This is a genomic window from Nonomuraea sp. NPDC049309 (assembly GCF_043196965.1).
In the GTDB taxonomy this organism is placed as follows: Bacteria; Actinomycetota; Actinomycetes; order Streptosporangiales; family Streptosporangiaceae; genus Nonomuraea; species Nonomuraea fastidiosa.
Genome location: NZ_JBICSH010000001.1, coordinates 2,965,844 through 3,081,186 on the forward strand (window position 1 = coordinate 2,965,844; position 115,343 = coordinate 3,081,186).

General features: G+C 71.8%; 99 protein-coding genes and 1 pseudogene (1 of these 100 cut by a window edge). 48 read left to right on the forward strand and 52 right to left on the reverse strand.

Going from position 1 to position 115,343, the window contains the following annotated elements; translation table 11 throughout:
- Positions 1-1,202 precede the first annotated feature (1,202 nt).
- A complete protein-coding gene (locus ACGFIM_RS13090) occupies positions 1,203-1,937 on the forward strand; it encodes a RadC family protein (protein WP_393199244.1) in 735 nt (244 codons plus the stop codon).
- 1,317 nt (positions 1,938-3,254) lie between these two features.
- On the forward strand, positions 3,255-3,827 hold the full coding sequence (locus ACGFIM_RS13095; RefSeq protein ID WP_393199247.1) for a GntR family transcriptional regulator: 573 nt from the start codon (positions 3,255-3,257) through the stop codon (positions 3,825-3,827).
- An 836-nt stretch (positions 3,828-4,663) separates the two neighbouring features.
- On the opposite strand, the gene ACGFIM_RS13100 is transcribed toward ACGFIM_RS13095, so the two are convergent.
- Complete coding sequence (locus ACGFIM_RS13100) at positions 4,664-5,686, reverse strand: hypothetical protein (protein ID WP_393199249.1); 1,023 nt, start codon at positions 5,684-5,686, stop codon at positions 4,664-4,666.
- 495 nt (positions 5,687-6,181) lie between these two features.
- Between ACGFIM_RS13100 and ACGFIM_RS13105 the strand changes: the two genes are divergently transcribed.
- From ACGFIM_RS13105 to ACGFIM_RS13120, 4 genes are all read left to right on the forward strand, one after another.
- Positions 6,182-6,793 (forward strand): CGNR zinc finger domain-containing protein, encoded by a 612-nt coding sequence (locus ACGFIM_RS13105; RefSeq protein WP_393199252.1) that lies wholly within the window; start codon positions 6,182-6,184, stop codon positions 6,791-6,793.
- Between the two features lie 44 nt (positions 6,794-6,837).
- Positions 6,838-7,446 carry a GNAT family N-acetyltransferase gene (locus tag ACGFIM_RS13110; protein ID WP_393199255.1) on the forward strand — a complete coding sequence of 203 codons (609 nt, stop codon included), beginning with the start codon at positions 6,838-6,840 and terminating at the stop codon, positions 7,444-7,446.
- 16 nt (positions 7,447-7,462) lie between these two features.
- Positions 7,463-8,338, forward strand: coding sequence for a 1,4-dihydroxy-2-naphthoate polyprenyltransferase (locus ACGFIM_RS13115; RefSeq protein WP_393199258.1), 876 nt, complete (start codon positions 7,463-7,465; stop codon positions 8,336-8,338).
- A gap of 167 nt (positions 8,339-8,505) precedes the next feature.
- On the forward strand, positions 8,506-9,201 hold the full coding sequence (locus ACGFIM_RS13120) for a GAF and ANTAR domain-containing protein (protein WP_393199261.1): 696 nt from the start codon (positions 8,506-8,508) through the stop codon (positions 9,199-9,201).
- A gap of 15 nt (positions 9,202-9,216) precedes the next feature.
- Here the strand turns inward: ACGFIM_RS13120 and ACGFIM_RS13125 are convergent, their stop codons facing one another.
- The 6 genes from ACGFIM_RS13125 to ACGFIM_RS13150 form a co-directional block, all read right to left on the reverse strand.
- Positions 9,217-9,696, reverse strand: a complete 480-nt coding sequence (locus ACGFIM_RS13125) for a GNAT family N-acetyltransferase (RefSeq protein ID WP_393199264.1) — start codon at positions 9,694-9,696, stop codon at positions 9,217-9,219.
- A gap of 164 nt (positions 9,697-9,860) precedes the next feature.
- Positions 9,861-10,598: a 4-hydroxy-tetrahydrodipicolinate reductase gene (gene dapB, locus ACGFIM_RS13130; protein WP_393199267.1), complete on the reverse strand. Its 738-nt coding sequence runs from the start codon at positions 10,596-10,598 to the stop codon at positions 9,861-9,863.
- Positions 10,599-10,738: 140 nt separating this feature from the next.
- Positions 10,739-12,049 (reverse strand): M16 family metallopeptidase, encoded by a 1,311-nt coding sequence (locus ACGFIM_RS13135; protein WP_393199270.1) that lies wholly within the window; start codon positions 12,047-12,049, stop codon positions 10,739-10,741.
- Entirely contained in the window at positions 12,046-14,370 is a 2,325-nt protein-coding gene (locus tag ACGFIM_RS13140) for a polyribonucleotide nucleotidyltransferase (protein ID WP_393199273.1), read from the reverse strand. The genes ACGFIM_RS13135 and ACGFIM_RS13140 overlap by 4 nt, the downstream gene beginning before the upstream one ends.
- A gap of 293 nt (positions 14,371-14,663) precedes the next feature.
- A complete protein-coding gene (rpsO, locus tag ACGFIM_RS13145) occupies positions 14,664-14,933 on the reverse strand; it encodes a 30S ribosomal protein S15 (RefSeq protein ID WP_393199276.1) in 270 nt (89 codons plus the stop codon).
- Between the two features lie 200 nt (positions 14,934-15,133).
- Entirely contained in the window at positions 15,134-16,060 is a 927-nt protein-coding gene (locus tag ACGFIM_RS13150) for a bifunctional riboflavin kinase/FAD synthetase (RefSeq protein ID WP_393199279.1), read from the reverse strand.
- Positions 16,061-16,139: 79 nt separating this feature from the next.
- Here ACGFIM_RS13150 and ACGFIM_RS13155 point away from each other — a divergent pair, with 79 nt between their 5' ends.
- Positions 16,140-17,159: a TRM11 family SAM-dependent methyltransferase gene (locus tag ACGFIM_RS13155; RefSeq protein WP_393199282.1), complete on the forward strand. Its 1,020-nt coding sequence runs from the start codon at positions 16,140-16,142 to the stop codon at positions 17,157-17,159.
- 170 nt (positions 17,160-17,329) lie between these two features.
- Here ACGFIM_RS13155 and truB read toward each other — a convergent pair whose 3' ends face one another.
- The 8 genes from truB to rimP all read right to left on the reverse strand — a co-directional run bounded on the left by truB (position 17,330) and on the right by rimP (position 25,130).
- Entirely contained in the window at positions 17,330-18,202 is an 873-nt protein-coding gene (truB, locus tag ACGFIM_RS13160) for a tRNA pseudouridine(55) synthase TruB (protein WP_393199285.1), read from the reverse strand.
- Positions 18,203-19,246, reverse strand: coding sequence for a bifunctional oligoribonuclease/PAP phosphatase NrnA (locus ACGFIM_RS13165; protein WP_393199288.1), 1,044 nt, complete (start codon positions 19,244-19,246; stop codon positions 18,203-18,205).
- Positions 19,243-19,719 (reverse strand): 30S ribosome-binding factor RbfA, encoded by a 477-nt coding sequence (rbfA, locus tag ACGFIM_RS13170; RefSeq protein ID WP_393199291.1) that lies wholly within the window; start codon positions 19,717-19,719, stop codon positions 19,243-19,245. Before rbfA ends, ACGFIM_RS13165 begins: the two co-directional genes overlap by 4 nt.
- 38 nt (positions 19,720-19,757) lie before the next feature.
- Positions 19,758-20,054 carry a DUF503 domain-containing protein gene (locus ACGFIM_RS13175; protein ID WP_393199294.1) on the reverse strand — a complete coding sequence of 99 codons (297 nt, stop codon included), beginning with the start codon at positions 20,052-20,054 and terminating at the stop codon, positions 19,758-19,760.
- Between the two features lie 117 nt (positions 20,055-20,171).
- Positions 20,172-23,219, reverse strand: coding sequence for a translation initiation factor IF-2 (gene infB, locus ACGFIM_RS13180; protein ID WP_393199297.1), 3,048 nt, complete (start codon positions 23,217-23,219; stop codon positions 20,172-20,174).
- Positions 23,220-23,344: 125 nt separating this feature from the next.
- Positions 23,345-23,644, reverse strand: a complete 300-nt coding sequence (locus tag ACGFIM_RS13185; RefSeq protein ID WP_393199300.1) for a YlxR family protein — start codon at positions 23,642-23,644, stop codon at positions 23,345-23,347.
- The gene (gene nusA, locus ACGFIM_RS13190; protein WP_393199745.1) at positions 23,628-24,620 is read right to left on the reverse strand and encodes a transcription termination factor NusA; all 993 of its coding nucleotides are present in this window, start codon (positions 24,618-24,620) and stop codon (positions 23,628-23,630) included. The genes ACGFIM_RS13185 and nusA overlap by 17 nt, the downstream gene beginning before the upstream one ends.
- Positions 24,621-24,644: 24 nt before the next feature.
- Positions 24,645-25,130 carry a ribosome maturation factor RimP gene (rimP, locus tag ACGFIM_RS13195; RefSeq protein WP_393199302.1) on the reverse strand — a complete coding sequence of 162 codons (486 nt, stop codon included), beginning with the start codon at positions 25,128-25,130 and terminating at the stop codon, positions 24,645-24,647.
- Positions 25,131-25,374: 244 nt separating this feature from the next.
- Between rimP and ACGFIM_RS13200 the strand changes: the two genes are divergently transcribed.
- Positions 25,375-25,890 carry a hypothetical protein gene (locus ACGFIM_RS13200; RefSeq protein ID WP_393199305.1) on the forward strand — a complete coding sequence of 172 codons (516 nt, stop codon included), beginning with the start codon at positions 25,375-25,377 and terminating at the stop codon, positions 25,888-25,890.
- Positions 25,887-26,423 carry a ferritin-like domain-containing protein gene (locus ACGFIM_RS13205; RefSeq protein ID WP_393199308.1) on the forward strand — a complete coding sequence of 179 codons (537 nt, stop codon included), beginning with the start codon at positions 25,887-25,889 and terminating at the stop codon, positions 26,421-26,423. The genes ACGFIM_RS13200 and ACGFIM_RS13205 overlap by 4 nt, the downstream gene beginning before the upstream one ends.
- A 676-nt stretch (positions 26,424-27,099) precedes the next feature.
- Here ACGFIM_RS13205 and ACGFIM_RS13210 read toward each other — a convergent pair.
- From ACGFIM_RS13210 to ACGFIM_RS13220, 3 genes are all read right to left on the reverse strand, one after another.
- Positions 27,100-28,845, reverse strand: a complete 1,746-nt coding sequence (locus tag ACGFIM_RS13210; protein ID WP_393199311.1) for a proline--tRNA ligase — start codon at positions 28,843-28,845, stop codon at positions 27,100-27,102.
- A gap of 138 nt (positions 28,846-28,983) precedes the next feature.
- Positions 28,984-29,649 (reverse strand): hypothetical protein, encoded by a 666-nt coding sequence (locus ACGFIM_RS13215; RefSeq protein WP_393199314.1) that lies wholly within the window; start codon positions 29,647-29,649, stop codon positions 28,984-28,986.
- A gap of 265 nt (positions 29,650-29,914) precedes the next feature.
- A complete protein-coding gene (locus ACGFIM_RS13220; protein WP_393199317.1) occupies positions 29,915-30,397 on the reverse strand; it encodes a hypothetical protein in 483 nt (160 codons plus the stop codon).
- A gap of 285 nt (positions 30,398-30,682) precedes the next feature.
- Here ACGFIM_RS13220 and ACGFIM_RS13225 point away from each other — a divergent pair, with 285 nt between their 5' ends.
- Positions 30,683-31,984 (forward strand): FAD-dependent oxidoreductase, encoded by a 1,302-nt coding sequence (locus ACGFIM_RS13225; protein WP_393199320.1) that lies wholly within the window; start codon positions 30,683-30,685, stop codon positions 31,982-31,984.
- Positions 31,968-33,110, forward strand: a complete 1,143-nt coding sequence (locus ACGFIM_RS13230; protein ID WP_393199323.1) for a DUF6986 family protein — start codon at positions 31,968-31,970, stop codon at positions 33,108-33,110. The genes ACGFIM_RS13225 and ACGFIM_RS13230 overlap by 17 nt, the downstream gene beginning before the upstream one ends.
- A 56-nt stretch (positions 33,111-33,166) precedes the next feature.
- Here the strand turns inward: ACGFIM_RS13230 and ACGFIM_RS13235 are convergent, their stop codons facing one another.
- From ACGFIM_RS13235 to ACGFIM_RS13245, 3 genes are all read right to left on the reverse strand, one after another.
- A complete protein-coding gene (locus ACGFIM_RS13235) occupies positions 33,167-33,847 on the reverse strand; it encodes a copper homeostasis protein CutC (RefSeq protein WP_393199325.1) in 681 nt (226 codons plus the stop codon).
- A gap of 258 nt (positions 33,848-34,105) precedes the next feature.
- Positions 34,106-34,708 (reverse strand): GNAT family N-acetyltransferase, encoded by a 603-nt coding sequence (locus tag ACGFIM_RS13240; protein WP_393199328.1) that lies wholly within the window; start codon positions 34,706-34,708, stop codon positions 34,106-34,108.
- Between the two features lie 203 nt (positions 34,709-34,911).
- Entirely contained in the window at positions 34,912-35,649 is a 738-nt protein-coding gene (locus ACGFIM_RS13245) for a GntR family transcriptional regulator (protein ID WP_364069783.1), read from the reverse strand.
- Between the two features lie 1,566 nt (positions 35,650-37,215).
- Here ACGFIM_RS13245 and ACGFIM_RS13250 point away from each other — a divergent pair.
- Complete coding sequence (locus tag ACGFIM_RS13250) at positions 37,216-37,962, forward strand: SDR family oxidoreductase (RefSeq protein ID WP_393199332.1); 747 nt, start codon at positions 37,216-37,218, stop codon at positions 37,960-37,962.
- Positions 37,963-37,965: 3 nt separating this feature from the next.
- Here ACGFIM_RS13250 and ACGFIM_RS13255 read toward each other — a convergent pair whose 3' ends face one another.
- The 3 genes from ACGFIM_RS13255 to ACGFIM_RS13265 form a co-directional block, all read right to left on the reverse strand.
- Positions 37,966-38,775 (reverse strand): RimK family alpha-L-glutamate ligase, encoded by an 810-nt coding sequence (locus tag ACGFIM_RS13255; RefSeq protein ID WP_393199335.1) that lies wholly within the window; start codon positions 38,773-38,775, stop codon positions 37,966-37,968.
- Between the two features lie 102 nt (positions 38,776-38,877).
- The gene (locus ACGFIM_RS13260) at positions 38,878-39,141 is read right to left on the reverse strand and encodes a hypothetical protein (protein ID WP_393199338.1); all 264 of its coding nucleotides are present in this window, start codon (positions 39,139-39,141) and stop codon (positions 38,878-38,880) included.
- A gap of 45 nt (positions 39,142-39,186) precedes the next feature.
- Entirely contained in the window at positions 39,187-39,486 is a 300-nt protein-coding gene (locus tag ACGFIM_RS13265; RefSeq protein WP_393199341.1) for a hypothetical protein, read from the reverse strand.
- A gap of 219 nt (positions 39,487-39,705) precedes the next feature.
- Here ACGFIM_RS13265 and ACGFIM_RS13270 point away from each other — a divergent pair, with 219 nt between their 5' ends.
- Positions 39,706-40,359 carry an NIPSNAP family protein gene (locus ACGFIM_RS13270; protein WP_393199344.1) on the forward strand — a complete coding sequence of 218 codons (654 nt, stop codon included), beginning with the start codon at positions 39,706-39,708 and terminating at the stop codon, positions 40,357-40,359.
- Positions 40,360-40,714: 355 nt separating this feature from the next.
- On the opposite strand, the gene ACGFIM_RS13275 is transcribed toward ACGFIM_RS13270, so the two are convergent.
- The 3 genes from ACGFIM_RS13275 to ACGFIM_RS13285 all read right to left on the reverse strand — a co-directional run bounded on the left by ACGFIM_RS13275 (position 40,715) and on the right by ACGFIM_RS13285 (position 44,653).
- Positions 40,715-41,623: an SDR family oxidoreductase gene (locus ACGFIM_RS13275; RefSeq protein ID WP_393199347.1), complete on the reverse strand. Its 909-nt coding sequence runs from the start codon at positions 41,621-41,623 to the stop codon at positions 40,715-40,717.
- Between the two features lie 874 nt (positions 41,624-42,497).
- Positions 42,498-43,169 carry a pentapeptide repeat-containing protein gene (locus ACGFIM_RS13280; protein ID WP_393199350.1) on the reverse strand — a complete coding sequence of 224 codons (672 nt, stop codon included), beginning with the start codon at positions 43,167-43,169 and terminating at the stop codon, positions 42,498-42,500.
- Positions 43,170-43,171: 2 nt separating this feature from the next.
- Positions 43,172-44,653: a glycoside hydrolase family 3 protein gene (locus tag ACGFIM_RS13285; protein ID WP_393199353.1), complete on the reverse strand. Its 1,482-nt coding sequence runs from the start codon at positions 44,651-44,653 to the stop codon at positions 43,172-43,174.
- Between the two features lie 493 nt (positions 44,654-45,146).
- Between ACGFIM_RS13285 and ACGFIM_RS13290 the strand changes: the two genes are divergently transcribed.
- Positions 45,147-45,815 (forward strand): TetR/AcrR family transcriptional regulator, encoded by a 669-nt coding sequence (locus tag ACGFIM_RS13290; RefSeq protein ID WP_393199356.1) that lies wholly within the window; start codon positions 45,147-45,149, stop codon positions 45,813-45,815.
- On the forward strand, positions 45,812-46,492 hold the full coding sequence (locus tag ACGFIM_RS13295; protein WP_393199359.1) for a DNA alkylation repair protein: 681 nt from the start codon (positions 45,812-45,814) through the stop codon (positions 46,490-46,492). Before ACGFIM_RS13290 ends, ACGFIM_RS13295 begins: the two co-directional genes overlap by 4 nt.
- Positions 46,493-46,543: 51 nt before the next feature.
- Here ACGFIM_RS13295 and ACGFIM_RS13300 read toward each other — a convergent pair whose 3' ends face one another.
- The gene (locus ACGFIM_RS13300; RefSeq protein WP_393199748.1) at positions 46,544-47,383 is read right to left on the reverse strand and encodes a LysR family transcriptional regulator; all 840 of its coding nucleotides are present in this window, start codon (positions 47,381-47,383) and stop codon (positions 46,544-46,546) included.
- Between the two features lie 88 nt (positions 47,384-47,471).
- On the opposite strand from ACGFIM_RS13300, the gene metE reads away from it, so the two are divergent.
- On the forward strand, positions 47,472-49,682 hold the full coding sequence (gene metE / locus ACGFIM_RS13305) for a 5-methyltetrahydropteroyltriglutamate--homocysteine S-methyltransferase (RefSeq protein ID WP_393199362.1): 2,211 nt from the start codon (positions 47,472-47,474) through the stop codon (positions 49,680-49,682).
- A 145-nt stretch (positions 49,683-49,827) separates the two neighbouring features.
- Here metE and ACGFIM_RS13310 read toward each other — a convergent pair whose 3' ends face one another.
- Positions 49,828-50,784: an N-acetylglucosamine kinase gene (locus ACGFIM_RS13310; protein ID WP_393199365.1), complete on the reverse strand. Its 957-nt coding sequence runs from the start codon at positions 50,782-50,784 to the stop codon at positions 49,828-49,830.
- Positions 50,785-50,863: 79 nt separating this feature from the next.
- Here ACGFIM_RS13310 and ACGFIM_RS13315 point away from each other — a divergent pair, with 79 nt between their 5' ends.
- The 4 genes from ACGFIM_RS13315 (at position 50,864) to ACGFIM_RS13330 (ending at position 55,122) form a co-directional block, all read left to right on the forward strand.
- A complete protein-coding gene (locus ACGFIM_RS13315) occupies positions 50,864-51,733 on the forward strand; it encodes a MurR/RpiR family transcriptional regulator (RefSeq protein WP_393199368.1) in 870 nt (289 codons plus the stop codon).
- 126 nt (positions 51,734-51,859) lie between these two features.
- Entirely contained in the window at positions 51,860-53,293 is a 1,434-nt protein-coding gene (gene ngcE / locus ACGFIM_RS13320) for an N-acetylglucosamine/diacetylchitobiose ABC transporter substrate-binding protein (RefSeq protein WP_393199371.1), read from the forward strand.
- On the forward strand, positions 53,293-54,204 hold the full coding sequence (locus ACGFIM_RS13325; protein WP_393199374.1) for a carbohydrate ABC transporter permease: 912 nt from the start codon (positions 53,293-53,295) through the stop codon (positions 54,202-54,204). The genes ngcE and ACGFIM_RS13325 overlap by 1 nt, the downstream gene beginning before the upstream one ends.
- On the forward strand, positions 54,205-55,122 hold the full coding sequence (locus tag ACGFIM_RS13330) for a carbohydrate ABC transporter permease (RefSeq protein ID WP_393199377.1): 918 nt from the start codon (positions 54,205-54,207) through the stop codon (positions 55,120-55,122). It begins immediately after the preceding gene.
- 220 nt (positions 55,123-55,342) lie between these two features.
- Here the strand turns inward: ACGFIM_RS13330 and ACGFIM_RS13335 are convergent, their stop codons facing one another.
- Positions 55,343-55,645, reverse strand: a complete 303-nt coding sequence (locus ACGFIM_RS13335; RefSeq protein WP_393199380.1) for a hypothetical protein — start codon at positions 55,643-55,645, stop codon at positions 55,343-55,345.
- 110 nt (positions 55,646-55,755) lie between these two features.
- Between ACGFIM_RS13335 and ACGFIM_RS13340 the strand changes: the two genes are divergently transcribed.
- Together ACGFIM_RS13340 and ACGFIM_RS13345 are read left to right on the forward strand one after the other, a co-directional pair.
- Entirely contained in the window at positions 55,756-56,232 is a 477-nt protein-coding gene (locus ACGFIM_RS13340) for a GntR family transcriptional regulator (RefSeq protein ID WP_393199383.1), read from the forward strand.
- Positions 56,233-56,273: 41 nt separating this feature from the next.
- Complete coding sequence (locus ACGFIM_RS13345) at positions 56,274-56,762, forward strand: GntR family transcriptional regulator (protein ID WP_393199386.1); 489 nt, start codon at positions 56,274-56,276, stop codon at positions 56,760-56,762.
- On the opposite strand, the gene ACGFIM_RS13350 is transcribed toward ACGFIM_RS13345, so the two are convergent.
- The 6 genes from ACGFIM_RS13350 to ACGFIM_RS13375 all read right to left on the reverse strand — a co-directional run bounded on the left by ACGFIM_RS13350 (position 56,752) and on the right by ACGFIM_RS13375 (position 63,151).
- Entirely contained in the window at positions 56,752-57,579 is an 828-nt protein-coding gene (locus ACGFIM_RS13350) for a carbohydrate ABC transporter permease (RefSeq protein ID WP_393199389.1), read from the reverse strand. The two genes, ACGFIM_RS13345 and ACGFIM_RS13350, sit on opposite strands and share 11 nt — an antisense overlap.
- Positions 57,576-58,460, reverse strand: coding sequence for a carbohydrate ABC transporter permease (locus ACGFIM_RS13355; protein WP_393199392.1), 885 nt, complete (start codon positions 58,458-58,460; stop codon positions 57,576-57,578). Before ACGFIM_RS13355 ends, ACGFIM_RS13350 begins: the two co-directional genes overlap by 4 nt.
- Positions 58,461-59,714 (reverse strand): extracellular solute-binding protein, encoded by a 1,254-nt coding sequence (locus tag ACGFIM_RS13360; protein ID WP_393199395.1) that lies wholly within the window; start codon positions 59,712-59,714, stop codon positions 58,461-58,463.
- Positions 59,715-59,798: 84 nt separating this feature from the next.
- Positions 59,799-61,151, reverse strand: a complete 1,353-nt coding sequence (locus tag ACGFIM_RS13365; protein ID WP_393199398.1) for a cellulose binding domain-containing protein — start codon at positions 61,149-61,151, stop codon at positions 59,799-59,801.
- Between the two features lie 387 nt (positions 61,152-61,538).
- Entirely contained in the window at positions 61,539-62,285 is a 747-nt protein-coding gene (locus tag ACGFIM_RS13370; RefSeq protein ID WP_393199400.1) for a sugar isomerase domain-containing protein, read from the reverse strand.
- The gene (locus ACGFIM_RS13375; protein WP_393199403.1) at positions 62,282-63,151 is read right to left on the reverse strand and encodes a MurR/RpiR family transcriptional regulator; all 870 of its coding nucleotides are present in this window, start codon (positions 63,149-63,151) and stop codon (positions 62,282-62,284) included. The genes ACGFIM_RS13370 and ACGFIM_RS13375 overlap by 4 nt, the downstream gene beginning before the upstream one ends.
- Positions 63,152-63,449: 298 nt before the next feature.
- Here ACGFIM_RS13375 and ACGFIM_RS13380 point away from each other — a divergent pair, with 298 nt between their 5' ends.
- Together ACGFIM_RS13380 and ACGFIM_RS13385 are read left to right on the forward strand one after the other, a co-directional pair.
- Entirely contained in the window at positions 63,450-64,298 is an 849-nt protein-coding gene (locus ACGFIM_RS13380; protein WP_393199405.1) for a LysR family transcriptional regulator, read from the forward strand.
- A 15-nt stretch (positions 64,299-64,313) separates the two neighbouring features.
- On the forward strand, positions 64,314-64,934 hold the full coding sequence (locus ACGFIM_RS13385; RefSeq protein WP_393199408.1) for a MerR family transcriptional regulator: 621 nt from the start codon (positions 64,314-64,316) through the stop codon (positions 64,932-64,934).
- Here the strand turns inward: ACGFIM_RS13385 and ACGFIM_RS13390 are convergent.
- Complete coding sequence (locus tag ACGFIM_RS13390; RefSeq protein WP_393199411.1) at positions 64,931-65,818, reverse strand: hypothetical protein; 888 nt, start codon at positions 65,816-65,818, stop codon at positions 64,931-64,933. The genes ACGFIM_RS13385 and ACGFIM_RS13390 overlap by 4 nt on opposite strands.
- Positions 65,819-65,893: 75 nt before the next feature.
- Here ACGFIM_RS13390 and ACGFIM_RS13395 point away from each other — a divergent pair, with 75 nt between their 5' ends.
- Positions 65,894-66,319: a TIGR03668 family PPOX class F420-dependent oxidoreductase gene (locus tag ACGFIM_RS13395; RefSeq protein ID WP_393199414.1), complete on the forward strand. Its 426-nt coding sequence runs from the start codon at positions 65,894-65,896 to the stop codon at positions 66,317-66,319.
- Here the strand turns inward: ACGFIM_RS13395 and ACGFIM_RS13400 are convergent.
- Positions 66,309-66,845 carry a ThuA domain-containing protein gene (locus tag ACGFIM_RS13400; RefSeq protein WP_393199417.1) on the reverse strand — a complete coding sequence of 179 codons (537 nt, stop codon included), beginning with the start codon at positions 66,843-66,845 and terminating at the stop codon, positions 66,309-66,311. The two genes, ACGFIM_RS13395 and ACGFIM_RS13400, sit on opposite strands and share 11 nt — an antisense overlap.
- Positions 66,846-66,915: 70 nt before the next feature.
- On the opposite strand from ACGFIM_RS13400, the gene ACGFIM_RS13405 reads away from it, so the two are divergent.
- The gene (locus ACGFIM_RS13405) at positions 66,916-67,677 is read left to right on the forward strand and encodes an SDR family oxidoreductase (protein WP_393199420.1); all 762 of its coding nucleotides are present in this window, start codon (positions 66,916-66,918) and stop codon (positions 67,675-67,677) included.
- Positions 67,678-67,750: 73 nt separating this feature from the next.
- Here the strand turns inward: ACGFIM_RS13405 and ACGFIM_RS13410 are convergent, their stop codons facing one another.
- Positions 67,751-68,323 carry a TetR/AcrR family transcriptional regulator gene (locus tag ACGFIM_RS13410; RefSeq protein WP_393199423.1) on the reverse strand — a complete coding sequence of 191 codons (573 nt, stop codon included), beginning with the start codon at positions 68,321-68,323 and terminating at the stop codon, positions 67,751-67,753.
- A gap of 70 nt (positions 68,324-68,393) precedes the next feature.
- Between ACGFIM_RS13410 and ACGFIM_RS13415 the strand changes: the two genes are divergently transcribed.
- The 8 genes from ACGFIM_RS13415 (at position 68,394) to ACGFIM_RS13450 (ending at position 82,946) form a co-directional block, all read left to right on the forward strand.
- Positions 68,394-70,061: an FAD-dependent oxidoreductase gene (locus tag ACGFIM_RS13415; protein WP_393199426.1), complete on the forward strand. Its 1,668-nt coding sequence runs from the start codon at positions 68,394-68,396 to the stop codon at positions 70,059-70,061.
- Positions 70,058-71,479, forward strand: a complete 1,422-nt coding sequence (locus ACGFIM_RS13420; protein WP_393199429.1) for an ATP-binding protein — start codon at positions 70,058-70,060, stop codon at positions 71,477-71,479. Before ACGFIM_RS13415 ends, ACGFIM_RS13420 begins: the two co-directional genes overlap by 4 nt.
- A gap of 55 nt (positions 71,480-71,534) precedes the next feature.
- Positions 71,535-73,100, forward strand: coding sequence for an AbgT family transporter (locus ACGFIM_RS13425; protein ID WP_393199432.1), 1,566 nt, complete (start codon positions 71,535-71,537; stop codon positions 73,098-73,100).
- Between the two features lie 22 nt (positions 73,101-73,122).
- The gene (locus tag ACGFIM_RS13430; protein WP_393199435.1) at positions 73,123-74,256 is read left to right on the forward strand and encodes a M20 family metallopeptidase; all 1,134 of its coding nucleotides are present in this window, start codon (positions 73,123-73,125) and stop codon (positions 74,254-74,256) included.
- A 150-nt stretch (positions 74,257-74,406) separates the two neighbouring features.
- Positions 74,407-75,660, forward strand: a complete 1,254-nt coding sequence (locus ACGFIM_RS13435) for a serine hydrolase domain-containing protein (RefSeq protein WP_393199438.1) — start codon at positions 74,407-74,409, stop codon at positions 75,658-75,660.
- A gap of 243 nt (positions 75,661-75,903) precedes the next feature.
- Positions 75,904-77,880: a protein kinase gene (locus tag ACGFIM_RS13440; protein ID WP_393199441.1), complete on the forward strand. Its 1,977-nt coding sequence runs from the start codon at positions 75,904-75,906 to the stop codon at positions 77,878-77,880.
- A 772-nt stretch (positions 77,881-78,652) separates the two neighbouring features.
- Positions 78,653-81,496: a CHAP domain-containing protein gene (locus ACGFIM_RS13445; RefSeq protein ID WP_393199444.1), complete on the forward strand. Its 2,844-nt coding sequence runs from the start codon at positions 78,653-78,655 to the stop codon at positions 81,494-81,496.
- Positions 81,497-81,746: 250 nt separating this feature from the next.
- On the forward strand, positions 81,747-82,946 hold the full coding sequence (locus ACGFIM_RS13450; protein ID WP_393199447.1) for a PucR family transcriptional regulator: 1,200 nt from the start codon (positions 81,747-81,749) through the stop codon (positions 82,944-82,946).
- 52 nt (positions 82,947-82,998) lie between these two features.
- Here the strand turns inward: ACGFIM_RS13450 and ACGFIM_RS13455 are convergent, their stop codons facing one another.
- From ACGFIM_RS13455 to ACGFIM_RS13465, 3 genes are all read right to left on the reverse strand, one after another.
- Complete coding sequence (locus ACGFIM_RS13455) at positions 82,999-83,943, reverse strand: hypothetical protein (protein ID WP_393199450.1); 945 nt, start codon at positions 83,941-83,943, stop codon at positions 82,999-83,001.
- On the reverse strand, positions 83,940-84,530 hold the full coding sequence (locus ACGFIM_RS13460; protein ID WP_364069876.1) for an RNA polymerase sigma factor: 591 nt from the start codon (positions 84,528-84,530) through the stop codon (positions 83,940-83,942). Before ACGFIM_RS13460 ends, ACGFIM_RS13455 begins: the two co-directional genes overlap by 4 nt.
- A 150-nt stretch (positions 84,531-84,680) precedes the next feature.
- Positions 84,681-85,649 carry an alpha/beta hydrolase gene (locus ACGFIM_RS13465; protein ID WP_393199453.1) on the reverse strand — a complete coding sequence of 323 codons (969 nt, stop codon included), beginning with the start codon at positions 85,647-85,649 and terminating at the stop codon, positions 84,681-84,683.
- A gap of 180 nt (positions 85,650-85,829) precedes the next feature.
- Here ACGFIM_RS13465 and ACGFIM_RS13470 point away from each other — a divergent pair, with 180 nt between their 5' ends.
- The 5 genes and pseudogenes from ACGFIM_RS13470 (at position 85,830) to ACGFIM_RS13490 (ending at position 89,133) form a co-directional block, all read left to right on the forward strand.
- Positions 85,830-86,549, forward strand: coding sequence for a dienelactone hydrolase family protein (locus tag ACGFIM_RS13470; RefSeq protein ID WP_393199456.1), 720 nt, complete (start codon positions 85,830-85,832; stop codon positions 86,547-86,549).
- A gap of 405 nt (positions 86,550-86,954) precedes the next feature.
- Positions 86,955-87,650: pseudogene (locus ACGFIM_RS13475) on the forward strand (LLM class flavin-dependent oxidoreductase); the annotation flags it as partial.
- Between the two features lie 29 nt (positions 87,651-87,679).
- On the forward strand, positions 87,680-88,177 hold the full coding sequence (locus ACGFIM_RS13480; protein WP_393199458.1) for a cupin domain-containing protein: 498 nt from the start codon (positions 87,680-87,682) through the stop codon (positions 88,175-88,177).
- The gene (locus ACGFIM_RS13485; RefSeq protein ID WP_393199461.1) at positions 88,177-88,818 is read left to right on the forward strand and encodes an ArsR/SmtB family transcription factor; all 642 of its coding nucleotides are present in this window, start codon (positions 88,177-88,179) and stop codon (positions 88,816-88,818) included. Before ACGFIM_RS13480 ends, ACGFIM_RS13485 begins: the two co-directional genes overlap by 1 nt.
- Positions 88,819-88,845: 27 nt before the next feature.
- Positions 88,846-89,133 (forward strand): hypothetical protein, encoded by a 288-nt coding sequence (locus ACGFIM_RS13490; protein WP_393199464.1) that lies wholly within the window; start codon positions 88,846-88,848, stop codon positions 89,131-89,133.
- Positions 89,134-89,136: 3 nt separating this feature from the next.
- Here ACGFIM_RS13490 and ACGFIM_RS13495 read toward each other — a convergent pair whose 3' ends face one another.
- Positions 89,137-91,356, reverse strand: a complete 2,220-nt coding sequence (locus ACGFIM_RS13495; protein WP_393199467.1) for an MMPL family transporter — start codon at positions 91,354-91,356, stop codon at positions 89,137-89,139.
- A gap of 99 nt (positions 91,357-91,455) precedes the next feature.
- Between ACGFIM_RS13495 and ACGFIM_RS13500 the strand changes: the two genes are divergently transcribed.
- Positions 91,456-91,980, forward strand: a complete 525-nt coding sequence (locus ACGFIM_RS13500; protein ID WP_393199470.1) for a TetR/AcrR family transcriptional regulator — start codon at positions 91,456-91,458, stop codon at positions 91,978-91,980.
- A 145-nt stretch (positions 91,981-92,125) separates the two neighbouring features.
- A complete protein-coding gene (locus tag ACGFIM_RS13505; RefSeq protein ID WP_393199473.1) occupies positions 92,126-94,087 on the forward strand; it encodes a hypothetical protein in 1,962 nt (653 codons plus the stop codon).
- Between the two features lie 425 nt (positions 94,088-94,512).
- Here the strand turns inward: ACGFIM_RS13505 and ACGFIM_RS13510 are convergent, their stop codons facing one another.
- From ACGFIM_RS13510 to ACGFIM_RS13520, 3 genes are all read right to left on the reverse strand, one after another.
- Positions 94,513-94,701 carry a DUF6203 family protein gene (locus tag ACGFIM_RS13510; RefSeq protein ID WP_393199476.1) on the reverse strand — a complete coding sequence of 63 codons (189 nt, stop codon included), beginning with the start codon at positions 94,699-94,701 and terminating at the stop codon, positions 94,513-94,515.
- Between the two features lie 399 nt (positions 94,702-95,100).
- Positions 95,101-97,569: a PASTA domain-containing protein gene (locus ACGFIM_RS13515; RefSeq protein WP_393199479.1), complete on the reverse strand. Its 2,469-nt coding sequence runs from the start codon at positions 97,567-97,569 to the stop codon at positions 95,101-95,103.
- Positions 97,570-97,675: 106 nt separating this feature from the next.
- A complete protein-coding gene (locus tag ACGFIM_RS13520) occupies positions 97,676-99,109 on the reverse strand; it encodes a serine/threonine-protein kinase (RefSeq protein WP_393199482.1) in 1,434 nt (477 codons plus the stop codon).
- Between the two features lie 260 nt (positions 99,110-99,369).
- On the opposite strand from ACGFIM_RS13520, the gene ACGFIM_RS13525 reads away from it, so the two are divergent.
- The 3 genes from ACGFIM_RS13525 to ACGFIM_RS13535 all read left to right on the forward strand — a co-directional run bounded on the left by ACGFIM_RS13525 (position 99,370) and on the right by ACGFIM_RS13535 (position 102,325).
- Positions 99,370-100,185, forward strand: coding sequence for a HipA family kinase (locus tag ACGFIM_RS13525; protein ID WP_393199485.1), 816 nt, complete (start codon positions 99,370-99,372; stop codon positions 100,183-100,185).
- Entirely contained in the window at positions 100,182-100,559 is a 378-nt protein-coding gene (locus ACGFIM_RS13530) for a DUF3037 domain-containing protein (protein WP_393199488.1), read from the forward strand. Before ACGFIM_RS13525 ends, ACGFIM_RS13530 begins: the two co-directional genes overlap by 4 nt.
- Before the next feature lie 62 nt (positions 100,560-100,621).
- Entirely contained in the window at positions 100,622-102,325 is a 1,704-nt protein-coding gene (locus ACGFIM_RS13535) for a SpoIIE family protein phosphatase (protein WP_393199491.1), read from the forward strand.
- Between the two features lie 38 nt (positions 102,326-102,363).
- On the opposite strand, the gene ACGFIM_RS13540 is transcribed toward ACGFIM_RS13535, so the two are convergent.
- The 4 genes from ACGFIM_RS13540 to dxr all read right to left on the reverse strand — a co-directional run bounded on the left by ACGFIM_RS13540 (position 102,364) and on the right by dxr (position 107,899).
- The gene (locus tag ACGFIM_RS13540; RefSeq protein WP_393199751.1) at positions 102,364-103,206 is read right to left on the reverse strand and encodes a GNAT family N-acetyltransferase; all 843 of its coding nucleotides are present in this window, start codon (positions 103,204-103,206) and stop codon (positions 102,364-102,366) included.
- 149 nt (positions 103,207-103,355) lie between these two features.
- The gene (locus ACGFIM_RS13545; RefSeq protein WP_393199494.1) at positions 103,356-104,978 is read right to left on the reverse strand and encodes an alpha/beta hydrolase; all 1,623 of its coding nucleotides are present in this window, start codon (positions 104,976-104,978) and stop codon (positions 103,356-103,358) included.
- Positions 104,979-105,499: 521 nt separating this feature from the next.
- Entirely contained in the window at positions 105,500-106,669 is a 1,170-nt protein-coding gene (gene ispG / locus ACGFIM_RS13550; protein WP_393199497.1) for a flavodoxin-dependent (E)-4-hydroxy-3-methylbut-2-enyl-diphosphate synthase, read from the reverse strand.
- Positions 106,670-106,708: 39 nt separating this feature from the next.
- On the reverse strand, positions 106,709-107,899 hold the full coding sequence (gene dxr, locus ACGFIM_RS13555; protein WP_393199500.1) for a 1-deoxy-D-xylulose-5-phosphate reductoisomerase: 1,191 nt from the start codon (positions 107,897-107,899) through the stop codon (positions 106,709-106,711).
- A gap of 197 nt (positions 107,900-108,096) precedes the next feature.
- Here dxr and ACGFIM_RS13560 point away from each other — a divergent pair, with 197 nt between their 5' ends.
- Both ACGFIM_RS13560 and ACGFIM_RS13565 read left to right on the forward strand, forming a co-directional pair.
- The gene (locus ACGFIM_RS13560) at positions 108,097-109,212 is read left to right on the forward strand and encodes a peptidase (RefSeq protein ID WP_393199503.1); all 1,116 of its coding nucleotides are present in this window, start codon (positions 108,097-108,099) and stop codon (positions 109,210-109,212) included.
- Between the two features lie 61 nt (positions 109,213-109,273).
- Entirely contained in the window at positions 109,274-110,545 is a 1,272-nt protein-coding gene (locus ACGFIM_RS13565; RefSeq protein WP_393199506.1) for a trypsin-like serine peptidase, read from the forward strand.
- 139 nt (positions 110,546-110,684) lie between these two features.
- On the opposite strand, the gene ACGFIM_RS13570 is transcribed toward ACGFIM_RS13565, so the two are convergent.
- On the reverse strand, positions 110,685-112,112 hold the full coding sequence (locus ACGFIM_RS13570; protein ID WP_393199509.1) for an aldehyde dehydrogenase family protein: 1,428 nt from the start codon (positions 112,110-112,112) through the stop codon (positions 110,685-110,687).
- 289 nt (positions 112,113-112,401) lie between these two features.
- On the opposite strand from ACGFIM_RS13570, the gene ACGFIM_RS13575 reads away from it, so the two are divergent.
- Positions 112,402-113,028 (forward strand): TetR/AcrR family transcriptional regulator, encoded by a 627-nt coding sequence (locus tag ACGFIM_RS13575; RefSeq protein WP_393199512.1) that lies wholly within the window; start codon positions 112,402-112,404, stop codon positions 113,026-113,028.
- On the opposite strand, the gene ACGFIM_RS13580 is transcribed toward ACGFIM_RS13575, so the two are convergent.
- Positions 112,994-114,634 (reverse strand): PucR family transcriptional regulator ligand-binding domain-containing protein, encoded by a 1,641-nt coding sequence (locus ACGFIM_RS13580; RefSeq protein WP_393199515.1) that lies wholly within the window; start codon positions 114,632-114,634, stop codon positions 112,994-112,996. The genes ACGFIM_RS13575 and ACGFIM_RS13580 overlap by 35 nt on opposite strands.
- A gap of 91 nt (positions 114,635-114,725) precedes the next feature.
- Here ACGFIM_RS13580 and gabT point away from each other — a divergent pair, with 91 nt between their 5' ends.
- Positions 114,726-115,343: the 5' end (the start) of a 4-aminobutyrate--2-oxoglutarate transaminase gene (gene gabT / locus ACGFIM_RS13585; RefSeq protein ID WP_393199518.1), read on the forward strand. 711 nt of this gene lie beyond the right edge of the window; 618 of the gene's 1,329 nt are visible here — the first part of the coding sequence; it begins with the start codon at positions 114,726-114,728; its stop codon lies off the right edge, out of view.

Below are 115,343 nucleotides of genomic sequence, written 5' to 3' on the forward strand. Positions count from 1 at the left end.
GCCCATCACGCGCCCGGTACTCAGCACGGTCATCCGCCGGCCGGCACTGTGCCGATGCGCCCCTCCACATCGCCTCCCTGGCGGACACACGCCGCCCCTCTCCCCGGAGCGCCTCAAGCTCTCCCCCGGAGCGACGCGCGCGCTCCAGAACACCACGTCACGTGCTTCTGCACGGCTTCATAGCTGCCGGCTGTGCTCGGGCTTCTCACGAACCTCGCGGGCAGGTGGATTTCGGGTCATCTTGGAGCGCGCTCGCTCGGCGACACTACTGCGGCTCACCGGATGGAACCTCGGGGCAGGCCTACAGCTTGGTGCACGGGGATTTCGCTCACCGGAGTCCTGCGTTCGTCGCGGAACGGGCCAGGCAGGTGGAGCTGGTGCTGCTGCGGCTCGGCTCCCGCCCGGTCTGACGCGGCCGCGACCACTCGGGTAAGTGGGCGGGTGGTCCGGCAAGGGACAGCCGTGTGGCCGGCCGGGCACCCGGTGAAGCAACCGAACACGTGGTCAGACAAACGTCCGGAGAAGCCACCCGGACGCCCGGAGAAGCGATCGACCGGGTGGCAGGGCAGAGGCCCGGAGTGGTGATCATGCAACCGGTCAGCCGCCGCAGAGAGGCGACCGAGCAATCGGCTGGCCAACGCAGAGAGGCGACTGAACAAGTGATCATGCAGACGCAGAGCCTGTGACCGAGCAAGCCGCCAGCCGGGCACCTGGAAAGGCGGCCAAACAAGCAGCCAGCCACGTCCTCGGAGAAGTGTCCGAACAGGGGCCGGGGCGGCGACTGAACAAGCGCCCAGCCAGACACCCGAGCGGATAAGCGACCAGCCAGACACCCGAGCGGATAAGCGACCAGCCAGATACCCGAGCGGGCGGCCAGGTCAGCTGCCGGGCAGGCCACGGGGCGAATCACTGGGCGGGTGAGCAGGCCGGGCTGTCGGATGGGCGGTCAGCCGGGTAACCGCCGGGCGCAACCCAGGGGGCAGGTCGCTCGAGTGCATTCGGTGTCTCTCACCTAGCGGTACGCGCCGTTCTGGGACGCGCAGCCTCTGCGGAAGGGCGGGCGTAGCCGGACTCCTTGCGCTAGGCACAGACTCTTGCGCTGTACGCAGGCTCCTTGCGTTGGACGCTGACAGACGGGCTTCCACGTAGACCCCGTGTGGGGCCACGGGAGACGGGAGATTCGCGGCTTGGGAGCCGATCGCTTGGAGCGAAAGCTGGAGGCGAACGCGCAGGTCAGAGATTGTCGGTGGCCGTTGATACAACGGGGGCGGAGGTTGCCGATGCGAGTCAAAGACCTGTCCAAAGGTGATCGGCCGCGCGAGCGGCTCATGGCCAGCGGTGCCGCCGCGCTGGCCGACCGTGAGCTGCTGGCCGTGCTGCTCGGTTCCGGGTTCCGGGGTGCGAGCGCGCTCGACCTGGCCAGCCAGGTGATCGCACATTGCGGAGATCTCGGTGGCCTCGGCCGTTCGGACCCGCACCGGTTACTCGCGCTGCCCGGGATCGGGCCGGCCAAGGCGGCGCGGGTGACGGCGGCGTTCCATCTCGTTCGCCGAGCGGAGGCCCTGCCTGAGCGCGAACGCATCACGAGCACGTCCGACCTCGCCCACGCCTGTGCCCCGCTGCTCCATGGCCGGGCCCAGGAGCGGCTGGTCATGGTGGCGTGCGACACCGGTGGACGGGTGCTGAAGCGTGCGGTGCTGACCGAGGGCGCAAGCGATCACACGGTGCTGCCCATACGCGAGGTGATCAGGGAGGTGCTGACGGCGGGCGGCGCGGCGTTCGGGCTCGCCCACAACCATCCGGGCGGGTCGCTCGACCCGAGTCCCGAGGATCTGGAGGCCACGGCCCGGTTGCTGGAGGCGGCGGAGACGGTCGGGCTGCGGCTTCTCGATCACGTGATCATCTCGGATGGGGCCTGGAGACGCATTCCGCTATAAAGCCATTTTCCACCGGACGAGGGAGGCGGGATTCCGCAAACGGCATGATCCCGCGTATAGCGTCGAACGCCAGTTTTCCAAGGGATGACCATGAGAACCTAATCCCGCGGGTAGGCCGTTATGGACGTCAGCCGGCCATTACTCGCCTTGGACGTGGCTCCATGCCCCCTTGAAGTCGCATGGGGCCATGTTCATGGTCCTACGCATGATCCCGGGTGAAGCCCGCGCCTCGTCAGTGGGGTTCGGGCAGGCGCGTCGCCCGGGATCATGCGGGGACGACGCAGGGTGCGTGGGCGACGGCTGCCGAGGGCGTGCCATAGTCAGCGGTCTCCGGTGCGCCAAGTACTGGACGATGGCGCGTACCAGGCACCCACTGCTCCCTTGTCACCGGGCGGGTGGCGACCCCGTCCGGTGACACTGCGTTCATCGCCTTCCCTTCACAGAGCCCGCAACAGAAAGTCGGAGTCACTGGTTGGGAAGAGCTTCACCGGAGGCCGTTCACGCGGCAGACTGTTGGTGCGGCCATCGCGCTTGCTGTCCTTCGGAACTGCGTCTTCGAGGGACCGCGGTGGCCGTCACCATTTCTGTCTGCGTTGTTTTCCAAGCGCAGGTTGCGTCCGCGTCGCGTCCGTTCGTGTCGTTTTCGCGCGCATCATCTCCCGTCGAATCGCATCCGGGCACATCTTTTACCTCTGCGCCGCTTCTGCGCGCCCCCTTCCGTCGGATCACATCCGTACGCGCCCCTTCCCTCCGCGCAGCTTCCACGCGCCCCCTTCCGTCAGGTCACATCCGTACGCACCCCTTCCCTCTGCGCCGCTTCTGCGCGTCCCTTCCGTCGGATCGCATTCGGGCGGATTGCCTCCGCCTGTGGTGCCTCCGCGCGTATCACTCTCTTCTCCGTCACCTCTGTGCGCGCCACTTTCTTCTGCGTCGGCTTCTTTTTGCTGGCGTTTCCCCACTTGCGCGTACATGTCCGGCATGGCGATGCGAACCTTCTGCCTCTCGAGCCGACGAACGCGAGGGCCCTCCAGCAGTTGAGCTCGCTGGCCACAATTTGCACATAATTCCCGACGCTTCGCCTTGCTCCGCATCCCCGGCCAGCCGGGCAGGCTAGAAGGCGGCTGGACGACCTGGGGCAGGAACCACGGTGACTGCGCCATCTCGTCCACCAGGCTTTACCTGGAAGCCTTGGCGACCTCGCCTTCGCATCCACCAGGCCTTTCCCGGGAACAAAGGTGACCTCACTTGGGAAATGGATCATAAGCCCTGGTTCTCGATTGGCCTTCCTGTCGCCGTTCCGTTGGATACTCTTGAGGCGTGCTGAATCGCGAGGGCGACAGATATCTCTATCTCCAGATCAGCGAGGTCATCCGATCGCGGATCATCGCCGAACACTCGCCTGGAGATGTGATTATCAGCGAGGCGGGAATCCAGCGGGAATTCAACGTCGCGCGCACGACGGCACGCAGAGCGATTCGCGTGCTGCGCAATCAAGGGCTGGTCCACACCAGGCAGGGGCAGGGAACATTCGTCAGCGCACCAGGTGAAATACGACCGGCGGGCCGGACTATACCGCTTTATCGGCATATCGCTGGAGAAATCCGGGAGCGGATAAAGGGCGGTGAACTGGCCGCAGGGCAACAGATTCCCAGCGAGATCGCGTTGGTGCGGACGTACGGGGCCGCGCGCGAGACCGTACGGCGGGCCATTTCGCTGCTGCGCGAAGAGGGGTGGGTGTACAGCGTTCCGTATCGTGGCAGCTTCGTCTGCCAGGAGGAACGGTGGCCGGCGGCGCCCGACCATCGGGTGCCGGGGAAGGCCGAAAGCACGCCGGCCTCGAAACCGGCCGGCGAACGACGGTTCAGGGCGCGGCGGGGCAAGCCGAGCTGACGCGCGCGGCATAGGGCAAGCCTGAGGCAGTGGTCCGTGGGAGCCGTCGCCGTCCTCAACGGTAAGCGGCGGATACCAGCGCCCTCGGCGGTGGGCGGCAGTCGTCAGCGTCCTCAGAGGTAGATTGCACCGGACACGTCCACAGCGGTGCGTGGCGTTGATGGACGTCCAGCGGTATGTGGCGGCCCTGGCCGTCCTCGCGGCGCGTGGCGACCCTGGCCGTCCTCGGGATGCCTGGCAACCGTGCTCCTCCTCGCGGCGCGTGGCGACCCTGGCCGTCCGCCATCCCGGTCGGTGATGGTCACCCGCCGATTCCGGATGGGCCGGCAACTTGGACTGATGCAAGGCGGGGTGCGGCAAGGAGACTCCGGCTGAAGCCACGTAGGCCCTGCAAGGCACGGCGCTGCGACGTCGGCGTGACCCGCCACCGGTCATATGGCGGGCGGAGCGGGTGTTGCCTACGAAGCGGCAAACGCCGGAGCGATATGCGGGTGGCAGGCCGGTCGGCGCGGCGGCTGGTGTGCGTGGCAGGTGTCAGCGACGGTCCAAGGTGGGAGTGCTAGCGCTTCGCCCGAGAGTGGTGGCCGTTCGAGCATGGCCGTGCCGGCAGGTGCCAGGAGGCAGGGATCCGTGCTGGAGGCGGCGCCTCTCTCAGCGGCGGTCTCAGGCGCGGCACTACTCGCATTCGGCGTTACGGTCTCAGACGCGGCACTCCCCCGCATTCGGCGTTACGGTCTCAGACGCCACACTCCCCACATTCGGCGTTAGGGTCTCAGACGCGACACTCCCAGCATTCGGCATTACGGTCTCAGGCGCGACACTCCCCGCATTCGGCGTTAGAAGACGGGGATGATGTCCTCCGGGTCGACGACGTCCACCTGTACGCCCTCTAGGTCGAGCTCCGGAATGGCGGGGAAGTCGATCCCCCAGCGCTCGACGATGGCGCGTACGTGGGCCATGGCGACCCGCCAGTTCTCGGCCTGTTCCTCGTACGACAGCACGCCGAGCCCGGCCTCCCTGGCGTGGTCCATGAGGACGCGGTGGTTGGGCAGGAAGTACGGCGGGAGCTCCCAGAAGCCTTCAGGCGGCTCCCAGAGGATCATGCTGAGGAAGACGAACCCGGCTCTGAGCTGGCGAGTGATGAGAACGCGGGTGTCGTCGGTGAGGCCGGGCCACTCGTTCTCCAGGATGGTCATGCAGATCTGGAGGTGGCGGGACTCGTCACGGCCGATGCGCTGGAACATCTCGCTGAAGACGGGATGACGGGTGCCCGAGGCCATGCCGCGGAAGAGCGTGGATGCGGCCATCTCGCCCATCATGAAGCTGGTGAACAGGACCGGCAGCGAGTACCGGCCGACGGCGGCGCTGTAGCCGTTCCAGTAGCGGCCACCGTTGTGGTAGAGCCAGCCGATGTTGTTGTGGGCGGCGGCTTCGAGGTCGTCGGACGGGGTCCAGTCGAGGGGGCCGCCGGGCCACAGGCGGGCGATGGTGCGCTGGCAGCACTCCTCGTGGTTCATCTCGTCGCGGGTGATCGAGAAGAAGCACTTCCTGACCGGGTCCTCCTCGTGTCGCTCGAACGCCTGGATGGTGGCGCGGGCGAAGACGGCGGGGCCGGAGGCGTCGAAATTGGCGAGCACCGAGAACCAGTACATGATGCCGAGCCGCTGCTCGCGGGTGAACTCGCCAGGGTCCAGGGCGTCCCAGGGCAGGTCGGCGGGGTTCCAGACGACGCGTTTCGACTTCTCGTAGATGGCGGCGAGCTTCTCGGTCTCGACTCGCCACTCCATCGGGTAGATGTTGGGCTGTGGGATGTCCGGCGCCGGCCAGAAGCCGCCGTCCGGGATCGTGAGGTCCGCCATGTGGCACCTCCTCTCCCCTCCTGCCTTTCCCATCCTGCGCGGCGTTATCGCAGGCAGGCATCGCAGGGGGTGAGGTTGCCCGTTCCGGCGGACATCGTCGGTGTGGCGTTCAGGTGGTGGCGGCGTTTTCGTGGTCGGCGTGGTTTCGGTGGTCCGGGCTGCTGCTGCGTAAGTGGTGGAGGTTCGTGCCGGCCTTCGATGCGCTCCGGCTCGAAAGGGCGCGTTGGGCGTCAGTCCAGGCGGTCTCGCGGAGTGCGTCCCGGCGCCGGGACGGCCTCGGAGCGGTGTCGGGGGCGCGACGCCGGAACGGCGCGGGGAGCACGACGCCCAAGCGGACCGGGAGGCGCGCCGCCGGAACAGCACGAAGAACACAACGCTAAGGCAACGCGAGGAACGCAACGCCCGGGCAGTGCGAGGAATCCAACGCCGGAGCAGCACGGGGGCGGTGGCCTATCGCGTTGCGGCGGGGCGCGGGTTCACGATCACTTGGGGAACGTGTGCGGCACCCACGGTCATCGCAAGGACGAAACGCTCACGACGCGGACCCACCTGCTGATCATGATGCCCGGTACGCGCAGTAGAGTGACTGACATGCCGTTCTCCACGGAGCTCGTGCGCGACTTCGTGAACACCTTCGACGTCGAAACCCAGGCGGACGAGCTGTCCTCCCCTTCGGAGCTGGCCCTGTGGCTGCGCGAGCGCGGCCTGGCCGGCGCCCACGACCACGCCACCGACGACGACCTGCGGATCGCTCACGAGCTGCGTGAGAGCCTGCGGGCGGCGCTCAGGCGCGAGGCGGCCGACCTGCCGCAGCTTCCTCTGCGGGTGCTGGTGACTCCGGAGGAGGGTCCGGGTCTGGTTCCGGTGGCGGACGGCGTACGGGGCGGGCTGGCGCGAATCGCCGCGGCGGTCATGACGGCGTCGTGGGACCGGCTGAAGGTGTGCGCGGAGGGAACGTGCCAGTGGGCGTTCATCGACTCGTCGAAGAACCGTTCCCGCTCGTGGTGTTCCATGAGGGTTTGCGGCAACCGCACTAAGACACGCGCTTACCGGGCGAGGAAGCGGGGTTCGCGTCGTCCTCAAGGGTCAAACACCGATACGGTGTAACTCGTGCCTTGTGGCATGAACGGCAGGCGAAGGAGCGGGCCGAGATGGCAGACGTAGGCGTCCGGGCGGCCCGGCGCGAGGATGTGCTCCAGGTTGCGAACACTCAGATCCGCGCCTGGCGCTACGGCTATCGGGACTTCCTCCCGGAGGGTCCACTTGAGCAGATGACCGGCCCTGCGGCCGAGAAGATGTGGCTGCGCCAGTGGGACGAGGCGATCGTCGCGCCGCCCAGCCCCATGCACCGGGTGCTGGTGGCGGTGGAGACCATCCTCGACACCGAGGGCTTCCCGGCTCTCGGCGCGGGGGGCAGCGCGGCGTTGGTCACTCCTCGTGGTGGTGAGCGTGTGGTGGGGCTGGCCTCTCATGCGCCGGCCGAGGACCCCGACCTCGACCCCAGCGTGACGGCCGAGATGCTGACGCTGCTGGTCGATCCCGACTTCGTACGCCGGGGTCACGGCAGCCGCCTGCTCAACGCCACCGTCGACTACCTCAGGGAGGACGGCTTCCGGCAGATCGTCACATGGGTGTTCGCCGATAACTACCCCCTGCTCGGTTTCCTGGAGTCGGCCGGTTGGGGCGAGGACATGGCCGAGCGCGTGCTCGACATGGGCCGCCCGATCAGGATGATCCGGCTCGCCACCGACATCAGCTAGAGGTTGAGGAAGGAACATGGCAACCCCCGGCCAGTGGATCGCCGGCGCACGCCCGCGTACGCTGCCCAACGCCATCGTGCCCGTCATGGTGGGCACCGGCGTGGCGATCGGCGAGGGCGGCTTCGTGTGGTGGCGGGCGGTCCTGGCGCTGTTCGTGGCGCTGGCGCTGCAGATCGGCGTCAACTACGCCAACGACTACAGCGACGGTATCCGCGGCACCGATGACCAGCGGGTCGGCCCGATGCGGCTGGTCGGCTCGCGGGCGGCGCCGCCGAAGCAGGTGCTGGCGGCGGCGCTGGGCTCGTTCGCGGTCGCGGCGGTGCTGGGGCTCGTGCTGGTGCTGGTCACGCAGGCGTGGTGGGTGCTGCTCGTGGGTGCGGCGGCCATCGCGGCGGCCTGGTTCTACACCGGCGGCAAGCATCCGTACGGCTATCGCGGGCTGGGCGAGCTGGCCGTTTTCGTGTTCTTCGGCATCGTGCCGGTGGTCGGCACCGCGTACGTGCAGACCGAGCAGCTGAGCTGGGCGGCGCTGATCGCCTCGATCCCGGTGGGCCTGCTGTCGTGCTCGATGCTGGTGGTCAACAACCTGCGCGACGTCGTCACCGACGGCGAGTCGGGCAAGCGCACGCTGGCGGTGCGGCTGGGCGCCGAGCGCACCCGTACGCTCTACGTGGCCTGCCAGGTCATCCCGTACGTGGTGGCGCTGGCGATGGTGCCGATCACGCCGTGGGCGGCGCTGGCGCTGCTGGCCGCGCCCCTGGCGGCGGCCCCGATCAAGGCGGTGCTGAGCAAGGCGGTCGGCCCCGCGCTCATCACGGTGCTGCAGCAGACGGGCAAGCTGCAGATGGCGTACGGCGCCCTGTTCGCGGTGGGCCTGGCCCTCGTCTTCTGAGCGGACGAAAGCTCACGGGGCACCGGGCATCACGAGCCGGGTGCCACGGGCAGGAGCGGCCACCGCGGGGGTCAGGGGTTTGCCTCTCGTAGGGGCGTGCGTAAGCCGTTAGCCTTAGGGCACGAGCACGCCGACGAGCGCGAGGGATCATGGCCGGAGGGGCCAGCGTGCCCACTGACATCGAGGAGTTCGAGCGCGCACTCGCCGAGTGCGTCGCCATCGCCAGGCGGGCGATGCCCGACTCCCCCATGCTGAGCATCGTGCTGCGCCGCCCCGGCGAGCTGCCCACGGTGGCCAGCTCCGACGGGCTCGCCGAGCTGCTGGACGGCGTGCAGCGCGCCACAGGACAGGGGCCGCTGCTCGACGTGATCGAGGGCGGCGGGCCGGTGACGTCGCTCGACCTGCGGGCGGAGTCGCGCTGGCCGCGGTTCCTGGCGGCGGCCGAGCAGGTGCGCGGGGTGCACTGCGAGCCGCTGGAGTCGAAGGGGACGCTGCTCGGCGTCCTGACGCTCTACTCGCGCCGCCCCGGCGGGTTCGCCGACGAGACGTGGGTGGCGATGCGGGTGACGGCGGCGCACGTGGGGGTGTTGTTCCGTGCGGCGCTGGACGTGGCCCGCATGCGCGAGGTGGCCGGCCAGCTCAAGGAGGCGCTGACCACCCGGGCGGTGATCGATCAGGCGCTCGGTATCGTCATGGCGCAGCGCCGGTGTACGGCGCGGCAGGCGTTCGAGCTGCTGCGGCAGATCTCGCAGGACCGCAACGTCAAGGTGCACCAGATCGCGGCCTCGATCGTGGAGAAGGTGAGCGGCGAGCCGCCCAGGCGCTCCCGCTTCGAGGAGCCTCCTCAGCGCGCGCCGGGCTGAGCCGCCGCGCCCTCCTCAGAGGGCGTGGTGCATGACGACGCGGGGCGCGATCTCGATCCCGAGCTCCCGCTCATGTGCGACCAGCTCCCGCATCTCGGGCCCCCACGCGCTCTCAGGAAGCACGGAGAAGCCGTGGCGGGCATACCAGGGGGCGTTCCACGGCACGTCCCTGAACGTCGTCAGCGTCACGCCGGGCGCCCCGCAGGCGCGCGCGTGGTCGAGCACGGCCGCCACGAGCCGCCCGCCGATGCCCTGCCGCATGCGCTCGGGACGTACGGCGAGCTGGTCGAGGTGGATGTTGCCGTCGACCTGGCCGATGAGCGCGAACCCGGCGGGCGGGCTGTCCTCGACCAGCACGGCACCGGGATCGGTGACCTCCTCGATCATGGTGGTGCCGGGCGGGAACACGATGCCGGCCTGCTCGAACAACCGGTCGGCGGCCAGCTCGATCGGCACCAGTCCGGCCAGCTCGTCCTGCTCAGCCCATCGCACCATGACGACACGTTCCCATGTTTCGGGCGAACCTCGCCGCGCATATTAGGGTTGAAGATCGTAGGCCCGGCTGTGCGGAGCCGGGACCCTCTCCTCACGACGTGCCCACGTCCGCGCGTGCGAACGTGGGCACGTCGTGTGCAATCACGCGCCAGAAACGCCGCGTGCTAGAGGTCGAGCAGCCGCTCCAGGCCGACGGTGAGGCCGGGCAGCTCGCGTACGCGGCGCACGCCGAGCAGCACGCCGGGCGTGAACGCGGCCCTGCTCATCGTGTCGTGGCGGATCGTCAGGATCTCGCCGTCGCCGCCGAGCAGCACCTCCTGGTGGGCGATCAGCCCTGACAGGCGTACCGCGTGGACGTGGACGCCGCCGACGTCGGCGCCGCGGGAGCCGTCGAGCGCGGTGGTGGTCGCGTCGGGCATCGCCCCCAGCCCGGCCTTGGCGCGGGCCTCGGAGATGAGTTCGGCGGTACGCCGGGCCGTGCCGGACGGCGCGTCGGCCTTGTTGGGGTGGTGCAGCTCGACGATCTCGGCCGACTCGAAGTAGCGGGCGGCCTGCTGCGCGAAGTGCATCATGAGCACGGCGGCGATGCCGAAGTTGGGGGCGATGAGGCAGTTGGTGCCCGGGTTCGCCGCCAGCCACCCGCGTACGGTGTCGAGCCGTTCCTCGGTGAAGCCGGTGGTGCCCACCACCGGGTGGATGCCGTGGCCGATGGCCCATTCGAGGTTGCCCATCACCACGTCGGGATGGGTGAAGTCGACCACCACCTCGGCGCCCGCGAGCTGCTCGATGGAGTCGTCCTTGTCGAGCGCGGCCACCAGCTCCATGTCGCCGGCCGCCTCGACCGCCTTGCACACCTCGACGCCCACACGTCCCCGGGCGCCCAGCACTCCTACCCTGATCACAGGGCGAGCCTATCGTGCCACCGCCCCGGCCTCGCCGCAGGCAGGGCGAGGGCCGGTACGGCGGCACAGGTCTCAACGGGATCCCAGCCGGCCCCGAGCCGGGCCCGGAGCGGAAGCGGCCGGGACCCGGAGCCGGGGCCTCAGCGGATGGCGTAGCTGAAGTCCTTGTCGCCGTACGGCCCGATGACGGCCAGCGTGAGCGGCCGGTTGAGCACGTCGGCGGCGATCTCGGAGATCTCGTCGGGGGTGACGGCGTCGATGCGCGCGAGCACCTCGTCGACCGACATCAGCTCGTCGTAGACCAGCTCGTTCTTGCCGATGCGGGACATGCGCGAGCCGGTGTCCTCGAGGCCGAGCACGAGCCCGCCGCGCATCTGTCCCTTGCCGCGGGCGATCTCGTCGGCGGTGAGCCCTTCGGCGACCACTCTGGCGACCTCGTCGCGGCAGATCTTCAGCACGTCGTCGATCTTGGACGGGAGGCAGCCCACGTAGATGCCGAACTGGCCGGTGTCGGCGTAGGCCGAGGTGTAGCTGTAGGCGGAGTAGGCCAGGCCGCGCTTCTCCCTGATCTCCTGGAAGAGCCGCGACGACATGCCGCCGCCGAGCGCCGCGTTGAGCACGCCGAGCGCGAACCTGCGGTCGTCGGTACGCGACAGGCCGGTGGTGCCGAGCACCAGGTTGGCCTGCTCGGTGGGCCGGTCGAGCACCGCGACGCCGGAGCGGGTCTCGGCCCCGGGCCCGCTGGTGCGCGGCGGCTCGAACTCGGCGGGGCCGGACAGCGCCCCCGCCCGCTCGTACGCCCTGGCGACCAGCTCGACGACCTCTTCGTGCCGGACGTTGCCCGCCACCGACACGACGGTGCGGCGCGGCCGGTAGAAGCGGTGGTAGTACTCGGCGATGCGGTCGCGGCCGAGCGCGTTGATGGACTCGACCGTGCCCAGGATGGGCCGGCCGATCGGCGAGTCGCCGTAGAGGGTGGCGGCGAACTGCTCGTGCACGACGTCGGAGGGGTCGTCGTCGTGCATGGCGATCTCTTCGAGGATCACGCCACGCTCGGATTCGACGTCGTCCTCGGTCACCAGCGAGCTGGTCACCACGTCGGCGAGCACGTCGACCGCGATCGGCAGGTCCTCGTCGAGGACCCGCGCGTAGTAGCAGGTGTACTCCTTGGCGGTGAAGGCGTTGATCTCACCGCCGATCCCCTCGATGGAGGCGGAGATCTCCATGGCGTCGCGCGTGGGGGTGCCCTTGAACAGCAGGTGTTCGAGGAAGTGCGTGGCCCCCATGTGCTCGGGGGCCTCGTCACGCGAGCCGATGCCGACCCACATGCCGACCGCGACGCTCCGCACGGTCGGCATGGTCTCGGTCACCACACGCAGCCCACCCGGGAGGACGGTGCGCCTTACCACCCCGGCTCCGTCCTTGCCGGGGTGCAGCGTGGTCGTGGTCACGAGTTCCGGTCGTCTCCCTCGGAGGAGGAGCTGCTGCGGGTGCGCACGCGGGTGCGGGTGCGGCGCGGCCGCTCCGGCTTGTCCTCGGCGGCCGGCGCCTCGTCCGGCTCGGCGGCGCTCTCGGCGGCCTTGGCCTCCTTCTCCGCGGCCTCCTTCTCGATGACCTCGACCGGCACCAGCGAGAGCTTGCCGCGGCCGTCGATCTCGGCGATCTCGACCTGGATCTTCTCGCCGACGGTCATGACGTCCTCGACGTTCTCGATGCGCTTGCCGCCGTGCAGCTTGCGGATCTGCGAGACGTGGAGCAGGCCGTCCTTGCCCGGCATGAGCGAGATGAACGCGCCGAACGCGGCGATCTTGACGACCGTGCCGAGGTAGCGCTCGCCCACCTCGGGCATGTGCGGGTTGGCGATGGCGTTGATCGCCGCGCGGGCGGCCTCGGCGGACGGGCCGTCGGTGGCGCCGATGTAGATGGTGCCGTCGTCCTCGATGGTGATCTCGGCGCCGGTGTCGTCCTGGATCTGGTTGATCATCTTGCCCTTGGGGCCGATGACCTCGCCGATCTTGTCGACCGGGACCTTGATGGTGATGATGCGCGGCGCGGTCGGGTTCATCTCCGCCGGGGAGTCGATCGCCTCCTGCATCACGTCGAGGATCGCCAGGCGGGCGCCCTTGGCCTGCTTGAGCGCGGCGGCGAGCACGTGGGCCGGGATGCCGTCGAGCTTGGTGTCGAGCTGCAGGGCGGTGATGAGGTCCCTGGTGCCGGCGACCTTGAAGTCCATGTCGCCCATGGCGTCTTCGGCGCCGAGGATGTCGGTCAGGGTGACGTAGGTGTCGCCCTCGCCGATCAGGCCCATCGCGATGCCCGCGACCATCTCCTTGAGCGGCACGCCGGCGTCGAGCAGCGACATCGTCGAGGCGCAGACCGAGCCCATCGAGGTTGAGCCGTTGGAGCCGAGCGCCTCCGACACCTGCCGGATCGCGTACGGGAACTCCTCACGCGACGGCAGCACCGGGATCAGCGCCCGCTCGGCCAGCGCGCCGTGACCGATCTCGCGGCGCTTGGGCGAGCCCACCCGGCCGGTCTCACCGGTGGAGTAGGGCGGGAAGTTGTAGTTGTGCATGTAGCGCTTGGTCCGCTCGGGGTTGAGCGTGTCGATGACCTGCTCCATGCGCAGCATGTTGAGCGTGGTGATGCCGAGGATCTGGGTCTCGCCGCGCTCGAACAGCGCCGAGCCGTGGACCCGGGGCACGACGTGGACCTCGGCGGACAGCGCGCGGATGTCCTTGGTGCCGCGGCCGTCGATGCGCACGCCCTCCTTGATGACGCGCTCGCGCATCAGCTTCTTCATCACCGCGCGGAACGCGGCGGAGATCTCCTTCTCGCGGCCCTCGAACTCGGGCAGGAGCTTCTCGGCGGCGAGCGCCTTGACCCGCTCCAGCTCGTTCTCGCGCTCCTGCTTGGCGGCGATGGTCAGCGCGGCGGCCAGCTCGGTCTTGATCGCGGCCTCGACGGCGGCGTAGACGTCGTCCTGGTAGTCGAGGAAGATCGGGTATTCGGCGGTCTCCTTGCCGGCGACCTGCGCGATGCGGGTCTGCGCCTCGCACAGCACCTTGATGAACGGCTTGGCCGCCTCGAGGCCCTGCGCGACCGTCTCCTCGGTCGGGGCGACGGCGCCCTCGGCGACGAGCTTGAGCGTGTCCTTGGTGGACTCGGCCTCGACCATCATGATGGCCACGTCGCCGTCGTCGAGCACCCGGCCGGCCACGACCATGTCGAACGTGGCGCGCTCCAGCTCGTGGTGGGTCGGGAACGCCACCCACTGGCCGTCGATCAGCGCGACCCGCACGCCGCCGATCGGGCCGGAGAAGGGCAGGCCGGCGAGCTGCGTGGACAGCGACGCGGCGTTGATGGCGACCACGTCGTAGAGGTGGTCGGGGTTGAGCGCCATGACGGTGGCGACGACCTGCACCTCGTTGCGCAGGCCCTTGACGAACGACGGGCGCAGCGGCCGGTCGATCAGCCGGCAGGTGAGGATCGCGTCCTCGGACGGACGGCCCTCGCGGCGGAAGAACGAGCCGGGGATGCGGCCCGCGGCGTACATGCGCTCTTCGACGTCGACCGTCAGCGGGAAGAAGTCGAACTGGTCCTTCGGCGTCTTGGACGCGGTGGTCGCGGACAGGACCATGGTCTCGTTGTCGAGATAGGCGACGGCGGATCCCGCCGCCTGGCGCGCGAGCCGGCCGGTCTCGAACCGGATCGTGCGCGTGCCGAATGAGCCGTTGTCTATGACGGCTTCAGCAGTGTGGACACCCTCCACGGGGGACCTCCTTGTGGGTCGGTCACCCGCGCCCTTCTCACCGGCACCCTCGTTAGGTGCAGCGCCGGTCTTCGATCGAAGCGCCCGGATAAGTGCGTTCTCACCGGAAGCCACTACCGAGGACCGGCCCGCAGGCGTCGCGGGTCGCATGGTGCTGAGCGGACGCGGGGGCTGTGTGTCTCTGATCTTCAGTTGTACGTCAGGCGCGGGGCGGTTTTCACGCCGCCACGCGCCCTCCTTCGGGGTCCTACCCCATATGAGAAGGGAGCGGCACAGGCCGCTCCCTTGTCATGTTATCGGCGCAGACCCAGCCGCTCGATGAGCGAACGGTAGCGCTGGATGTCGACCTTCTGCAGGTACTTCAGCAGGCGACGCCGGCGACCCACCAGGAGCAGCAGACCACGACGGCTGTGGTGGTCGTGCTTGTGCGTCTTGAGGTGCTCGGTGAGCTCGGCGATGCGCTTGCTGAGCAGCGCGATCTGCACCTCGGGCGACCCGGTGTCGCCCTCGCTCGTCGCGTACTCTTCGATGATGCTCTTCTTGGTAGCGGTGTCGAGGGACACGGCTCTCCTTCGGATCTACGGGCACGCGCGAATGAGATGGAAGCGCGAACGACCGTGCGTGCCTACAGCCGCCGCGTGAAGGCCGTCATGGGCAGCGCGCAGCGCCGCCGGTACAGAGCCGACATGCAAGGTTACCACCTTGCGTCGGGTGCACGAGGCGGTCGTGTCCGAGTCGAGATGCGCCCTGGGCGGGCGGCTCGTCAGCTCGTCAGGCGTCGCGTGGCCTCCACATCGGCGTGAATCTGGGCGATGAGCGCGTCGATCGAGTCGAAGCGGGTGTTGCCGCGCAACCGGTCGGCGAACTCGACCGCCACGTGAGCACCGTACAGCTCCAGATCGTCCCGGTCCAAAGCGTACGCCTCGACCGTGCGCGGCACCCCCTCGAACGTCGGATTCGTCCCGATCGAGATGGCGGCGGGCCAGCGCTCGCCGTCGTAGAGCGCGGGCAGGTTGTTCACCGGCACGCACTGGAGCCAGCCGGCGTAGACGCCGTCGGCGGGGATCGCGGTGTGCGGCGGCGTCTCGACGTTGGCCGTCGGGAAGCCGAGCCGGCGGCCGCGCTGGTAGCCGCGTACGACGATGCCCTCCACCCGGTGCGGGCGGCCCAGCTCGGCCGCGGCGCCGGCCACGTCGCCCGCCGTTACCCGCTCGCGGATGGAGGTGGACGAGATGTCGTCGATCCTGGGCACGCTCTCCACCTCGAAGTCGTATTCGCGGCCCAGCGTGCGCAGCGTCTCCACGTCGCCCGCGGCCCTGTGGCCGAAACGGAAGTCGGCGCCCACCACCACGACCGCGGCCCGCAGCCGCTCGGCCAGGATCTTCTGCGCGAACTCGGCCGGAGACCAGCACGACAGGTCGTAGGTGAACTCGACGGTCTCGACCGTGTCGATGCCCAGCCCGGTCAGCAGCTCGGCGCGCCGGCGCGCGCCGGTCAGCCGGTGGGGGTGCGTGCCCGGCCGCACGACCTCGGCGGGATGCGGCTCGAACGTCACCGCCACGCTGCGCAGGCCGCGCTCGCGCGCGATGGCGACGGCCCTCCCGGCCACCTTCTGGTGCCCGAGGTGGACCCCGTCGTACACGCCGACGGTCACCACAGACCTCTCCGAACCCTGCACGCCAGGCCCCATTCGCTCGTCCGGATCAACCGTACAAGCGTGCCACGCGCCCCGGCGTTCCCTCCAATCGAGGGGGCTATCATCGGGCATCATGCCTCGTTACGCGCTCCTGATCCTGCCTGCTTTCAACCGGGTCTACGGAGAGAGCTCCATCCGGCTCACCCGCGGCGAGCTGGCCGTCTTCAGCGCGCGCGCCCTCGGAGGCGAGGTGACGGCGAGCGAGGAGACGCGCATCGGCGGCGTCCCCTACGTCACGTTCGAGACCGCGCGCCCGCTCACCGGCGACGACATCGCCCTGCTGTCCAACCTCTCCTCCGTCTACGCCGTCTTCGGCGTCGAGGACGACCTGCTCAGGCCGCTCACCGTGCGGCCGCGCGACCGGCTCAGCAGCGACCTGCTCACCATCCAGAAGTACGCCGGCAAGACCAACGAGCACTTCACCAAGCTGCTGCTCAACGTCACCGCGCTGGCGGGCGACAAGGGGCTGGGCGACGGGCTCACCGTGTTCGACCCGCTGTGCGGCCGCGGCACCACGCTCAACCAGGCCCTCATGTACGGCTACGACGCGGTCGGCCTCGACGTCGACGGCAAGGACTTCGAGGCCTACACCGGCTTCATCAAGACGTGGCTGCGCAACAAGCGGCTCAAGCACACCGCCGAGGTGGTGCCGGTGCGGCGTGACCGGGCGCTGGTCGGGCGGCGGCTCGACGTCGCGTTCGGGCTGTCGAAGGAGGCGTACAAGCGCGGCGACGTGCAGCGCCTGACCGTGGTGAACGCCGACACGCTCAAAAGCCGCGAGTTCTTCAAGCCGCGCTCGTTCGACGTGATCGCCACTGACGCCCCGTACGGCGTGCAGCACGGCAGCAAGGGCGGCGGCGGGCTGTCGCGCAGCCCGCTCGAGCTGCTCGGGCGGGCGGTGCCGATCTGGGCCGAGCTGCTGCGGCCGGGCGGCGCGATGGGCATCGCCTGGAACACCTACGGTGGCAAGAGCGACGAGCTCGCCGGCATCCTGACCGGCGCGGGGCTCGAGGTGATGGACTACCCCGACTTCGAGCACTGGGTGGACCAGGCGATCGTGCGCGACATCATCGTCGCCCGCAAGCCCCGCTGACCCGCCCGGGAGGAGCTCGCCTTGCGAGCGGCGCGCCGGGGCGTGGCCGGCGTGAAGCGGGCCGGAGCGGGGCGGCTTCGGGCAGGCCGGAGCGGGGCGGCTTCGGGCAGGCCGGAGCGGGGCGGCTTCGGGCAGGCCGGAGTCCGGGGCCGGCTTCGGGCAGGCCGGGGTCAGCCGGCGAAGACGGCGAGCGGCCTGGCCGCGCCGCCCTTCTCCTCCACCAGCGCGAGCAGCTCACCGTCCGGCCCGAACACGCCGATCGGCCCCTCGCCCAGCCCGGCGGCCGGCAGCCGCCCGCCGTGGGCGACCAGGCGCGCCTCCTCGGCCGTGACGTCGCGGCGCGGGAAGGCCGCGGCGACCGCCTCGCCGATGGGCAGGACCTCGCAGTGCTCGGCGAGCTGGTCGATGGTCTTGGCCATCGACAGGTCGTACGGGCCGACGCGGGTGCGCCGCAGCGCGGTCAGGTGACCGCCGACACCGAGCGCGGCGCCGAGGTCGCGGGCCAGCGAGCGGATGTAGGTGCCGCTGGAGCAGACCACGACGGCGTCGACGTCCACGACGTCGCCCTCCTGCCGGATGTCGAGCACGTCGAACGAGCTCACGGTGATGGGCCGGGCCGCGAGCTCGACCTCCTCGCCCGCCCGCGCCTTCTTGTAGGCGCGCTGCCCGTTCACCTTGATGGCGCTGACCTGCGGCGGAACCTGCATGATGGGGCCGGTGAGCGCTTGGACGCCCTTGCCGATCTCGGCCTCGCCGATCCCGGCGGCCGACGTCGTGGCGGTGACCTCGCCCTCGGCGTCGTCGGTGTTGGTGCTCACGCCGAGCCGGATCGTGGCGCGGTACTCCTTCTCGGTCAGCATGAGGTGACCGAGCAGCCTGGTCGCCTTCTCCACACCGAGCACCAGCACGCCCGTCGCCATCGGGTCGAGCGTGCCCGCGTGCCCCACCCTGCGGGTGCCGGCGATGCGCCGCATCTTGGCCACCACGTCATGGGAGGTCCAATCTGCCGGCTTGTCGACGATGATCAGACCGCTCTCGGCCATTCAGGTAACCTTCCGCAGCTCGCGACGGAACTTCGTCATGGTCTCCTCGACGGTGTCATAGGAGGTGAACCCGGCCGCGTTGTGGTGACCGCCGCCGCCGAGCGCCGCGCAGACCGCGGCCACGTCCACGGCTCCCTTCGACCGGGTGGACACCTGCCAGTCGCCGTAGTCGTCCTCCTTCAGCACGACGGCGACCTGTGCCTCGTCGGTACGTCGGACGATGTCGATGATGCCTTCGAGCTCGGAGTACGGCAGCCCGTACGCGGCGCGGTCCACCCGCGTCACGTACGTCCACACCATGTCGCCCTCCAGCTCCACCCGCTCCAGCGCGTTGGCCAGCACCTTGAGGTAGCCGAACGGGGAGCGGTCCCACAGCTCGCGGGCGATCTCGTCGGTGCGCAGCCCGGTCGCCACGAGCCTGGCCGCCATCTGGTGCACCGCCGGCGTGGTCGAGGAGTACCGGAACGATCCGGTGTCGGTGACGAGACCGGCGTACAGGCAGGTGGCGATGTCACGGTCGAGCCGCCCGCCGAGCCGGTAGACGAGCTGCTCGGCGAGCATGGCGGTGGCCGCGGCGCCGGCGTCGATGAGGTCGAGCGAGCCGAACCCCGAGTTGGAGGGGTGGTGATCGACCACGATCACCTCGCGCGCGGATGCCGCGTTGGCGCCGAGCAGCCCGATCCGCTCGAACGTCGAGCAGTCGAAGACGATCATCAGGTCGGGCGCGGCGGGATAGTCGTCCGGCGCGACCAGCATCTCCTGCCCGGGCAGGAAGCGCAGCAGCCGCGGCACCGCGAAATGCCGGTCGCCGAACGAGGCCACCACCCGCTTGCCCATCGAACGCAGCACGAACGCGACCGCCAGCATCGAGCCCAGGGCGTCGCCGTCGGGCGTCACGTGGCAGGCCAGCGCGACCTCGTCGGCCTCCCCGATGAGCCGCAGCGCGCGATCCCACGACTCCTCGGGTATGGCGGGGCCGCCGTCGGACGGACACCGCTCGACGCGGGGCGGCCGCTCCGCCCTGTCGCGAACGTCGGGCGTCACGCCTGGTCGTCCCTGCCGGTCACGCTATGGGAGCCCGCTTCGACATCCTCCTCGTCGTCGGGCCTGCGGTAGGGGTCTGCGTCGCCGGCGTAGGAGGCGTTCTGGGCCTGCCGCGCCACCTCGGCGTCGCGCGCGCGGGCGGCGGTGATGAGGTCGTCGAGGTGGCGGGCGCTGTCGGGCAGCGGGTCGTGCTTGAACGTCAGCGTCGGCGCGAAGCGCACCCCGGTCTGGCGGCCCACCTCCGAGCGGATGATGCCCTTGGCGCTCTCCAGAGCGGCGGCGCTGTCGGCGCGCTCGGCCTCGGAGCCGAACACCGTGTAGAACACCGTCGCGTCGCGCAGGTCGGCGGTGACGCGCGTGTCGGTCACGGTCACGAAGCCCAGACGCGGATCCTTGATCCGACGCTCCAGCATCTCGGCGACGATCTGCTGGATGCGGTCGGCGAGCTTGCGCGCTCGTGCGGCATCCACCATGTTCGCTCCCCCTCACGCACGACCTGGCGTGCAGTCGTTCAATCTTCGTCGTTGTAGAGCCGCTGCCGGGCCGACAGCAGCTCGATCTCGGGGCGGAAGGCCACCATGCGTTCGCAGGCGTCCAGCAGCTCCTTGCAGTTACCCGCGGAGGCGGAAACCACCGCGACGCCGACCTCCGCTCTGCGGTGCAGGTCGAGATGACCGGTCTCAGCGACCGCGATGCTGGGGTAACGGCGCTGCAGCTCGGCTATGAGCGGACGCACGACGGAGCGCTTCTGCTTCAGCGACCTGACGTCGCCGAGCAGGATGTCCAGGGTCAGAGAACCCACATACATTGTCGGCAACCACCGCTTGGCCTGGGCTCAGCGCACGACCGGCCTGCTGCGGTGGGGACCAGGCCAGGGCGTGCGAGAGGCGCCCGGCGGATGTCCCGCCGGGCGCCCGGCCACGCGTCACACGCGCGGCTTCTCCCGCATCTCGTACGTCTCGATCACGTCGTCGACCCTGATGTCGTTGTAGCCGACACCGATACCGCACTCGAAGCCCTCGCGGACCTCGGTCGCGTCATCCTTGAAGCGGCGCAGCGACGAGACCGTCAGGTTGTCCGCCACGACGACGCCGTCGCGGATGACCCTGGCCTTGCTGTTGCGGATGATCGCGCCGGAGCGGACGATCGCACCCGCGACGTTGCCGATCCGCGGCACCTTGAAGATCTCGCGGACCTCCGCGGTGCCGAGCTGGACCTCTTCGTACTCGGGCTTGAGCATGCCCTTGAGGGCCGCCTCGATCTCCTCGATCGCCTGGTAGATGACCGAGTAGTAGCGGATGTCGACGCCCTCGCGCTCGGCCAGGTCGCGCGCCCGGGGCTCGGGACGGACGTTGAAGCCGATGATGACCGCGTTGTCGTCGGCCACCGCCAGGTTGACGTCGTACTCGGTGATGGCGCCGACCGCGCGGTGCAGGACTCGCAGCCTGACCTCGTCTCCGACGTCGATCTTGAGCAGGGCGTCTTCCAGGGCCTCGACCGAACCGGACACGTCACCCTTGATGATGAGCTTGAGCTCGTCGACACGACCCTTCTCGAGGTCGCTGAACAGCTCTTCGAGGGTGCGGCGGCGGCTCGACTTCGCCATGTCGGCGCTGCGCTTGCGCGCCGCGCGCTGCTGGGCGATCTGCCGGGCCATGCGGTCGTCGCCGACCACGATGAAGTTGTCGCCGGCGCTCGGCACCGCCGTCAGACCCATCACCAGGACCGGACGCGACGGCGCGGCCTCCTCGACCGGCTCGCCGTTGTCGTCGAGCATCGCGCGGACGCGGCCGTAGGCCTCACCGCACACGATCGAGTCGCCCACGCGCAGCGTGCCGCGCTGGACCAGGACGGTCGCGACGGGACCGCGGCCCTTGTCGAGGTGGGCCTCGATCGCGATGCCCTGAGCGTCCATCTTCGGGTTGGCGCGCAGGTCGAGCTCGGCGTCGGCGGTCAGCAGGATGGCCTCGAGGAGGTCGTCGATGCCCGTGCCGTTCTTCGCCGAGATGTCGACGAAGAGCGTCGAGCCACCGTATTCCTCGGCCACCAGGCCGTACTCGGTGAGCTGGGCCCTGACCTTGTTGGGGTCGGCGCCCTCCTTGTCGATCTTGTTGACCGCCACCACGACCGGGACCTCGGCGGCCTGGGCGTGGTTGAGCGCCTCGATCGTCTGCGGCTTCACACCGTCGTCGGCCGCGACCACCAGCACCGCGATGTCGGTCGACTTCGCGCCTCGGGCACGCATGGCGGTGAACGCCTCGTGACCCGGGGTGTCGATGAAGGTGATCTTGCGGTCTTCGCCCTCGTGGTGCGTCGACACCTGGTAAGCGCCGATGTGCTGGGTGATGCCACCCGCCTCGCGCGCCACCACGTTGGTCTTGCGGATGGCGTCGAGCAGCTTGGTCTTACCGTGGTCGACGTGACCCATGACGGTCACCACCGGCGGACGCGGAGCCAGGTCGGCCTCGTCGCCCTCGTCCTCACCGAACTCGATGTCGAAGGACTCGAGCAGCTCGCGGTCCTCCTCCTCGGGGCTGACGACCTGGACGTTGTAGTCCAGCTCGGCACCGAGCAGCTGGAGCGTCTCCTCGTTGACCGACTGCGTCGCGGTCACCATCTCGCCGAGGTGCAGCATGATCTGCACGAGCGAGGCCGGGTTGGCCCCGATGCGGTCGGCGAAGTCGGCCAGCGACGCACCGCGCGGCAGGCGGATAGTCGCGCCGTTACCGCGAGCGACCTGCACACCGCCGATCGCCGGCGCCGACATGTTGTCGAACTCCTGGCGCCTCTGACGCTTGGACTTACGGCCACGCGCCGGACGGCCGCCGGGACGCCCGAAGGCTCCCGCGGTGCCGCCACCACGGCCACGACCGCCACCACCGGGACGGCCGCCGAAGCCGCCGGGACCGCCCGCGCCCGTGCGCTGACCGGCGCCACCCGGGCGACCGGCGAAACCGCCACCGCCACCGGGACGACCGCCGCCGCCGCCGGGACGGCCACCGCCGCCACCAGGACGACCGCCGCCGCCACCGGGACGGCCACCGCCGGGAGCGGCGGGCCGGCCCTGCGGCATCATCATCGGGTTGGGACGCGGGCCACCGGGACGGGGACCGCCCGCACCGGCGCCGGGACCCGGACGCGGGCCGCCGGGCGGCGGACCGGGACGCGGACCGGGCGTCGGCCTGGCCTCGCCGCTACGGCTCTGCGGCGGGCGCGGAATCGCACCGCCCTGCGCGGGACCGTCACGACGGTCGCGCTGACCGGCACCGCCCGCGCGGTTGTCACCGGGACGCGGCGGCCGGGGCTGGCCCATGCCGCTCGCGTTGGACGAGAACGGGTTGTTACCGGGACGCGGGCCACGCGGACCCGGCTTCGGCACCGGGCCGGGACGCGGCGCGCCACCGGCGGGCGCGCCAGGACGCGGCGCCTGCGTGGAACCGCTGCCGCCGGCGGGACCCGGACGGGGCCCGGGGCCGGGCTTGGGCCCGGGACGTGCGGCAGGACCGGGCCGCGGGCCCGGCGTCGGACGAGCGGGCGCGCCGCTTTCGAAACGTGCCTGAGGAGCCCCAGAGGTCTCGCCGCGCGCCGCCTCCGGCTGCTGCTGCGGCTGCTGATGGGGCATGGGAACCGGCGGGCGCGGCTGAGCGCCCGCGGGGCCCGGCCGCGGACCGGGCTTGGGCCCAGGACGCGGCGGAGCAGGAACAGGCGCCTGCGTGGCGCCGTTACCGGCCTGGCCTTCCGCCGGCCGGGGCGCAGCCTTCGGCGGCTGCGGCTTGCTGGACGGCTGACCGCCGCCACGAGAGGGGCCACCCTTGGATTGCCCCAGCGCTTCGGTGAGCCTGCGGACCACCGGCGCCTCGATGGTCGAGGACGCCGAACGGACGAACTCTCCCATCTCTTGGAGCTTGGCCATGACGACCTTGCTCTCTACGCCGAACTCCTTAGCGAGCTCGTATACCCGGACCTTCGCCACTGCACTCCCTTACTCGGCCCGGGAGGCTGGCTGTGCCGTCCGGACCGTCGCTACCTTGACGTCTTCATCGCCGCGTGCTCATCAGGCGCTCATAGCAATCTGACTCCGCCCATCAACTCGGCGTCCTACATGACATTTCGTGGTTCTCCTTCCAGGTGCGCCCGCACGGGCGAGACGTCAAGCGGCCCCGGCACGCGAAACGCGCGCGGGAACGCTCGGCGCCGCTCGGCGAGCTCCAGACAACTCAAGGACGGATGCAGCGATGCACCTCGACCAGGGAGCCGTCCTCGCAGGTCAGGGACCACTTGGTCCTCGACCCGCACCAGGCGGAGCAGCTCGGACTTAGCCGCGCGAACCCTGCAGCCCACACAGGTGCGCTGTGGAACCGCTTGGCCACCATATTCCAGCTTACCGTGTTGACGCATCTACGGAACCGGCGGCGTCCTCGGCTTGGGTGTCCGGCCGGATGTCGATTCGCCAGCCCGTGAGACGGGCGGCGAGCCTGGCGTTCTGCCCCTCTTTCCCGATGGCCAGCGACAGCTGGTAGTCGGGCACGGTGACACGCGCCACCCGCCCCTCGAGATCGAGAACCTCAACATGGGAAACACGGGCGGGCGACAGGGCATTCCCGACGAACTCGCCCGGATCCTCCGACCAGTCGATGATGTCGATCTTCTCGCCGTGCAGCTCGTTCATCACGTTGCGGACGCGCGAGCCCATGGGGCCGATGCACGCGCCCTTGGCGTTGACGCCCTGCTTGCGCGACCTGACAGCGATCTTCGTACGGTGGCCCGCCTCGCGCGCCACCGCAGCGATCTCGACGGTGCCGTCGGCGATCTCCGGCACCTCAAGCGCGAACAGTTTCTTGACCAGCCCCGGGTGGGTGCGCGACAGCGTGACCGAAGGGCCCTTGTGCCCCTTCTTCACCTGCACCACGTAGGCGCGGATGCGGTCGCCGTGCCCGTACTCCTCGCCGGGCACCTGCTCGGCGTGCGGCAGCACGGCCTCGATCTTGCCGAGGTCGACCAGCACCACGCGCGGATCCTTGCCCTGCTGGATCACACCGGAGACCAGCTCGCCCTCGCGGCTGGCGAACTCACCGAAGTTGATCTCGTCTTCGGCGTCGCGCAGCTGCTGCAGGATGACCTGCTTGGCGGTGGTGGCGGCGATGCGGCTGAAGTTGCCGGGAGTGTCGTCGTACTCCCTGACGACCTCGCCGTTCTCGTCCAGCTCCGCCGCCCAGATGGTGACGTGGCCGCTGGTCCGATCGAGCTCCGCCCGCGCCTTCTGCGCCGCACCCTCGGTGCGGAAGTACGCGATGAGCAGTGCGTCCTCGATCGCCTTGACGACCAGGTCGAGAGAGATGTCCTTCTCCCGCTCAAGGCTGCGCAGGACGCTCATGTCGATGTCCACGACGGCTCCCCCTTAGCCTTCGTCGCCGTCGACGTCGTCGAAGCGGCGGAACTCCACCTGCACCCGTCCGCGGGCCAGGACCTCGTAACCAAACCTCTGCGGCACGCCCGCGACGTCGATGTCGACGCCGCTGTCGTCGGCGGCCTTGATCCGGCCCTCCACGACGGTGCCGTCCTTCAGCTCCGCCTTCACCAGCCGCTTGGCCGCGCGCCGCCAGTGGCGCGGCTCGGTCAGCGGGCGGTCGACACCAGGCGAGGACACCTCGAGCGTGTAAGCCGCCTCACCCATCACGTCGGTCTCGTCGAGCGCCGTGGACACCGCCTGGCTCACCTCTGCCACGTCGTCGAGGCTCACGCCGCCGTCACGATCGACGATCACGCGCAGCAGGCGCCGCCTGCCCGCCTGGGTGACCGTGATGTCCTCCAGGTCGAGGCCCTCCGCGCTGACCACGGGCTCCAGGAGCTTCATCAGGTGGTCGCGGGGTGATGCGCTGCCCATATCGACCTCCCCTATTGTCAAGTCTCAGCCGGGCGGACCTCGCCACTGGCTCTCCCGCCGTCTGACCGCTCAGCCAGCGACGACAGTTGACACCCTATCCGTATGAGGGCACGGAAAGAGCGCCACTCGTCGCGGTCGAATGGCGGAGCGTCGCCGGACGGCGATCGCGGGCTCTGGCCGTACGATGCTACCGAGGCCGCTAGGCAGGCCCTGCCAGGTAGGTGACAAGTGGAGGTTGGAGTCCGTGCGCCCGCGTCAGCTCTCCCGGCGAACCGTGCTGGCGGGCGGGGCGGCCGCTCTGACCGCCTGCAGCGCGTCGGGCCCGCCGCCGTCCGCCTCGCCCAAGCCCGACTCCCCCGAGACCGTGGTGCTCAAAGCGCTCATCGCGGAGAAGGAACGCACGATCGCGCTGTACTCGGCGCTCATCGCCGACGGGGCGCAGAAGCTCACGCCGTTCCGTGACCGGCACCAGGCGCATCTGAACGAGCTCCGCAAGCACGTACCGGCCGCCGCTCTGGCCTCGCCGCCGTCTTCATCGCCTGCCGCCGCGTCGTCGCCCGCCGATTCGCCGGCGCCCGGTGCGTCGTCATCGCCCGCCGTGCGCAAGCCGTCGCTGTCGCGGCTGCGCTCGCTCGAACGCAAGGCCGCCGCCGCCCGCGCCCGCCAGCTCGACGCCGTCTCGCCCGGCATCGCCCAGCTCATCGCCAGCATCGGTGCCTGCGAGGCCGCCCACGCCCTTGCCCTCCCGAGGTCCCTGTGAACGCCGGCGGCACTGCGCGCACCGGCGGCGCCGGCTTCGGAGCCCTCGCCGGAGCCGCGGCCAGGGACGGCTCCGGCTCCGCGGCGGGGGACGACATCGCGAAGCTGGGCAAGGCGCTGGCGGCCGAGCACGCGGCGCTGTTCGCGTACGGGCTGCTCGGCGCGCGCACCTCGGGGTCGCTGCGGGCCAAGATGAGCGCCGCGTACGACGCCCACCGGGCGCGGCGCGACCAGCTCCGCTCCTACATCACCTCGCGGGGCGGGCGCCCCGTCGAGCCCGAGGCGTCCTACGCGCTGCCGTTCTTCCCCTCGAACGCCACGCTGGCCGCCAAGCTGGCGGTGCAGTTGGAGGCGGGAGTGACGGCCGCGTACCTGGAGCTGGCCGCCGCACAGGACGTCAAGCTGCGCCGCTACGCCGCCCTGGCCATGCAGGAGTCGGTCGCCCGCTCCTACGCCTTCCGCCCTGACCAGCCCGCCGCCTTCCCCGGCATGCCGGCACCCGCCACCCCACCCGCCACCCCCGCCGGCGACTGACCCGCCGCCTACGGCACCGCTTCTCCTCGACGCGACCCGGCCCACGGTGAGCACGCCTGAGCCGAAGAGGAGCTACACGCGGACACGCGGCCCCACACGAGCACACGGCCTCACGCAGGCACACGGCCTCACGCGAGCACACGGCCTCACGCGAGCACACGGCCTCACGCGGGCACGCGTCCTCACGCGGCCTGACGCGGTCCAGGGCTTCACGCGGTCCGGGGCCTCACGCGGGCACGCGCAGAGCGGCCACAGGAGCGCGCACGGGCGAGCAGCGGCAAACGGCCACCGCGCCGGACCACGAGCCCACCGCCCCGGCCGAATGGCGAGACCGCCCATCAGCCGACCGCAGGACCCGTCACCTCGCCCGGCCACCATCACCCGGCCGCAGGGCCAGGCGCCTCACCCGCTTCACCACCCGGCCGCGCGGCCGGTCGCCTCGACCAGCCGTACGGCTCCTCACTTCGCCCGGCCGCACGGCCCCTCGCCGCCACCGGCCGCACGGCTCCTCGCCTCAACGGGTCGGTGGGCCGGTCGCCTCAACCGGCCGCACGGCCTCTCACCTCGACCGGCCGCGCGGCCCCTGGCCGCCACCGGCCGCACGGCTTCTCACCTCAATCGGTCGGTGGGCCGGGCGGTCGGGCGGGCCGGCTCATCCGTGCGGGGGCGGGGCGGGTCAGGCGTTGATGGCGGCGGTGATGCGGTCGGCGGCTTCGGTGAGGGGGATCTCGGACTTCTCGCCGGAGGCGCGGTCGCGGAGCTCGATGACGCCCTGGGAGAGGCCGCGGCCGACGACGACGATGGTCGGGACGCCGATCAGCTCGGCGTCCTTGAACTTGACGCCGGGCGAGACCTGCGGCCGGTCGTCGACGAGCACGCGCACGCCGCGGGACTCCAGCTCGGCGGCCAGTTCCAGCGCGGCCTCCACCTGGTTCTCCTTGCCGGTGCCGACGATGTGGACGTCGGCGGGCGCGACCTCACGCGGCCAGACCAGGCCGAGCTCGTCGTGCTTCTGCTCGGCGATGACGGCGACGGCGCGGGAGATGCCGATGCCGTAGGAGCCCATGGTGATGCGGATGGGCTTGCCGTCGGGGCCGAGCGCATCGAGGCCGGCGGCGTCGGCGTACTTGCGGCCGAGCTGGAAGATGTGGCCGATCTCGATGCCGCGGTCGATGGACAGCTCGGCGCCGCAGCGCGGGCAGGCGTCGCCGGCGCGGACCTCGGCGGCCTCGATGGTGCCGTCGGGCACGAAGTCGCGCCCGGCGACGACGCCCGAGGCGTGCTTGCCGGGCTCGTTGGCGCCGGTGACCCAGGAGGTGCCGGTGACGACGCGGGGGTCGACGAGGTAGCGGATGCCGAGCTCGCGCAGGATCTGCGGGCCGATGTAGCCGCGGACGAGGCCGGGGTGCTTGGCGAAGTCCTCGGCCTCGAAAATGGCGGGCTCGCCGGGCGCGAGCGCGGCCTCGAGGCGCTTGAAGTCGACCTCGCGGTCGCCGGGCACGCCGATGACCAGCGTCTCGACCTTGTCGGAGCCGGGCGTGGTGACCTTGACGACGACGTTCTTGAGCGTGTCGGCGGCGGTGATGCCGAGGCCGTGGTGCTCGTTGACGTGGGACACCAGCGACTCGATGGTCGGCGTGTCAGGGGTGTCCATGACGGTGAGCGGCGGAGCGTCGTCGAGGGGGCGCGCGGGGGGCGCGGGGGTGACGACGGCTTCTGCGTTGGCGGCGTAGCCGCAGGAGCGGCAGGAGACGAACGTGTCCTCGCCGGTGGGCGTGGGCGCGAGGAACTCCTCGGAGGCCGAGCCGCCCATGGCGCCGGACTGCGCGAAGACGATCTTGTAGTCGATGCCGAGGCGGTCGAAGGTCCTGATGTAGGTCTCGCGGTGCTGCTCGTAGGAGCGCTTGAGTCCGTCGTCGTCGAGGTCGAAGGAGTAGGAGTCCTTCATGAGGAACTCGCGGCCGCGCAGGATGCCCGCCCTGGGCCGCGCCTCGTCGCGGTATTTGGTCTGAATTTGGTAAAGCGTGACCGGATAGTCCTTATAAGAGGAGTATTCGCCCTTCACCATGTCGGTGAAGAGCTCCTCGTGCGTGGGGCCGAGGAGATAGTCGGCGCCTTTACGATCTTGCAGGCGGAACAACGTGTCGCCGTATTCGGTCCAGCGACCGGTCGCCTCGTAGTATTCGCGGGGCAGCAGGGCGGGGAAGAGCACTTCCTGGCCGCCCATGCGGTTCATCTCCTCGCGGACGATCCTGGTGACGTTTTCCAGCACCATCTTTCCGAGCGGGAGCCAGGAGTAGATGCCGGGGGCCACGCGGCGGACGTATCCGGCGCGGACCAAGAGCTTGTGGCTCGGCACTTCCGCGTCTGCCGGGTCGTCCCGCAGGGTGCGAAGAAACAACGACGACATGCGCAGCAACACGGCTACTCCTTGTTCGATGCTGGATCCGGAGGAGTACAGGCTATCGAGTCGGAGGAGCGCTGTGCTCGCGCTTGCCGGCGGCGCGGGCCCACGGAGCGGGCGCCGCGGCCCGCTCCGTGTGCCCGCGCCGTCCGGAGGTCAGCCGGCCAGGGGGAACCAGTCGGTCATGGCGGTGGCCATGCCGGCCGTGACCAGGCCGGCGAGGGTGGCCGACAGGGCCAGTGCGCGCACCCGTCCCCGTACGTTCCTGCGCAGTACGAGCACCGCGGCCACGGTGAGCACCCCGATCACCGCGGCGGGGCCCGGCCAGAACGACTGCTCGCCGCCGACGGCCCCGGGGGCGGCCCTGGCCACCACGTCGGCGATCAGCGCGGCGCCGACGGCGCCCGCGGCGACGTCGCCCCAGACGTCCTCCCTGCGGGTGGCGTAGGCGAGCAGGCCGAGGCAGACGAGCAGCGCGAGCTCCCCGTTGAGGCCGGTGGCGGGGATGCCGTCGAGGCTCATGAAGTCGCCGCCGCGCAGCGCGCTCGCGCCGATGGCGGCGACCAGCGTGGACAGCGAGGCGAGGACGGTGGTCAGCAGCGCCCAGCCGAAGCCCGAGGCGGTGGCGCCGACGGCGAGCGACAGGGCGAGATAGGCGTAGGGATCGTAGATCTGGCCGGCCCAGCCGGGGTTGGGAAGGAGCATGCCGATCACGCCGACGGCGAGGCCCGCGAAGAAGGCCGCCAGCAAATGATGTTCGATGGCGCGCTGGCGCCGGTCGTATTCCGCGAAGTCGGCGTACTCGATCGTGCTGGTGTCCATGTCCATTTCCAGGTCAACCCCTCCCCCCGGTGACCGTGGGGATGACCACCTTCAGATTATGCGGACCTCCCAAAAAGGCAAATTTCGGTCATTGGGCTAGCAAACCAGCAAGCGCTTGGTCGTAATGCCCGGGTGGCGATCACCGGCGATCTCCGTGTCGCCGTACGTGATCACTTATCCCGCGGCCCCGGCGCCTCCTGACAATGAATGCGCGCGATCTCGGGCTCGCGGAGCGATGGCCTCCGAGGAGTACGGGCGGCGCCGGCTAACCGCCCAGCAGTTCTTCCCAGGGGTGGCGGGTGTTGGTGCGGCGCGTGGTGTCGAGGGCCTCCGCGAGCCGCCAGAAGTCGGGACGGGCGCGCACCCTGGCGCGGCCCATGGGGTCGATGGCGCGCAGCTCGAACCGCACGCCCATCACGTCGAGCACCGCCGAGCCCGGATGGCCGGGACCCGCCTGGGTGACGAGGGGCCCGTCGTGTCCCGGGTCGCGGACCTGCTCGGCGAGGAGCGCGGCCACCTCGGAGGCGTACGGGCCGTCGCGCCACTCGATGTGCCAGCTGTGGTCGGCTCCGCGCCACCAGGTGAGGTCGCGGCAGGATTCGATGAAGTCGGCCTCGGTCGCGAGCGCGGCCATCACCCGGCCGAACGCTTCGTACCGGCGGGCACTGGTGAGCGAGAGTTCGTCGCCTGGGGTGGGGGTCCTGACCGCCTTGGGCCGCCGTGGCGCGTGCTTTCGCTTCACGAGCATCCACTCTGATCGTCGCCGCGCCCTTCCCGCAAGTCCCTGCCGCCGATACGCGCCGCCAAGCGGGCTCTTGGTTGATGCGACTAGCGGGTGCCAAGCGGGTCGTCGTCGCCCCGCCGGTGAACGTCCACGGCACGGTAGGCAAGCCCGCCTTACGCCGCGATCAGCAGGCCGGGGAGTAGCCTGGGGACGGAGCCCGCCTGGAGACAGGGTTCAGCCGTGCCGGCAAACGGGGATACATCGTCACAAGGTGTCCCGGGCGCACGCACACCGGCATAGGGAGGCAGCGTGACGTTGCACGTGGCGGTCATCGGGTCGGGCCCCGCCGGGATCTACACCGCGGAGGCGCTGGTCAAGCAGTCGGCCGAGCCCGTTCACGTCGACGTGCTGGAGCGGCTGCCCACCCCGTACGGGCTGGTCAGGTACGGCGTCGCCCCCGACCACACCTCGATCAAGTCGATCGCCAACTACCTGCGCAGGGTGCTGGAGCTGCCCCAGGTGCGCTTCTTCGGCGGCGTCACGCTCGGCACGCACGTGTCGGTCGACGACCTGCTCGGCGTCTACGACGCGGTCGTCTACTGCACGGGCGCGATGGTGGACAGGAGGCTCGGCATCCCCGGCGAGCACCTGCCGGGCAGCGTCGCCGCCACCGACTTCGTCAACTGGTACTGCGGCCACCCCGACGTCGATCCCTCCCGCTTCACGCTCGACACCTCCGAGGTGGCGGTCATCGGGGTCGGCAACGTGGCGGTCGACGTCGTACGCGTGCTGGCCAAGACCGCCGAGGAGCTGCGCGCCACCGACGTGCCCCACGAGGTGCTGCAACGGCTCCGCCAGAGCCAGGTCAAAGCCATCCACATGATCGGGCGGCGCGGGCCCGAGCACGCCAAGTTCACGCTGAAGGAGCTGCGAGAGCTGGGCGAGCTGGCCAACGCCGACGTGTGCGTGCGGCCGGAGGAGGCCGCCGTGCTCGGCACCGGCTTCCCGCGCCAGGTGCAGGGCAACATCAGGGTGCTGCAGGAGTGGGCCGCGCGCGAGCCCGTGGGCCGTCCGCGCCGCCTCGACGTGCGGTTCTGGCTGCGTCCCGTCGAGATCCTGGGCTCGTCGCGGGTCGAGGGGCTGCGGCTTGAGCGCACCCGGCTGTCGGACGACGGGCGCGTGACCGGCACCGGCGAGTACGAGACGCTGCCGGTCGGGATGGTGCTGCGCTCGGTCGGCTACCAGAGCGTGCCGCTGCCGGGCGTGCCGTTCGACGAGCAGACCATGACCGTGCCGAACACGGCGGGGCGCGTCCGGGATCGCGAGTACGTGGCCGGGTGGCTCAAACGCGGGCCCACCGGGGTGATCGGCACGAACAAGTCGGACGCCGCCGAGACCGTCCATACCCTCCTCGCCGACCTCGACGGCAGGCGGCGGGTCGGGTCGAGCGGCATCGAGGCGCTGCTGGCGTCTCGGGGCGTCCAGCCGGTCACGTACGAGGAGTGGCTGGCCATCGAGGCGGCCGAGGCGGAGCTGGCGCGCTCGCTCGGCCGGGGAGAGAGAGTGAAGCTCGTGGGCTTGGAGGCCATGCTCCGTGCGTGCCGTCCCTGAGGGGTTCGAGGAGGCGTACCGGGCGCAGCGGGCCCGCTATCCCTCCGCAGAGCCCGGCTGGCAACCCGTGCACACCGTCTACGTGCCCGCCGACCGGTTCTCCGCGGGGACCGTCGCGGCGTGGGGCGACGAGGCGTCGTCCCTGGTCAAGGCGCACCTGTCCGGTCCTCGCGAGGTGGCCGAGGTGTTCGGCCTGCCGGACGCGCAGGCTGCGGCCGTGCACGAGAAGGTGCTGCGCAAGCTCGCCACCGAGCCGATCGAGGACCTGCGGATCGACTTCGAGGACGGTTACGGCGTGCGCGGCGACGCGGCCGAGGACGAGCACGCCGCTCGGGCGGCCGAGTCGGTCGCCGCCATGCACGCCTCGGGGTCGCTGCCGCGCCGGTGGGGGCTGCGGGTGAAGTCGTTCGCCGACGGCGACCCGGCGCGGTCGGTGAGGACGCTGCGGCGGTTCCTGTCGGGGGTGACCGCCGGGGCCGGGGAGCTGCCCGCCGGGTTCGTCGTGACGTTCCCCAAGGTCCTGATGGAGGCCTACCTCGGGCAGTTCGCCGGGGTGCTGGCCGAGCTCGAGGGCGAGTTCGGGGCGCCGCTGGCGTTCGAGATGCAGGTGGAGGCGCCGCAGACGCTGGCGTTCCTGCGCGGCGACCTCAACGAGTCCCTGGGCGGGCGGCTGTCGGCGGCGCACTTCGGGGTCTTCGACTACACCGCCGCGGTCGGGCTGCCGCCGCAGGAGCAGCGGCTCGACCATCCGGCCTGCGATCACGCCCGGCACGTCATGCAGACGGCGTTCGCGGGCACCGGGGTGGAGCTGTCGGACGGGTCGCTGGCCGCCGCGCCGGCCTCGGAGCGGACGCAGGACGTGCACGCGCTGTGGCGGCGGCACGCCGCGCTGGTCCGCCACTCGCTGCGGCACGGCTTCTACCAGGGGTGGGACATGCATCCGTCCCATCTGGTGAGCCGCTTCGCCACCGTCTACGCCTTCCACCTGGAGCACTACGACTCCTACCGGGAGCGGGTGCTGGCCTGGGAGGAGCGGCGAGCCGCGGGTGGCGGGGTGATGGACGAGCCGGCCACCATCCGCACGCTGGCCGCCGCGCTGCGCCGCGCCGACCAGGCGCTCCCCTGACCGCGCGGGCCCGTCACCTCGTCGGCGAAAGAGCGAGCCCTGACCGCGCGGGTCGGTCAGTCGCGCTCGATCAGCGAGCGCCACTGGCGCACCAGGCGCCATTCCACGGGGTCCGACCAGCTCGCCCGTACGGCGGAGCCGACGTGGAAGGCGCGCACGCCGTAGTCGAGCAGCTCCCCCACGTGGGCCGGACGCAGGCCGCCGCCCGCCAGCACGATCGAGGCGTCACCGGCGTCGGCGCGCGCCTTGAGCACGTGCAGCCCGTCGCGCACCCCGGTCGGCGCGCCCGAGGTCAGCACGGTGGCGAGGTTCGGCAGCAGGCGCACCGCCCGCCACGCGGCGTGCACGTCCGCCGCGTGATCGACGGCGCGGTGAAAGGTCCAGGGCAGCGGGGAGACGGCGTGGATGAGGGCCTCCGTCGCCGCCAGGTCGACCGCGCCGGTGCCGTCGAGGAAGCCGAACACGAACCCGGCCGCGCCCGCCTCCGCGAGCGCCTTGGCCTCGCGGGCGAGCCGGTCGAGGGTGTCGGAGCCGGCGGTGAAGTTCGCCTCGGCCCGCAGCATCACCATCTGCGGCAGAGGGCACTCGGCGGCGATCGCGGCGACCGTCTCCGGGGAGGGGGTCAGCCCGTCGGCCGCCATGTCGGCCACGACCTCCAGCCGGTCGGCGCCGCCCTGTTCAGCGGCCACGGCATCGCGCACGTTGAGCGCGATGACCTCGAGCAGGGATCCGGTCATGCAGGAGAGGTTATAGGGCTATCTGTCCTTTTGTGCCGTTTTCTTTGCCCAGGGCCCCAGGTCACGCGTGTGAAGTCGGGCACTGGACGGGGCGCCGAGTTCGGGGCCGCCGGGCTTCAGGCACTGCGTTTCATGGGCCGCGTTTCAGGGGCCGCGTTTCAGGGGCTGTGTTTCAGGCTGTGCTTCAATGCCGGGCCCGGGCCGGCGCGTGGCCCGGGCGCCGACCCCGGCGGGGGCTGACCGGGGTCGGGGGCGGGGTCAGGCGCTGATGAGCTCGGCCATCGTCAGGTCACGGAAGCCCGTGATCGGCAGGTCCTCCGTACGGCGCTGGAAGAGCGCGCCCGACGACCGGTGCGGCAGGTCCACCGTGCGGACGTGGTGGAACCCGCGGCTGCGGTAGTAGTCCTGCAGCCGGACGTTCGTCTTGGCGCAGTCGAGCCGCAGCCAGGGCAGGCCCGAGGCGTACGCCACCGAGGACGCCCAGTCCAGCAGGGCGTCGCCGAGACCCGAGCCGGACCAGGAGCGCGCCACGGCCAGCTTGTGAACGTAGAGCGCGGCACCCGGATCGTCGGCGGATGTCCAGAATTCGGGGTCCGCGTGGTCGTCAAGGGCTATCGTGGCCACCGGAAGGGCCGATTCGTCGGGATCGAGATACCTGAGCTCGTCATCGAGCAGGAAGAGCGTGCGTTCGGCTATGAGCGGCTCGATCCGCTCGGGTCCGAATCCTCCCCGCGGCCACTGCCGCACTCCCCGCATATGAAGCCACTCGGCGGTGTCGGCGAGCAGCGTGAGTACGCCGGGAAGGTCCGCGGGTTCGGCCCTGCGCAGGCAGAGCGGATGCAGGAGGGTGTTGATGTGCATAGTACGAATCCTTCGATGCCGTGGGTGTCCGCAGCGGTACACAGCGTGATGACGCGATGTCGCGCTGGGGCGAAATGTGGCCATGCATCCGATATATATGGATAAATGGCGATTTAGGGGAGTATGCACGACTCCCCATGGCCAGCGAGGCGGCTAATTCTCGCTGCGCCCGGCCGGCGGGATCACCCCTTCACCCACGAGCTCTAGCGGCGATCGAGCTCGTATCTGATCAGATGTTTGTCGGCTGGCAAAACCGACACGGCGACACGCACAGGCGTGTCATCGGCGTCGTACCCCACTCTGACGTACACCATGACTGGTGTACCGAGTTCGAGCTGGAGACGCTCCACCTCATCCTGGTTCGGCATGCGCGCCCAGATGTCATCGACGACGCGCACCTGCGCGTGCCCCAGCTCTTCCAGCACCCGGTTCGCCCCTCTCGCGATGTCACCGGGCCTGGCGATCTCAGAATCCGCTACCAGGTCGCGGGGGAAGTAAGAGTCGTTGGTGTTGTACGGCTGGCCGTCCACGAAACGCAGACGACGTCTCACCACCGCCAGCTCCCCCTCGGCCAGCTCGAGCCTGCTGGCGATCTCCTCGACCGGAGACACCGTCAGGACCTCGATGTACTGGCTGGGCTCGCGACCTTCCTGCGTGACGGCGTAGGCGAAAGCCTCGCGCAACTCTCCGCTGGGCTGTGGCTCCAGCTCCCGCTGCGGATACATCAGCAGCGGACGCCGGTCCCGCACGACCGTCCCGCGCCGCGGCGTGCGCGTGACGAGCCCTTCGTTGACGAGCTCGCCCAGGGCCAGTCTCACGGTGTTCCTGCTCACCCCATGGTCTTCCATGAGCTGCGCCTCGGTCGGCAGCTGCGCCCCGGGGCCGAGGACACCCGAGTAGATGGCACGGCGCAACTCCGACGCCACCTGCTGATACAGCACCGACCTTGCCACTTTCACCCCTTTTGTTCCAACAATTTAGACGATCTGGTTCTAGCAGGCCACAACCCCTTGACCGGACCCCTTCTACCGGCCCATCATCCATTCGTTGGTACAAATCCATCTAAAGGCCGGTGAGGGGGTGAAGGCCAGTGTTGCCGGTCCGCGCGGGTACGTCATTTCTGCCCTGGCAGGACCCTCGCGAAGCAGCGCGTCCACTGCGTTACGCGTCGCTCCGCCTGAGGTCTACCCACACCTACCAGGGCAGGGGCGGCGGCACGCCCGCGCACTCGGCGTCGGCCGAAACGGCTGCGAGATGCGACGACGGTTCCTTTGTCCGCAACGAGGAGGTAGGCGCCCCCGTCACGCATCCCGTCGATGACCCGGCCGGAGCGGCTCGACGCATCGCACGTCGCCGGCAGCAGGAGCCTTCACGCTCCCCATCGACTCCGTGTGTGAACCAACGGCTTAGGACTCCATCCCTCGCCGGAGTCCTCGGTCGTCGCACACGGGGCAGGAAGCGCGTCCTGGCGGGTCCCCCACGCCCGCCAGGGCGCGCTTTCCTCTGAGGAACCGGCCGATCCGACGCCTCCATCCGCCGATGGGGGCTTTTCTCCTGTACGGGGCGGCGGGCCCCGCGAAGGCACGCGCGCGCCGCGCGACCGCCTCGCGGTCACGCGAGCCCTGTCGTACGCAACGCTCACGTCTGCCCCAAGGTCCCGCGCCGCCGGGGGTGACGACGCCTACAGCCACATCATCAACCCTCGGGCACGAACGCGCGGGCACTATTGGGGAGCGTGGGACCGGTGGGGTTTTCTGGTACCAATCCTTTTTGCGATACCAGGCCGGAAACCGGGATCATGACACGCCCGGAATTCCCGCGCCGGAGGCGTTCCCGCCGCCCGCCGGCGCCCGACGAAGCACCGTCACCTCCGGTGCGACCCCGGCGAACACCCCGGCGACCGGCTCCCGAGGCACCGGCTCTCGCTCCGCCCGCCGGGGCCCGCAGATGAGGCCATCGGGCACCGCCGCGAGGTGGGCCATTACCACTAGGTATGGATCGTAGGTATGGATCGCGCCTTCCCGGCACGAAGGGTTGACGGCCGGCGATCCAGCCCTTCCACCGTCCCCTCGGGCTTCTCGCGCCCGTACGCACCTCGGCCCTCTCGGACTTCGCGCACCCGTACACGCCCTCCGCCCCCTCGGGCCTCTCGCGCCCACGCGCGCCCTCCGACCGGCGGGCGGGCTCAGAACGCCCGCGGCGGGAGGCGGAGCGCGCCGCACTCCCGGACCCCGATCCGGCGCCCGGCGGGCAGCCCCCACCACGGCTCCGAGTCCCGGTCCGGCCGGGACAGGCAGGCGGTCAGGACGCTCTGCGGTTCGGGCCGGCGGGCGGCGCAGCGAGCGGGCGCGCCGCGTGGCGGTCATCGTCAACGTGCTGGCCGAGACGCGGCAGGCCGCCTGCCGGGAGTGTGACACCGGACATCGCGCCGGGCGGGGCGCGGCCGCCGGGCCGCGACCGTGTGAGGATCTGGCGACCAACCGGTTGGTATGGCAAGCTCCCAGAACATGACTCTGTTCTCCGTGGAAGGCAAGACCGTCGTCGTCACGGGCGGCTCGCGCGGCATCGGACGCATGATCGCCGCCGGGTTCGTGGCGGCGGGAGCGGACGTGTACATCTCCGCCCGCAAGACCGCCGAGGTCGAGAAGACGGCCGCCGAGCTGGGCTGCCGGGCGGTGCCCGCCGACCTGTCCACACCCGAGGGCGTCGACGCGCTGGTGTCGGCCGTGGACGGGCCGCTGCACGTCCTGGTGAACAACGCCGGCGCCACCTGGGGCGCGCCGCTCGAGGAGTATCCCGAGCACGCCTTCGACAAGCTCTGGAACATCAACGTCAAGGGCGTCTTCTACCTGACGCAGAAGTTCCTGCCGCAGCTCAGGCAGGCGGCGGACGCCGACGACCCGGCCCGGGTGATCAACGTCGGCTCCATCGACGGCATCCGGGTGCCGGCGCTGGAGAGCTATGCCTACTCGGCGACCAAGTCGGCCGTCCACATGCTGACCCGCCACCTCGCCAGACGCCTGGCCAAGGAGCACATCACGGTGAACGCCATCGCCCCCGGGCCGTTCGACTCGAAGATGATGGCGTTCGCGCTCGACGATCCCGACACCCGGCAGGCCATCGCGCAGAGCGTGCCGCTCGGGCGCATCGGCAGGCCCGACGACATGGCGGGCGCGGCCATCTACCTGTCGTCGCGGGCGGGGGCGTACCTGACGGGGGCGGTCATCCCCGTGGACGGCGGCCTGTCCTGCTAGCCGCTAGTCCAGCAGCTCGCGCAGCGCGCCCGCGAAGCGCGCCGCCGCCGCGGGCGCGAGCTTCAGATAGAGGTACGGCTCGGTCAGCTCCAGCTCGATGACCGCCGGCTCGCCGCCGGGCAGCCGGACCAGGTCGACCCTGGCGTAGAGAAGGTCATGGGGTACGGCGGTGAGCACCTTCTCGGCGAGTTCGACCTGGTCCGGGGCTGGTGTGCGCAGCTCGGCCCGCTCGTTGTCCCCGGACGTGGCGCCGGGGGCGAGCATGGGGCTGCGGCGTACGGCGTGGCTGAATCGGCGGTTGAAGTACACCAGCGAGGTCTCGCCCTCCGACTCGACCATGTCGAGGTAGGGCTGCACCATCGGCGTGCGGCCCGCGTCCTCCAGCGCCGCGGCGAACCGGGCGGCCTCGGCGCGGCCGGTGGTCCTTATGGTGTCGCGGGCGCCTGCGGAGACGGCCGGCTTGACGACGTACTCGGGCCAGTCGGGCAGCTCGCGTGACGACCAGTGCGTGGGCACGATCGGCACGCCCAGCTCGCGCAGGTAGGTCTTGTCGGTGTTGGCCTCGAGCACGGGATGGGGGTTGAGCAGCCGGGTGAGCGAGCCCACGCGCCGCGCCCACGCCACGAACTCATCGCGCCTGTCCACGTAGTCCCAGACGCTGCGGACGACCACGGCGTCGTAGGCGCTCCAGTCGGCGTCGGGGTCGTCCCATCGCACGGCGCGCCCCTCGATGCCGGCCTCCCGCCAGGCCGCGAGCACGAGGGCTCGCTCGTCGTCCGATCCGTCAAACGTGGCATAAGCGCAGATAGTCACGCACGGATGCTAATACGCCACAAGCCGGGCCTTTTCCGGCCCGGCTTGCCGCGATCGGGGCCGCGCCGCGGTCCGGCGTCGCGCGGCACGGCCCGGGATCCGCTAGTCGACCACGTCGTCCACGAAGACGCGGCTGCCGTTGGTGCCCGTCACGGCGTTGCTGTTGACGTTGTTGAGGCTGGTGGCGCCCAGGCCCCTGCTGACGTTGGCGCTGTAGACGTTGCCGAAGTTGTTGCCCGACTGCGACGAGCTGACGTTACGGCTGGAGTTGCCCGCGTTGGTGTCGGCGTAGGCGGGAGCCGACAGCAGGGCCACGCCGGCGGCAGAGGCGGCGATGACACCGGTCACGCAGAGCTTCTTGATCATTTTGTGTCCTTTCGAAGGTGCTGTTTTCTCGGACGTCAGCCGGGGTCAGTAGAAGATGTAGGTCACCGTGATCCCGCCGTGGGTCGCGGTCGGGGCGATGCCGTTGACGTTGTTGACATTGGTCGAGAGCCCACGGCCGTTGTTGCCGGCGAGGACGTCTCCGAAGGCGTTACCTGACTGGGCCGAGTCGGTGTTGGTGCTCCGGTTGACGGCCCAGTTGCCACCGGCCCAGGCGTTCGCCCAACGGGCGGCCCAGCCATCGTCAGCGTGAGCGGGGGTTGCGAGTAGTGCTCCGCCGGCGGCTGCGATGACCACGACCGCCGCGGTCCACACCCTTCTGATCACATCTGCTCCTTCGCCATCTGAGGGGAGGCCCCGCCGGGGACGGCGGCCACCGGGCCCGATAGGCGCCGCCGGCCCCTTGAGGCTTCCTTGACCTCAGGGGATCAAGGTCAGTGCGAGCATATAACCGTGCGTGGTCAATTGGTAGCCATGAGTGATCAGAATATTGTTCGGAGCTTACCCTGACAGGAGGTGTCAGTGACCCGGCGCTACCGTCCGCGCATGATCTACGAACTGCGGCGCTACGCCATGCGCCCGGGACGGCGCGACACCCTGATCTCCTTGTTCGAGCGGGAGTTCATCGAGACGCAGGAGGCGACCGGCATGCTCGTGCCCGGCTCCTTCCGCGAGGTCGGCCGGCCCGACAGGTTCACCTGGCTGCGGGCCTTCCCCGACATGGAAAAGCGGCGCGCCTCGCTCGAAGCCTTCTACTCCGGCCCCGTGTGGCAAGCCCATCGGGACGAGGCCAACGCCACCCTGGCCGACTCCGACGACGTGCTGCTGCTCCGCCCTGCGGGGCCCCCGCCGCCCCTGTGGGAGCGCCCGCCCGTCGGCGCCACCGCCCTGCCGCCCGCCCTGTACGTCGCCACCGTCCACCACGTCCGTCCCGGCTTCTCCGCCTTCTTCGCCCGCGAGGCCGCGCCCGTCCTGGCCGATGCCGGGGTGCCGCCCGTCGCGTGCTTCGAGACCGAGCACGCCGAGAACACCTACCCCCGGCTGCCCGTACGGACGGGGGTGAATGTGTTCGTGTGGTTCGCCCGCTTCGACAGCCCTGAGAAGGAGCGGGAGGTGGACCTCCCCATGCTCGCTCCCCACCTCACCGCCCCCTCGCTCCGCCTCCGCCTCCGCCCCACGGCCCGCTCCGCCATGCGCTGACCCGGCCTCCTGCAGCCGAGCTGCCGATCCCGGTGAGCCCCTCCCCGTGACGCGAGGCACTAGACGAGCTAGGCGCTCGGCGCGGGCGAAGGCTCGGGAAGCGGGGCACCAAGCGCGGGAGGCGCCAAGTATGCGGCGAGCGGGCGAGGGTGCGGGCCGGGCGAAGGAACAGGGGGCAGGGCAGGGCAAGCGCGCGGGGCAGGCTGAGCGCACGAGGCGGATCACGTGTGCGGGCCGGGTCAGGCGGGCGGGGCGTGAGGCCCCCGGCGCGCGGACACACCAGACCCGGCAGCGCCGGCAGCCGGGCGGGACGGAACAGGTTCCGCTCAGCGTCAGGCGGGGCGTGGAGGGCGGGTCAGGGGCGCAGGTCGTAGACGGGTTCCGGGGGTGGGGCGGTGGTGAGGAGGTGCGTGACGGCCTGGCCGATCTCGGCCGGATCCCAGCGGGCGCCGCGGTCGGCCTTCGGTCCGTGCCGCCAGCCGGTCGCGACCGAGATCGTCCCGCCCTCGACCTCGAACACCCGCCCCGTCACGTGCGCCGACTCCTCCGAGCCGAGCCAGACGACGAGCGGGGACACGTTCGCGGGGTCCATGGCGTCGAAGCCCGAGGCGGGGCGGGCCATCGTCTCGGCGAGGACGCGCTCGGTCATCCTGGTACGCGCGGCGGGCGCGATCGCGTTGACCGTGACCCCGTACGCGGCGAGTTCGGCGGCGGCCACCAGGGTGAGCGCGGCGATGCCGGCCTTGGCCGCCGAGTAGTTGCCCTGTCCCACGCTGCCGAGCAGGCCCGCGCCCGACGAGGTGTTGATCACCCGGCCGGTGACCCGCTCCCCCGCCTTGGCGCGCTCCCGCCAGTACGCCGCCGCGTGCCGCAGCGGCGCGACGTGCCCCTTGAGGTGGACGCGGACGACGTCGTCCCAGTCCTGTTCGGTCATCGACGCCAGCATCCGGTCGCGCCGGATGCCGGCGTTGTTGACCAGCACGTCGAGCCTGCCGTACGCGCTGACGGCGGTTCTGATCAGCCGTGCCGCGCCGTCCCAGTCGGCGGCGTCCTCGTTGCTCGGCACCGCCTGCCCGCCGAGGTCGCGGATCTCCTCGACGACGGCGAGCGCGGGTCCGGCCGAGCCGCCTTCGCCGTCCGGTCCGGTGCCGAGGTCGTTCACCACGACGCGGGCGCCCTGCCGGGCGAACTCCAGCGCGTGCTCCCGTCCGATGCCGCGACCGGCGCCCGTCACGACCACCACGCGGCCGGCACAGATTCCCACACAGACCTCCCGGAGAGGATCAAGCAGAAATATCAGGAAACGCCCCCGGGGACCAGACCCCGAGCAGCGGGCGGGGTCCCTCCGCGCGGGTCGAGAAGCGCGATCACCACCACCCCCGCAGGCCGGGAACCACCCCGCAAGGCCGGGGGCCACCCCGTAGATCGGGCGTCGCCCCGCAGGGCGAGAGGCACGATCACCACCACCCCCGCAAGCCGGAAACCACCCCGCAAGGCCGGGGGCCACCCCGTAGATCGGGCGTCGCCCCGGTTTGCGGGGGGCACGATCACCACCACCCCCGCAAGCCGGGAACCACCCCACAGATCGGAGGGCACCCCACAGGTCGGGGGCACCCCACGGGGCAAAGCGACCACGCGGGCCGGATTCAGGGCTGGGCTGGAGGGCGGCGGGATGCGAGCGTGGGCGGGTCCCGGGTGTCGGGTGAGGTCGCGGGCGGTGGCGGTGCTCCGGGTGCTCCAAGTCCACGCCGCCCCCTCTAAGGCGGGCTTCTCTCCCGGGTTCTGACCTAGGGCGACCCAAAGGGCCGCTCGCCGTCCGGAGGCCGCTCCCGGCCAAGAACCACTCCCCGTCCGACCACTCGCCGTCCGTAAGCCGCTCCGTCCGGAGGGCGTCGTCCGTCAGGGTGGCTCGGTCGTGGTCAGGAGAGGCCAGGCGGGGGTCTCGTCGCCGCCGTCCACGCGCACCTCGGCGCCCGGTCACGTAGCCGGGGCGGCGAGCCACAGGCGGGCGGCGGCCACGTTCTCGGGTGTGGCCATGCGGCCGGCCGGGATCGTCGTCGCGGCGGCCGTAGTGGCCGGAGTACGGTGCGGGTCCTCTGAGCGGGGACAGGAAGGCGGGCCCCCGGCTGACCGGCGGATCAGAGGACGGTGATGCCGCGGCCGGCGAGGATGGCTGCGGCCTGGGCCTGGGTGATGACGGCGCCGGCGAACTCGCGCAGCTTGGCGTCGTCGAGCTCCCCGAGGTCGGCGCCGCGCAGGTCGGCCTGGGCGAACTTCGTGTCGAGCAGGCGGGTGCCGCGCAGCCGGCAGTCGATCAGGGTCGTGTCGGTGAAGTCGCAGCCCGCCAGGTCGGCGTCGTCGAAGCGTACGCCCTCGATGGTCTGGCCGCGCAGCGAGCAGCCGCCGAGGTTGGCGAGCGTGAGGTTGGAGCGGGAGAGCGTGAAGCCGGTGCCGCGCGAGCCGGTGAGCACGGCGCCGATCATGCGGCAGCCGGTGAACGACGCGTCGGTGAGCAGCGCTCCGGCGAAGTGCGCGGAGGACAGGTCGATGTCGGTGAAGCTCGCGTCGATGAGGTCGGCGTCGCTGAAGCGGATGCGCATCCCGCCCCCGCCGGTGAACGCGGCCCCGTCGAGGTCGGCCTTGCGGAAGTCGGCGCCGTCGAGCACGCATGATTCGAAGCGGGCGCCGGCCAGCGGCGCGCCCCACAGGTCGGCCTCGGTGAGGTCGCACTCGCGGAAGGTGTGGCTCTCATCGGAGGGAAGCCGGTCGGCCAGAGCCTGGCGGGAGAGGTCCTCCCCGTTGAAAATCACCGTCAGAGGCTACCAGTCAGCACCTCGGCGGCGGCCTGGCCGCAGACCCTGGCGGACCCGTACGTGGCGATGTGCACGGCGCCGAGGTCGGAGCGTTCCGGCAGGCCCATCTCGACCACGACGGCGTCGGGGCGGGCGCTGAGCAGGTGGCGCAGCGCCTCGGTCTGCCAGGCGTGGCGGTGCGCGTCCCTGACGACCACGACCAGGGGGCGGCCGGCGGCGAGGCCGAGCTGGCGTTCGAGCTCGGGTCCCGTGGTCTCGCCCGCCGCCAGGCGGGCGACGGTGGTGCCGGGGCGCAGGGCGGCGAGCGGCGCGCCGACGCCCCACGGGGTGCCCTTGTCGATGGCCAGGTTCATCTCGGGGGACAGCTCGACGACGTGCGGGGCGGCGCCGATGGGCAGGACGTGGGCGGTGGAGCGGCGGGTGACGCGTACGGCCCTGCGCGCCGCCTCCAGCCCGATGGCGCCGTCACCGGGTTCCGCGCGGCTGCCCGAGGAGGCGGCCCAGACGGCCAGCTCGCGGACCCTTCGAGCGGCGTCGGCCAGCCGTTCCTCGGGCAGCAGTCCGGTGGTGACGGCGTGCGCGATCGCGTCCCGGACGCCGGCGGCGGTGGCCTCATCGGCGTGCTCGCCGCCGATGCAGATCGCGTCGGCTCCCGCGGCCAGGGCACGGGCGGACGCGCCGCCGATCCCGTACGCGGCCGACACGGCGGCCATCTCGATGCCGTCGGTGATGATCAGCCCGTCGAACCCGAGCTCTTCGCGCAGCAGCCCGGTGAGCACCTTGGGGCTGAGCGTGGCGGGGCGTTCGGCGTCGTACGACGGCACGAGCAGGTGCCCGGTCATGATCACCTTGACGCCCTCGTCGATGGCCGCGCGGAAGGGGTGGAGGGCGTCGGCGATCCCGCTCTCGGCGACGACGGGCACTCCGTGGTGGGAGTCGACCGTGGTGTCGCCGTGCCCGGGGAAGTGCTTGGCGGTGGCGGCCACGCCGGCGGACTGCAGGCCGCGTACGAAGGCGCGGGTGTGCCGGGCGACCAGGGCCGGGTCGGCGCCGAACGCGCGCAGGCCGATGACGGGGTTGCCGGGGTTGGAGTTGACGTCGGCGGAGGGGGCGAAGTCGATGGTGATGCCGGCTCTGGCCAGGTCGTGGCCGAGGTCGCGGGCGATGTCCTCGGTGAGCCGTACGTCGTCCACGACGCCGAGCGCGTACGCGCCGGGGCGGCTGCTGCCGGTGGCCGCCTCCAGCCTGGTGACCTCGCCGGACTCCTCGTCGGTGCCGATGAGCACCGAGGGGTTCTCCGCGCGCAGCTCGGCGGTGAGGCGGGCGAGCCGGCCGGGTCCTGCGATGTTGCGGGAGAACAGCGCGACGCCGGCGAGCCCGCCGCCGAGCCTGCGGCGCAGCCAGTCGGGCGGGGTGTGGCCGGTGAAGCCGGGGAAGAGCACGGCGTCGGCGAGGCGAAGCAGGTCACCGCTGAGGGACATGAACCGCAATCTAATAGGAAAGTTTCCTATTTGCTAGTGGCATTTTCTGACGTCAGCCCGTCCTCCACTTCGGTCCGCCGCTCTGCCGGCGTACGCACCGGGGAGCCACCGTGCGGCGCGGGCCGCCGAAGGCCCGGCCGGCGGCGCCAGAGGCGTCCGCAGGCCGAAGGCGCTGGACTGCGGCGCGAGCCGCCGAGAACGCGGAAGGCGGCGCGGGCGCCGAAGACGCTCGGAGACGCTGGGCAGTGGCGCGGACCGCCGAAGGCGCCGGGCGGCAGGCAGCCGCACGGCGGGCGGGGCGGCAGACGGTCAGGCGGGGAGCGCAGGCGGTCGGGCCGCCGCCGTGCCTGCGCCCGATCGCGGGGCGGACGGCTCCGACGATGCAGGCCTCGCCCATCTCCGCATGTAACAAGCGCTTGGTCTAGCCAGGAACGCCGTATGAGCTGGCACAGTTGTGTGAACAAGCGATTGTCTGAGGGCTCATAATGGTGGCGTGACGACGCGAAAGAACTCCGGCACCACCACCGCACCGGCGAAGCGCCAGCGCTCGGCCTCATCGGGGTCCGCATCAGAGCGCCGTGACCACCTCGTCAAGCTCGCCGCGGAGCTCTTCGCGCGCAAGGGCTTCCAGGCCACGACCGTACGCGAGATCGCCAACGAGGCCGGCATCCTCTCCGGAAGTCTCTACCACCACTTCGACTCCAAGGAGACGATCGTCGACGAGGTGCTCTCCACCTTCCTCGACGACCTCCTCGCCCGATACCGCGCCGCGCTCGACTCGGGTTCCGACCCGCGGGCGGTGCTGGAGGAGATGGTCCGCATCGGCTTCAGCACGCTGGAGCCGCACCGCTCGGCCATCACCGTGATGCAGAACGACTGGAACTACCTGCGCCAGTTCGAGCGGTTCAACTACCTCGTCAAGGCCGAGGAAGAGGTGGAGGAGATCTGGGTCTCCCAGATCAAGGCGGGGCAGGCGGCCGGGCTGCTGCGGGCCGACGTCGACCCCAAGCTGACCTACCGGATGATCCGCGACACCATCTGGGTGGCGGTGCGCTGGTTCCGTCCCGGCGGCAGGCTCAACACCGCCACGCTGGCCGAGCACTACATCACCGTGCTCTTCGACGGCCTCGCCACGGGCGACCGCGTCACGCACCACGGATGAGCCTCGGCAAGGCGGTGCGGCTGGCACTGCAGGACGTGGCCGACCCCGGCAAGGCCGAGGCGATGCGGGCCTACATGAAGTCGGACATGCCGTTCATGGGCGTGCAGGCGGTGCCCAGGCGGGCGGCGCTGCGGCGGGTGTTCGCCGAGCACCGGCTCGAGTCGGCGCCCGAGTGGCGGCGGGCCGTGCTGTCGCTGTGGCGGGAGGCCGAATACCGCGAGGAGCGCTACGCCGCGATCGAGCTGTCCGGCCACCACTTCTACCGTGACTACCAGACCCTCTACACGGTCCCCATGTACGAGGAGATGATCGTCACGGGCGCGTGGTGGGACCTCGTGGACGAGCTGGCCACCCACCGCATCGGCCACCTGCTGGCGACCTACCCCGAGACGATGCGCCCGCTCATGCTGGAGTGGGCGCACGACGCCGACCTGTGGAAGCGGCGCACGGCCATCCTGTGCCAGAACCGCTTCAAGGAGCGCACCGACACCGCCCTGCTGTACGCGTGCATCGAGCCGAGCCTGTCCGACAACGACTTCTTCGCCCGCAAGGCGATCGGCTGGGCGTTACGCGAATACGCCAAGACCAATCCGGACGAGGTCGTCCGATACGTCCGGGCGAAGGGCATCACCGGGCTCAGCAGGCGCGAGGCGCTGAAGAACCTGCCCGTGTCCTAGCGCGCCCCCTGGGCCCGCCCGGTCTCCTGCGCGGGTCCGGCAGAAGTCCTCCTAGCGGGTCCACAGGGCGTCCTGTACGGCCTGGACGAGGGCCATCAGCTCCGGCGTGACCCGCTCCCTCGACCAGGCCAGCGCGTACGTGATGCGCAGCCCGCCCGCATCCAGCGGCACGAACCGCACGTCGTCGCGCCGGATCGTGCGCGCCAGCAGGTGCGGGATGGGCAGCAGCCCGGCGCCGGCCGCCACCAGGTCGAGCGCGGCGGCGAAGTCGTCGTCGCCCACCAGCCGCGACCTGCCGGGCAGCCCGGGCCACGCGCGGCCGCCCGGCGTCAGCAGCATCTCGCCGCCCAGGTCGGCGGCCACCGCACGGGACCGCGCCGCCAGCCGGTGACCCGCGGGCACGGCCAGATGATCCACCGTGACGTGGAACCTGGCCGCCGTGACGAACTGCGCGGGCGCGGGCGTCGCCAGGATCGCCGCCGACACCTCGCCGTTCGCCAGCGCCTGGGCCGCCGCACCGCGCCCCGCCGGGTGCAGCTCGACCCCGATGCCGGGGGTGCGGTGCGCGAGCCGCCTGACGATCCTCGCCGCCAGCGTGCCGACGAGCGATGGATAAGCGAGATGAATGGTCGGCCTCGCCAGCCGGGCGGCTTCGTCGCTGAACGCGCGTACCGCATCGATCACCTGCTCGGCGTACGGCAGCAGCGCCTTGCCCTGGGCGGTCAGCCGCACCTCGCGGGCGCTGCGCTCGAACAGCCTGGTGCCGGTGGCGCGTTCGAGCCGGGTGACGGCCTGGCTCATGGCCGGCTGGGACATGCCCAGGTCGGCCGCGGCGGCGGAGAAGCTCAGCCGCTCGGCCACCCGCGCGAAGCACTGGATCTCCCTGAGCATAAGCAGCACCAATACATGGTGCCTGAGACGGCGGCGGATCGGCACGATGCCTGCGACCTGATCGTTTTCTGCGAGGGAGCCGAACCACATGTCACCGACCCCTGACTTCCCCACGTCCACCGTGCTCGGGTACCCGAGGATCGGGCCGCGCAGGGAGCTGAAGCGGGCGCTGGAGTCGTACTGGGCCGGGCGGTCGAGCCGCGCCGAGCTCGACCGGGTGGGCGCCGAGCTGCGCGCGGGCACCTGGCGGCGGCTGGCCGAGCTGGGGCTCGAAGGGCTGCCGTCGAACACGTTCTCGCTGTACGACCACGTGCTGGACACGGCGGTGCTGCTCGGCGCGGTGCCCAAGCGCTACCGCGACGCCGCCGACCCCTACTTCGCGATGGCGAGGGGCACCGACGAGCTGGCGCCGCTGCGGATGACGAAGTGGTTCGACACGAACTACCACTACCTCGTGCCCGAGATCGGGCCGGAGACGGTGTTCGAGCTGAACGCGGCCAAGCCGCTCGGCGAGGTGCGCCAGGCGCGGGCGCTCGGCTACGAGACCCGGCCCGTGGTGCTGGGGCCGGTGACGTTCCTGCTGCTCGCCGGGGCGCTGGAGCGGCTGGACGACGTGCTCGGCCCGTACGAGGAGCTGCTTTCTGCGCTGGCCGCCGAAGGCGTCGCCTGGGTGCAGCTCGACGAGCCCGCGCTGGTCTGCGACCGCACGCCGGAGGAGCTGGCGGCGGTGCGGCGGGCCTACGAGCGGCTGGGCGCGGCGGCGGCGCGGCCCGCGCTGTTCGTGGCCTCCTACTTCGGCGATCTCGGTGAGGCGCTGCCGGTGCTGGCCGCAACGCCCGTGGAGGCCATCGGGCTCGACCTGGTACGCGGCGGCGTGCCCGACGCCGGCCTGACCGGCAAGACCGTGGTCGCGGGCGTGGTGTCGGGGCGCGACGTGTGGCGGACCCCGCGGGAGCGGGCGCTCGCGGCCCTGTCGGCGCTGTCGGCGGTGCGCGCCGCGCGGGTCACCGTGTCCACCTCGTGCTCGCTGCTGCACGTGCCGTACACGCTGGCGGCCGAGCCCGATCTGGAGCCGGCGCTGAGGGAGCGGCTGGCCTTCGCCGAGGAGAAGGTGGCCGAGGTGGTGGCGCTCGCCCGGACCTTCCGGCGGGCCCCCGCTCCCGGGACGGCCGCGTCTCCCGGCGGCCCCACGCCCGAGGCGTCCGCACCGCCTGCCGTGCCGGAGACCGCCGGGCCCGTTCCTCGCGATGAGCGCAGCCCGTACGAGGTGCGCGCCGCCGCCCAGGCCTCCCGGCTCGGGCTGCCGCCGCTGCCGGTCACCACGATCGGCTCGTTCCCGCAGACCGGCGAGCTGCGCGCGGCCCGTGCCGCCGTCGCCGCCGGCACGCTCTCCCAGGCGGACTACGAGCGGCGCGTCGAAGCCGAGATCGAGTGGGTGATCCGGCTGCAGGAACGGCTCGGGCTCGACGTCCTCGTGCACGGCGAGCCGGAGCGCAACGACATGGTGCAGTACTTCGCCGAGCACCTCGACGGGTTCGCGGTCACCAGGAACGGCTGGGTGCAGTCGTACGGGTCGCGCTGCACCCGCCCGCCGATCCTGCACGGCGACGTGTCCCGCCCGGCCCCGATCACCGTGCGCTGGGCGACGTACGCGCAGTCGCTGACCCCCAAGCCGGTCAAGGGCATGCTCACCGGGCCCGTCACGATCACGGCCTGGTCGTTCGTCCGCGACGACCTGCCGCTGCGCGACGTGGTGTTCCAGGTGGCGGACGCGATCAGGGAGGAGGTGCGCGACCTGGAGTCGGCCGGGGTGCGGATCATCCAGGTGGACGAGCCCGCGCTGCGCGAGCTGCTGCCGCTGCGGCACGCCTCTCAGGGCGACTACCTGGAGTGGGCGGTCGCCGCCTACCGCCGCGCCACCTCGGGTGCGGGCGAGGACACCCAGATCCACACCCACCTGTGCTACTCCGACGCCGACCAGATCCTCGCCGCCATCGACGCCCTGGACGCCGACGTCACCACCATCGAGTCCGCGCGCTCGGGCGGGCGCATCCTCGGCTCGGTCTCCGGGTTCGGGCGCGGGCTCGGGCCCGGCGTGTACGACATCCACTCGCCCCGCGTGCCCTCCGTGGCCGAGGTCGAGTCCCTGCTGCGGCGGGCCGCCGCGGTGGTGCCGGTCGGGCGGATCTGGGTCAACCCGGACTGCGGGCTGAAGACCAGGACGTACGAGGAGGTCGAGGCGTCCCTGACCAACGTCGTCACCGCCGCCCGCCGCCTCCGCGCCGAACTCCCGGCATAAGACACTCCCGGTACAGGCACACGCCAGACACACGCCCGCCCGGCCGCGAGAGGCGCCGGGCGAGTGCGATGCTCCAGGCACCGGGCGGGTGCGGTGCTTCGGGCGCGGGTGCGGTGCTTCGGGCGCGGGTGCGGTGCTTCGGGCGCTAGGTGGGCGCGGTGGTGAAGGCGGTGTGGCGGGAGACGGCCTCGTCCTCGGTGAGCAGGGGCCGGGCGGCGAGCCAGGCCGCCGCGCCCGCGCCGTCGCCGGCCGTCGCGACCCGATCGCCCGCGAGCAGCTCCACGACGGCGTCGCGGACGGGACCGTCGCTGGTCAGCACGCTGCCCGCGAGCACCACGGGCCCGGAGTCGTGCACCCTGCGCAGCGTGTCCACCAGGTGCCCGGCGGCCCGCCTGGCGATGCGGTCCGCCACCGGGTCGCCGGCCGCGGCGGCCTGGCTGACCAGCGCCGACAGCGCGGCCAGGCGCATGTGGCCGGCCTGCGCCAGCCGTACGATCCGGTCGGCGACCGCGCGCGGTGTCCCGGGCCGGTCGGAGCCGAGGAAGTGACCGATGACGAGCTCGGTCAGCACGTCGCCGCGAGAAGGCGTGCGTCCACGGTCGAGTGCGGAGACGACCTCCCTGGCCGCCTCGCGGCCGATCCAGAAGCCGGAGCCGAGGTCGCCGAGCAGCCAGCCGAGCCCGTCCGCGATCGCCGCCACCTCGAAGTCCACGACCCGGGTGGCCACCGCGCCCGTGCCCGACAGCAGCAGCGAGCCGTCCGGCTCGGCGGAGCCCGCGGCGTAGGCGATCTCCACGTCGCGCACGTAGACCGGCGGGTCCGGGATGCCGTGAGCGGACCAGAGCGCGGCCAGCTCGGGCGCCATCTCGGGGGTGCGCCCGGCGACGCCGGCGAGCGAGGCGACGACGCGGCCGCCGTCCAGCGAGCCCAGCGCCTGGTTCAGCGCGGAGCCGATCGCCGCGACGGCCTTGGCGAGCCCGTGGGCGCTCGGGTTGCCCGCGGAGGCCCGCGCGTACCCCACTCTCCGGCCGTCGAGCGTGTGCACGGACACTCGCGTGGAGGTGGCACCGGCATCGACACCGACCACTAGCGATTCAGTCACGGTCCGAGTCTGGGGGTTGACGCGACCCATAAGCAAGAATAATTTTCGCCAGAAGACCGGGTATTCGGAAGGAATATTCGTGACTTCAGGAGCGCTCGGGCGCGTCGAGACGGAACTACCCGGCTTGCCGGAGGCCCTACGCAGGGTCGGCGAGGTGATACTCGACGACCCGGCCGAGGCCGCGCGGTCGACCATCATCGCGCTGGCCGAACGCGCGGGCAGCTCGCCCGCCACCGTGACCAGGTTCTGCCGGGCCTTCGGATTCTCCGGCTACGCCGAGCTGCGGGTCGCGCTGGCCACCGAGACCGGCAGGGCGGCGCAGGCCGGCTGGGGCGCGGGCGTCGGCCACGAGATCGGCCCCGACGACCCGCTCGACACCGCCATCGAGGTGATGGCCGCCGCCGACACCCGGCTCATCCAGGACACCGCGGCCCAGCTCGACCTCGACGTGGTGGCCCGGGTGGCCGACGCGATCGTGGCCGCGTCGCGCGTGCTCCTGGTCGGCGTCTCCACCAGCGGCGACGTCGCGACGATGCTCGAAGGGCGGCTGCGCCGCATCGGCATCCCAGGATTCAGCGCCGGCGACGCCCACGTGGCGCTGTCGGAGGCCGCGCTGATGAAGGAGGGCGACGTCGCCATCGGCATCAGCCACCGGGGACGCACCCGGGAGGTCATGGAGGCGCTCGCCGAGGCGGGCAGCCACGGGGCGCTGACCGTCGCCGTCACGTCCTTCGCCCGGTCTCCGCTGGCCGAGCTGGCCGACCTGGTGCTCACCACGGCGAGCAGGGAGACCACGTTCAGGCTCGGCGGGCTCGCCGCCGTGCACTCGCAGCTCTTCGTGCTGGACGCGGTGTACGTGGCCGTGGCGCAACGCACGTACGAGCGGACCAACGAGGCGTTCGAGCGCACGATCAGCGCCGTCGATGGCCACCGGGTGGAGAGAGGCTGAATGACGTTTCCCGAGCGAGGCCGTCCCGGGCGGGCGTCCTGGCCCCCTCTCCGGCGATCTTCACGGACCTCGCATCCGCGCGGGGCTCCATCACTGCGGACCACGAAAGGTCAGGAGTAGTCCACCATGCCTCACATCCCCCGTAACGGCGGAAACAGCTCAGGAATCAGCAGGCGCGAGCTCCTTCGCGGCGCGGCGCTCGTGCCGGTGGCGGGCGCGCTTGCCGCCTGCGCCACCCCGGCCGCCCCGCCGGCCTCCTCCAGCTCGGCCGCGCCCGCGGCGACCAGCGCGGCGAACCCGTTGGGCGTGGCGAGCGACAAGCCGCTCGAGGTGTGGATCTTCGACGGCGGTTTCGGCCAGGAGTACGCCACGAAGATCCATGAGCCGCTGTTCGCGTCGAAGTACCCGGGCGTCGAGATCAAGCACAACGCCACCAAGGAGATCACCAAGGTCCTGCAGCCGCGCTTCGCCGGTGGCAACCCGCCCGAGGTCATCGACAACTCGGGGGCGAACTTCATGGACTTCGGCGCGCTCTCCCAGGACGGCCAGCTCCAGGACCTCACACCGCTGCTCGACGCGCCGAGCTGGGACGACCCGAACGTCAAGGTCCGCGACACCATCGACCAGTCGGTGATCGACCTCGGCACGTACGACGGCAAGTTCAGCGTGCTGGGCTACGTCAACTACATCCACGGCATCTGGTACTCGCAGAAGGTGTTCAGGGACAACGGCTGGGAGGTCCCGAAGACCTGGGACGAGTTCATCCAGCTCTGCGAGACCATCAAGAAGTCCGGCAAGATGGCGCCGTTCACCTACGCCGGCAAGTTCCCGCAGTACCTCTACGAGCCCCTGCTCACCATGGCCGCCAAGATCGGCGGCAACGAGGTGCTGGTCAACATCGACAACCTGGAGGACGGCGCCTGGACCGCCGAGGCCATGAAGACCGCCGCCGAGGCGTGGGCCGAGGTGGGCGCGAAGTACCTCATGCAGGGCACGACCGGCCTCGACCACGTACAGACGCAGACCGCCCAGAACAAGTACAAGGTGGCCATGCTGCCGTCCGGCTCCTGGCTGGAGAACGAGCAGAAGAGCACCACGCCGCCCGACTTCGAGTACGGGATGTTCCCCATCCCCGATGTCACCGGCTCCGACAAGATGCCGTACGGCACCCTGCACACCCAGCCGGGCGAGAACTTCATCGTCTCGGCCAAGAGCGCGCACCCGCAGGCCGGCATGGAGTACCTGCGGGCCATGCTGTCGAAGAAGGCGGCCGGCGAGTTCAGCGAGCTGGTGCGCACGCTGACCGTGGTCAAGGGCGCCACCGAGGGCCTCGACATCTCCCCCGGCGTCACCAGCGCCTCCAAGGCGGTCGCCGACGCCGGTGACAACACGGTCTACTACCGCTGGCACAACTGGTACGGCCCGCTCAAGGACGAGGCCATCGCCGCCACCGGCGAGCTGATGTCCGGCAACATCACCGCCGGCAAGTACCTCGAACGCATCCAGAAGAAGGCCGACGAGATCAAGAACGACTCCTCGATCAAGAAGTACACGCGCTGATGTCGTTCAACCGGTATCGCCGCGGGCTGTTCATCACCTCGTTCCTGGCAGCCCCGGTGATTCTCTACCTGGTGTACGTGATCGCCCCGTACGTCCAGGCGTTCTACATCGCGATGACGGACTGGCGGGGCGTCACGGCCACGCCCAGGTTCATCGGCCTGGAGAACTTCCAGCGGCTGTTCGGCGACACCGCGTTCTGGAAGGCGGTCACCCACAACGCCGCGCTGCTCGTGCTGCTGCCACTGATCACGATCGTCATCGCGCTGTTCTTCGCGTTCCTGCTGAACGTGGGCGGCCGCAACGGGGTGGCCGGCATCAGGGGCTCGAGGTTCTACCGGGTGGTCTTCTTCTTCCCGCAGGTGCTCGCCGTGGCCGTGGTGGCGGTGCTGTTCCAGCAGGTGTTCCGGCCGGACGGCAGCGGCATGCTGAACGGGCCGCTGATGTCGCTCGGGCTCGAGCCCATCGGGTTCCTGTCCGACCCGGACATCGCGTTCTGGTCGGTGCTGAGCGTCATGGTGTGGCAGGCGGTCGGCTTCTACGTCGTGCTGTTCTCCGCGGGCCTGGCGGGCATCCCCCGGGACATGTTCGAGGCGGCGCAGATCGACGGCGCCAACCGGTTCAGCCTGTTCTTCCGCATCACGCTGCCGCTGCTGTGGGACACCGTGCAGGTCGCCTGGGTCTATCTCGGCATCCTCGCGCTGGACGTCTTCGCCATCGTCTGGGTGATGACGCTCCAGCACGGCGGGCCCGACCGTTCGACGACGGTCATGGCGGCCGAGATCTACCGCAACGCCTTCGAGTACTTCCGCTTCGGCTATGCCTCGGCTCTGGGCGTGGTGATGTTCTTCTTCACGGTCGGCTTCGCGATCTTGTCGCTGCGGCTGTCCCGGCGCGAACGAATCGAGTACTAGATGACGACGATGATCTCGTGGACCGCGGCCACTTCGCGCAAGCTGGCCCGCGAAGAGCGCCGCCGCCGGCTGGGGCCGCTCGGGGTGCTGACGCACCTGGCCCTGCTCATCTGGACGCTGCTGGTGATCATCCCGATCCTGTGGACGTTCCTGGCCTCGGTCAAGAGCGAGGACGAGATCTTCGGCGACGCGTGGTCGCTGCCGGCCACGCTGCGCTGGGACAACTTCGCGCGGGCCTGGGAGCAGGCGCACATCGGGCAGTACATGCTCAACAGCGTCATCGTGGTGTCGTTCAGCACGTTCGGCACGATGCTCGTCGGGTCGATGGCGGCGTACGTGCTGGCCCGCTATCCCTTCCGCGGTAACCGGGCCATCTACCTGCTGTTCGTCTCGGGTCTGGCGTTCCCCGTCTATCTCGCGCTGACCCCGCTGTTCTTCGTCGTGCAGAACATGGGCAACATCCCGGTGATCGGGCCGTTCATCGGGCTGAACACGCATGCGGGGGTGGTGCTCGTCTACATCGCGTACTCGCTGCCGTTCACGGTGTTCTTCCTGTCGGCGTTCTTCAGGACGCTGCCGACCGCCGTGGGCGAGGCCGCGATGGTGGACGGTGCCTCGCACACGCGGGTCTTCTTCCAGATCATGCTGCCGATGGCCCGGCCCGGGATCATCAGCATCACGATCTTCAACGTGCTCGGCCAGTGGAACCAGTACCAGCTTCCGCTGATCCTGCTCCAGGAGCGGGACAAGTGGGTGCTGACGATGGGCATCGCCGACATCTCCACCGCCGCCGGCTACGACCAGGACTGGTCCGCCCTGTTCGCCGCCCTGACCCTGGCCATCCTGCCCATGCTGATCGTCTACACGGTCTTCCAGCGCCAGATCCAGTCCGGCCTCACCACCGGCGCCCTCAAGTAGCCGCCGGTGTGACGGGAGCCAGGCCTGCACGATCGGCCTGCCTCCCCGGTCGAGGCGGGGCCGGTACCGAACCGCACCGGCCCCGCCCGCCCGCCATGCCGCACTCCACCGGGGCGGCGGCCGCGGCCTCGCCCCCGCCCCGGCCCCCAAGTCCCGGCATGGCGTCCTCCCCGGCCGCCCCCCTTCCCCGCACCGGCGACGCGCGCAGCCGCCGGTCGTCTCAGGCGGCCTCCCCTGACAGGAGCTGTTTCCAGATCGCCAGGGTGACGGCTCGGCGGCCGCGGGCGGTCTCGTCGACGAAGACGGCGTTCTCGTGCCTGCGGGTCCTGCGGATGAAGGCCTCGCCACCGTACTCGCACAGTTCGTAGGTGATCGGCCGGTACGAGCACGTGTAGTCGCGCACGCGTACGGACCGGCCCATGGGACGGATCGGCGTCCACGTCAGCCTCTTGTAGCCCTCGTTGGCCGGCGGGATGTGCACCGACAGGCAGTCCTCGCCGTCGGGGCTCGGGCAGATCGTCATGCGCACACCATATCTCTGGTCGTCTGCGCTCGTCTGCTTGTACAGGCACATCTGTCTAAAAAGACAGAGCGATATGGGTGCTCTTGCCCTGGTTGGCCTATGTTGCCGGTGTGCTCGACTACGAAGGCGACACACACGTCTACATCCAGATCGCCAACATCCTCAGGGAGCGGCTGAAGGGCCTCTCACCGGGCGACCCGGTGCCGAGCGAGGCGGACATCCAGTACGAGTTCGGCGTCGCCAGGACGACGGCCCGGCGCGCGATCCGCGTGCTGCGCGAGGAAGGGCTCATCTACACCGTCCAGGGCGAGGGCGCCTTCGTCGGCCCGCCGGCGGCCGGCGTGCGCAAGAAGCGCAAGACGCCGCTCTACCAGCAGATCGCCACGGAGATCGCCGCGGACATCAAGCAGGGCCGCTACCGCCCGAGACGTCCCATCCCCGGTGAGTCGGCGCTGGTGAAGCAGCACAGCGTGGCGCGCGAGACCGTGCGCAGGGCGATGGCGCTGCTGCGCGAGCAGGGCTGGATCTACACGGTGCCGCAGCGGGGCAGCTACGTCTCTCCCGAGGAGAAGTGGCCGAAGGAGTGATCACGGCCGCCTCGGCGTAGGCGGGCGTCTACGATGCGAGCATGCTCGACCGCGACGGTCCCGTACCCCTGTATGTCCAGGTCGCCGAGGTGCTGGGCGAGCGCATCGCGTGCGGCGAGTTCCGGATCGGCGAGGCGCTGCCGAGCGAGACGGCGCTGGAGGAGGAGTTCGGCATCGGGCGCACGACCGCCCGCAACGCCGCACGCGAGCTGCGCAGGCGCGGGCTGGCCCACACGGTGCGCGGCGAGGGCACGTTCGTCGGCCCTCCCGGCGTGCCCAGGGTGAAGCCGAGCAGAGCGCTGTACGTGCCGATCGCGGCGGCGGTCGCCCGCCGGATCGCGCGCGGCGAGCTGCGGCCCGGCCGGCCGATCCCCGACGCGGGCATGCTGATGCGCCACTACGGCGTGGCCAGGGCCACCGCCAGGCAGGCCGTGGCGCTGCTGGTGCGCCAAGGCTGGGCGGTCGCGACGCCCCCGCGCGGCGCCCGCGTCGCCGACCCGTCCTCCTGGCCCGCGAGCCCTAGCCTTTGACGGCGCCCGCGGTCATCCCCGTGCCCACGTTGCGCTGAAGGAAGAGGAAGAGCAGCAGCGCGGGCAGCGCGAACAGGCTGGCGGCGGCCATGGTGGCGCCCCAGTCGGTGCCGAAGACGTCCCTGAAGGACGACAGCCACACCGGCAGCGTCCGCTTGTCCTGGGCCTTGATGATGAGCACGTTCACGAACGCGAACTCGTTCCACGCCGTGATGAACCCGAACAGCGAGGTCGCCATCAGGCCGGGCGCGAGCAGCGGGAACACCACGCGGCGGAAGGCCGTCATGCGGCCGCACCCGTCCACCTGCGCCGCCTCCTCCAGCTCGGGCGGGATCGCGGCCAGGAAGCCGCGCAGCGTCACGATGGTGAACGGCAGCGTGACCATGAAGTACACGCCGGTCAGCATGGCGAGCGAGTCGAGCAGGTCGGTGTCGCGGGCGATGATGAACACCGGCACGAGCAGCGCCTCCCACGGCGCCATCTGCGCGGCGAAGACCGCGATCACGAACGGCCCGCGCCCCCGCCAGTCCATCCTGGCCACCGCGAACGCCGCCATCAGCGCCACCACCAGCGCGAGCAGCACCGCACCCGCGGTCACGAGCACGCTGTTGCGCAGGTACGTCAGGAACCCCGGCGCGTTGACGGCGGTGACGAAGTGCTCGAGCGTCGGGTGCGCGGGCCAGAACGTGGGCGTGGCCGCCTGGATGTCGCGGGTGGGCTTGAAGGCGGTCACGAACATCCAGTAGACGGGGAAGATCGTGGTCACCAGCACGGCGACGGCCGCCGTGTTGAGCAGGATCCTTCTCGCGAGTCTCATGAGCGCACCATCCGGCGCAGGTTGCTGATCAGGGCGAAGGCGAGCAGGATCACCAGCAGGATCGCCACCGCCGAGCCGAGGTCGTAGCGGTGCAGCGCCCGGGCGATCTTGAACGCGTAGACGGGCAGGGTGGTCGTGGCGTCACCGGGCCCGCCCTGGCTGAGCACCCAGATCTGCGGGAAGCACTTGGCCACCCAGATCACCTCGAGCGCGGTGATCAGCGCGAACAGCGGCCGCAGCATGGGGAAGGTGACGCTGCGAAAGATCTGCCGGCCGGTGCCGCCGTCGATCCTGGCCGACTCGAACAGCTCGTTCGGGATCGTGGTGAGCCCGGCGTACAGGGTGAGCGCGGCGAACGGCACCGACTGCCAGACCACCAGCACCACGAGGACGGCGAACGTGGCGGTGCCGTCGGCGAACCACGTGTAGCCCTCGAAGGACTCGAAGCCCAGCGTGACCAGCAGCCAGTTGACGATGCCCAGCTCCGACTGGAACAGCCACTGGAACACCGTGGTCGCCGCGATGATCGGCATGGCCCAGGCCAGCGCGAGCGCGCTCATCAGCGCCAGGCGCAGGCCGCGCCGCAGATGCTGGAGCATGAGCGCGACGCCGGTGGAGATGCCGACGATGAGCACCACGTTGACGGCCGTCCACACCGCCGTGCGCAGCAGCACCTGCCAGAACTGCGGGCCGCTGAGCAGCTCGGCGTAGTTGTCCAGGCCGATGAACGCCGCCCCGCCCCTGATCAGCTCCCCCATGCGGAAGTGCTGGAGCGAGATCAGCAGCGCTCTGAGCAGCGGGTAGAGCAAGAGGAAGGCCCCGCCGGCCACCGTGGGCGCGATGAGCAGGTAGGGCCAGTACGAACGGCTCCTCGACCGCATTCAGGATCCGCTGTTCAGGGTCGTGGTGATCGACTCGGAGACCTTCTTCGCCTCGGCCGCCGGGTCGCCGCCGGTGAGCACGGCGGTCATGTACTGCTTGATCACCGCGGTGGCCTCGACGGCCGCCCAGTTGGGGGTGTTGGGCGTGGCGCGGCCGTTGGCGGCGCCCTTGGCCATGGCGGCGGTGCCCTCGTCGCCGTCGAGCACGGAGGCCAGCGACGTGCGGTTCGGCACGTAGCTCATGGTCTTGGCGAACTCCTTCTGGAACTCCTCCCCCGCCAGCGTCCTGACCAGCTCGTACGCCTCCTCCTGGTGCTGCGAGGCGGCCGGGATGACGAGGTCGGAGCCGCCGGTGAAGACGGTGCCGGGCTTGTCGGCCGTCTTGCCGGGGATGGGGAAGAAGCCGATCTTGTCTTTGAGCGAGGCGTTCACCTCCAGCACCCGGGCGGCGGCGCCGGGCACGGCGATGATCTGGGCGACCTTGCCCTGCGCGAACACCTCGTGCTGCGGCGGGTTGGCCTCGTCGGAGTCCTTGGGGCCCTTGCCGAGCGCCTGGAGCCACTTGTAGAAGTCCATGCCGGCGAGCGCCTGCGGGGTGTCGAGGGCGCCCTTCCACCGGCCGCCCTCCTGGACGGCGAGGTCGCCGCCCTCGTCCCAGATGAAGCCGGCGAGCGCGTACCAGGTCTGGCCGGTCAGGTAGATGCCCTGGACGTCGCCCTTGTTGAGCTTCTCGGTGACCTCCAGCCACTCGTCGCGGGTGGTGGGAAGCTTCTTGATCCCGGCCTTGGCGAACAGCTCCTTGTTGTAGACCACCACGCGGTTGGCGGCGTACCAGGGGATGCCGTACTGCCTGCCGTCGATGTTGCCCGGCTGCGCGAGTCCCGGCACCCAGTCCTCGCCCTTGAGCTCGGCCACCTTGCCGGTCAGGTCGGTCACGCCGCCGCTCGCGCTGTACTGGGCGACCTGCGTGTTGCCCACCTCGATCACGTCGGGGGCGTCGGTGCTGGCCAGGGCGGCGGTGACGCGCTCGCCGATGCCGTCCCACTGCTGGATCTGGATGTCGAGGTCGATGCCCTGGTGCGCGGCCTCGTACTGGGTCTCGAACTTCTTCAGCAGCTCTTCGGTGACGCTGCCGTCCATGATCCAGACGGTGAGCTTCGTGGGGGTGCCTGGCGCGGCCTCTTTCGGCTCCTGGGCCGTGCCGCACGCCGCGAGCGCGAACACCGCCGCCAGGGCCAGGATGCGGTTCTTCATGACGTTCCTTGTCCGGGGCCTCTCGCGAGAGCCTCTTGCTGGGGGGTGCCCCGCGCCCGCACGGTCACGGGCGCGGGGTGTCGGTCAAGGGTTGGGAACGGTGTCTTTGAAGGCGGTGCCGGCCGCCCGCAGCTCGGCGACGCGGGCGGACACGGTGGCGGGCGAGACGACCTCGTTGGCGCTGAAGTAGACGTAGTCCACCTGCTGCCGGTACGTACGCGTCCCGCTCACTTCCTGAAGATCGATGAACCACTGGTTGAACATGATCCACATGGGTGTCTCGGGATAGTAGTCCCCGCCGTGGTCGGCGAACAGACGTCCGTCCACGTAGTACTTGATCCGGCCGCCGGAGACCTGGATCACCAGGTCGTGCCAGCCGGCGAAGCTCGCCCGCTCCTCGGTGTGGGTGTTCACCGCGAGCCAGGGCTCGTTCCTGTAGGTCTCCCAGCTCGTCGTGTAGAGGATGCTCGACGGCTCGCCCCAGCCGCCGTTCGGCAGGTACTCGAAGTCGAGCTCGCCGTAGTCCGGGTCGAGGTCGTAGCGCAGCGGGGTGATGGTGAAGAACGTCTGCACCACGTGCTCGCCGTCCGGTCCGCCGGTGGGGGCGTCGCTGAAGCGCACGCGGGCGGCGTACGTGCCCTCGTGGAACTTGCGCTGGGAGGTGGACAGCTCGGCGTGGACGGTGCCCGCGGCGGTGCCGTCCGTGGCGGAGTCGAGGGTGAGCAGGCCGCCGGGGAACGAGACGGCGGACGGCGACCAGGTGGCGCCCGGCACGCCGGGGCCGCCGGACGCCGAGCGCACGGTCCAGCCGCGCTGCGCGAGGCGCGGGTCGGAGGGGCCGGTGTAGGTGAAGTCGTCGAACAGCTCGCCGGTGCCGCCCGGCTCTTCGGGGTCGGGGTCCGGGCCGGGCTCGGTGCCGTGCGGCGTCCCCCAGGCGAGCCGCCCGTCCACGTAGACGGTGACCTTGCCCCAGTCGGCGTAGGCGGTGTTGGCGCCGTACGAGTAGTCGTCGCCCTGCTCGAACGGCTGCCAGTCGGCGCGGTAGAAGCGCAGCTGCATGTCGCCGGTGTCCTGGCCCGGGTTCAGCGTGCCTGAGGTGAAGCCCACCTCCAGGTACTGCTCGCCGCCCTCCTGCGGGACGAACCTCCCGGTGATCGCGGCGCATCCGATCACGGCCCAGGAGCAGGCGAAGCGGTAGGTCTCGGTGCCGGTGAGGTAGTAGCGGATCGTGACCTGGCCGAGCGGGATCGCGGTCGTGCCGGTGTTGAACAGGCGCAGCCAGGGCTCGGCCTGGGCGGTGGTCGCGCCGGGGGCGCTGGTGCGGTACTGGAGGCGGACCGCCTGGGCGGCGCCGGCGGGGGCGGCGATGAGGGTCACCGCGATGAGGATGGCGGGGAGGGCTAAGGAGAGAAGGCGTTTACCGAAATTTCGGGACATGGGGGGTTCTCCTTGCGGTCGTGCGACTCCCGGAAACGGCGTTGGTCGAGGGGTGGGTGACGGATCGTGGCGCCGAGTGCGCCCCGGGGACGCCCCGACGGCGGGACTCCCCCGGGTCCGGCGCCGGGCGGTCGGATGGCGGCGGACGGATCGGGGCGGTCGGTGCGGGCTTCAGGCGGCCCGCGGCGGATACGGCAGGCGGTGGGGACGGTCGCCGCGGCGACGGCGGGCGACTGCGGCGGATGCGGCGGGTCGGTGGGATCAGGCGCCGCGGCGCCTGCGGGAGGTCGATGCGGCGCCGCGGCGCCTGCGGGAGGTCGGTGCGGCGCCACGGCGACTGCGGGAGGTCGATGCGGCACCGCGGCGGATGCGGGCGGGTCGGTGCGGTCAGGCGCCGCGGCGGATGCGGCCCGCGTAGCGGGCCTCCAGGGCGAGGTTGTGCTCGTCGCCCTCGGGGACGTTCGCCGACAGGTAGACGGGCGGCACCTCCCCGGCTTCGAGCAGGTTGCGTACGGTCTGCGTGACCACCAGCTGGGCCAGCAGCGCGGAGGTGATCGTGGAGACGGCGCCGGTGGCGCCGCCACCGGGCAGGGGCAGCACGGCGTCGCCGTAGGGCGCGTGGTTGTCGAGGACGACGTCGGCGAGGTCGGCGAGCTTGCGGCCCGAGGGATGGCGGGAGGCGACGGCCTCGGAATGGGTGCGCGAGGTGATCGCGACCAGGTCGTGACCGCGTTCCTTGACGAGGGTGGCGAGCTCGACGACGACGCCGTTCACGCCGGAGTTGGAGATGATGACGAACAGGTCCTGCGGCTGCACGGGCGCGAGGTCGAGGATCTTGTGCGCGACGGCGGGGTCGCGTTCGAGGTCGTAGCGGTCGAGCTCGGACATGGGGGCGTCGCCGTAGCGGACGATGTCCCTGAGCGCGAGCCGGTTGGTGGGCACCAGGCCGCCCGCGCGCCCGGCGATCTCCATGGCGATCGCCTCGGAGTGGCCGGAACCGAACGCCTGGATGACACCGCCGGCGGTGAGCGACTTGGTGAACAGGTCGGCGGCGCGGGAGATCTCGGGGTCTTCGGGGATCGTCCGTACGAGGCGGGCGATGTGCTCCACGAAGTCCTGCGGATTGACTGTCATGTGTCCCTTTCTGGCAGGCGATGTCCGGCCACCGCGCGGACGGTCACGTCGAAGGCCTGCTTCGTCCTTTCGTAGGTGCGCTGTGCCACCGACACGTACACCACGTCCAGCACCAGGAGCTGGGAGTGGATCGCGGCGAACCCCTCCGAGCGGAAGCTGGTCGCCCGGCTGGCGGTGGTGAGCACCAGCTCGGCCACCTCGGCGAGCGGCGAGCGCGGGTGCGAGGTGACGGCGACGGTGATCGCGCCGTGGCCGCCCGCCTCCGCCAGCACCTCGATGACCTCGCGCGTCCTGCCGCTGTGCGAGATGCCGATGGCCACGTCGCCCTGGCCGAGCAGGGCCGCGTCGGTCAGCGCGGCGTGCGCGTCGGACCTGCTCCAGGTCGGCACCCGCATGCGCTGCAGGCGGTACTCCATCTCGCTGGCCACCGCCGCGCTGCTCGACACCCCGAAGAGCAGCACTCGCCCGGCCCTGGCCACGGCCTGCGCGACCTTGTCGACCACGGCGAGGTCGAGCTGGTCGCGGGTCTGCTCGATGAGCCGGATGTCGTTGCCGGAGACGACGTGCAGCACGCGGTCGAGGCCGTCGTCGGGCAGGATCTCCTGGCCGATGTCGGTCTCCCAGGTGGCCCTCGTCTCCCGGCCGGAGGCGGTGGCGATGGCCACCCGCAGCTCGGCGTACCCGGCGAAGCCGAGCGCGCGGCAGAAGCGGGTGATGGTGGCGGTGGACGTCCCGCTGCGCTCGGCCAGGTCGACGATGGTGAGCCGGTACGCCTCGTCGGGGGCCTCCAGGATGGCCTGGGCCACCTTGCGCAGCGCCTCCGGCATGTCGCCCTGCTCGTTTCTGATGCGGGTCAGGAGGTCCACGCGGTGAAAATTATGCTCAGATCAGCCCATGGTCAAGTGCCACCGGCAATAATTATTGACATTCGCCCAGCAGTGCCGGGTACGCCCGGGGGGAAAATCGTGATCACGGCGGCGGCGTTGCGCCTGGCCGCCGGCGCAGTCGTCGCACCGGCCGGACCTTCGCCGACCTGGCGCGTGCTCGGCACACCGGCCAGGCCACGGAAGTGAGATGACTGCGGAACTTCACGAAAGCTGTCCGCTCTTGTAATACGGAGGTGCGATCAACCGATAGCTCATCATCAGCACGCCGAGGTGAGCGATGGATCTACGCTATGTCCGGTATGCCATGGCGATCGCACGGGCGGGCAGCCTCCGACGGGCGGCCGCCGCCCTGCACATCGCTCAGCCGACGCTGTCCGAGCAGCTCAGGACACTGGAGAAGGAGATCGGGGTCGAGCTGTTCAGCCGGTCGTCGAGCGGGGTGCGGCTGACCGAGGCGGGCGAGGCGTTCCTGGCACAGGCCACGGTCGCGCTCGACGCCTTCGAGCGCGCGGTCACCGCCGCGCGCGGCAAGGGCTCGGCCACCCGCCTGGGCGTGGCCGACGGCCTCGGCGACGTCGTCGCCCGGCTGCTGAGCAAGATCCACACCGGCCGCTTACGCATCGCCCCGATGGGCACCGCCGAACAGATCGTCTCCATCGCCGACGGCACCCTGCAGGCCGGGCTCGGCTACGCGCCCGGCTCGCTGCCCAGGGGCGTCGCGCGCATGCTGGTCCACCGCTTCCCCGTACGCGCCCTGCTCCCCCGCGCGCACCACCTGGCCGCGTACGAGAAGGTGTCGCTGACCGACCTGGCCGGCGAGCCGCTGCTGATGCCGGAGTCGGACGCGGTGGCCGGAGCCCGCCGTTTCCTCGAGGGCTTCGTCCGTCACGGGCTGCATCCCCGGCTGGGCCCCGCGGCCGCCACCCACGATCTGGTGGTCGCGATGGTCGGAGAGGGCGCCGGTTACGCGCTCTGCGTGCATGAGGGCACCGCCGTGCCCGACACGCTCACGTTCGTCCCCATCAAAGAGGACACCCCGCCCATCGAGGTGGTCTTTCTCTGGAACCGCCAGGCCGACGTGCACGATCTGGTGAGCGCCGCGCGGCACCTGGCACGCTATGGATAGCTCTATTATCTAACGATGCGGATCTCCGAACTCAGCGCCAAGTCCGGCGTGGCCATCCCCACGATCAAGTACTACCTGCGCGAGGGCATGCTGCACCAGGGCGAGCAGACCGCCGCGACCAGGGCCGAGTACGACGAGACGCACCTGCGCAGGCTGCGCATGATCCGCGCGCTGCTGGAAGTCGGCCGGCTCTCCGTCGCCTCGATCAAGCAGGTCATCGCCGCCGTCGAGGACGAGTCGCTGCCCGTGCGCCAGGTGCTCGGCACCGCGCACTACGCGCTCTCCCCCGCCGTGGAGCCCGAGCCGGGCGAGGAGTGGCGCTCGGCCCGCGCCATGGTGGACGACCTCATCGACGAGCTGGGCTGGGACGTCGCGGAGAACGCGCCCACCCGTGACGAGCTGGCCCAGACCATCGTCAGGATGCGCCAGCTCGGCGTGCCGGTCGATCTGCGCCCCTACGTCGAGGCGGCGCGCCGGCTGGTGGCCGAGGTGGAGCTGGACACGATCCCGTTCGACGGGCCGCGCGACGCCGCCGTGGAGGCCATGGTGCTCGGCACGGTCCTGTACGGCAGGGTGCTCGACACGCTGCGCCGCATGGCCCACGAGTCGGAGTCGGCCCGCCGGCTGGGCGTCTAGATCACCTCGTTGGCGCGCAGCACCTGCACGGCGTGCACCGTGATCGCGCCGCGCCACTCCATCGCCCCGGCCGGCGAGATGCGCGCGTAGTCGACCACCCAGCCGCCGTCGTCCTGCTGCTCGCCGGCCAGCCTGACCAGGTCGGCGGCGATCACGCTCGGGTCGAACAGGGCGCGGGCGGCGGTGCCGGGGAAGGGCGCGAAGTCGAGCGGCCGCAGCGTCTCGCGCTCGGTGCCGCCCTCGACCGGCACCCTGCCGTCTGCGGGGAGGTGACCGGCGAGCTTCTTCAGCAGATCGGCCGCGCGGGGCTCGGCGTCGTACACGGCGTCGAGGAAGCGCACGGCGAACGACAGCACGTACGCGTGCGGCGGCTCCTCCATGGCCTGGACGGCGTCGAGACAGTAGCGGGTGGCCCGCGCCAGCCAGGGGTGCCCGGCCACCGCCGGGTCGTGGGCGGCCACCCGGTGCGCGGCGGCCGCGGTGACGGCGGTGATCTGCAGCGACGAGACGGACGGGTCGGCCCCGCGCCACCAGGGCGCGGTCGCGGTGGTGACGCCGAGCGGCAGCGCGAACGGCAGGCCGCCGTCGGGAAGCGTCACCGACTCCAGCCAGTCGCACAGCGCGGCGGCGTGCGGCGAGGTGACGGGGGCGGCCTCGGCGAAGACCTCGAAGGCGTGCAAGGCGGCGCCCGGCTGGCTCTCCGGCGTGCGCAGGTCGGGCTCCAGGCCCCAGCCGTAGCCGCCGTCGGGGTTGCGGTAGGCGTCGAGCGCGGCGAGCACGCGCTCCGGCTCCTCCTCGCCCATGAGCAGGCCGTAGCGGCGGCGATCGAGGATGCGGGCGTGACCGGCCATGAAACCGGGGACCGCGGACAGGTTCACGTTCATGCCGTCATCGTGCCCAGATGGCCGCCGCCCGGTCTTGTACGTTCCGGACACGCCGCGCGGTGCGACCATGAGGGCATGGGGGACGGGATCGGCGGTGAGCGGGCGCGGGAGATGTTCGCCGGGCAGCCGGTGGCCAGGATGGCCAGGCTCGCGCCGGACGGGACGCCGCGCATCGTGCCGATCACGTTCGCGCTGCTCGACGGCGCGATCGTGACGGCCGTGGACCACAAGCCCAAGACCACCACGCGGCTCGCCAGGCTGCGCGACATCGCGCGCCATCCGGCGGTCAGCGTGCTGGCCGACCACTACGAGGACGACTGGGCCAGGCTGTGGTGGGTGCGCGCCGACGGGATCGCCGCCGTCGCGGACGACCCGGCGCTCCGCGAGCGGGCGCTTGCCGTCCTCGCCGCCAAGTACGCCCAGTACCGCAGGCGCCCGCCCGCAGGCGCCGTCATCCGCATCGAGGTGACGCGCTGGAGGGCGTGGGCGGCTACTCCCTGATCGCGACCGGGCGCTTGAGCAGCCACAGCGCGGCGCGCTGGAGCAGCGTCCTGTGCACCTCGTTGCCGTACGACCTGGTGTCGTGCCCGAGCGCGTCGTAGACCACCCGGCCGCGCCGCACCGGCCGCGCCCACACCAGCGGCCGGCCGCTGGCGGACGACGCCAGCGGCTTGACGTCGGGCAGCAGGTCGAGGTCGCTGTAGACCTCGTCGACCACGTCGAAGTCGCGCAGGCCGTCCACCACCGGATGCCCGCCGTGCACCCGCACGCCGGTCCAGCCGAGCGGCGGGTGGTGCGACTTGGCCCAGTTCCAGCGGCCGCCGAGCACGCGCGGCCGGCCCTGCCAGTCGTCGAAGCAGATCGACGCCGAGTGCATGCACAGCAGGCCGCCGCCCTGGTCGAGGTGGCCGAGCAGGATGGCCCTGGCCTCGGCGGGCAGCGTGAAGCGCCACTCGTCGCGCTGGTCGGCGAAGCGGTCCTCGGCCATCTGCCAGCGCAGCGCGTTCACCGCGGCATTACCTGCCATCTGCCCGACTCTCCCGGCACGCCTGGCGCCCACCTCAGCGCGCGGTGCCGGACGATCTATAGTCGGCCCTATGGATCTCGGCATCTCGGGCAAGGTCGCCCTCGTCACCGGTGGCAGCGCGGGCCTCGGCCTCGCCGCGGCCAAAAGCCTCGCGCGGGAGGGCTGCGACGTGTGCGTCAGCTCCCGCGACCCGGAGAAGCTCGCGGACGCGGTGGTGGAGCTGCAGGAGTTCGGCAAGGTCGTGCACGCGGTACTGGCCGACGTGGAGGACCCGGCGGCGGCCAGGCGGGTGGTCGAGGAGACGCGTGACGTGCTCGGCCCGGTGGACATCCTCGTGGCCAACGCGGGCGGGCCCAAGCCGGGCCGCTTCACCGAGCTCGGGCTCGACGACTGGGACGCCGCGATCCAGCGCAACCTGCTCGGCATGGTCCGTCTCATGCACGCGGTGCTGCCCGAGATGCGCTCGCGCGGCTGGGGCCGGATCGTCACCATCACCAGCCGCTCGGCCCGCGAGGCGATCGACGGCCTCGCCCTGTCCAACGCCACGCGCACCGCCGTCGCGGGCGTGGTGCGCACGCTGGCCCGCGAGGTGGGCGGCGACGGCGTGCTGGTCAACAACGTGCTGCCGGGGCCCATCGACACCGAGCGGCTGCGGCAGATCGCCGGCGATGAGGAGGCGCTGCGCGAGCGCGGCAAGGGCGTGCCGGTGGGGCGCGTCGGGCGGCCCGAGGAGGTGGGCGACGTGGTCGCCTTCCTCGCCAGCGAGCGGGCCTCGTACGTGAACGGCGTGTCGCTGCTGGTGGACGGCGGAGAGGCGCACGTCATCGCCTAGCGCGCCGCACCCCGATCACACGAGCGTGATCGCCCGATCTCCGGCTTCCCGGGGCGGATCATCTGGGCCCGGATCATCTGAACAGGGTGGCGACGATCGCGCCCGCCCACTCCTTGTCACCGGGGCCGGGCAGGTCCACGAAGCGCGACAGGCTCGCCCGGTGGAAGCAGGCGCCCAGCAGCATCGACGCCGCCGCGTCGGCGTCGAGCGCGGCGTCGATGCGGCCCGCGCGCTGCTCGGCCCGCAGGATGTCGGCGAGCACCTGGAGCGGCACGTGCGGGCCGGTGCGGTTTTCCGCCAGCATGGCGCGGAACCCGGCGATGAGCGCGGGGTCGCCGAGCATGCCGCCCATGATGGCCTGGGTGCGGGTGTAGAAGCGCAGCGCGGCCAGCGTGAACGCGACGAGGGCCGCGTGCGGGTCGCCCCCGCCGATGCCGGCGCGCAGCTCGTCGAGCGCCGGCCCGAGCGCGGGCGTGCGCTCGAGCACGACGGCGAGGAACAGCTCCTCCTTGCTCGCGAAGTGCTTGTAGAGCAGGGCCTCGGAGCAGCCGGCCTGCTTCGCGATGCGCTTGGTCGTGGCCCCCGCGACGCCGTACTCGGAAATGGCCTGGTCAGCGGCGTCGAGGATGCGATCACGGGTGCTCACCCGCTCATCATATGAACGCCCGGCTCGGCCGGGTCGAAACACATGACATTCTTCGTTTAAGCACAGCAGGGTGGAAAGGCAAGAGGGCATGGACAAGCCGGTCATCGTGACGGTGGACGACGACCCGGGCGTCTCGCGAGCGGTCGCCCGTGACCTGAGACGCCGCTACGGGCATGACTACCGGATCGTGCGGGCGGAGACGGCGAAGGACGGCATCGACGCGGTACGCGAGATGCGGCTGCGCGGCGACGAGGTCGCGGCCATCCTGGCCGACTACCGCATGCCCCAGATGAACGGCGTGGAGTTCCTCGAGGCCGCCATGGACCTCTATCCCTATGCGCGCCGGGTGCTGCTGACCGCCTACGCCGACACCCAGGCGGCCATTCAGGCGATCAACGTGGTGGACCTCGATCACTATCTGCTCAAGCCGTGGGACCCGCCGGAGGAGAAGTTCTACCCGGTGATCGACGGGCAGCTCGACGCCTGGCAGCGCACCGACCGCCGCGAGCGTTCGGAGCTGCGGGTGGTGGGCGACCGCTGGTCGGCGCCGTCGTACAAGGTGCGCGACTTCCTGGCCCGTAACCACGTGCCGTACCAGTGGCTGCTGGCCAGCGAGCCGGAGGGCGCGCAGCTGGTGAAGGCGGCGGGCGACGGCTGCCACCTGCCGCTGGTGGTGAAGGCGGACGGCACCGTGCTCGAGGCTCCCGACCAGGCCACGCTGGCGGCCGCGGTGGGGCTGTCCACGACGCCGGCGACCGACTTCTACGACCTGATCGTGGTGGGCGGCGGACCGGCCGGGCTCGGGGCGGCCGTGTACGGCGCCTCAGAGGGTCTCAAGACGGTGCTGGTCGAGGCGTACTCGTCGGGCGGGCAGGCGGGCCAGAGCTCCCGCATCGAGAACTACCTGGGCTTCCCCGACGGCGTCTCGGGGCAGCAGCTCGCCGACCGGGCGCGCAGGCAGGCGCTGAAATTCGGGGCCGAGCTGCTGACCCCGCGCAAGGTGAACAGCCTGGAGGCGCGCGGCCAGGCGCGGGTCGTCGGCTTCAAGGACGGCGGGGAGATCGCGGCGCACGCGGTGATCCTGGCCACCGGCGTCACCTACCGGCGGCTGGAGGCGCCGGGCCTGGACGACTTCGTGGGCCGGGGCGTCTACTACGGCGCGGCGCTCACCGAGGCGCCGTGGTGCAAGAACACCGAGGTGTTCGTCGTCGGCGCGGCCAACTCGGCCGGGCAGGCCGCCGTCTACCTGTCGGCATACGCGAGCAAGGTCCATTTGTTGGTGAGGGGTGACGGTCTGGAGAAGTCCATGTCCCACTACCTCATCGAGCAGATCGCCGCGCTCCCCAACATCGAGGTGCATCTGCAGACGCAGGTGGTCGGCGCGTCCGGCGACGGCCACCTGGAGCGGCTGAGGCTCTCCACGAAGGGCGAGGAGCACGAGGTCGACGCGCAGTGGCTGTTCGTGTTCATCGGCGCTGAGCCGTACACCTCGTGGCTGGGCGAGACGATCGAGCGGGACGCGCGCGGGTTCGTGCTGACCGGGCCCGACCTGGTGCAGGGCGGGCGGCGGCCGCGCAACTGGCCGCTGCGGCGCGAGCCGTACTACCTGGAGACGAACGTGCCAGGGGTGCTGGCGGCCGGCGACGTGCGCGCCGAGTCGATCAAGAGAGTGGCCTCCGCCGTCGGAGAAGGCGCGATGGCCGTCGCGCTCGTCCACCGCTACCTGGAGAAGCAATGATCGACATCGCGGAGCTGCGCAAGCTGTTCCTGTTCGAGCGCCTGAGCGACGAACAGCTCTCCCTGCTCGCGGCCAGCGGCGGCGTGCGGATCTTCGAGCAGGACGAGTACATCGTCCGGCAGGGCGAGCCCGCCGAGTGCTTCGCGGTGCTGCTCGAGGGCGAGATCCAGATGATCATGGAGACGGTCAGCGCCGGCTCCGTCGCGATGCCGCGCACCTCGCAGCCCGGCGTCTTCGGCGGCGCCACCGCCGCCTATCTCGGCGACCAGGCTCCGACGACCTACCAGCACACGCTGCGCGCCACCGCGCCGTCGCGGATGTTCATGCTGCCGGCGAAGAAGTTCGCCTACATCGTCACCGAGTGGTTCCCGATGGCGATGCACCTGCTCACCGGCCTGCAGTCGGGCGGCAGGATGCAGCGGGAGCTCATCGACAGGCGGCAGCGGCTGACCGCGCTCGGCACGATCACCGCCGGGCTCACCCACGAGCTGAACAACCCGGCGGCGGCGGCCGTGCGCGCGGTGCGCGAGCTGCGCTCGCTGATCGCCCGTTCGCGGCTGCAGCTCGCCCAGCTCGCCGAGGACGGCATCGCCCCGGAGAAGCTGCGGGCGCTGATCGACGCGCAGGAGGCGTGCACGCGCCGGCTGGCCGAGCAGCCGCAGCGCTCGCCGCTGGAGATCTCCGACGCCGAGGACGAGCTGGGCGAGGCGCTGGACGAGCTCGGCGTCGAGGACGCGTGGGACCTCGCGCCCGGCCTGGTCAACGCGGGCTTTTCGACACAGGACCTGGAGAAGGTCAGGGCGAAGGTCGGCGAGGAGTACACCACGAAGGCGCTGCACTGGCTGGCCGAGGCCGTGGAGATCGCGCAGATGCTCGACGAGGTGGCCGAGGCCACCGAGCGCATCACCACGCTCATCGGCTCGGCCAAGCAGTACTCCCAGATGGACCGGGCGCCGTTCCAGCGCGTGGACGTGCACGAGCTGCTGGACAGCACGCTCGCGATCTTCCGGGGCAAGATCCCGCCGGGCATCACCGTGGTCACCGACTACGACCGTACGCTGCCGCCCATCCCCTGCTACGCGGGCGAGCTGAACCAGGTGTGGACGAACCTCATGCACAACGCGCTCGACGCGATGGGGCAGGAGGGCACGCTGACCATCCGCACGGCCCACGACGAGGACGAGGCCATCGTGGAGATCGGCGACACCGGTCACGGCGTGCCGGAGGCGATCAGGGACCGCATCTTCGAGCCGTTCTTCACCACCAAGAGCGTGGGCGAGGGCACGGGGCTCGGGCTGGACATCTCGTACCGGATCGTGGCGGGACGGCACGGCGGCGAGATCAAGGTCCGCTCGCAGCCGGGCGACACGTGGTTCGAGGTACGGCTGCCGCTGCGCGAACCCGCCGGAGCTGACTGAGTTTTTACCCCGACTTGTCAGGATGTCTCCTGACCGCATGTAATGGATGACCGAAATGCGGGAGGGAGATGAGCCGGTGGCGACCCCGGAGACTGTGACGGGATCGCGTTCGCTGAACGCGTTGCTCAAGATGCTCGGCGGCATCGAGCGGCTGGGCAACCGGCTGCCTCACCCCTTTTGGCTCTTCGTCATCCTGGCGGCGGTGCTCTCGCTGCTGAGCTGGGGTCTCGCGGCGGCCGGGGTGTCGGCGGTCAACCCGGCCACGGGTGAGACCGTCGCCGCCAAGAATCTGCTGTCCGTCGAGGGCGTGCGGATGATGGTCGGCGACGCGATCGAGAACTACACCTCGTTCCCGCCGCTCGGCACGATCCTCGTGGTGATGCTCGGCGTCGCCGTCGCCGAGCGGTCGGGGCTGCTGGCCGCCGTGCTGCGCTCGGGGGTGTCGCGGGTCTCGCCGCGGTGGGTGACGTTCGCGCTGTCGTTCACCGGCATGGTCGCGCACGTGGCCTCCGACGCCGCGTACGTGGTGCTGATCCCGCTCGGCGCGCTCGCCTTCCGCGCCGTGGGGCGCAGCCCGATCCTCGGCATCGTCGTGGCGTTCGTGTCGATCTCGGCCGGCTACGACGCCAGCCCGCTCGTCACCCCCGTCGACGCGATCCTGTCGGGCCTGACCACCGCCGCGGCCCACACGATCGACCCCGCCTACACGGTCACGCCGCTTGCGAACTACTTCTTCTCGCTGGTGTCGTCCGTCGTGCTGGCCGCCGTCATCACGCTGGTGACCGAGCGGGTGCTGGCCCGCCGCGTCGAGCAGATGCCCGTGGACCCCGACGCCGACGAGGACGACCTGGGCTCACTGAAGCTCACCGCCGACGAGCGGCGCGGGCTGCGGGCCGCGCTGATCACGCTGGTGGTGTTCGTCGCCGCCGTGACGGCCGCCGTGCTGCCCTCGGGCTCGCCGCTGCGCGGCGAAGGCGGCAGCATCGTGCAGTCTCCGCTGCTCACCTCGATCGCGGTCTTCCTCGGCCTCGCGTTCCTCGCGGTCGGCTGGGCGTACGGCAAGGCCGCGGGCACCGTGACCCGCAGCGGCGACATCCCCGGCTTCATGGTGCACGGCATCCGCGAGATGGCGCCGATCCTCGTGCTGTTCTTCGCGATCTCGCAGTTCCTCGCCTACTTCAAGTGGACCGGCATCGGCGAGATCGTCGCGATCGACGGCGCCGGGCTGCTGAAGTCGGCCGGGGTGAGCGGGCCCGTGGTCTTCCTCGGCATCCTGCTCGTGGTCACCCTCATCAACCTCGTGGTGACCAGCGGGTCGGCCCAGTGGGCGCTCGTCGGGCCGGTGTTCGTGCCCATGCTGATGCTGCTGGACATCCCGCCGGAGTACACCCAGGCCCTCTACCGCATCGCCGACTCCTGCACGAACGCGATCACGCCGATGAGCCCGTACTTCGTGATGGCGCTCGGCTTCCTGCAGCGCTACCGCCGCGCGGCCGGCATCGGCACGCTGGCCTCGATGACGATCCCGCTTTCGCTCACCCTGCTCGTCGTGTGGACGCTGCTGTTCTACGTCTTCTGGTGGCTGGGCGTGCCGCTCGGCCCCGGTGCCCCCGTCCCCTAGTACACCCCGTGGAAGGATTCCCGTGTTGATCACCGACTGGACCCGGCAGGCCCTGCCGGCCATGCTCGACGACCTCAGGGCCGTGGTGGAGCTGGAGACCCACAGCTACGACAAGGCCATGCTGGTCAAGGGGCTGCGGGCGATCAGGGCGAGGGTGGTCGGCCACCTGGGGACGCCGGACGACGAGATCCTCCACGAGGGCGGCCAGCACGGCGACATCCTGGAGCTCACCTACGAGGGCACCGCGCCCGGCACGGTCCTCATGCTCAGCCACTACGACACGGTCTGGCCCACCGGGACGCTCAAGAGCTGGCCGTTCACCGTCGTCGAGGGCAAGGCGACCGGGCCCGGCGTGTTCGACATGAAGGCCGGGCTCGTGCAGTCGATCTGGGCGCTGCGCGGGCTGCGCGAGCTGGGGCTGCCGCACCCGAGCGTGCGCTTCCTGTTCAACGGCGACGAGGAGATCGGCAGCCCGGCATCGCGCAAGCACATCGAGGCGGCCAGCGAGGACGCCCTGGCCACGCTGGTCTTCGAGGCCTCACTCGACGGGGCGCTCAAGACCGCGCGCAAGGGCGTCGGGATCTTCAACGTGACCGTCAAGGGGATCGAGGCGCACGCCGGCCTCGACCCGTACGCGGGGGCCAACGCCGTCCACGCGCTGGCCGAGATCGTCACCACCCTCGCCGCGGCAGGCTCGCGCGAGCGCGGCACCACCGTGAACGTCGGCCTCATCAGCGGCGGCACCGGCCGCAACGTCACCGCCGGTCACGCCACCTGCGGCATCGACGTGCGCGTCACCGACCCCGGCGAGATGGGCCGCATCGACGACGTCTTCGCCGGGCTGCGGGTCTCCGACCCGCGCATCAAGATCTCCGTCACCGGCGAGTGGAACCGGCCCCCGATGGTGCCGAACGAGCCGTCCGAGCGGCTGTTCAAGGAGGCCCAGGGGGTGGCCGCCGAGCTCGGCTGGCCGCTCGGCCAGGCGTCCGTGGGCGGGGCGAGCGACGGCAACTTCGTCTCGGCGCTGGGACGTCCCGTGCTCGACGGCATGGGCGCGGTCGGCGACGGCGCGCACGCGCGGCACGAGCACGTGCTGGTCGACCACATCCCGGACCGCACGGCGCTGACCATCGGCCTGATCTCGGCCCTGGCGTAGCCCCTGGGCCTTCGATTTCGATGAGCCGCGCCGCCTGGGGCACGGGATCGCGAGCGGGTTGAGGGTGCCGCGCTGGTCATCTGGGCCGGATCGTCCCTGATTGTTAGGCTCGTGGATCACGTGAGCACTCCCTTTCCCGATGGAGGTCCGATGCATTGCGACCCGCGCTTCGCCCGCGTGCGCGAGGTGTTCGAGCGGCACTTCGCCGGCGGCGAGGAACTGGGCGCGGCGTTCGCCGTCTACCAGGACGGCCAGCTGGTGGTGGACCTGTGGGACGGCGTCGCCGACCGGCGGACCGGGCGGGCCTGGGAGCGCGACACGCCCGCGTTCGTCTACTCCTGCACCAAGGCGGTCACCGCTGCCGCGCTGCTGCGCCTCGTCGAGCAGGGCCTGGTGGACGTGGGTACGCCGGTCGCCGAGGTGTGGCCGGAGTTCGGCGCCGAGGGCAAGGCGGCGGTGACGGTCGAGCACCTGCTCACCCACCAGGCCGGGCTGCCGGTGCTCGAGGAGGAGGTGCCGGTCGAGGAGTTCGAGGACCAGCCGGCGATCGCGGCACGGCTGGCCCGGCAGCGCCCGCTGTGGGAGCCGGGGACGGCGCACGGCTACCACGCGCTGACGTACGGCTTCCTCGTCGGCGAGGTCGTGCGGCGGCTGACGGGCAGGACGGTGGGCGAGCTGGTGGCCGCCGAGATCGCCGGTCCGCTGGGGCTGGAGCTGTGGGTGGGGGCGCCGGACGACGTCATCGAGCGTACGGCGCGGCTCAAGGCCGGCGAGCGCCCACGTCGCGCCCCCGGCCCGGCCGGGCGCTCCGGCATGGAGATCGTGGAGAGCGCCGGCGGCACCACTGACAGGCCCGCCGGCAGGGCCGCCGACGGGGCCGCCGACGGGGCCGCTGACAGGGCCGCCGACCGGCCGCAGGACCTGGTGGCCGAGATCCAGCGGGCCGCGCTCGACCCGGCGAGCCTGATGAACCGGGCGCTCGGCAACCCCGCCATGCACCGGCTCAAGGGCGGCGCGAACCACCCGGTGATCCTGCGCGCGGGCTGGCCCGCGGCGGGCCTCGTCACCACCGCGCGCGGACTGGCCGGGTTCTACCGTGGCCTGCTCGCCGGTGACGTGCTGCGCCCCGAGACGCTGCGGGACGCGCTGCGCCCCCGCGTGAACGGCCCCGACAAGGTGCTGTACCTGGACACGTCGTTCGGGCTCGGGTTCATGCTGCCGTCGCTGACGTTCATGGTGCCGTCGAAGAGCGCGTTCGGGCACTCGGGCATGGGCGGCGCGATCGGGCTCGGCGACCCTGAGCGCGGCCTTGCGATCGGGTACGTGATGAACAAGATGGCCGACGCGCTCACCGGGAACCTGCGCGGGATCCGGCTGGTCCAGGCGGTCTACGACTCGCTGTAGGCGCACGGCGGGTCAGTGCACGGTCACGGCGCCGCTCACCGGCGGGGTCCGCCCGGTGACGTACGCGGCGCGATCGGCGCACAGGCAGGCGACGTCGGCGGGCGTGCCGCGGCGCCCCACCCGCACGACGCCCGTACGACACCACCCCACCCCATTAACACCGGACGAAATATCTCGCTCGTGACAACCCGAACCCCGGGTGAGACCGTCGAAACGATGACGGGCGTCTGATGGGGGTAGGACTTGGTCCCTGGGTACCGCGAAGTACGGCAGCTCGGCGCCGGGCGCACCGGCCGCGTGTTCCTCGCCACCTACGAGCAGACCGGCGCGTACGTGGCGATCAAATACCTGAACGCCACCCTGCGCAGGGACGCCGAGTTCATGGACCGCTTCCGGTCGGACGCCCACCGCCTCGTCGAGATCGACACCCCCGAAGTGGTGCGCCTGTACGAGTACGTCGAGACGTCCGGCAGGGCCGCCGTGGTCATGGAGCTGGTGGACGGCGTCTCCCTGCGCACGCTGCTCGCCGAGCACGGCCGGATCAGCCCGGAGGCGGCGCTGGCGGTGGTCAAGAGCACGCTGCTGGCGCTCGCCGCCGCCCACGAGCGCGGGGTGCCGCACCGGGACGTCACGCCCGGCAACATCCTCGTCCAGGCCGACGGCACGACCAAGCTGACCGACTTCGGCATCGTGGTGCACGCCGAGGAGCCGGGCGTGCCGGCGGGCACCCCGGAGTACATGGCCCCCGAGCTGTGGACGCGGGGCCAGGCGGGGCCCGCGGCCGACGTGTACGCGGCGGCGTGCGTGCTCTTCGAGGCGGTCAGGGGACGGCCGCCGTACCGGGCGTACAGCGAGAACGGCGACGACGGCGAGCGCGAGCCGGACGTGCCGGCGCTGCGCGGCAAGCACCTCGTGGAGCCGATCCCGGTGGAGGTGGCCCCCGACGGGCTGCGCGACCTGCTCAGGCGCGGCATGGCGAAGGACCCGATCATCCGGTACGCCTCCGCCCGGCAGTTCCTGGCCGAGCTGGAGGAGGACGCCGTCGCCGGGTACGGCCCCGACTGGGAGAAGCGCGGCCGCCGCCATCTCGCCGAGCTGGCCACGCTGCTCGCCTTACGCTTCCCGCTGGCACGCACCGACCCGGTCCCCTCGAACGGCCACAGGGCCCGGCTGCCCAGGCTTCCGCCCCACCTCTGGATCGCGGGCGGCGCGGTGGCCGCGGCGATCGTCGCGATCATCCTGTCCGGCGGACGGGTGCCGCCCGGTCCCGGGACGATCCTGATGCCGCCGCCCGAGTCCAGGAACGACCCCGCCACCGCCGCCGCCACGTCTCCCGAGCCCACCGGGTCCAGCCCGGCGCCCAGGCGGACCTCGTCCGCGCCGCCGCCCGCCACCGGCACCGCCTCTCCCCCAGCAATCTCTCCCCCAGCAGCCTCTCCCCCGGTCGCGTCTCCCCCGGTCGTGTCTCCCACGGCCCGGCCCGCCCGCAGCGGCCAGGCCGGCACGACCGCGCCCAGTCCCAGAGTGCGGGCGGCCACGATCCTGCGGTGGAACGGCGCGACGGGCACGATCGGCATCTCGGCGGACGGCACCGGTGCGGTGCGGCTGCGGATCTCGTACACGAGGAGGGACGGCGACGGCGGGCCCGCGCAGACGGTCCGCCAGGAGAGCCGCACCTTGCGCGGCAGCACCTCCTACACCAGCGCCGTCACCCACGACCCCGGGCGGGTGCCGTGCGGCGAGCGGGCGTACGTCGGGCTCGTGGTGATGACCGAACCGGCGGCCGGGAACGGGCCGCAGGTCAGCGAGGCACCGCTGACCGGCCCCGACTGCCCGGGCTCCCCCACGCCCACGGCGTCCCGCCCCGCGCCATCGACCGCGCAACCGTCACCGTCCCGGCCCTCCGCGCCGCCGAGCCCGCCCGCCGCCTCACCCTCCGACGCTCCTGCCGCCGCCCGTTCCTCCGGCCTCACCACGCCCACCCCGTTCCGCAGCCCGCAGGACCCCGCCGCCGATCCCTCGCCCACCGGCGACCTGCTCCCCCACACCCAGGACCCGGCCAACGCGCCCTCCGCCGGCCCGCCCGGCCACGCCGCCACGACACCTCCGGCCGGCTCGCCCGGCCTCCGCGCCCCGGCTGCTCCGCACTCGCCCGAGCCTGAAGCCGAGCTCTGGCCGGCCACGCCGGGCTCCACCGGCTCCCCCGGAGGCGGGCTCTAGCCCGCCGCGATCAACACCGCCATGGTCACGGATCCGGACCTGGTCGGCACGGTGGACGCCGAGGCGTTCGTGCGGTCGATGGTGATCAAGCGTTTCGCCAAGGAGGTGGCGGTCTCGCACAGTGGTGGCGTTCCTCGCCTCGGACCGGGCCGGCCACTGCACGGGCGCGAGTTCACGGTGGACGGCGGCCTGCTGACCGGCGCCGGCGACGGAGACCGAACGGACCGCCCAGGCGTGCCCCTGCGACCACTCTCCGGCGCAAGCGCACGACACACCCTGCGACCACTCTCCAACGCAAGCGCACGACACGCCCTGCGACCGCTCTCGGCGGAGGCGCGCACGGCGCCCCCTACCGCCCGGCCCCGGCGCGCACCTGACTCCCCTACCGCCCAACCCCGGCACGCACGCTGAGCCCCTGCAGCCCGAGCACCGGTGCGCGGGCGCGCATGGTAAGCCTCCTCGGCCCCGTCTTCGGCGCGCGGCGCATGATACACCGGCGCAAGATACCCAGGTCTCACCCCAGGGTAGATCTTTTAGTGTTAAACCACCTAGGGTCGGACATTTCTGGCAACATCACTGACCTGCGGGTTTCTAGCCCTTAAGGGGTCTTGCCCCGAGGGTGCGTGCTTGAGCTAAGGTCACAACACGATAACCTCACTCATCACGGAAGACGACAGGCCATCGGTTTCGTCACATCAGTCCCGGGTTACCCCCACTGCCCAAGACTGTCGTGCCGAATCCGGTCTTGCTCGGAAGGTTCCCCCACACTTCCATGACGCCAGAGATCCAGAAGTACATAAAACTGCTCGAGAGCCAGCTGGGCTACTCCGAGAAGTCGAACTCGTACACCAAGTTCGGCGCCTGGTACGGCAAGAACGTCGAGTTCGACGCCGACTACAGCGTGGCGCCGTGGTGTGACATGTACCTCTCGTGGGCCGCGCACAAGCTCGGCTACGAGGACTGGATCGGCCAGTTCGCCTGGACCGTCGAGCACGCGAAGTGGTTTAAGAAGCAGGGCGCTTGGGGGAAGAAGCCCGAGGTCGGCGCGCTCGTCTTCTACGACTGGGGCGGTTCGAACGACATCGACAAGATCGACCACGTCGGGGTCGTGACCAAGGTCGAGGGCAATCGCATCCACACGATCGAGGGCAACATCGACGGCGGTGTCGCCAAGCGCAAGATCCGCGACACCAGCAAGGTCGTCGGCTACGGCTACCCGCTGCGCGTCAAGGAGCGCCTGGAGCGCAAGGCCAAGAAGGAGGCCCCGAAGGCGCTCAGGGAGGCGGGCAAGCCGGGAAGCCAGGTTGGCACGCTCCAGTCTCCCGAGCAGTCGCTCAGCGCGCAGATCCCCCGGGCCGACCACGGCCGGTCCGGCCAGGTGCCGCTGTCCGGCGACCGCATCCAGTCGCCGACGATCAGCGGTGACGGCTCAGAGCAGGTGCGGGGCAGGACCGAGGGGCAGACACCCGAGCAGGCCCAGGCACAGCCGCACGGCGAACCGCGTACCACGACCTCCTCCCCTGCCGGCTCGCGCGCGAAGGCTCCGGCCGCGCAGCCGAAGGCCGAGAACGCGCAGCCGAAGGCCGAGAAGGAGACCGCCCCCCGCACGGACGCGACCGAGGCCGAGCCCGAGTCCACCGGCTCCCCCACGGCCGAGACCGGCCAGTCCACGGGCGCGTCCTCGGGCGCCACCCCCAGGAAGGGCAAGCACGCCAAACCCAGCACCGCCGACACCGAGGCGGCCACCGGCGAGCCTCTCCCCGCCCACGGCGACGCCTCCGCCACCGGGCCGCTGCCCGCCATCGACACCCCGACGCTCGTCGGCTCCACGCTGATCGCCGCGCTGACGCTGCTCGCCGTGGCCAAGACGCGACGGATGCGCTCGGCCGCCGCCATGGCCGCCGCGCCCGCCAAGCCGGCCCGCCCGTCGCGTGCCAAGGGCCGCCGCCGTCGCAGCAGGAAGGCTCCGGTCCCGGTCATCGCGCGGCGCCGTACCGTGCTCGACCTGCCCGAGACCCCCGAGCGCCTGGCCACCGCCGCCGCACTTCGCTCGCTCACCGGCGCCGCCGCCGCGACGGACGCCGCGCCTGCTCTCCAGGCCACCGCCGCGTCCCCGGCTCTGACCGTGTCCTCCGGTGCGGCGCTCCAGAGCGCGGGGGCGTCCTCGGGCTCCGGTACGGGCAGCATGGCCTGGCCCATGCCGGAGACCACCGACCCCATGGCCTGGCCGGTCACCGCCGCACCCGCGACGAGGTCCACCGGCATCGCCGCGATGGGCTCCGACGGCGCGCACATGACCGCGCTGGGCGGCGCGCGCGCCGGCACGACCGGGTCCGGGGCGGACCTCACCGGGGCCGCCCCCTTCGACGCAGCCTTCGACGCCCGCTCCGGCGGCACCGCCTGGTCCGCCGGCGCGTCCGGCGGCTCGGCCCGGCCGGGCTCCGGCGGTGCGGCCTGGTCCGGTGGCGGGTCGCGCGGCCGGGGCGGGTTCGGGTCGGACGGGTACTCCTCCGACGGCGACCGACCCGGTCTGCCGCAGACCGGCGACGTGTGGGAGGGGTCCAGGCGCGGCACCGGCAGGGACTCGGCCCGGTACGCGGGCCGGGGCAGGGCCCGCCACGCCGCCGCACGAAGCGCCGCCCGCCACGCCGCGACCAGGGAAGCAGCGGCCAGGGAAGCCGCCCGCCACGCGGCCGCGAGGGAGGCGGCGGCCCGAGAGGCCGCACAGCACGCCGCCGCCCGGGAGGCCGCCCGCCGCATCGCCGCGCGCGAAGCCCTCGCACGCGAAACGGCCGCACGCTACACGCCCTCACGCGAAACGGCCGCACGCTACACGGCCTCACGTGACGCGGCCTCACGCTACACGGCCTCACGTGACGCGGCCTCACGTGACGCGGCCGCGCGCGAAGCGGCCGCGAGGGAGACCGCCGCACGGGAGGCCGCCCAGCGCGCCGCCGCGCGCGAGCTCGCCGCCCGGCAGGCGGCCAGGCACGCCGCGACCAGGGAGGCGGCGGCCCGAGAGGCGGCACGCCACGCGGCGGCCCGAGAGGCGGCGGCGAGGGAGGCGGCCCGCGACGCGCTGCGGCACGGCCCGCGGCACGCCAGGCAGCGCAGGATGCCGTTCGAGATCCGGCCGTTCGACCTGACCACGGACGCCGTACCGCAGGGCAGGGGCGTCTTCGAGCCGCAGGACACCCGGCGCGACGCCGCCCCCTACGAGCCCGCCTTCCTGGCCGCGCCGTACGACCCCGACTTCGACAGGTCGCGGTACCGGTTCACGGACGAGACGGGCCCGCTGGAGGTCGTGCTCGACACGGGCCCGCTGGAGCGTGTGGTGGACACGAGCACGTTCGAGCGCATCGTCATCCCCGGCGCGACCAGCGAGTTCGACGCCTTCGCCCCGCCCGCCCGGCCCGGCCGCACAGGTGGCCTGCTCACCGCCGCGGAGCCGGCGACCGCCTACCGTGGCCGCCGCCGTCGCCGTAACTCGGACGAGCACGCGGCGTTCCCCTACACCGACGCCCCGCCCCGTGGCCGCCGCCACCGCCGCACCGCCGCGGAGGAGGAGCCGGCGACCCGCCGCACGGTCGGCCGCCACCGCGCCACCACCCGCTGACGCGAGCCCTCAGGCCGGTCGCCGGTCGGCGGCAGCGCGCCGAAGCGCCCGAGCCCTGCGAGCTGCTTCCATCCGGGCCGCCGTTCGGTGCGCAGCGCGGCGGGCGGGCGGTGCGCGGCCGGCACGGTCCCGTACGGCGGCGGCGAGCGCCGGCTGGTCATCGGTGAAGGCGGCGGCCTCACCGGGGAGGCCCGAACAGGCGTCACCAACCTAGCGCACGCTTGGCGATCTGCGGGTTAGGCTGGGCATCGTGCAGGGACTGCTGCTGCGCCTGTCCACGCTCGACGCCGACGCCGAGAGCGCGGTGCGGGTCATCGCCTACTTCGACTCCCTCGTGCGCGACCACGTGGCCGTGCCCACGCTGCTCACGGCCACGGCCCGGCTCGCGCAGTGCCCGGTCGGCCTGTACGACGCGGCCACCGGCCGCCGCACCCGCGCCACCCCCGACGGCCGCACCGGCCCGCCCGGCACAGCACCCGACACGGCACCCGGCACAGCGACGGGCGAGGGAGTCCTGGTGCGGCGGCTCGCCTGCGGGCTCGGGGCCGTCTGGATCGAGCGCGAGGGGCCGCCGCACGGGCTCGACGAGATCGTGCTCGAACGTTACGCCGCCGCGGCCGAGGTCACCTTGGAACGTGCCGCCGCGCTCGTCCGCGCGGGCCAGGATCCGGCGCTGGTCGAGCTGGTGCTGTCGGCCGAGACCGGCGAGACCGAACGGGCCCGCGCGCTGCGCCTGCTCGGCTTCGACCCGGCCGCCCCGCTCTGCGCCCTGGCCGTCGCGCCCCCCGCCCAGGGCCATGGGCGCTCCCGCCCGCCGGAGGCGGGGCCCGCCGCCGGGCTGCGCGCGATGGGCCACCACGTACGCACCGCCGCGATCGGCGACATCCAGGCGGTCCTGGTCACGCCCACCGTTCCGCAGGTCACGACGCCCGCCGTCACACCGGCGCAGGGCACCGGGCCGGACGTGCTCGGCCCGCGCCTGGAAAGGCTCGCGGCGGCCGGCGACGGTGCCAGGGTGGGGGTGGGTCCCGAGCTGCCCGGCGCGCGGGCGGCCGAGTCGTGGGCGGGCGCGCGTACGGCGCTGCGCTTCACCGGCCCCCACGACCGGGTGATCCGCTGGTCGGAGCTGGGCGCGCTGGCGCTCTTCGCCGACCTGCCCGAGCAGGCGATCGCCGAGCTGGACGACGTGCGCGCGATGTCCAGGCTCAGCGACGAGTCGCTCCAGGCGATCCGCGCCCTGTGCCAGGCGGGCTCGATCAGGGGCGCGGCCGCGGCCCTGCACCTGCACCACAGCTCGCTGGCCGCCCGGGTGGCGCGGGCGGAGAGCGTGCTGGGCTTCTCGCCCGCGGAGCCGTCCGGACGGCTGCGCGCCCACCTGGCCCTGGCACTCCTGCGCCTGCTCGCCAACACCGGAGCCGGCCACCACCGCCCCGGCGCCTCGCCGGTCTGAGCCGCCGGCCCCGGCGGCCACCTGGTGTGAACGCCGGGGCCGGCGCGGCCGGTCAGTCGTTGATGACGGCATCCCGGGGGCCGCCGTAGACGGGGTTCTTGTCCAGGCGGCGCTCGGTCACGAGCAGGCGGATCACCCCCTCGGCGTTCTCCTCGGCCTCCCAGACGACCCAGTGGTCGCCGACCGGCTCCTTCTGGGTGCGGACGATGCCGAACCCGCCGGGGTTCCCCGGGGGCACGCTGATGATCGCGAACACCACCTCCTTGCCGCGTCTGCGCAGCTCGGGCAGGACCTCGCCGACGGTCTTCTCGTCCACGCGCAGGCCCTCAAGTGAGCGGCCCTCGGCGGTCGCGAGGCGCAACTCCGGCTCGGTGATGATCGACGGCTTCGGCGCGGGGACGGGCTCGCAGGGCGCGATGGGCCCCTCCATCAGGTGCGTGGTGGTCGTGCCGCCCTTGCCGCTGATCGTCCAGACGAACGTCTGGCCGGGGCCGAACAGTCTCGTGTTGATGCGCATCTGCCAGCCGTCCCGCTCGCCCGGAATGTTCTCCGGCAGGCTGTAGAGGCCGCGGGGGATGTTCTCCACCATCTTTCCGCGCGGTTCCCTGCACATCATGCCCTGGGGGACGAAGTCCACCATCGCGGGGACGTTCAGCTCGCGCAGCCGCCGCTCAAGCCCGGCCGCGTCGTCGAAGTCGCGGATCCGGATCGTCACCATCCCGTCGTCCATCTCTACGGCGTACGAGCTGGGCGCGCGGTCCCCCAGCACGATCGGGGCCACGACGGCGCCGGCCGCGAGCGCGACGGCGGCGGCCAGCCCGAACACCGGCCGCTTGAGCGGAAGACGCCGCGCCCTGTGCGGCCTCACATCCGGCTCCTGCGCGGTGATCTCGGCCAGCAGCGCCCGTGCCCCCGCGCCGGACGGCTCACCACCCGAGCCACCGGGCGCGATCCGGGCCAGCGGCTTGATCGCCTCGATCTCGTCGACGTTCCTCACAGCGCTCCTCCCTGCGATCCCTCCACAGCGGCCCCCTCCGCAGAAGCCATGGCCGGAGCCGGGCGGCGGCCGGGTGCGGCCACGTGCACGCCGCCGGCGGCGAGTGCACGCGACAGCCTCCTGCGGGCCCGGTACAGCCTGATCCGTACGGCGTTGCGCGACAGCCCCAGCGCCTTGGCGATCTCCTCGCGCTCCAGCTCCTCCCAGGCGACCAGGGACAGCAGCTCCCTGTCGTCGTCGGGCAGGCTCATGAACGCCCGCCGGATCGCGTCCAGCTCGACCTCGGTGTCCGGGGAGTGCCCGTACAGATCGGCCAGTTCGGCGTCGAGCTCGGCCGTGCGCGCCCTGCGCCGGTTGTCACCGCGGAAGTGGTTGGCCAGCACCTTGCGCGCGACCCCGTACAGCCACAGGACGGCCTCCTCGCCCTCCGGCAGCTCGGCCACCCGCCGCCAGGCGATGGTGAAGGTCTCCGCCACCACGTCGGCGGCGTCCTGCGGGGAGTCGCAGCGGCGTACGGCGTAGGCGGTGATCCTGCCGTAGGCCAGCTCATAGACGGCCTCGAATCTGGCCAGCCGCTCGTCATCCACGGGCGGTCCCCATGGCATATCTCCTCAGCAGACGATTGACACGGACACCTATCCCTATGTGCGCCGAAAGCCCGCCATTTCCCGAACGTCAGAAAAAGGCGAGGGCACCCGCCCCACACCAGGCGGGTGCCCTCGCACAGAGGAATGATCTCAGATGCCGAGGGCGCGCTTGAGCGCGGCCTCCCTCGCCGCCCGCGCCCGCCTGCTCAGCTCGGCGTCGGGCACCATCATGTCGAAACCGTGGAACGCTCCCGGATACAGGTGGAACTCGGTCGAGACCCCGGCCTGGGCCAGCCGCTGGGCGTAGCCGATGCACTCGTCCCTGAAGACCTCCAGCTCCCCCACGTCCACGAACGCGGGCGGCAGCCCGGACAGGTCGGTGGCGCGGGCGGGCGCGGCGTACGGGGGCACGTCGTCGGTGCCCATCCGGTCGCCGAGCAGCGCCTTCCACCCGTAGAGGTTGGCCGACCTGGGCCACACCACGGCGTCGGTGAACTCGTGGCTGGACGGCGTGACGTTGCGGTCGTCGAGCATGGGGCAGACCAGGAGCTGGAAGGCCACGTCGGGGCCGCCGCGGTCCCTGGCGAGCAGCACGGTGGCGGCGGCCAGCCCCCCACCCGCGCTGGCCCCGCCCACCGCCACCCTGGACGGGTCGATGCCCAGCTCGGCGGCGTTCTTGACGGTCCAGGCCAGGCCGGCGTAGCAGTCCTCGACGGGCGCGGGGTGCGGGTGCTCGGGCGCGAGCCGGTAGTCGACGGAGACGGCGACCACGCCGAGCCGCTCGACGTACTCGGCGATCATCCCGTCGTCCATGTCCGGCTTGCCGATGATCATGCCGCCGCCGTGGATCCAGTAGAGCGCGGGCCGGTTCTCACCCGGCTCGGCCGGCTGGTAGATCCGCAGCCGGACGTCCGGCGCGCCCTCGGGGCCTGGGACGAACCTGTCCGCTATGGAGACCGTGGTGTCGGGCCGGGGCGCCGCGGCCAGCATGGCGTTGAGCTGCGCCCGGTGCTCGGCCAGCGCCTCGTACGACAGCGAGGCGAGATCGACCTCCGCCATCTGCGCGGCCTGCTCGGCCCCGGCACGCAGCTCGGGGTCCAGATTGGGGTGATGCGCCATGGGCTAGTCCTTCCACGGACGGGTGTTGTCGGTCCTTCGATGGTGGGTGCGCGGCCCGCCACGGCACAACCGCCACGCGGCGGCGATTACCGGCCGCGACCCCGCCGTTCGGCGAAGGCCCGCCGTGCGGGGCGGGGGTGGTGCGGCATCGCGCGGCGGCGCTCGGGCATGCTGTAGATCATGTGCCACTCCACTGACAGCAGGCCGCCGGCCCCGCCCGTGCAGGGCGAGGTGTCGGCGCACGAGCAGATCGAGCTGACGGCCGCCGACGGCAACCGTTTCCTCGCCTACCGCGCCGAGCCGGCGCAGCCCAACGGGCGCAGCGTGGTGATCCTTCCGGACGTCCGCGGCCTGCACCCGTACTACCGCGACCTCGCGGTGCGTTTCGCCGAGGCGGGCTTCACGACGATCGCGATCGACTACTTCGGCCGTACCGCCGGCATCGGCGAGCGCGGCGACGGCTTCGACTTCGGCCCGCACCTCGACAAGCTCACCAACGACCACGTCAGGGCCGACGCGCTGGCGGCCACGCAGGCGCTGGAAGGCCCGGTGTTCACGGTGGGCTTCTGCCTGGGCGGCGCCCAGTCGTGGCGGCAGGCCGCCGAGGGCAACGGCCTGGCGGGCGGCATCGGCTTCTACGGCGCCCTGCGCTTCATCGACCCGCCGGAGTCGGGTCCCGGCGCGCCGCTGCTGATGCTGCTGGGCGGCGCCGACACGGTCTCGACGCCCGAGCAGTTCGCCGCGTACGAGGCCGCGCTCGACCGGGTCGGCACCCCGTACGAGAAGCACGTGTACGAGGGCGCGCCGCACTCCTTCTTCGACCGCTCCTACCAGGAGTGGGACGAGGTCTGCCAGGACGCCTGGCGGCGCATCCTCGACTTCACCGAGCGGCACTCCTGAGACCGGTCATCCCAGGTAGGCGGCCCTGACGACCGGGTCGTCTGCGAATGGCGGCGGGCGGCGCGGCGGCGCGCTGCCCGCCGCGCCCGCACGGCTCCGGCACCTCGGCGGCGCGCCGCATCGCGCGACCTGCCGAGGCCGGCCGGCAGTACGTGCGCGGCGGAGCTGGACGCGCACTCGGCGAGGCGGATATTCGGTGGAGGATGACCGAGACCACGCGCACCCGTTTCGCCATCTCACTCCCCCAGCAGATCTCCGACGGCGCCTTCGACCCGGCCGTGTTCCGCGCCTATCTGCGCCGGGTGGAGGACCTGGGCTTCCACAGCGTCTGGACCCGTGAGGGCACGCTGTCGGCGGTCCCCACGCTGAGCCCCATGGAGGTCATGACGTACGGCGGCCTGCACCGAGCGCGTGCGCATCGGCTGCGCGGTGTTCGTGAGCGTGCGGCACCAGCCGCTCCAGCTCGCCAAGAGCCTGAGCACGCTCGACCAGCTCAGCAGGGGCCGCCTGGAGGTGGGCTTCGGGCTGGGCGGCAGGCGCGGGCTCGAGGCCTTCGGCGTGCCGGAGGACGGGCTGGTCACGCGCTTCACCGAGGGCATCGAGCTGATGAAGGCGTGCTGGACGCAGCCGGAGATCTCCTTCCACGGGCGGTTCTTCCGGGTGGAGGGGGCCATGGAGCCGAAGGCGTACCAGAAGCCGCATCCGCCGGTGTGGATCGGCGGGCACAAGCCGGCCGCCGTGCGCCGCGCGGTCCGGCACGGCGACGGCTTCATCGGCGCGGGCGGGGCCACCACGGAGGCGTTCGCCGAGCAGGTGCGCACGGTGCGGGCCGAGCTGGCGCGGACGGGACGCGACCCCGGCACGTTCGGCATCGCCAAGCGCGTCTATGTCTCGGTCGGCGCGCCCGGCCGCATCGACGAGCAGCTGCGCAGCATGTACGGCAGTGCGGACGTCGCCGTCATGGGCACGCCCGAGGAGTGCGTGCGCGGCCTGCACGCGGTCATCGACGCCGGCGCCGACCTGGTGCTGCTCGACCCGATGACCGGCGAGGCCGAGCAGCTCGACCGTCTGGCCAACGAGGTACTACCGACGCTATTCTAAGCTTCCTTAGAATGCTAGAGGAGGCGTCGATGTCCTACCCCGAGCCCCGTTACCTCGGCGAGAACGGCGAGGCCAGTGGTGTGGTGAAGCTCGCCGGCCAGGCGCCCGACCTGATCATCGGCGGTGAAGGCGGCACCAAGGTGCACTACCTCGCCACCGGAGGCAGCACGAACGGTGCGTACGGCCTGTACCGCTGGGAGATGAGCGGCAAGCCGTCCGGCCCCGACCCGCACTTCCACCGCACGATGACCGAGTCGTTCTACGTGCTGTCGGGCACGATCAAGCTGTACGACGGCGACAAGTGGGTGGACGGCAAGCCGGGCGACTTCCTGTTCGTGCCGGAGGGCGGCATCCACGCCTTCCGCAACGAGTCGGGCGAGCCGGCCTCGATGCTCATCCTGTTCACGCCGGGCGCGCCGCGCGAGGGCTACTTCGAGGAGCTGGCCGAGATCGCCGCCGGCGGCCGGCGGCTCACCCCCGAGGAGTGGACCGACGTCTACCTCCGCCACGACCAGTACATGGTCTGATGTTCGCAGAGGAGCCGATCTACGAGCAGCTCGCCCGCGTCGGCAAGGCCCTCGCCAGTCCCGTCAGGCTGCACCTGCTCGACGTCCTCGACCAGCGCGAGCGCACGGTCGAGGAGCTGGCGCGGGCGGCCGGCGTGCCGCTGAAGAACACCTCGGCGCAGCTCCAGCAGCTGCGCGCGGCCAACCTGGTCACCAGCCGTCGCGAGGGCACGCGGATCTACTACCGGCTGGCCGACGAGAGCGTCTCCCGCTTCCTCGGCGCGTTCGAGGCGTTCGCCGGCGAGCGGCTGGCCGACCTGCGCTCCGCCGTCCGCGATCGGCTCGGCGACCTGGAGGGCGTGACGGCCGACGAGCTCGCCTCACGGCTGTCCGACCCCGGCACGGTCGTCCTCGACGTACGCTCGGCCGCCGACTACGCGGCCGGGCACGTCCCCGGGGCGATCTCGGTGCCCATGGCCGAGCTGCGCGAGCGGCTGGACGAGCTGCCGGCATCGGCGGAGATCGTGGCCTACTGCGGCGGGCCGTACTGCGTGGTCTCGCCCGAGGCCGTACGCGTGCTGCGCGACCACGGCCGCTCCGCCCGCCCGCTCGACGGCGGCTTCCTCGCCTGGCGCCGCCACGGCAAGCCGCTGGAACGGTGAGCTTCCGTCCCGCTACCGTGAGTCGTCGTGGACATCGGATCGGCGGCTCTGGCCGCGCTGTTCGCGCTGCCCTCCAGCGCCAGGCCCGTGTACGACTTCGCCGCGCCCGAGGTCGTCATCTGGTCGGAGCCGAGGGCGGGGGCGCGGCCCCACGGGCTCGGCCGGCCCGGCGAGGGGTTCGCATCCGACCGCGAGGAGGAGCGCGAGCCGTACCGGTGCGGCCCGTACGAGACCACGCTCTGGCACCACGGGCACAACGCCAGCACCGGCGTCATCGGCTGGGTGCCCGCCTGCGACCTGCTGGACTTCGACTGAGGCTCAGACGCCCGTCGTAACCGGCTCGCGCCGCTCGGCCACCGGCTCCTCGTCGTCCTCCTCGTGGCCCTCCACCGACAGGTTCGGCAGCAGCCGGTCCAGCCAGCGCGGGCACCACCAGTTGAGCCGGCCGAGCAGCACCATCGTGGCCGGCACCAGGAACCCGCGGATGATCGTGGCGTCCACCGCGATCGCCACCGCGAGGCCCACGCCGAACGTCTTGACCAGCGAGTCCGGGTAGGCGATGAACGCGGTGAACACCGCCACCATGATCAGCGCCGCCGACGTGATGACCCGCCCGGTCGAGCCGAGCCCCTCGGCCACCGCCCGCGCGTTGTCCCCATGGCGCAGGTACGACTGCCGCACCGCCGTCAGCAGGAACACCTCGTAGTCCATCGACAGCCCGAACAGCACCGCGAACAGCATCAGCGGCACGTAGCTCTCGATGGGCACCGAGAAGAAGATCGTCTGCACGTACGAGGAGCTGGCCGGCGGGTCCATGCCGACGAGCCCGGTCCCGAGCCCGTACGAGAACACCAGCGCCAGCGCGCCGAACGCGGCGCCCAGCGACACCAGGTTCATCACCGCCGCCTTGATCGCCACGACGGGTGCGCGGAAGGCCAGCAGCAACAGCAGCGCGCTGAGCCCCACCACGACGCCGATGACCAGCGGGGTGCGCTCGGCCATCCGGTCGCCCGCGTCGGTCAGGCCCGCGACCTTGCCGCCCACGTGCACCTGCACGCCCGGCAGGTCGATCGCGCGGACGTCCCTGACGACCCCGGCGGTGCGCTCGTCGCTGGGCGCGTACTCGGGGATGGCCTGCACCAGCACCGAGCGGCCGTTCTCGTTGACCTTGGGGTCGCTGACGTACTTGACGCCCTCGACGTCCTCCACCTCGCGGACGACGTCCTTGACCAGCGGATCCTCGGCGTCCCGCACTTTCTCGGGCAGCTCGGCGACCACGATGAGCGGGCCGTTGAAGCCCGGGCCGAAGCCGGTCGCCATCAGCTCGTACGCCCGGCGCGGCTCCGAGCCCTCGTCGCCGTAGCCCTCGTCGATCGGGCCCAGCTTCAGCCCCAGCGCGGGCGCGGCGAGCGCGCCGAGCACGAGCGCGCTGGCCACCAGCACCCGCCACGGCATCCGCGCCACCCACGAGCCGAGCCCCGCCCAGCCGGAGCCGGCGGAGCCCGAGCCGCGCAGCAACGGCACCTTGAGCGCGTTGATCCGGTGGCCGAGCAGGCCGAGCAGGGCCGGCACCAGCGTGATCGAGGTCAGCACGGCGGCCACGACCGAGATGCCGGTCACCCAGCCGAGCGTGGCCAGCAGCGGGAAGCCGGCCAGCATCAGCGCGCTCAACGCGATGATCACCGTGCCGCCCGCGAACACCACCGCGCCGCCGGAGCTGGAGACGGTCCTGCGTACCGACTCCACCACGGGGACGCCCTGCGCGAGCAGCCGCCGGTGCCGCGACAGCAGGAACAGCGCGTAGTCGATGCCGACGCCGAGGCCGATCATCGTGGCCATGATCCCGGCCTGCTTGGGCATGTCCACGACCCAGCCGAGCAGGCCGATCACACCCAGCCCCGAGGCCACGCTGATCAGCGCGGCGAAGATCGGGATGATGGCGGCGACCAGCGTGCCGAACGCGAACACCAGCACCACCAGCGCGCACAGCACGCCGATGACCTCGCTGGGCCCCGTCTTGATCTCCTTGTCCGCCGGGTTCGAGGCGTCGGCGGGCACCACCTCCAGCCCGGCCTCCCGTGCCGGATCCGCCGCCTTCGACAGCTCCTGGGTGGTCTGAGCGATCTTGTCGGAGTCGTTGCCCTCGAGCCGGATGGTGATGAGGCCGATCTGCAGGTTGGACGAGATGCCGCCCATCCGGAACGGGCTGTCCACGGAGGAGACGTGCGGCTGCGTGCGCAGGCGGTCGATCGCCCGCTCCACGGCCTTCTTGCGCTCGCCCTCCATCAGCGAGCCGTCGGGCGAGTAGACGAGGAGCTGGACGGTGCCGCCCGCGGCGTACCCCGGGCCGAAGCCCTCCTTCATCAGGTCGTGGGCGCGCTGCGCGTCGGTGCCGGGGATGCTGGCGTCGTTGTTGGTCGGACTCGGGAACGCGAGGTTGCCGCCCATCAGCGCAGCGGCGGCGATCATCCAGGTCACGAGCACGATCCAGCCGTGCCGCGCACACCAGCCGCCCAGCCGTCCCAGCAACCGTGTCATCGCTCAGCCCCCACTCGACGGCCGTCCTGTACGGTCGTACAGGACATACGATAAGGGGGCGGATCTCCAGCAGGCCGTCTCCCGCAGGGAAATGAGACGATGACCACAGCCGACGACACCCGATCGCGGATCCTGGCCGCCGCCAGAGAGCTTTTCGCAGAGCGCGGCTACGCGGCCACCTCCCTGGCCGACATCGCGGCGGCGGTCGGCCTCACCAAGACGGCCGTCGCCTACCACTTCCACCCCAAGGACCGCCTGGCCGCCGAGCTCCTCGACCCCGTCACCGCCGACATGCTGAGGCTGCTCGACACCCGGTACGACAGCAGGGAGGAGTTCGTCGAGGCGCTCGTCACGTTCGCGGTGCGCTACCGGTCGGTCATCCGGCTGTTCATGGAGGACCTCGCCGCCGACGACGCGGGCGCCGAGCCCGGCTCCGAACGCCACACGATCAGGACGTTCAGGGACGAGATCTACGCCAAGCTCGCCGGCCCCGACCCCACCCCCGAGGCCAGGCTGAAGAGCTGGGCGCTGCTGGGTGCGCTGCAGTGGGGCGCGGTGAAGACCATGGACCTGCCGGAGGACCAGGTCAGGGCCGCGCTGCTGGAAGCCGCCCGGGCATACTGACCGCGCTCGAAAGCCCGGCCGCCCCGTCGAGCACCCGGCTTCTCCGCCTTACCGCTCTTGCGCAACAGCCCTCGCGCGGACGCCTGAAGGGCGATACTGGGACGCCAGACCACCCATCGCAATCGCACCGGCAGGGGGTTCGGTCGTGCGTACCTGGTTCGAGCCGGAGGAAGCCGAGGCATTCGAGGCGGCCAAGGCCGTGCTGCTGCGGCGCTGCCTCACCTGGGCCGACGAGCACGACCGCCCCGCGGACGAGCTGCTCATCGGCGCCGCCATCGACGCCCGGCACCACAGCCGCGACGGGCGGCTCGCGTACTGGGACGAAAAGCAGATCCGCCGCTACCTGCTGGGCTGGATCCCCCGCTACGTCGTCGCCGCGCGCGAGATCCTCGACATCGCCCCCGACATCCTGCGCACCTACCTCGGCTACCTCGCCGCCACCGGCCTGCGCGACCCGCGCGGCGCCACCCCGGCGGAGGCCGATCTCGCCATCGCCCGCGCCACCCCCGAATACCGCGCCGCGCTCGCCCACCTCACCAGGCCGGGCCCCCTCGCCTTCGCGCGCGACCCGGCCGAGCCACGCGCCCACCTCCAGCCGCCCATCGCGCTGCCACCCGCCGCCGATCTCACCGCCGCCGCCGCACGCAGCCCCACGGTCGAACGCCTCATCGCGCTCACGACCTGGGCCGGCGAGGACGGCCGCCCGCTCACTGCGACCGGCGACCTGCCCGCCGGCGCGGCCCGCGAGCTGACCGCCCTGCTCGGCACCGGCGAGGACGCCGGAGACGCCCGCTCCAGCGCCGACCTCCCTCGGCTCGCCCTCCTCCTCGCCTGGGCCAAGCGGCTGCGCCTGGTCCGCTCCGCCGGAGGCCGCCTGCACGCGGTCGCCAGGACCGCCCCGCTGCTGCGCGACCCCGAAGGCCTGTGGCGGCACGCCTTTCACGCGCTCCCCTCGCTCGGCCCGTTCGTCACCCGCCGCACCACCGCCTCCCCGTTCACGCTCTTCTTCCCCGACCTCCTCACCGGGCTGCTCAACACCCTGTACGGCATGGACGACATGCCGGTGGCCCGCCTGGCGGAAACGGCCTGGCTGACCTGCAGAAAACACCACCACCGCAGACCGCCCGGCTGGGACGGCCCCGGCTGGGACGGCCCCGGCTCGGACGACAAGGCCCTGGATCCCCGCCGCAAGCCCGCCGACGACCCGGAGGAGACCCGGCAAGAGCTCACCGAGGACCTGACCCGCACGTTCGACGTCCTCGCCGACCTGGGCGCCGTCGAGCTGACCCGCGGCCCCGCCGACGAGCTCTACCTCAGCGGCCTCGACCACGACCACGACCACGACCACGGCCTCGGCCTCGGCCGGGATGAGCGGCTGCCGCCCGATGCCGCCGAACGCCTGCGCACCCGCCTCGCCGAGCCCGACCTGCTGCTCGCCAGGCTCACCCCGCTCGGGCAGCGCGCCGTACGCGAACGGCTGCTCGCCGACGGCCGCGACGCCCCGCTGATCGGCGAGCTGGCCGGCGCCTCCGCCGCCGAACTGCTCGGCGTGCTCACCCAGCACTACCCGCCGTACGACGCCGCCGCCGAACTCCACGGCTGGCTGGCCCAGCCGGGTCACGGCATCGAACCGCTGCTGCAGGCCGTACGCGAGTGCCCGTTCCGCACCCGAGCCGCGGCCATGCTCAACATCCTCGCCGAAACCCTGCCCGACGGCCGCGCGCTCCTCCACGGCCTGCGCCGCGACCCCGTGCTCGGCCCCGCCGCCCTGACCTACCTCGTGGACGTCGGCGAGCTCGACCCGTCCGCGATCGGGCACGGCGAGCACCTGCTGCTCGTCGCCGAGAACTTCCTCACCCTGCTGGAGCTCGGCGGCCCCCGGCCCCTGATCGAGCAGCTCAAGGCGATGGCGGGGCGGGAGGCGTACGATCTGGTGGCCGCCGTGCTCGAGGCCGGCCACCACGACACGGTCGGCCTGGAGGAGATGCGCGTCCTGGTCGCCGAGCCGCTGCGCGCCGCCCGCCACCGCCCGCTCCGCCTCATCCCCGGCACCGGCCCCGGCAGCCGAACCCGCCCCACCAGAAAACGTAACCGCCGCGACCACTGACCGCCCCACCCGGAAGCGGAATCCACCCGCCGGACCTGAGCCGTTGACAAAGTGTGACCATGCGACCACCGCACCGGGTGGTGCTGTTCCTGGACGAGTTCGACGCCCTTCAGGGCACCAGCATGGTCAGTATCCTCAGCCGGCTCCGCGACGGTCACAACGCCCGACCGGACCGCCACGGGTGCCCGGCGACCGCACCGAGCGGTTCGTTCTCGCGAACCCGCGCGGCTTCGTGCTGCCCACCTCGACCGGCTGACCCTGCCCACCGGCAAGCTCGTCATCCTCGACCGCCGCCCGGAAGCACACACGTGGCCGGAGCGAGGCTCGTTCGAGGAGGCGGTCACGCCGTCCGGCCGGCCGGTCACCGTGCTGCGCGTGTGACTGCGAGGACTTTCAGGGGCAGGTTGCGCGGGCGGTCGGCGGGGTCAGGGGTGTCCGGCGCGTACGTTCTCCTGCGCGGTGCGGCCGTACCGCGGTACCGGCCGGTGTTCCTCGCGTTCGGCGCGGCGGCGCTTGCGGCGGCGCCCGAGGATCCAACCGGCACCCAGGACGGCCAGGCCGAGCGGGGTCGCCGCCAGGCGTCGGGCCACCAGAAGCTTCAGCAGTCTCTTCATGCGCCCACCACTGCCCCAGGGCGACGGCCGCACGCATCGCCCCGCCCCCGCACGGTCCCGCACGAGACGACGCCCCGCCTCGTCGCAGCGCCGCCACCCGAGACGAACGCCGCGGGCGCCCGGCTCGGCCGCCGTGAGCCAAGCACCCTCGGCTCCGTCCTCCGGCATGCGGGCACCACTTCCCCGCCCAGCCCACCAGCAGGCGAACGCCACCCATCCCCGCACCGCTTTGCATCGGGCGACAAGTCGCCCGGCCGGGTGCGGGCCGTGCGGACGCCGGATGCCGGCCCACGGGCCGCAGCTTTCACGCCGGCAGGGCCTCCCACCCGGCCGCAGGGTGCCGACCCCGTGGAGGCCGCAAGGGGAGGCCGGAGTCAGCCGCTTTCAGGGAGGCCGGGGTCAGTCGTCTTCGGGGAGATCGGGTGGGGGCTGCTCGGCGGATTCGCCGGGGTCGGGGTCGGTTTGGGCGAGTTCGCCGATCGTGATGACGACCTGGCTGCCGGGCTTCGCGCACGTCTCCGGTGCGAGGCTCTGCGCCAGCACCACGCCGGCCCGGGCCTCGTCGTCCACCGGTTGTTCCCTCGTCACCACCGTGAAGCCCGCGGCATCCAGGGCGGCGCGGGCGGCGTCGCGGGGGCGGCCGACGACCGGCGGTACGGCGGCGCCGTGCCGGGAGATCGTGAGCGCCACGGCGGTACCTCCCTTGACGCGGCTGCCCGCCTTGGGGCTGGTGGTCAGGACCGTGCCTTCTGCCGCCTCCGAGCAGGCCCGGGTGACGGAGCCGGCCTTCAGGCCCGCGTCGATCAGGGCCGCTTCGGCGGCGGCGCGCCGCTTGCCCGCCAGCGACGGCACGGGCAGGCCCGCCGACACCCTCAACGACACCGTGCTGCCCCGGTCCACGACGGCGCCGGCGGCCGGGGTGCTGGAGAGCACCTGGCCGATCGCTTGGGGCGAGTCCTGCTTGGTGACGCGGCCCACGGCGAGGCCGGCGCTCTTGACGGCCTTCGCGGCGGCGGCCCGGCTCAGGCCGACCAGGTTCGGGACCGTCACGGTCGGCGTCCGTACCGCCGAGGGCTGGTCGTACGCGGGCCGCCGCGCCCCCTCGACCCGCTTCGTCTCCGTTTGCTTCGTCGTCGCGGACGTGGTGGTCGTCGGCGACTTGCGCTCGGGTGACGGCGTGGTGGGCGGTGGTGCGGCGAGCGGGCCTCCCGCCTGTGGGCCTGCCCGTCCTTCGGGGGTCCGGGTCAGCGCGGGGACGATCACGACGAGCAGCACGACGGCGGTCACCAGCAGCGCCGCGCACGCGGCCAGCGCCGCCCGCGACCAGCCCCGCCGGTCCGTACGCCTCGCACCGCCCGAACCCGCCCCAGCGGCCGAGGGTCCGCCGGCGGCCGGCGGGCCGTCTCCTGACGGTGGTCCTCCACTGTGTGCGATCGGTGGGCGGGCATGAGCCGGGCGGGGGTCGGAGGAGGTCCCGAAGTCGCGGTCACGCCCCGCGGCCCACGGATCGAACGCTCCAAAATCCGCAGGGGCGTCGGCATCTCCGCGGTCAGGCGTTCCGGGATCCGGCGGACGAACGGGGTACGGCCGGCGAACGACATCCGACGGACGGGCGACGTCCTGCGGGCGGGTGGCGGCCCACGGATCGGAGGTGCCGAACGTTCCGCGATGATCCGCCCGAGGATCGGGGCCGAGGCTCCCGGCACGCGGATCGGAGGTGCTGGAGGTTCCGGGGTGGTCGACCCAAGGGGCGGAAGAGCCCGAGGTTCCGAACCGGCCGGCGTGCGGGTCCACGGCTCCGGGAGGAGCAGGGTGATCGAGGGGCCGGCCGGTGGCGGGCGGCAGGTGGTAGGCGTCGGGGGCGCCGGTCGCCTCGGGTTCTGCAAGAGGCGAGGCCGGCACGCCAGGCGGTGCGCCCCACGGCGAGGTGGGCTCGCCAGGTGGCGAGGTGCCGGCGGGCTCGGGCTCCTCCCCCGCCGCACGCGGCTCAGGCACCAGGGGCTGGGCGGCGGGAGGTGTGCGGAGGATTCGCGGTGGGGGTGAGCGCAGCACCTCGGCCGGCACGTCGCTCGGCGCCTCCCCCAGTAACTCGAACAGCAGCTCCCGGCTGGTCGGCCGGTTGCGGGCGTCCTTCTCCAGGCAGGCGGCGACGAGGGTGCGCAGGCGACCGTCGAGCAGGCCGAGTTCGGGCGGCGCGGTGAGGATGCGGTGTAAGACGGGCGCGACGGAGTCCTGGCCGAAGGGCGCGGTGGCGTTGGCCGCGAAGCACATGGTGGCGCCCCAGGAGAAGACGTCGGCGGCGCCGGTGACGGCGGAGGCGGTGATCTGCTCGGGCGCCATGTACGCGGGCGTCCCGACCCCGCGCCCGCTGAGGGTGGCGGCGGCGTCGAGCAGCCTGGCCAGGCCGAAGTCGATGACGCGCGGCCCGTCGGGTCCGAGCAGCACGTTCTGGGGTTTGAAGTCGCGGTGGACGATGCCCGCGCGATGGATGGCGACGAGCGCGGTGGCGGTGCCGACGGCGAGGCGTTCGAGCGCGCCGCCGCTGCGAGGCCCGGTGAGCATGACCTCGCGGTGCAGGGAGTGCCCGTCGACGTACTCGCTGACGATGTACGCCCGCCCCTCGTCGAACCCGGCGTCGATCACCTGCGCGGTGCAGAACCTGGCCACCTGTTTGGCCAGCTCGACCTCCCGCAGGAACACCGCGCGTTCGTCGCCGACGGGTCCGTGCAGGAGCTTGACCGCGTACCTCTCCCCGCCCCTGGAACCGAGGAACACCGCCCCCTGGCCACCCTCGCCCAGCCGCCCGGTGAGCTCGTAGTCACCGAGTCTCCGAGGGTCCCCCGTTCTGAGCGGCTGCGCCGTTGGCACGGGGCCGCCTCCCCTCGCCGCCACCTTCTGCCTCCTACTGAAGGCAACGGGCCGCGAACAGTCAACGGTGCGCAGGGCAATCGCATCCGGACCGTGACACAGCCGGTCAGGAGGTACGCGCGACCCTGCCGGAATACGTCACTTCGTCCTTACCTGGGCGGCTGACCTTGATGTCCATCTGGTTCACATCGGAGGTGGGGAACATGCGGAGGGTGCCGGGGTAGCACTCGCGCCCGGTGACGTCGCGGAGCGTGAAGACCATGCCGCCGTCCTCGGGCACGAGCCGTCCCGTGCAGTGGAGGTCGGCTCCCCAGCGCATGCGTCCCGCGCCGTCGTGGTCGAGGACGAGTTCGACGGGGAAGACGCGTCCCGCGGTGAAGTGCTCGGCGGAGCCGGTCCAGTCGCCGGCCAGCCCCGGGCCTTGGGCGCCGCGCAGGTAGAGCAGGAGCCCGGTGACGCCCACGAGGACGCCGGCGATCACGACGGCCACCTGCCAGGGGCGCACGCGCCGCCGCCGGTCACCGGCGGCGGCCTCGGCCACCTGGCCCGGGGTGATGGCGGGGAAGCTGGTGGTGGGGTCGGGGTCGGTGATGACGCCGGGCTCGGCCTCGGACGCGCCGATGCCGACGACGGCGCCGGGGGCGCGGGTGACGGCGGTGGCGGGGCGTACCAGCGTGCCGAGCGCCTTGCCGCCCACGGCCGCCATGGCGCCGGTGGTGAGCACGTCCCCGCCGGCGACGGCCTCCTGCCCGAGCAGCAGGCGCAGCACCTCTTCGGCGTCGGGCCGGTCGGCCGGCTCGACGGCGAGGCAGGCTTCGACGATCTCGCGCAGCCGCCCGTCGAGGTCGCCGAGGTCGGGCTTGCCGTAGAGGACGCGGGCGAGGATCTCGTTGTGGGTCTCGGCGGTGTACGCGTGCCGCCCGTTGGCGGTGTAGGCGACGGTGAGCGCCCAGGCCCACATGTCGGCGGGCGGTCCTGCGGGTTCGCCCTTCATGCGCTCGGGGGCCATGTAGGCGGGCGTGCCCAGCGGCATGTGGCTGGTGGTGACGGCGGTGCCGACGAGCCGGGAGACGCCGAAGTCGATGACGCGCGGCCCGTCGATGCCGAGCAGCACGTTGCCCGGTTTGAAGTCGCGGTGCACGACGCCGGCGCGGTGGATGGCGCCGAGCGCGGTGGCGGTGCCGATGGCCAGGCGTTCGAGCGCGCCGCCGGTGCGCGGCCCCTCGGTTTCGACGTGCTCGCGCAGCGAGGGGCCTTCGACGTACTCGCTCACCAGGTACGGCCGGTCGCCTTCGAGGTCGGCGTCGAGGAGCTGGGCCGTGCAGAACGCGGCGACCCGGCGCACCGCCTCGATCTCGCTGAGGAAGCGGCGGCGGGCGTCCGGCGTGCCGGAGAGGCTGGCGTGCAGCAGCTTGATGGCGACCTGCTGACCGTGCGGGGATTCGCCGAGGTAGACCACACCTTGGCCACCCTGACCGAGCCTGCGTGTCAGCCGGTAGGACCCCAACTGCCGGGGATCGTCGGCACGTAGCTCGGACATATACCGCCATTATGCCTGGCCTCGGCGAACGCGCGGTCACAAGAAGCTACGGGAGCAGTGCGGCGTACCGGTCGAGAACGGACAGCACCTGGCCGGCGGAGCCGCTGGGCACCGCCGGCGGAGACGGGTGACACGGCTCGGCGACGGCTGGATCGCCGCCAAGGGCGTGACGGGCACGCCGGCCGCGCGGAAGAGCCGGGTGACGCGCTGGAGCCCGCGGGACGTGCTGAGCGGCGGTTCCAGGGCGATAGCCTCATCTCGTGCTGGAAAAGATCGCAGCCACCCGTTACGTCACCCCGCTGCGGGAGGGCGGGTCGCTGCCCGGCGTGGTCGAGGCCGACGACCTCGGCACGTACGTCGTCAAGTTCCGCGAGGCCGGTCAGGGCCGCCGGGTGCTGGTCGCCGAGATCATCGCCGCCGAGCTGGCCCGCCGTCTCGGCTTCAAGACCCCCGAGCTCAAGCTCATCGACCTCGACCCGCAGCTCGGCGTCAGGGAGCCGGACGAGGAGGTGCAGGACCTCCTCAAGGCCAGCGCCGGGCTCAACCTCGCGGTCGACTTCCTGCCGGGCGCCCTCGGGTTCGACCCGCTGGCCTGGGCGCCCGACCCGGTGTTCGCCGCCAAGGTGGTGTGGTTCGACGGCCTGATCCACAACGTCGACCGGAGCTGGCGCAACCCCAACCTGCTCGTCTGGCACCGCGACACGTGGCTGATCGACCACGGCGCCGCCCTGTGGTTCCACCACAACTGGCGCACCGCGGACCCGCAGCGGCCGTTCGACGCGGGCGACCACGTGCTCGCCCCCTTCGCCGGCGACGTGTCCGCGGCGGGCGCCGACCTGGCCGGCCGCATCGATCGCGAGCTGCTGGAGACCGTGACGGCCCTGGTGCCCGACGAGTGGCTGGCGGGCGAGCCGGGCTTCGGCTCCCCCGACGGCGTGCGCGCGGCGTACGTCGACCACCTCCTGCGGCGCGCGCACGGGCCGCGCGAGTGGCTGACGGCCGGCGAGCAGAAGGAGCGCAAGGCGGCGGGCCCCGGCTCCGTCGGCGCGTTCTGGCGGGAGGGCAGGACTCAGTGAGCAGAGACGTCTACGAGTACGCGGTGATCCGCGTGGTGCCGAAGGTCGAGCGGGGCGAGCTGATCAACGCAGGCGTGCTGCTCTACTGCCAGCCGCGCGGCTACCTGTGCGCCAAGGTCCAGCTCGACCCCGAGCGGCTGCGGGCGCTCGACCCCACCGTGGACGTGGAGGGGGTGCGGCGGGCGCTCGGCGCGTACGAGGCGGCCTGCGGCGAGCGGCCTGGACCGCTCGCGCGCGAGTCGCTCGGCGGCCGGTTCCGCTGGCTGACCGCGCCGCGCAGCACGATCGTCCAGGCGGGGCCCGTGCACGCGGGGCTCACCGCCGACCCCGACATCGAGCTGGCGCGGCTGTTCGACAAGCTCGTACGCGTATAGCGGGACCTGCGGTGATATAGACCCCTCCTGGGTAGGTTCCTCCTCATGAGAGGAGATCGCCCATGAGCGTCCCGCCTCAGCAGGCCGCGCGCCTTCTCACCGTCGAGGGCGGGCATCTGCTGCGGCTGCGCGACCTCGACAAGGCGGGCGCGTACGTGGTGGACGACCGCGGCGTCATCGTCGAGGTGAACCCCACCGCCGAGCGCCTGCTCCGGCGGCACGCCGCCGACCTGCTCGGCCGCGACGCCCACGACGCGCTCCACCGCGGCAGGCGGGGCGAGGCGCTGTCGCACAGCCAGTGCGCGCTGCGCCACTCCCTGATCACCGGCGGCACCGCATCCGGCGACGAGGCGTTCCTGGAGTGCGGCGACGGCGCGGTGATCCGTACCCGCTGGCTCATCACGCCGTGCCGGATAGACGACTCCACCACGGGCGCACTGGTGATCTTCCACGCGATGAACGGAGGCGCGGAGAGCGCCGCCGAGCCGCCCGGCCCGAGCGCGTCGCTGTCCGACCTCGAACGCCTGGCGCTGCTCGCCGAGACCACCGCGACGCTCACCTCCAGCCTCGACGTCCAGGCCACGCTGGGCCACCTGATACGCCTGGTGCTGCCGCTGCTGGCCGACTGGGTGGTGGTCGACCTGGTCACCGAGGAGGGCACGATCTCCCGGTCCGTCGTCGCCCACTACGAGAACGGCGTCCTCGCTCACCGCGGCGACCTGGAGCGGCAGCTCCCCGCCGTCAGCCCCGAGTCGGCCATGCCGTTGTCGCGGGCGCTGCGCGGCGTCACCGCCACGCTCATCGGCCCGCAGACCTACCGGCACCCGCCCGACACCGAGATCGCCGCCGCCCAGCAGGAGCTGCTGGCGGCCACCGGCATCACGTCCGCGTGCATCGCCCCGATCCGCGGCATCCGGGAGGTGATCGGCGCGCTCACCCTCGGGCGTTCCGAGCGGCCCGAGCCGTACACCGCCGGAGACCTGCTGCTGTCCGAGGACATCGCCCGCCGCGCCGGGCTGGCGCTGGACAACGCCCGCCTGTTCGAGCGGCAGCGCCGCGTCGCCGAGACCATGCAGCGCCACCTGCTGCCCCGGCTGCCGAAGCTGCCCAACCTGCAGATGAGGGCCTGCTACGTGCCCGCACCCAACGCCTCCTACGTCGGCGGCGACTGGTACGACGCGTTCGTGCAGGCCGACGGCTCGGTGGGCCTGGTGATCGGCGACGTGGTGGGCCACGACCTCGACGCCGCCGCCGGCATGGCGCAGGTGTGCAATATGCTGCGCGCGTACGCGGGGGAGCCGGGCATCGCGCCCAGCATCGTCGTGGACCGGCTCGACCAGGCCGTGGCGCGCATGGCCGACACCACGATGGCGACCGTCGTCTTCGCCCGCGCCGAGCAGATCGACGGCGGCTGGCGGCTGCGCTGGACCAACGCCGGGCATCCGCCGCCGCTGCTCATCGAGCACGACGGCACGGCCCGCTTCCTGGAGGAGGGCGCCGGCCTGATGCTCGGCACCGGCATCTACTCGGTGCGCGAGGACGCCGTCTGCGACCTGCCGCCGGGATCGAGCGTGCTGTTCTACACCGACGGGCTCATCGAATCGCCCGCGCACAGCCTCGACGACGGCCTGGAACGGCTGCGGCGCGAGGCGCCCACGCTCGCCGCAACCCCGCTCGACGACTACTGCGACCGGCTGCTCAGCAAGGTCCGCCCGGCCGACAACGACGACGACGTCGCCCTGCTCGCCCTGTGGGCGCCCGGCTAGAGCCCCGCCCCGCCCGCCGGAACCCTCCGCGGGATCCGTCAGAAAAGCACGGACATGAACGTGCCCACCTCGCGGAAGCCCACCTTGCGGTAGACCGCGCGCGCCGGGTGGTTGTAGTCGTTGACGTACAGGGTGACCACGGGGGCGAAGCAGTTCATCGCCGCCTCGACCACGGCCGCCATCCCGCCCACCGCGTACCCCCTGCCGCGCAGCTCGGGCGCCACCCAGACCCCCTGGATCTGGCAGGCCTGCGGCGTGACCGCGCCGATCTCCGCCTTGAACACCACCCGGCCGTCCTCGATCCGCGCGTACGAGCGGCCGATCCTGATCAGCTCGGCCACCCGCGTACGGTAGAGCGCGCCGCCGTCACCGAGGTTCGGCGAGACCCCGACCTCCTCGGTGAACATCGCCACGCAGGCGGGCAGCAGGATGTCGAACTCCTCGGGACGCACCCGGCGTACGAGCGGGTCGGCCGGCACCGGCGGCTTGCTGGAGGTCGCCATGACCGGCTGCGCCCAGCGGATCGCCCGCGCCCGCCCCCAGTGCGGCTCAAGCCGCTCCCACAGCAGGCTGACCGCGTCGACCGGGCCCACGATGGACGAGCACCGGCGGCCCTGCTTGCGGGCGCGGTCGGCGAACGCCTGCACGGCTTCAGGACCGGCGTTGACCGGCACCATGTTGGCCCCGGCGTAGCAGAGCGACACGAGGTTGCCGCGCGTGCCATAGCCCCACATCTGCCCGCCCAGCCTCGCCGGGTTGAGGCCGACGGCCCGCACCCGCGAGGAGACGAAGACGTTGGCGACCGGATCGGCGTCGAGCAGGGCGAGAACCTCGTCCCGGTCGTTGTCGTCGAGCACGCGCGACGCCGATGTACGCAGCATCACAATGGTCAGACTACGCGAAGGGTTACCGAATGGCTCATCCGGAAATGCCCACGGTAACCCATTCTTGACGTCCGACCTCTGCGCGGGCTACACGATCGCCTGCGGGCGCCCTTGGAACGATCTCACCGGGCGCCCCGCAGCGGGCCTTATCGGCCGCCCTTCAGCAGGTCCAGCACACCGAGCAGGCCCAGCAGATCGGGAGCCCGGGAGCGGCCGGCCGCCTGCGGCACCACCGCGCTCGGCTCCGGCGCCGCCGCGCAGGACGAGCCGCCCCTCGGCAGCGTCCCGTCTCGCAGGTACGCCACCAGATGCCGGTCCATGCAGGCGTTGCCCGCGAGCGTCACCCCGTGGTTGCCGCCCTGGTCCACCACGAGCCGGGCGCGCGGGAAGCGCTGGGCCATCTCCCGCGCCCCGCGGTACGGCGTCGCCGCGTCGTCCTTGGACTGCAGGATCAGGAACGGCGGCAGCTTCGGCGAGTCCTTGACCTGCACCGGCGTGCCGCCCCGCACCGGCCAGAACGCGCAGGGAGCGTTGTACCAGGCGTTGGGCCAGGTCAGGAACGGCGCCTTGCGGTGCATCCTGGTCATGTCGGCCCGCCACTTCTCCCACTTGCGCGGCCAGCGCGCGTCGCTGCACTCCACGCCCAGGTAGACGGCGTAGCCGTTCTCGGCGGCCGCGTCGTTCTTGCCGTGCCGGGTGTAGATGTCGGTCAGACCCGAGGCGTCGCCGTCGCGCACGTACGACGACCACGCCTGCGCGAACGCCGGCCACACCCTGTCCGTGTACCCCGCCAGCGCGAACGTGTCGTCCAGCTCGCTCGGGCCCACCACGCCGCCGGCCGGGTGCGAGCGCAGCCGGTCGCGCATCGCGTAGAAGGCGAACGACGTCTGCTTCACCGTCGAGCCCAGCTTGTAGACGTCGTTGTGCCGGGCCGTCCAGGCCAGGAACTGGCGGTGACGGCGCTCGAAGGAGCGGTTCTGCCTGAGGTTGAGCTCGTACCAGCTGCCGCTCGGATCGACCGTGCTGTCCATGACCAGGCGCTTGATCCGGCCGGGGAACAGCGTGGCGTAGACGGCGCCGAGGTAGGTGCCGTACGAGTAGCCGAGGTAGCTGATCTTCTCCTCGCCGAGCGCGGCGCGGATGCGGTCCATGTCCCTGGCGGAGTTCTCCGTCGTCAGGTGCGGCAGCAGCCACGACCACCGGTCGCCGCACGCCTCCGCGTACTTGGCGGCGCGGTCCCGCAGCGCCTTCTCGTGCGCCCTGTTGCGGGGGATCTGGTCGAGCCTCGGCGCCTTGTAGAACGTCTCGGCGTCTATGCAGTGGATCGCGGGCTCGCTGCCGCCGACGCCGCGCGGGTCGAAGCCGACGATGTCGTACCGCTCGGCCACGTCGGCGGGCAGGGACGAGGCAACGTACTCCGTCAGGTTCCTGCCAGGGGAGCCCGGCCCGCCCGGGTTGACCAAGAGCGTACCGAGATGCCTGCTGCCCCTGGGCACCTTGGCCTTGATCCGGTTGAGCGCCAGTTTGATCGTCTGAGCCTTCGGCCTTCTGTAGTCGAGCGGCACCTGCACGGTCGCACACTCCAGCTCCGCCGACGCCGACTTACCCGGCACCTTGGGGCAGGCCGCCCACGTCACGGCCGCCGCCGCTGCCTGCCGCGCTGCCGCCGACGCCTCCGGTCCGGCCACCGCCGCCGCGGTCCCGTTCGCACTCCCGACCCCGGCCACGAGCATCGCCACTCCGGCGACGACCCCCACTACCCGTTTCACCCGGTCCCCTTCCTGTTCATAGGCCCTGCGATGCTCCCCTGAGTCACCGGGCGATCACGAAGCGTATGGGGAAAAGCTTGCCAACGCCTAGCAGCAAGATTGCCGGGCCGCGGGAACCTGCCGAGTCCACCAGCCGTCCGGCCCGCGGGCTCGGCCCGGCCCGCCACCGTCCGGGCTTCGGCAAGCCGCCGGGAGCCGGGTCACGGAGACACGAAAAGACGTGCCCGCCGTCGAGCGGGCACGTCTCAGATGGTGCTCGGCCGGCTGAGGCTCCGGGGTTCCGCAGCGCTCAGCCGCCTACGAGGGCCGTGGCGTGCGACCTTCGGAAAGGCGCGTGGCGCTCAGCCCGCGACGCAAGCCCACCGGACCGGAGGTGGCCGGCCGGGCAACCGGGAAAGGCCGGAGGTGAGCCCACCGAAGCCGTAGGACCGGAGCCGAACCCACCGTGACCGCAGGACCGGTGACCGGCCCACCCGAACCGCACGGCCGGGGCCGGCCCGCCGTGGCGGTGGAAACGGTGGTCAGCCCACCGTTACCGTGGGGCCGGTCGCGGTGTCGTCGTCGAGGTCGATCTCGACGCCCATCTCCTCGGCGAGCCGCATGGCCTCCTCGATGAGCGTCTCGACGATCTGCGACTCCGGCACGGTCTTGATGACCTCGCCCTTGACGAAGATCTGGCCCTTGCCGTTGCCGGAGGCGACGCCCAGGTCGGCCTCGCGGGCCTCGCCGGGCCCGTTGACGACGCAGCCCATGACGGCCACCCGCAGCGGCACCTTCATGCCCTCGAGACCGGCCTGGACCTGCTCGGCGAGGGTGTAGACGTCCACCTGCGCCCGCCCGCACGACGGGCAGGACACGATCTCCAAGCCGCGCTCGCGCAGCCCCAGAGACTCGAGGATCTGGGTGCCGACCTTGACCTCCTCGACCGGAGGCGCGGACAGCGAGACCCTGATGGTGTCGCCGATGCCCTCGGCGAGCAGCGCGCCGAAGGCGACGGCGGACTTGATCGTGCCCTGGAAGGCGGGCCCCGCCTCGGTGACGCCGAGGTGGAGCGGGTAGTCGCACTTGGCGGCGAGCAGCCGGTACGCGTTGATCATCACGACCGGGTCGTTGTGCTTGACCGAGATCTTGATGTCGCGGAAGCCGTGCTCCTCGAACAGCGAGCACTCCCACAACGCCGACTCGACCAGCGCCTCGGGCGTCGCCTTGCCGTACTTCTGCAGCAGGCGGGGGTCGAGGGAGCCGGCGTTGACGCCGATGCGGATGGGCACGCCGGCGTCGGAGGCGGCGCGGGCGATCTCGCCCACCTTGTCGTCGAACTTCTTGATGTTGCCGGGGTTGACGCGGACGGCCGCGCATCCGGCGTCGATGGCGGCGAAGACGTACTTCGGCTGGAAGTGGATGTCGGCGATCACCGGGATCTGCGACTTCTTGGCGATCAGCGGCAGCGCGTCGGCGTCGTCCTGGGACGGCACGGCCACGCGGACGATCTGGCAGCCCGAAGCGGTGAGCTCGGCGATCTGCTGGAGTGTGGCGTTGACGTCGGCGGTCACCGTCGTCGTCATCGACTGCACCGAGACGGGGGCGTCGCCGCCGACGGGCACGTTGCCGACCATGACTTGGCGGGAGCGGCGGCGTTCGGCGAGCGGCTTGGGGCGGACCGTCGGGATGCCGAGAGCTACAGAAGACATTTCAACCCTTACTGTGACGACGCTTTCCAGTTTAGGTAGCTAGCGGGACTGCCCGGCCGTGAGCTCGGCCGCACGGGCCCGCGCCCAGGCGTCGGCCGCGAGCACCTCCTCGACGGAGCCGGCCGGGGTGACCTGGTGTTCTTCGACGACCTTGGCCACGGTGTCGACGATGCCGAGGAACGGCAGATCGCCGCGCAGGAACGCGTCGAGGCACACTTCGTTGGCGGCGTTGTAGACGGCGGGCGCGGTGCCGCCCTCGCCGCCGACGTGGCGGGCCAGCGCGACGGCGGGGAAGGCGTCGTCGTCGAGCGGCTCGAACGTCCACGTGTGGGCCGTGGACCAGTCGATCGGCTGAGCGGCGCCGGGGACGCGGCGGGGGTGGCCGAGCGCGAGCGCGATCGGCAGCCGCATGTCGGGCGGGCTGGCCTGGGCGATGGTGGAGCCGTCGACGTATTCGACCATGGAGTGGATGATCGACTGCGGGTGGACCACGACCTCGATGCGGTCGAAGGGCAGATCGAACAGCAGATGGGCCTCGATGACCTCCAGGCCCTTGTTGACGAGCGTGGCGGAGTTGATCGTGATGTACGGGCCCATCGACCAGGTGGGATGGGCCAGCGCCATCTCCGGCGTGACGCCGGCCATCTCCTCGCGCTTCATGCCGCGGAACGGCCCGCCGCTCGCGGTGATCACGAGCTGCTTGACGCGCGAGGGGTCGTAGCCTTCGGGACCCGACGCCCACAGGCACTGCTGGAGCGCGGAGTGCTCGGAGTCGACGGGCAGGATCTGACCCGGCGCGGCCAGCCGCTTGACCAGCGGCCCGCCGATGATCAGCGACTCCTTGTTGGCCAGCGCGAGCAGGCGGCCCGCCTTGAGGGCGACCAGCGTGGACGACAGGCCGAGCGCGCCGGTGATGCCGTTGAGCACCATGTCGCACTCCCAGCCGGCCACCTCGGCCACCCCGTCGGGGCCGCCGAGCACGACCGGCTTGACGCCGTGGGCGTCGAGCGCCTCCCGCAGCGCGGGCACGGCCGCCGCGTCGGCCACCGCCACCGCCTCGACCCCGAACTCGGCCGCCTGTCTGGCCAGTAGCTCGACCCTCCCTCCCCCGGCCGCGAGCGCCGCGACGCGGAAGCCGTCGGAGTTGGCGGCGATGACGTCGAGGGCCTGCGTGCCGATCGAACCTGTGGAACCGAGGAGGACGACGGAGCGGAGGGTCTTCTCATGCACAGACCCATTCTCCCCGCTACGCCGGGCGCTCAGGCACGCCGAGGCGGCCGGGTCGAAATTCTTCGCCTTATGTGACACGAGATAACCCAGTCCATTTATGCCGGGATTTCGTCATATCGGAATGAGCGAATCTTGAGAAATCCCGATATTGGTCTCGCTACGTTCCCTCCCCGTAGTCCGCTTTAGGGAGGTACGTAATGCACCGCAGAATCGCCCTGCTCTCCGCCGCCGCGCTCACCGGCACCTTGCTGGCCGGTGCGCTACCCGCGGGAGCGGCACAGGCGTCCGGCCCCGAGGGCGGCCCGGGCGCCCGCGGCGCGTCCCCCGGCGAGCCGGCCGGAGCGTCCGGGACCGCACGGCACCAGGGCCTGAGGACGTCCACGACCCCGGCGAAGACCCCTCAGCAGGGTCAGCCGAAGCCCGCCCAGCACGCCGCCGCCGACTCCGCATCCGAACGGCGGCAGGTGATGACGTATTGGACGGAGCAGCGCATGGAGTCCGCCAAGCCGCTCGACGCCCCCGGCCCCAAGGCGGCGCCCGGCGCGGCCGAACCTCGCCAGGGCCGGGCTTGGACCGCTCCACCCACCCGCGGCACGGCGGGCACCGGCACCAGCACGCAGGCCGCGAACAGTCCCGGCGCGGCGTGGACCAAGGGCGGCGCGATCGCGCGCACCACCGGGCGGATCTTCTTCACCACCCAGGGCCGCAACGCCTCCTGCTCCGGCACGGCGGTGACCAGCGCCAACAAGAGCGTGGTGCTCACCGCGGGCCACTGCGTGAAGATGAACGGAACGTTCCACACGAACTGGGTCTTCGTCCCCGGCTACGACAACGGCAACCGCCCCTTCGGCACCTGGCCGGCCACCCGGCTGCTCACCACCCAGCAGTGGAGCAGCCGCGAGGACATCAACTTCGACGTGGCCGCCGCCGTGGTCGCGCCGGTCAACGGCAAGACGCTGGTGGACACCGTCGGCGGCCAGGGCGTGGCCTTCAACCAGCCGCGCGACCGGCAGATGTACGCCTTCGGCTACCCGGCGGCGGCGCCGTACGACGGCTCGAAGCTCGTCTACTGCAGCGGGCGGACGTTCGACGACGTCCTGGCCAGCGAGGACCTCGGGCTGACGTGCAACATGACCGGCGGCTCCAGCGGCGGCCCCTGGCTGCTGAATTTCAACGAATCCACGGGGCTCGGCACGCAGAATTCCGTCAACAGCTTCACCTACAATTTCGCCCCCAACTGGATGTTCGGCCCTTATTTCGGGAGCGAAGCCCAGGCCGTCTACCAAGCGGCGCAATCCACCAACGCAGCCTGATCAATTCACCGAAAGCAGTCACAAGAACACATCTCGTGGTGCACACTCATGGGGCATGACCATGAGCACCCCCCTGCTTGCGGCGGCCCCGCTCCTGGCGGGGCTGATCGGCCCCGCCCTCGTCGGTGCGGCACCCGCCCGCCAGCAGGCCGACGCCCCGGCCGGGGTCCCGGCCGTCGCTCCCGCGCGCCTTGCGGAGCGCACTGACATCGTCGAGGACATCGTCGAGCACGTGGCCGCCAGGACGGCCACCGACCAGCGGCGCGTGCTCGCGTACTGGACTCCCGAACGCATGGCCAGGGCGTTGCCGATCGACCTGCTCGGCCTCGTCGAGCGCGGCCTGAAGAGCGGCGGTCTCCTCAGAAACGGCGGCCTGCTGGGCAGTGACCTCCCAGGCGGCCTGCTCGGCGGGGACCTCCCGGGCGGCCTGACGCGCGGTCTCACGCAAGGTCTCACGGGCGGCGCGCCGGGACACCTGGCCGGCGGCGCTTCCGGACAGCCCGCGAGCGGTGCTCCGAGACGGCTCGCGAGCGGCGATGCGGCCACGCCGGCCGGCGGCGCCGGCCTGCCGGGCCCGCGTGAGCTCATGGCCGCCGCCCGCCCCCTGGCCGAGCCGGCGGCGGGCAGGCCCGCCAGGCCGGCCGCCACCACGTCCGGCTCCCGCTGGATCACCGGCGGCCAGGTGGCGCGGACCACGGGGCGGGTGTTCCTGACCGTCGCGGGCGTCGACTTCGTCTGCTCGGCGAGCACGGTCAAGAGCGCCAACAGGGACGTCGTGATCACCGCCGGCCACTGCGTCAAGGACGGCACCGGCGAGTGGGCGGCGAACTGGACGTTCGTCCCCGCGTACGGCACGGCGGGCCCGCGCCCGTACGGCCAGTACACCGCCCGCCGCATGTTCGTCGCCGGCCCGTGGTCGCGCAGCGCCGACGACAACTACGACGTCGGCATGGTCGCCCTGGCCACCTCGAAGGGCCGGCACGTGACCGACGTGGTGGGCGGTCAGGACATCGCGTTCAACACCCCGAGGGGCGGCCAGGCGTTCGGCTTCGGCTACCCGGCCGACCCGCCGTACGACGGCTCGCACCTCGTCTACTGCGCGGGCCGGCTCAGGAAGGACCCGCACGGCCAGACCCGCGACCAGGGTCTCGGCTGTGACATGACGGCAGGGGCGAGCGGCGGCCCGTGGCTGACGTCGTTCGACGCGGCGACGGGCAAGGGCACGATCATGTCGCTGAGCAGCTTCAAGTACAGCGACGACCGGCGTACGATGTACGGCCCGTACTTCGGCGACACGATCAAGGCGCTCTTCCGCACGGCGGAGCGCGCCTGACAGGACGGGCCGCTGCTCTCATGGACGGGCCCCACGGACGGGCCCAATAGACGGGCCCCACAGACGGGCCCAGTAGACGGGCCCAGTAGACGGGCGGGGTGGCGGGCGCGCTGCGTCACCCCGCCGCACCTCTCAGGCGTCAGAGCGTCAGCCCGGTCAGGACCATGACCTTCTCGTACGTCAGGTCCTCCATGGCCGAGTGCAGCCCCTCGCGGCCGACGCCGGACTGCTTGACCCCGCCGTACGGCATCTGGTCGGCCCGGTACGACGGCACGTCACCGATGATCACGCCGCCCACCTCGAGCTCCCGGTTGGCTCGGAAGGCGGCGTCGAGCGAGCGGGTGAACACGCCGGCCTGCAGACCGTACTTGGAGTCGTTGACCATCGCGTACGCCTCGTCGATGGAGGCGGCCCGCTGCAGGATCATGACGGGCCCGAAGACCTCCTCGCAGGCGACCTTGGCCTCACGCGGCACGCCGGCCAGCACGGTCGGCTCGATGGTGGCGCGCTCCCTGCCGCCGCCCGCGAGCAGGGTGGCGCCGGCGTCGACGGCCTCGCGGATCCACTGCTCGACCCGCTCGGCGGCGGCCTCGGAGACCAGCGGCCCGACCTGGGTCTTCTCGTCGGTGGGGTCGCCGGTGACGAGGGCGCCGACGGCGGGCAGCAGCCGCTCGACGAACGCGTCGTAGACCGGCTCCTCGACGATCACCCGCTGGACGGCGATGCAGCTCTGCCCGGCCTGGTAGTTGGAGTAGAGCGCGATGCGCTGCGCGGCCCAGTCGAGGTCGGCGTCGGCCAGCACGACGGCGGCGGCGTTGCCGCCGAGCTCCAGCGTCACGTGCTTGCGCGGCACCTGGTCGGCGATGGCGTAGCCGACGGGGGCGGAGCCGGTGAACGACACGACGGGCAGCCGGGGGTCGGTCACGAGGGCGGAGGCGCGCTCGTTCTCGATGGGCAGCACCGAGAACATGCCGGCGGGCAGGTCGGTCTCGGCCAGGATCTCGCCGAGCAGCAGCGAGGAGAGCGGGGTGGCCGGGGCGGGCTTGACGACGACGGGCGCGCCGACGGCGATGGCGGGGGCGACCTTGTGCGCGACGAGGTTCAGCGGGAAGTTGAACGGGGTGATCGCCAGCACGGGGCCCTTGGGCACGCGGGTGACGTAGGCGAGGCGCCCGGTGGCGGCGGGTTCGGTGTCGAGCCGCTGCACGCCGCCGGACCAGCGGCGGGCCTCCTCGGCGGCGAAGCGGAACGTGGCGATGGCGCGGCTCACCTCGCCGCGCGCCCACATGATGGGCTTGCCGTTCTCGGCGGTGATGAGGTGGGCGATCTCGTCGGCGCGCTCGGCGATGCGGCGCGAGACGTGGGCCAGTGCCTCGGCGCGCACGTGCACGGGCAGCGCGGCGGCCTCTTTCGCGACCGCGTGCGCGGCCGCGACGGCCTCCTCCACCTGGGCGTCGGTCGGCACGGAGTGCCGACCGACCTCGCGGCCGTCGTGGGGGTTGGTGACAGTGAGCTCGGTCTCCCCGGTCGCGGCGCGGCCGGCCAGCCAGAAGGTACGCACGTCCATACCTCGACGTTATGCCACGGCCGCACGGGGGATTTACACCACGATGCACAAGACTCACACGAGGGCTCACCGTTAAGTACAAGCCCCGTTGTATACCCATGATGTAACAGAAGTAGACCCAATTCGGGATGTTTACCATGCGGAGGGGTTTGAGGAATCTCCGCCATGGCTAAGTCATCGGGTGCGGGTCTCCAGCGCGGTGGGCCCCCGATCAGAAAGGCGTGGGCCCCGTGACCGAACGACGTGAGGTCACAAGGACGCATAGCTCCTTGGCCATAAAGGAGGTCTCATGACCTCGGCGCCTCTCGGACTGCAGGGTGCGTACTCCCAGGGTGAGCGCGCCAGCCATGACGAACTTCGCTCCCGCCTGCTCGACGTGGCGGTGAACCTGCTGCAGACCGACGGGCCCGACAGCCTGACGATGCGCAGGATCGCCGCCGAGGCCGGTTGCACGACGACCGTCATCTACACGATGTTCGGCAACCGTGAGGGGCTGGCGGAGGCGCTCTATCTGGAGGGGTTCGAGCGGTTCCGCCGCTATCTGGAGGCGGTGCCGCCGCGGCGCAATCCGTACGAGCACCTGACGGCGCTCAGCCCGGCCTACCGGCAGGCGTGCCTGTCCGAGCCCGGCTACTACAGCCTGATGTTCGAGCGGGCGATCCCCGGTTTCGAACCCAGCGAGCGCGCGCGGACGCTGGCCCGTGCCGCGCTCAACATCCTCGACCGGGTCATCGCCGACTGCATCTCGGCCGGCTACCTGGTGCCGACGCAGCCCCGCAAGATCGCCGACGCGCTGTGGTCGGCCGCCCAGGGCGCGATCAGCCTGGAGCGGGCCGGGCACCTGCGCGACGGCCGCACCTACGAAGCGGTGACGAACGCGGTCATCTGCTGCTACCAGGTCGAGAAGCCGGAGTAGCCCGCCGCTTGGCCCTGGGACGGCCCGCCGCCTCCAGGGCCAGCCACAGCTCCGCGCGCACGCCGGGGTCGTCGAGGTCGCGGCCGAGCAGCTCGGCGACGCGCCTCATGCGGTAGCGCAGGGTGTGGCGGTGGACGCCGAGCCGCTGCGCCGCCGCGTCCCAGTGGCCGTTGCTCTCCAGGTACGCCCGCAGCGACTCCACCAGGTCGGCCCGCGACCCGTAGGCGTTGAGCGGCGCCAGCACCGCCGTGGAGAACGCGTGGGCGGCGGCCGGGTCGAGCAGCGCGAGCAGCCCCTGCCCCGCCAGCTCGCCGAACCTGACGACCGGCCCGCGCCGCGTGTCGCCGGCCGCCTCCAGGGCCCGCCTGGCCTGGTCGAGCGCGTCGCGCAGCGAGTCGTAGCCGGTGGGCAGGCTCACGCCGACCGGCGCCCCCGCACGCAGCGCCACCTCCTCGGCGTCCTGCTCGGGGACGAGCGCCACGACGTCGGGCACGCCGGTCAGCGCGGCGAAGGCGACGGGCTCCAGCGCGTCCAGCGCCTCGGGTCCCGCCGCGAGCGCCACCACGGGCGCGCCGGGCAGCCGTCCGCCCAGCCGGCCGAGCACCGCCCTGGCCCGCTCCTCCTCCCCCGCGAGCAGCAGTTCGAGCACGGCGGCGCGCAGGCTGCGCTCGGCGGCGCGCTGGGCCCTGCCCTGCTCCATGGAGAGCGTGAGCAGCGAGCCCGCCGCGTTGATCACGGTGTGGGTGACGGGCGAGAAGGCGTGCCCGGCGCCGACGGCGAAGAACCCGCGCGGCCTGCCACCGCCGCCCAGCGGCTGCACGACGATGTGCTCGCCGGGCGCGGACAGCGCGAGACTGGCCGGCATCGGCGCCTCCCCGGCGGGCTTGCGCATCTCAGGCCGGGCGTCGGGCCGTCCCGTACCACCGGCGGGCCCGCGCGAGTCGGGCCGGGTCTCACCGGCGCGGCCGGGATGGGCGCCGGAGCCGGCCCCCGGCGGTGGAGACGGCTCGAAGGGACGGCCGCGACGCCGGGACAGCTCGGCCGCGACCGCCTCGGTACGCGCACCGGGCGTGGCGTGGCGGACCTCGCCGGACTCGTCGAGCAGCGCGGCCCACCCGCCGACCTCCTTGGCCAGCCGGTCGATGACGGCCACCATGCCCTCCTGGCGCAGCGCCGCCCGCGTCAGGCGGCCCTGGGCGGCGAAGGCGCGGCTGATCTCCTCGTACTGCTCGGCCGCGAGCAGCTCGCTGACCGCCTTGCCGATGGCGATGAACGGCATCTCGCGCGGCACTTCGAGCAGCGGCAGCCCGGCCTCCTCCGCGGCCTCGATCAGCCCCGGCGGCGTCTCCTCGTGCGAGACCCCGACGCCGAACCCGAGCCCGGAGACCCCGCGCCTGACCAGCCGGGCGACGTAGCCGGACAGGTCGCCGTCCATCCGCAGGCCGGTGGTGAGCAGCAGCTCGCCGCCCTCCAGGTAGGGCGTGGGGTCGGACAGCTCGCTGACGGCGACCCAGCGCACGGGCGCGTCGAGCACGCCGGGCCGCGCGGTGCCGGCCAGCGGCTTGAGGTGCATGCGACGCATGACGGTCTGCAGCGTAGGCGGCATGCGAAATTGTCCATTTCGGCTAAGACGACCACTCCCAGTGTGACATACCGACGTATCGGCGCAGGTGGGAAGCGACCGTAGCGTCAGGGGCATGAGCATTCCCCAGGAGCGGCGCGTCGTGACCGCCATCCCAGGTCCCAAGTCGCAGGAGTTGCTGGCTCGCAAGCAGGCCGCCGTCCCGTCCGGCGTCGGCACCACGCTGCCGGTGTTCGTGACCCGCGCGGGCGGTGGCGTGCTGCAGGACGCCGACGGGAACTCGCTGATCGACTTCGGCTCCGGCATCGCCGTGACGAACGTGGGCAACTCCGCGCCCAGGGTCGTCGAGCGGGTGCGCAAGCAGGTGGCCGACTTCACCCACACCTGCTTCATGGTCACCCCGTACGAGTCGTACGTGCGGGTGTGCGAGAAGCTCAACGAGCTGACCCCGGGAGAGCATGAGAAGCGCACGTTCCTGGTGAACTCGGGCGCCGAGGCCGTGGAGAACGCGGTCAAGATCGCCCGCCATGCCACGGGCCGGCCCGCCGTCGTGGTGTTCGACCACGGCTACCACGGCCGCACGCTGCTGACGATGACACTGACGGCCAAGAACATGCCGTACAAGCAGGGCTTCGGGCCGTTCGCGCCGGAGGTCTACCGGGTGCCGCTCGCCTACCCGTACCGGTGGCCGACGGGCCCGGAGAACTGCGCGGAGGAGGCGGCCGCGCAGGCC

Coding starts and splice junctions, on each gene's coding strand:
- ACGFIM_RS13100 (WP_393199249.1), bottom strand. CDS start 5,686: ATGGCGGACCTCACGATCCCGGACGGCGGCTTCTGGCCGGCGCCGGAC.
- ACGFIM_RS13110 (WP_393199255.1), top strand. CDS start 6,838: ATGGCAGACGTAGGCGTCCGGGCGGCCCGGCGCGAGGATGTGCTCCAG.
- ACGFIM_RS13115 (WP_393199258.1), top strand. CDS start 7,463: ATGGCAACCCCCGGCCAGTGGATCGCCGGCGCACGCCCGCGTACGCTG.
- ACGFIM_RS13125 (WP_393199264.1), bottom strand. CDS start 9,696: ATGGTGCGATGGGCTGAGCAGGACGAGCTGGCCGGACTGGTGCCGATC.
- ACGFIM_RS13150 (WP_393199279.1), bottom strand. CDS start 16,060: ATGGGGCCTGGCGTGCAGGGTTCGGAGAGGTCTGTGGTGACCGTCGGC.
- ACGFIM_RS13155 (WP_393199282.1), top strand. CDS start 16,140: ATGCCTCGTTACGCGCTCCTGATCCTGCCTGCTTTCAACCGGGTCTAC.
- truB (WP_393199285.1), bottom strand. CDS start 18,202: ATGGCCGAGAGCGGTCTGATCATCGTCGACAAGCCGGCAGATTGGACC.
- rbfA (WP_393199291.1), bottom strand. CDS start 19,719: ATGGTGGATGCCGCACGAGCGCGCAAGCTCGCCGACCGCATCCAGCAG.
- ACGFIM_RS13175 (WP_393199294.1), bottom strand. CDS start 20,054: ATGTATGTGGGTTCTCTGACCCTGGACATCCTGCTCGGCGACGTCAGG.
- ACGFIM_RS13185 (WP_393199300.1), bottom strand. CDS start 23,644: ATGCGTCAACACGGTAAGCTGGAATATGGTGGCCAAGCGGTTCCACAG.
- nusA (WP_393199745.1), bottom strand. CDS start 24,620: ATGAGCGTCCTGCGCAGCCTTGAGCGGGAGAAGGACATCTCTCTCGAC.
- rimP (WP_393199302.1), bottom strand. CDS start 25,130: ATGGGCAGCGCATCACCCCGCGACCACCTGATGAAGCTCCTGGAGCCC.
- ACGFIM_RS13215 (WP_393199314.1), bottom strand. CDS start 29,649: ATGGACACCAGCACGATCGAGTACGCCGACTTCGCGGAATACGACCGG.
- ACGFIM_RS13220 (WP_393199317.1), bottom strand. CDS start 30,397: ATGCTCGTGAAGCGAAAGCACGCGCCACGGCGGCCCAAGGCGGTCAGG.
- ACGFIM_RS13235 (WP_393199325.1), bottom strand. CDS start 33,847: ATGACCGGATCCCTGCTCGAGGTCATCGCGCTCAACGTGCGCGATGCC.
- ACGFIM_RS13240 (WP_393199328.1), bottom strand. CDS start 34,708: ATGCACATCAACACCCTCCTGCATCCGCTCTGCCTGCGCAGGGCCGAA.
- ACGFIM_RS13250 (WP_393199332.1), top strand. CDS start 37,216: ATGACTCTGTTCTCCGTGGAAGGCAAGACCGTCGTCGTCACGGGCGGC.
- ACGFIM_RS13260 (WP_393199338.1), bottom strand. CDS start 39,141: ATGATCAAGAAGCTCTGCGTGACCGGTGTCATCGCCGCCTCTGCCGCC.
- ACGFIM_RS13270 (WP_393199344.1), top strand. CDS start 39,706: ATGATCTACGAACTGCGGCGCTACGCCATGCGCCCGGGACGGCGCGAC.
- ACGFIM_RS13285 (WP_393199353.1), bottom strand. CDS start 44,653: ATGTCCCTCAGCGGTGACCTGCTTCGCCTCGCCGACGCCGTGCTCTTC.
- ACGFIM_RS13295 (WP_393199359.1), top strand. CDS start 45,812: ATGAGCCTCGGCAAGGCGGTGCGGCTGGCACTGCAGGACGTGGCCGAC.
- ACGFIM_RS13300 (WP_393199748.1), bottom strand. CDS start 47,383: ATGCTCAGGGAGATCCAGTGCTTCGCGCGGGTGGCCGAGCGGCTGAGC.
- metE (WP_393199362.1), top strand. CDS start 47,472: ATGTCACCGACCCCTGACTTCCCCACGTCCACCGTGCTCGGGTACCCG.
- ngcE (WP_393199371.1), top strand. CDS start 51,860: ATGCCTCACATCCCCCGTAACGGCGGAAACAGCTCAGGAATCAGCAGG.
- ACGFIM_RS13325 (WP_393199374.1), top strand. CDS start 53,293: ATGTCGTTCAACCGGTATCGCCGCGGGCTGTTCATCACCTCGTTCCTG.
- ACGFIM_RS13330 (WP_393199377.1), top strand. CDS start 54,205: ATGACGACGATGATCTCGTGGACCGCGGCCACTTCGCGCAAGCTGGCC.
- ACGFIM_RS13335 (WP_393199380.1), bottom strand. CDS start 55,645: ATGACGATCTGCCCGAGCCCCGACGGCGAGGACTGCCTGTCGGTGCAC.
- ACGFIM_RS13345 (WP_393199386.1), top strand. CDS start 56,274: ATGCTCGACCGCGACGGTCCCGTACCCCTGTATGTCCAGGTCGCCGAG.
- ACGFIM_RS13350 (WP_393199389.1), bottom strand. CDS start 57,579: ATGAGACTCGCGAGAAGGATCCTGCTCAACACGGCGGCCGTCGCCGTG.
- ACGFIM_RS13355 (WP_393199392.1), bottom strand. CDS start 58,460: ATGCGGTCGAGGAGCCGTTCGTACTGGCCCTACCTGCTCATCGCGCCC.
- ACGFIM_RS13360 (WP_393199395.1), bottom strand. CDS start 59,714: ATGAAGAACCGCATCCTGGCCCTGGCGGCGGTGTTCGCGCTCGCGGCG.
- ACGFIM_RS13365 (WP_393199398.1), bottom strand. CDS start 61,151: ATGTCCCGAAATTTCGGTAAACGCCTTCTCTCCTTAGCCCTCCCCGCC.
- ACGFIM_RS13370 (WP_393199400.1), bottom strand. CDS start 62,285: ATGACAGTCAATCCGCAGGACTTCGTGGAGCACATCGCCCGCCTCGTA.
- ACGFIM_RS13380 (WP_393199405.1), top strand. CDS start 63,450: ATGGATCTACGCTATGTCCGGTATGCCATGGCGATCGCACGGGCGGGC.
- ACGFIM_RS13385 (WP_393199408.1), top strand. CDS start 64,314: ATGCGGATCTCCGAACTCAGCGCCAAGTCCGGCGTGGCCATCCCCACG.
- ACGFIM_RS13390 (WP_393199411.1), bottom strand. CDS start 65,818: ATGAACGTGAACCTGTCCGCGGTCCCCGGTTTCATGGCCGGTCACGCC.
- ACGFIM_RS13395 (WP_393199414.1), top strand. CDS start 65,894: ATGGGGGACGGGATCGGCGGTGAGCGGGCGCGGGAGATGTTCGCCGGG.
- ACGFIM_RS13400 (WP_393199417.1), bottom strand. CDS start 66,845: ATGGCAGGTAATGCCGCGGTGAACGCGCTGCGCTGGCAGATGGCCGAG.
- ACGFIM_RS13405 (WP_393199420.1), top strand. CDS start 66,916: ATGGATCTCGGCATCTCGGGCAAGGTCGCCCTCGTCACCGGTGGCAGC.
- ACGFIM_RS13420 (WP_393199429.1), top strand. CDS start 70,058: ATGATCGACATCGCGGAGCTGCGCAAGCTGTTCCTGTTCGAGCGCCTG.
- ACGFIM_RS13425 (WP_393199432.1), top strand. CDS start 71,535: ATGCGGGAGGGAGATGAGCCGGTGGCGACCCCGGAGACTGTGACGGGA.
- ACGFIM_RS13435 (WP_393199438.1), top strand. CDS start 74,407: ATGCATTGCGACCCGCGCTTCGCCCGCGTGCGCGAGGTGTTCGAGCGG.
- ACGFIM_RS13445 (WP_393199444.1), top strand. CDS start 78,653: ATGACGCCAGAGATCCAGAAGTACATAAAACTGCTCGAGAGCCAGCTG.
- ACGFIM_RS13465 (WP_393199453.1), bottom strand. CDS start 85,649: ATGGCGCATCACCCCAATCTGGACCCCGAGCTGCGTGCCGGGGCCGAG.
- ACGFIM_RS13470 (WP_393199456.1), top strand. CDS start 85,830: ATGTGCCACTCCACTGACAGCAGGCCGCCGGCCCCGCCCGTGCAGGGC.
- ACGFIM_RS13480 (WP_393199458.1), top strand. CDS start 87,680: ATGTCCTACCCCGAGCCCCGTTACCTCGGCGAGAACGGCGAGGCCAGT.
- ACGFIM_RS13485 (WP_393199461.1), top strand. CDS start 88,177: ATGTTCGCAGAGGAGCCGATCTACGAGCAGCTCGCCCGCGTCGGCAAG.
- ACGFIM_RS13495 (WP_393199467.1), bottom strand. CDS start 91,356: ATGACACGGTTGCTGGGACGGCTGGGCGGCTGGTGTGCGCGGCACGGC.
- ACGFIM_RS13500 (WP_393199470.1), top strand. CDS start 91,456: ATGACCACAGCCGACGACACCCGATCGCGGATCCTGGCCGCCGCCAGA.
- ACGFIM_RS13510 (WP_393199476.1), bottom strand. CDS start 94,701: ATGAAGAGACTGCTGAAGCTTCTGGTGGCCCGACGCCTGGCGGCGACC.
- ACGFIM_RS13520 (WP_393199482.1), bottom strand. CDS start 99,109: ATGTCCGAGCTACGTGCCGACGATCCCCGGCAGTTGGGGTCCTACCGG.
- ACGFIM_RS13535 (WP_393199491.1), top strand. CDS start 100,622: ATGAGCGTCCCGCCTCAGCAGGCCGCGCGCCTTCTCACCGTCGAGGGC.
- ACGFIM_RS13540 (WP_393199751.1), bottom strand. CDS start 103,206: ATGCTGCGTACATCGGCGTCGCGCGTGCTCGACGACAACGACCGGGAC.
- ispG (WP_393199497.1), bottom strand. CDS start 106,669: ATGTCTTCTGTAGCTCTCGGCATCCCGACGGTCCGCCCCAAGCCGCTC.
- ACGFIM_RS13560 (WP_393199503.1), top strand. CDS start 108,097: ATGCACCGCAGAATCGCCCTGCTCTCCGCCGCCGCGCTCACCGGCACC.
- ACGFIM_RS13565 (WP_393199506.1), top strand. CDS start 109,274: ATGAGCACCCCCCTGCTTGCGGCGGCCCCGCTCCTGGCGGGGCTGATC.
- ACGFIM_RS13570 (WP_393199509.1), bottom strand. CDS start 112,112: ATGGACGTGCGTACCTTCTGGCTGGCCGGCCGCGCCGCGACCGGGGAG.
- ACGFIM_RS13575 (WP_393199512.1), top strand. CDS start 112,402: ATGACCTCGGCGCCTCTCGGACTGCAGGGTGCGTACTCCCAGGGTGAG.
- ACGFIM_RS13580 (WP_393199515.1), bottom strand. CDS start 114,634: ATGCCGCCTACGCTGCAGACCGTCATGCGTCGCATGCACCTCAAGCCG.